Annotated in this window: 91 protein-coding genes (2 of these 91 cut by a window edge); 63 read left to right on the forward strand and 28 right to left on the reverse strand. The window is 46.4% G+C overall.

Going from position 1 to position 115,343, the window contains the following annotated elements; translation table 11 throughout:
• The 5 genes from ACTHPG_RS07435 to ACTHPG_RS07455 all read left to right on the forward strand — a co-directional run.
• Nucleotides 1-202 carry the 3' portion of a (Fe-S)-binding protein gene (locus ACTHPG_RS07435; protein WP_440388475.1) on the forward strand. 527 nt of this gene lie to the left of the window's left edge, so only the last 202 of its 729 coding nucleotides appear in the window; its start codon lies beyond the left edge, outside the window; its stop codon occupies nt 200-202.
• A complete protein-coding gene (locus ACTHPG_RS07440) occupies nt 199-1,716 on the forward strand; it encodes a LutB/LldF family L-lactate oxidation iron-sulfur protein (RefSeq protein ID WP_440388476.1) in 1,518 nt (505 codons plus the stop codon). The genes ACTHPG_RS07435 and ACTHPG_RS07440 overlap by 4 nt, the downstream gene beginning before the upstream one ends.
• Complete coding sequence (locus ACTHPG_RS07445; RefSeq protein WP_440388477.1) at nt 1,706-2,431, forward strand: LutC/YkgG family protein; 726 nt, start codon at nt 1,706-1,708, stop codon at nt 2,429-2,431. Before ACTHPG_RS07440 ends, ACTHPG_RS07445 begins: the two co-directional genes overlap by 11 nt.
• A 216-nt stretch (nt 2,432-2,647) precedes the next feature.
• Complete coding sequence (locus tag ACTHPG_RS07450) at nt 2,648-3,202, forward strand: glutathione peroxidase (RefSeq protein WP_440388478.1); 555 nt, start codon at nt 2,648-2,650, stop codon at nt 3,200-3,202.
• Nucleotides 3,203-3,514: 312 nt separating this feature from the next.
• Nucleotides 3,515-6,688, forward strand: a complete 3,174-nt coding sequence (locus ACTHPG_RS07455; RefSeq protein ID WP_440388479.1) for a bifunctional cytochrome P450/NADPH--P450 reductase — start codon at nt 3,515-3,517, stop codon at nt 6,686-6,688.
• Nucleotides 6,689-6,887: 199 nt separating this feature from the next.
• Here ACTHPG_RS07455 and ACTHPG_RS07460 read toward each other — a convergent pair whose 3' ends face one another.
• The gene (locus tag ACTHPG_RS07460; RefSeq protein WP_278295562.1) at nt 6,888-7,310 is read right to left on the reverse strand and encodes a hypothetical protein; all 423 of its coding nucleotides are present in this window, start codon (nt 7,308-7,310) and stop codon (nt 6,888-6,890) included.
• 124 nt (nt 7,311-7,434) lie between these two features.
• Between ACTHPG_RS07460 and ACTHPG_RS07465 the strand changes: the two genes are divergently transcribed.
• Nucleotides 7,435-7,779 (forward strand): hypothetical protein, encoded by a 345-nt coding sequence (locus tag ACTHPG_RS07465; protein WP_278295561.1) that lies wholly within the window; start codon nt 7,435-7,437, stop codon nt 7,777-7,779.
• Between the two features lie 68 nt (nt 7,780-7,847).
• Here the strand turns inward: ACTHPG_RS07465 and ACTHPG_RS07470 are convergent, their stop codons facing one another.
• The 7 genes from ACTHPG_RS07470 to ACTHPG_RS07500 all read right to left on the reverse strand — a co-directional run bounded on the left by ACTHPG_RS07470 (nt 7,848) and on the right by ACTHPG_RS07500 (nt 17,532).
• The gene (locus ACTHPG_RS07470) at nt 7,848-9,503 is read right to left on the reverse strand and encodes an MGH1-like glycoside hydrolase domain-containing protein (RefSeq protein WP_440388480.1); all 1,656 of its coding nucleotides are present in this window, start codon (nt 9,501-9,503) and stop codon (nt 7,848-7,850) included.
• Between the two features lie 23 nt (nt 9,504-9,526).
• A complete protein-coding gene (locus tag ACTHPG_RS07475) occupies nt 9,527-10,855 on the reverse strand; it encodes an ABC transporter substrate-binding protein (protein ID WP_440388481.1) in 1,329 nt (442 codons plus the stop codon).
• Between the two features lie 39 nt (nt 10,856-10,894).
• Nucleotides 10,895-11,734, reverse strand: a complete 840-nt coding sequence (locus tag ACTHPG_RS07480; protein WP_440388482.1) for a carbohydrate ABC transporter permease — start codon at nt 11,732-11,734, stop codon at nt 10,895-10,897.
• A 5-nt stretch (nt 11,735-11,739) separates the two neighbouring features.
• Complete coding sequence (locus ACTHPG_RS07485) at nt 11,740-12,654, reverse strand: carbohydrate ABC transporter permease (RefSeq protein ID WP_440390170.1); 915 nt, start codon at nt 12,652-12,654, stop codon at nt 11,740-11,742.
• Nucleotides 12,655-12,770: 116 nt separating this feature from the next.
• A complete protein-coding gene (locus ACTHPG_RS07490) occupies nt 12,771-14,327 on the reverse strand; it encodes a response regulator transcription factor (RefSeq protein ID WP_440388483.1) in 1,557 nt (518 codons plus the stop codon).
• Nucleotides 14,302-16,119, reverse strand: a complete 1,818-nt coding sequence (locus ACTHPG_RS07495; RefSeq protein ID WP_440388484.1) for a sensor histidine kinase — start codon at nt 16,117-16,119, stop codon at nt 14,302-14,304. The genes ACTHPG_RS07490 and ACTHPG_RS07495 overlap by 26 nt, the downstream gene beginning before the upstream one ends.
• 120 nt (nt 16,120-16,239) lie before the next feature.
• Entirely contained in the window at nt 16,240-17,532 is a 1,293-nt protein-coding gene (locus ACTHPG_RS07500; protein ID WP_440388485.1) for a Gfo/Idh/MocA family oxidoreductase, read from the reverse strand.
• 127 nt (nt 17,533-17,659) lie between these two features.
• On the opposite strand from ACTHPG_RS07500, the gene ACTHPG_RS07505 reads away from it, so the two are divergent.
• From ACTHPG_RS07505 to infC, 18 genes are all read left to right on the forward strand, one after another.
• Entirely contained in the window at nt 17,660-18,541 is an 882-nt protein-coding gene (locus ACTHPG_RS07505; protein WP_440388487.1) for a helix-turn-helix domain-containing protein, read from the forward strand.
• A 17-nt stretch (nt 18,542-18,558) separates the two neighbouring features.
• Nucleotides 18,559-19,005 (forward strand): RidA family protein, encoded by a 447-nt coding sequence (locus tag ACTHPG_RS07510; protein WP_440388488.1) that lies wholly within the window; start codon nt 18,559-18,561, stop codon nt 19,003-19,005.
• 8 nt (nt 19,006-19,013) lie between these two features.
• Entirely contained in the window at nt 19,014-19,604 is a 591-nt protein-coding gene (locus ACTHPG_RS07515; RefSeq protein ID WP_440388489.1) for a GNAT family N-acetyltransferase, read from the forward strand.
• 14 nt (nt 19,605-19,618) lie between these two features.
• Entirely contained in the window at nt 19,619-20,431 is an 813-nt protein-coding gene (locus tag ACTHPG_RS07520) for a phosphotransferase family protein (protein ID WP_440388490.1), read from the forward strand.
• Between the two features lie 282 nt (nt 20,432-20,713).
• A complete protein-coding gene (locus ACTHPG_RS07525; RefSeq protein WP_440388491.1) occupies nt 20,714-22,933 on the forward strand; it encodes a class I SAM-dependent methyltransferase in 2,220 nt (739 codons plus the stop codon).
• A complete protein-coding gene (locus ACTHPG_RS07530) occupies nt 22,930-23,508 on the forward strand; it encodes a histidine phosphatase family protein (protein WP_440388492.1) in 579 nt (192 codons plus the stop codon). Before ACTHPG_RS07525 ends, ACTHPG_RS07530 begins: the two co-directional genes overlap by 4 nt.
• A gap of 10 nt (nt 23,509-23,518) precedes the next feature.
• Nucleotides 23,519-23,761 carry a hypothetical protein gene (locus ACTHPG_RS07535; RefSeq protein ID WP_440388493.1) on the forward strand — a complete coding sequence of 81 codons (243 nt, stop codon included), beginning with the start codon at nt 23,519-23,521 and terminating at the stop codon, nt 23,759-23,761.
• Nucleotides 23,762-23,783: 22 nt separating this feature from the next.
• Nucleotides 23,784-24,158 (forward strand): hypothetical protein, encoded by a 375-nt coding sequence (locus ACTHPG_RS07540; RefSeq protein WP_440388494.1) that lies wholly within the window; start codon nt 23,784-23,786, stop codon nt 24,156-24,158.
• A gap of 182 nt (nt 24,159-24,340) precedes the next feature.
• A complete protein-coding gene (locus tag ACTHPG_RS07545; RefSeq protein WP_440388496.1) occupies nt 24,341-25,339 on the forward strand; it encodes an ABC transporter substrate-binding protein in 999 nt (332 codons plus the stop codon).
• A gap of 105 nt (nt 25,340-25,444) precedes the next feature.
• Nucleotides 25,445-27,109, forward strand: a complete 1,665-nt coding sequence (locus ACTHPG_RS07550) for a helix-turn-helix domain-containing protein (RefSeq protein ID WP_440388497.1) — start codon at nt 25,445-25,447, stop codon at nt 27,107-27,109.
• A gap of 595 nt (nt 27,110-27,704) precedes the next feature.
• Complete coding sequence (locus tag ACTHPG_RS07555) at nt 27,705-28,799, forward strand: hypothetical protein (RefSeq protein ID WP_440388498.1); 1,095 nt, start codon at nt 27,705-27,707, stop codon at nt 28,797-28,799.
• Between the two features lie 259 nt (nt 28,800-29,058).
• Complete coding sequence (locus tag ACTHPG_RS07560) at nt 29,059-31,365, forward strand: putative PEP-binding protein (protein ID WP_440388499.1); 2,307 nt, start codon at nt 29,059-29,061, stop codon at nt 31,363-31,365.
• A gap of 115 nt (nt 31,366-31,480) precedes the next feature.
• On the forward strand, nt 31,481-33,418 hold the full coding sequence (locus tag ACTHPG_RS07565) for an LTA synthase family protein (protein ID WP_440388500.1): 1,938 nt from the start codon (nt 31,481-31,483) through the stop codon (nt 33,416-33,418).
• A 233-nt stretch (nt 33,419-33,651) separates the two neighbouring features.
• The gene (locus ACTHPG_RS07570) at nt 33,652-34,659 is read left to right on the forward strand and encodes an LLM class flavin-dependent oxidoreductase (RefSeq protein ID WP_440388501.1); all 1,008 of its coding nucleotides are present in this window, start codon (nt 33,652-33,654) and stop codon (nt 34,657-34,659) included.
• Between the two features lie 99 nt (nt 34,660-34,758).
• A complete protein-coding gene (locus ACTHPG_RS07575) occupies nt 34,759-35,511 on the forward strand; it encodes a metallophosphoesterase family protein (RefSeq protein WP_440388502.1) in 753 nt (250 codons plus the stop codon).
• A 102-nt stretch (nt 35,512-35,613) separates the two neighbouring features.
• Nucleotides 35,614-35,937 (forward strand): (2Fe-2S) ferredoxin domain-containing protein, encoded by a 324-nt coding sequence (locus ACTHPG_RS07580; RefSeq protein ID WP_440388503.1) that lies wholly within the window; start codon nt 35,614-35,616, stop codon nt 35,935-35,937.
• 169 nt (nt 35,938-36,106) lie between these two features.
• The gene (locus ACTHPG_RS07585) at nt 36,107-37,039 is read left to right on the forward strand and encodes a manganese-dependent inorganic pyrophosphatase (protein ID WP_440388504.1); all 933 of its coding nucleotides are present in this window, start codon (nt 36,107-36,109) and stop codon (nt 37,037-37,039) included.
• Between the two features lie 120 nt (nt 37,040-37,159).
• A complete protein-coding gene (gene infC / locus ACTHPG_RS07590; RefSeq protein ID WP_440388505.1) occupies nt 37,160-37,651 on the forward strand; it encodes a translation initiation factor IF-3 in 492 nt (163 codons plus the stop codon).
• Between the two features lie 188 nt (nt 37,652-37,839).
• Here the strand turns inward: infC and ACTHPG_RS07595 are convergent, their stop codons facing one another.
• The gene (locus ACTHPG_RS07595) at nt 37,840-38,664 is read right to left on the reverse strand and encodes a protein-glutamine gamma-glutamyltransferase (RefSeq protein WP_440388506.1); all 825 of its coding nucleotides are present in this window, start codon (nt 38,662-38,664) and stop codon (nt 37,840-37,842) included.
• Nucleotides 38,665-38,928: 264 nt separating this feature from the next.
• Between ACTHPG_RS07595 and ACTHPG_RS07600 the strand changes: the two genes are divergently transcribed.
• The gene (locus ACTHPG_RS07600) at nt 38,929-41,676 is read left to right on the forward strand and encodes a PAS domain S-box protein (protein ID WP_440388507.1); all 2,748 of its coding nucleotides are present in this window, start codon (nt 38,929-38,931) and stop codon (nt 41,674-41,676) included.
• Between the two features lie 83 nt (nt 41,677-41,759).
• Here ACTHPG_RS07600 and ACTHPG_RS07605 read toward each other — a convergent pair whose 3' ends face one another.
• Both ACTHPG_RS07605 and ACTHPG_RS07610 read right to left on the reverse strand, forming a co-directional pair.
• Nucleotides 41,760-41,972, reverse strand: coding sequence for a hypothetical protein (locus tag ACTHPG_RS07605; protein ID WP_017688899.1), 213 nt, complete (start codon nt 41,970-41,972; stop codon nt 41,760-41,762).
• Between the two features lie 118 nt (nt 41,973-42,090).
• Nucleotides 42,091-42,846, reverse strand: a complete 756-nt coding sequence (locus ACTHPG_RS07610; RefSeq protein WP_440388508.1) for a hypothetical protein — start codon at nt 42,844-42,846, stop codon at nt 42,091-42,093.
• A gap of 604 nt (nt 42,847-43,450) precedes the next feature.
• Here ACTHPG_RS07610 and ACTHPG_RS07615 point away from each other — a divergent pair.
• The 4 genes from ACTHPG_RS07615 to ACTHPG_RS07630 all read left to right on the forward strand — a co-directional run bounded on the left by ACTHPG_RS07615 (nt 43,451) and on the right by ACTHPG_RS07630 (nt 48,750).
• Complete coding sequence (locus tag ACTHPG_RS07615) at nt 43,451-45,145, forward strand: M3 family oligoendopeptidase (protein ID WP_440388509.1); 1,695 nt, start codon at nt 43,451-43,453, stop codon at nt 45,143-45,145.
• Nucleotides 45,146-45,398: 253 nt separating this feature from the next.
• Complete coding sequence (locus tag ACTHPG_RS07620; RefSeq protein WP_440388510.1) at nt 45,399-46,550, forward strand: iron-containing alcohol dehydrogenase; 1,152 nt, start codon at nt 45,399-45,401, stop codon at nt 46,548-46,550.
• A 159-nt stretch (nt 46,551-46,709) separates the two neighbouring features.
• Nucleotides 46,710-47,648 carry a tyrosine-type recombinase/integrase gene (locus ACTHPG_RS07625; protein WP_440388511.1) on the forward strand — a complete coding sequence of 313 codons (939 nt, stop codon included), beginning with the start codon at nt 46,710-46,712 and terminating at the stop codon, nt 47,646-47,648.
• Nucleotides 47,649-47,691: 43 nt separating this feature from the next.
• A complete protein-coding gene (locus ACTHPG_RS07630; RefSeq protein WP_440388512.1) occupies nt 47,692-48,750 on the forward strand; it encodes an ATP-grasp domain-containing protein in 1,059 nt (352 codons plus the stop codon).
• On the opposite strand, the gene ACTHPG_RS07635 is transcribed toward ACTHPG_RS07630, so the two are convergent.
• Entirely contained in the window at nt 48,702-51,083 is a 2,382-nt protein-coding gene (locus ACTHPG_RS07635) for a hypothetical protein (RefSeq protein ID WP_440388513.1), read from the reverse strand. The two genes, ACTHPG_RS07630 and ACTHPG_RS07635, sit on opposite strands and share 49 nt — an antisense overlap.
• A gap of 625 nt (nt 51,084-51,708) precedes the next feature.
• On the opposite strand from ACTHPG_RS07635, the gene ACTHPG_RS07640 reads away from it, so the two are divergent.
• From ACTHPG_RS07640 to ACTHPG_RS07700, 13 genes are all read left to right on the forward strand, one after another.
• Nucleotides 51,709-52,878 (forward strand): glucose-1-phosphate adenylyltransferase, encoded by a 1,170-nt coding sequence (locus ACTHPG_RS07640; protein ID WP_440390172.1) that lies wholly within the window; start codon nt 51,709-51,711, stop codon nt 52,876-52,878.
• Between the two features lie 26 nt (nt 52,879-52,904).
• On the forward strand, nt 52,905-54,008 hold the full coding sequence (glgD, locus tag ACTHPG_RS07645; protein WP_440388514.1) for a glucose-1-phosphate adenylyltransferase subunit GlgD: 1,104 nt from the start codon (nt 52,905-52,907) through the stop codon (nt 54,006-54,008).
• A gap of 521 nt (nt 54,009-54,529) precedes the next feature.
• Nucleotides 54,530-56,962: a glycogen/starch/alpha-glucan phosphorylase gene (locus tag ACTHPG_RS07650; protein WP_440388515.1), complete on the forward strand. Its 2,433-nt coding sequence runs from the start codon at nt 54,530-54,532 to the stop codon at nt 56,960-56,962.
• Between the two features lie 277 nt (nt 56,963-57,239).
• Entirely contained in the window at nt 57,240-58,109 is an 870-nt protein-coding gene (locus ACTHPG_RS07655; protein ID WP_440388516.1) for an effector binding domain-containing protein, read from the forward strand.
• Between the two features lie 41 nt (nt 58,110-58,150).
• On the forward strand, nt 58,151-58,609 hold the full coding sequence (locus tag ACTHPG_RS07660) for a VanZ family protein (RefSeq protein WP_440388517.1): 459 nt from the start codon (nt 58,151-58,153) through the stop codon (nt 58,607-58,609).
• 369 nt (nt 58,610-58,978) lie between these two features.
• On the forward strand, nt 58,979-60,670 hold the full coding sequence (locus ACTHPG_RS07665; protein WP_440388518.1) for a glycoside hydrolase family 13 protein: 1,692 nt from the start codon (nt 58,979-58,981) through the stop codon (nt 60,668-60,670).
• Between the two features lie 95 nt (nt 60,671-60,765).
• Nucleotides 60,766-61,458, forward strand: a complete 693-nt coding sequence (locus tag ACTHPG_RS07670) for a metal-dependent hydrolase (RefSeq protein WP_440388519.1) — start codon at nt 60,766-60,768, stop codon at nt 61,456-61,458.
• A 239-nt stretch (nt 61,459-61,697) separates the two neighbouring features.
• On the forward strand, nt 61,698-63,053 hold the full coding sequence (dctA, locus tag ACTHPG_RS07675; RefSeq protein ID WP_440388520.1) for a C4-dicarboxylate transporter DctA: 1,356 nt from the start codon (nt 61,698-61,700) through the stop codon (nt 63,051-63,053).
• Nucleotides 63,054-63,373: 320 nt separating this feature from the next.
• Nucleotides 63,374-65,095, forward strand: a complete 1,722-nt coding sequence (treC, locus tag ACTHPG_RS07680; RefSeq protein ID WP_440388521.1) for an alpha,alpha-phosphotrehalase — start codon at nt 63,374-63,376, stop codon at nt 65,093-65,095.
• A 28-nt stretch (nt 65,096-65,123) separates the two neighbouring features.
• Nucleotides 65,124-67,142 carry a PTS system trehalose-specific EIIBC component gene (gene treP / locus ACTHPG_RS07685; protein ID WP_440388523.1) on the forward strand — a complete coding sequence of 673 codons (2,019 nt, stop codon included), beginning with the start codon at nt 65,124-65,126 and terminating at the stop codon, nt 67,140-67,142.
• A 218-nt stretch (nt 67,143-67,360) separates the two neighbouring features.
• Entirely contained in the window at nt 67,361-68,221 is an 861-nt protein-coding gene (locus tag ACTHPG_RS07690) for a chemotaxis protein (RefSeq protein ID WP_440388524.1), read from the forward strand.
• Between the two features lie 47 nt (nt 68,222-68,268).
• Nucleotides 68,269-68,547 (forward strand): YkgJ family cysteine cluster protein, encoded by a 279-nt coding sequence (locus ACTHPG_RS07695; protein ID WP_440388525.1) that lies wholly within the window; start codon nt 68,269-68,271, stop codon nt 68,545-68,547.
• A gap of 76 nt (nt 68,548-68,623) precedes the next feature.
• Entirely contained in the window at nt 68,624-68,827 is a 204-nt protein-coding gene (locus tag ACTHPG_RS07700; protein ID WP_440388526.1) for a hypothetical protein, read from the forward strand.
• A 132-nt stretch (nt 68,828-68,959) separates the two neighbouring features.
• Here the strand turns inward: ACTHPG_RS07700 and ACTHPG_RS07705 are convergent, their stop codons facing one another.
• The 3 genes from ACTHPG_RS07705 to ACTHPG_RS07715 form a co-directional block, all read right to left on the reverse strand.
• Nucleotides 68,960-70,072, reverse strand: coding sequence for an AbrB family transcriptional regulator (locus ACTHPG_RS07705; protein WP_440388527.1), 1,113 nt, complete (start codon nt 70,070-70,072; stop codon nt 68,960-68,962).
• Between the two features lie 159 nt (nt 70,073-70,231).
• Nucleotides 70,232-71,545, reverse strand: a complete 1,314-nt coding sequence (locus tag ACTHPG_RS07710; protein ID WP_440388528.1) for an MFS transporter — start codon at nt 71,543-71,545, stop codon at nt 70,232-70,234.
• 77 nt (nt 71,546-71,622) lie between these two features.
• Nucleotides 71,623-72,327: an O-methyltransferase gene (locus ACTHPG_RS07715; RefSeq protein WP_440388529.1), complete on the reverse strand. Its 705-nt coding sequence runs from the start codon at nt 72,325-72,327 to the stop codon at nt 71,623-71,625.
• Nucleotides 72,328-72,466: 139 nt separating this feature from the next.
• Between ACTHPG_RS07715 and ACTHPG_RS07720 the strand changes: the two genes are divergently transcribed.
• Nucleotides 72,467-73,363, forward strand: a complete 897-nt coding sequence (locus ACTHPG_RS07720; RefSeq protein ID WP_440388530.1) for a LysR family transcriptional regulator — start codon at nt 72,467-72,469, stop codon at nt 73,361-73,363.
• Nucleotides 73,364-73,421: 58 nt separating this feature from the next.
• Here the strand turns inward: ACTHPG_RS07720 and ACTHPG_RS07725 are convergent, their stop codons facing one another.
• The gene (locus ACTHPG_RS07725; RefSeq protein WP_440388531.1) at nt 73,422-74,144 is read right to left on the reverse strand and encodes a YoaK family protein; all 723 of its coding nucleotides are present in this window, start codon (nt 74,142-74,144) and stop codon (nt 73,422-73,424) included.
• A gap of 82 nt (nt 74,145-74,226) precedes the next feature.
• Entirely contained in the window at nt 74,227-75,027 is an 801-nt protein-coding gene (locus ACTHPG_RS07730; RefSeq protein WP_440388532.1) for an alpha/beta hydrolase family protein, read from the reverse strand.
• 264 nt (nt 75,028-75,291) lie between these two features.
• On the opposite strand from ACTHPG_RS07730, the gene ACTHPG_RS07735 reads away from it, so the two are divergent.
• The gene (locus tag ACTHPG_RS07735) at nt 75,292-76,035 is read left to right on the forward strand and encodes a GTP pyrophosphokinase (RefSeq protein ID WP_036608962.1); all 744 of its coding nucleotides are present in this window, start codon (nt 75,292-75,294) and stop codon (nt 76,033-76,035) included.
• 6 nt (nt 76,036-76,041) lie between these two features.
• The gene (locus ACTHPG_RS07740) at nt 76,042-77,271 is read left to right on the forward strand and encodes a multidrug effflux MFS transporter (RefSeq protein WP_440388533.1); all 1,230 of its coding nucleotides are present in this window, start codon (nt 76,042-76,044) and stop codon (nt 77,269-77,271) included.
• Between the two features lie 148 nt (nt 77,272-77,419).
• On the opposite strand, the gene ACTHPG_RS07745 is transcribed toward ACTHPG_RS07740, so the two are convergent.
• Entirely contained in the window at nt 77,420-78,064 is a 645-nt protein-coding gene (locus ACTHPG_RS07745) for a hypothetical protein (RefSeq protein ID WP_440388534.1), read from the reverse strand.
• Between the two features lie 456 nt (nt 78,065-78,520).
• On the opposite strand from ACTHPG_RS07745, the gene ACTHPG_RS07750 reads away from it, so the two are divergent.
• From ACTHPG_RS07750 to ACTHPG_RS07775, 6 genes are all read left to right on the forward strand, one after another.
• Nucleotides 78,521-79,513, forward strand: coding sequence for an iron-hydroxamate ABC transporter substrate-binding protein (locus ACTHPG_RS07750; protein WP_440388535.1), 993 nt, complete (start codon nt 78,521-78,523; stop codon nt 79,511-79,513).
• A gap of 167 nt (nt 79,514-79,680) precedes the next feature.
• The gene (locus ACTHPG_RS07755) at nt 79,681-80,301 is read left to right on the forward strand and encodes a flavin reductase family protein (RefSeq protein WP_440388536.1); all 621 of its coding nucleotides are present in this window, start codon (nt 79,681-79,683) and stop codon (nt 80,299-80,301) included.
• Nucleotides 80,302-80,531: 230 nt separating this feature from the next.
• Nucleotides 80,532-81,686, forward strand: coding sequence for a type III polyketide synthase (locus tag ACTHPG_RS07760; RefSeq protein ID WP_440388537.1), 1,155 nt, complete (start codon nt 80,532-80,534; stop codon nt 81,684-81,686).
• A gap of 108 nt (nt 81,687-81,794) precedes the next feature.
• Nucleotides 81,795-84,041 (forward strand): MMPL family transporter, encoded by a 2,247-nt coding sequence (locus ACTHPG_RS07765; RefSeq protein WP_440388538.1) that lies wholly within the window; start codon nt 81,795-81,797, stop codon nt 84,039-84,041.
• Nucleotides 84,042-84,230: 189 nt separating this feature from the next.
• A complete protein-coding gene (locus tag ACTHPG_RS07770; RefSeq protein WP_440388539.1) occupies nt 84,231-85,250 on the forward strand; it encodes an alpha/beta hydrolase family protein in 1,020 nt (339 codons plus the stop codon).
• Between the two features lie 105 nt (nt 85,251-85,355).
• Complete coding sequence (locus tag ACTHPG_RS07775; RefSeq protein ID WP_440390173.1) at nt 85,356-86,474, forward strand: rhamnogalacturonan acetylesterase; 1,119 nt, start codon at nt 85,356-85,358, stop codon at nt 86,472-86,474.
• 95 nt (nt 86,475-86,569) lie between these two features.
• On the opposite strand, the gene mnhG is transcribed toward ACTHPG_RS07775, so the two are convergent.
• Genes mnhG through ACTHPG_RS07805 form a run of 6 tightly spaced genes read right to left on the reverse strand, consistent with a single transcriptional unit; the run spans nt 86,570 to nt 92,478 of the window.
• Nucleotides 86,570-86,962, reverse strand: coding sequence for a monovalent cation/H(+) antiporter subunit G (mnhG, locus tag ACTHPG_RS07780; RefSeq protein WP_017688856.1), 393 nt, complete (start codon nt 86,960-86,962; stop codon nt 86,570-86,572).
• Nucleotides 86,946-87,230: a Na(+)/H(+) antiporter subunit F1 gene (locus ACTHPG_RS07785; protein ID WP_017688855.1), complete on the reverse strand. Its 285-nt coding sequence runs from the start codon at nt 87,228-87,230 to the stop codon at nt 86,946-86,948. Before ACTHPG_RS07785 ends, mnhG begins: the two co-directional genes overlap by 17 nt.
• Complete coding sequence (locus ACTHPG_RS07790; RefSeq protein WP_440388540.1) at nt 87,230-87,706, reverse strand: Na+/H+ antiporter subunit E; 477 nt, start codon at nt 87,704-87,706, stop codon at nt 87,230-87,232. The genes ACTHPG_RS07785 and ACTHPG_RS07790 overlap by 1 nt, the downstream gene beginning before the upstream one ends.
• A gap of 6 nt (nt 87,707-87,712) precedes the next feature.
• Nucleotides 87,713-89,191, reverse strand: coding sequence for a Na+/H+ antiporter subunit D (locus tag ACTHPG_RS07795; RefSeq protein ID WP_440388542.1), 1,479 nt, complete (start codon nt 89,189-89,191; stop codon nt 87,713-87,715).
• Nucleotides 89,184-89,522, reverse strand: a complete 339-nt coding sequence (locus tag ACTHPG_RS07800; RefSeq protein ID WP_036670645.1) for a Na(+)/H(+) antiporter subunit C — start codon at nt 89,520-89,522, stop codon at nt 89,184-89,186. The genes ACTHPG_RS07795 and ACTHPG_RS07800 overlap by 8 nt, the downstream gene beginning before the upstream one ends.
• Nucleotide 89,523: 1 nt before the next feature.
• A complete protein-coding gene (locus tag ACTHPG_RS07805; RefSeq protein ID WP_440390175.1) occupies nt 89,524-92,478 on the reverse strand; it encodes a Na+/H+ antiporter subunit A in 2,955 nt (984 codons plus the stop codon).
• A gap of 440 nt (nt 92,479-92,918) precedes the next feature.
• On the opposite strand from ACTHPG_RS07805, the gene ACTHPG_RS07810 reads away from it, so the two are divergent.
• Nucleotides 92,919-94,559, forward strand: a complete 1,641-nt coding sequence (locus ACTHPG_RS07810) for a diguanylate cyclase domain-containing protein (RefSeq protein WP_440388543.1) — start codon at nt 92,919-92,921, stop codon at nt 94,557-94,559.
• Between the two features lie 70 nt (nt 94,560-94,629).
• Nucleotides 94,630-95,151 (forward strand): hypothetical protein, encoded by a 522-nt coding sequence (locus tag ACTHPG_RS07815; RefSeq protein ID WP_440388544.1) that lies wholly within the window; start codon nt 94,630-94,632, stop codon nt 95,149-95,151.
• Nucleotides 95,152-95,254: 103 nt separating this feature from the next.
• Here ACTHPG_RS07815 and ACTHPG_RS07820 read toward each other — a convergent pair whose 3' ends face one another.
• Complete coding sequence (locus ACTHPG_RS07820) at nt 95,255-96,394, reverse strand: GGDEF domain-containing protein (RefSeq protein ID WP_440388546.1); 1,140 nt, start codon at nt 96,392-96,394, stop codon at nt 95,255-95,257.
• Nucleotides 96,395-96,627: 233 nt separating this feature from the next.
• Between ACTHPG_RS07820 and ACTHPG_RS07825 the strand changes: the two genes are divergently transcribed.
• From ACTHPG_RS07825 to ACTHPG_RS07855, 7 genes are all read left to right on the forward strand, one after another.
• The gene (locus ACTHPG_RS07825; RefSeq protein WP_440388547.1) at nt 96,628-103,338 is read left to right on the forward strand and encodes a DUF7507 domain-containing protein; all 6,711 of its coding nucleotides are present in this window, start codon (nt 96,628-96,630) and stop codon (nt 103,336-103,338) included.
• Nucleotides 103,335-105,026 (forward strand): hypothetical protein, encoded by a 1,692-nt coding sequence (locus ACTHPG_RS07830; protein ID WP_440388548.1) that lies wholly within the window; start codon nt 103,335-103,337, stop codon nt 105,024-105,026. Before ACTHPG_RS07825 ends, ACTHPG_RS07830 begins: the two co-directional genes overlap by 4 nt.
• Before the next feature lie 150 nt (nt 105,027-105,176).
• Nucleotides 105,177-105,434, forward strand: a complete 258-nt coding sequence (locus tag ACTHPG_RS07835; protein WP_440388549.1) for a YolD-like family protein — start codon at nt 105,177-105,179, stop codon at nt 105,432-105,434.
• A 99-nt stretch (nt 105,435-105,533) separates the two neighbouring features.
• Nucleotides 105,534-105,653, forward strand: coding sequence for a hypothetical protein (locus ACTHPG_RS07840; RefSeq protein ID WP_017688846.1), 120 nt, complete (start codon nt 105,534-105,536; stop codon nt 105,651-105,653).
• A gap of 156 nt (nt 105,654-105,809) precedes the next feature.
• Nucleotides 105,810-106,313, forward strand: coding sequence for a ferritin (locus ACTHPG_RS07845; protein WP_440388550.1), 504 nt, complete (start codon nt 105,810-105,812; stop codon nt 106,311-106,313).
• Between the two features lie 474 nt (nt 106,314-106,787).
• Nucleotides 106,788-107,528 carry a polysaccharide deacetylase family protein gene (locus ACTHPG_RS07850; RefSeq protein ID WP_440388552.1) on the forward strand — a complete coding sequence of 247 codons (741 nt, stop codon included), beginning with the start codon at nt 106,788-106,790 and terminating at the stop codon, nt 107,526-107,528.
• A gap of 22 nt (nt 107,529-107,550) precedes the next feature.
• On the forward strand, nt 107,551-108,465 hold the full coding sequence (locus ACTHPG_RS07855) for a hypothetical protein (RefSeq protein WP_440388553.1): 915 nt from the start codon (nt 107,551-107,553) through the stop codon (nt 108,463-108,465).
• Between the two features lie 180 nt (nt 108,466-108,645).
• Here the strand turns inward: ACTHPG_RS07855 and ACTHPG_RS07860 are convergent, their stop codons facing one another.
• The 3 genes from ACTHPG_RS07860 to ACTHPG_RS07870 all read right to left on the reverse strand — a co-directional run bounded on the left by ACTHPG_RS07860 (nt 108,646) and on the right by ACTHPG_RS07870 (nt 111,536).
• Entirely contained in the window at nt 108,646-109,245 is a 600-nt protein-coding gene (locus ACTHPG_RS07860) for a response regulator (RefSeq protein ID WP_440388554.1), read from the reverse strand.
• Nucleotides 109,242-110,378 (reverse strand): sensor histidine kinase, encoded by a 1,137-nt coding sequence (locus ACTHPG_RS07865; RefSeq protein WP_440388555.1) that lies wholly within the window; start codon nt 110,376-110,378, stop codon nt 109,242-109,244. The genes ACTHPG_RS07860 and ACTHPG_RS07865 overlap by 4 nt, the downstream gene beginning before the upstream one ends.
• Nucleotides 110,379-110,477: 99 nt before the next feature.
• Nucleotides 110,478-111,536: a fatty acid desaturase gene (locus tag ACTHPG_RS07870; protein WP_440388556.1), complete on the reverse strand. Its 1,059-nt coding sequence runs from the start codon at nt 111,534-111,536 to the stop codon at nt 110,478-110,480.
• Between the two features lie 375 nt (nt 111,537-111,911).
• On the opposite strand from ACTHPG_RS07870, the gene ACTHPG_RS07875 reads away from it, so the two are divergent.
• From ACTHPG_RS07875 to ACTHPG_RS07885, 3 genes are all read left to right on the forward strand, one after another.
• A complete protein-coding gene (locus ACTHPG_RS07875; protein WP_440388557.1) occupies nt 111,912-112,751 on the forward strand; it encodes a YitT family protein in 840 nt (279 codons plus the stop codon).
• 549 nt (nt 112,752-113,300) lie between these two features.
• A complete protein-coding gene (locus tag ACTHPG_RS07880) occupies nt 113,301-114,536 on the forward strand; it encodes an ROK family transcriptional regulator (protein WP_440388558.1) in 1,236 nt (411 codons plus the stop codon).
• 36 nt (nt 114,537-114,572) lie between these two features.
• Nucleotides 114,573-115,343, forward strand: partial view of an ROK family protein gene (locus ACTHPG_RS07885; RefSeq protein WP_440388559.1) — the 5' portion only. Its footprint extends 282 nt past the window's final position; the window shows 771 of its 1,053 coding nt (coding positions 1-771); the start codon lies at nt 114,573-114,575; the stop codon falls past the right edge of the window.

Consider the following 115,343-nt stretch of genomic DNA (forward strand, 5'->3'; position numbering starts at 1 on the left):
ATTTGCCATCAAAATGTCCGATATTTCAGGAGCGATGGTGACGGAGAAGGTCGATCATGTCAAAGAGACACAAGCTGAAGTACTCGTTGGGCTGGACATGGCCTGTCTGATGAATATTGCAGGTAATCTGCGTTATCGGAATGAACCGGTGCGTGTAATGCATCTGGCGGAACTACTGTATGAGGGGGTGCGAACAGGATGAGTCAACCGGGAGTTATGGATACGACGGTCAAAGAACGTGCCGGACTGGCCTTGAATGATGATTTTCTGCGTAAAGCGGTGAAATTCACGACAGAACGATTGCGTAACGGGAAGAAGTCTGCTTCAGAAGAACATGGAAACTGGGATGAATGGCGGGAACGTGGCCGTCAGATTCGTCTGCATACGATTGCGCATCTGGATTATTATCTGAATGAATTTGTGAATAACGCTCGTGCGAACGGTGTGCATATTCATTTTGCAGATACCTCGGTTGAAGCTGCTGCGATTGCTTTGGATATTGCGGCGCATAAACAGGCTTCTACGGTAGTTAAGTCCAAATCGATGGTGTCGGAGGAAGTGCACCTGAATCATGTGCTGGAGTCGGCAGGCATTGAAGCCATTGAGACTGACTTGGGTGAATATATTATTCAGTTGGCAGGGGAAGCCCCTTCTCATATTGTCATTCCAGCCATCCATAAGAATCGGTATCAGATCGCAGAGTTGTTATCCAAAGAAGCAGGTGAAACTCTGGAACCGGACACGACGGTACTTGCCGGATTTGTTCGCAAAAAGCTGCGCGAGAAATTTCTGGAAGCGGATATCGGCATGACCGGCTGTAATTTCGCAATTGCGGAGACAGGTTCCATGGTATTGTTCGAAAATGAAGGCAATGCCCGTATGGTATCCACTGTTCCCAAAACGCAGATAACACTCATGGGCATGGAACGGATCATTCCATCGTGGACGGATCTGGAGGTGATGGCAACCTTATTGCCTCGTTCCGCAACAGGTCAGAAACTGACGATGTACATGTCAGGCATCACAGGTCCTCGCCGTACAGCGGATGCGGATGGACCAGATGAAATGCACATTATTATCGTGGATAACGGTCGATCCCTTCAGCTCGGTGATCCCGAGTTTCAAGAACTGCTGAATTGCATTCGATGCGGTGCTTGTCTGAATGCTTGTCCAGTATATCGCCATATTGGGGGCCATGCCTATGGTGGAACCTATAGTGGACCGATTGGAGCGGTATTGACGCCTGCACTCAATGGCAACATTGATGAATGGAATGATATTGCGGGTGCTTCAAGTCTGTGTGGAGCCTGTTATGAAGCATGTCCAGTTAAGATTCCATTGCATGATATGCTCGTTTATTTACGTAGGCGTAAAGTGGAAGACGGTCATGGAAACAAGATGGAAAGTATGGGCATGAAGGGGTTTGCCGCTGTGGTATCCAATTCCAAACGCTTCAGTACGGCCATACGCCTGGGGCAGATTGGGCAGAAAGCAGTTGTACGCAATAACGGCATTTCCCTCAAGCTGGGTCCACTCAAAGGTTGGAACAATTATCGGGTTGCCCCGAGTCTGGCCAAGAAATCTTTCCGGCAGCAATGGAACAAGCTGGATCAGGAACTGAACCAGGAGCAGCCGGCCATGAGTTCTTCCGTTCGCAGCCGCATGGAGCAGATCATTCGTGAACGAAAGGAAGGGGAGGGTAAGCATGGTCACTGAACATCAGCAATGGCTCGCGCAATTGGAGAAGAAATCCAAGGAGAAGCAGGAGCAGTTCATGAATGACATTGCTTCGAAATTGAGAAGACCCCGGCAACGACACGCGCCGACCCAACCCTTTCGCGGAGCACCCGACTTTTGGACTGAACTGGAATGGGATGAAGAGAAGCGTATTCAAGCATTTACCGATAACTTTGTGAGTGTAGGCGCCCACATTGCCCGGGTTCAGAACATGGAAGAAGTGTCTCAATTTATTGCCAACAAATCTCATGAACTGAGTGCGAAGTATATTATTCGTCAAAATGAGGAGGCGCTTGATAATCTCGGTTTGGAAGCGCAGCTCCCGGATGTACAGATCTCAGTCTGGAATAGTCAAGCCGATGAGAACTGGAAAGCCAGGGCAGCTGAAGCTGATATCGGGGTGGTCATGGCGGATTATGCGACTGCATATACAGGTTCGGTTACTGTACTTTCTTCACCCGAAAAAGGTCGTTCCGTCAGTCTGTTGCCGACGGTACTCATCATCATTATTCCGGTGGAACGACTCCACACACGACTGGGTGAGACACTGGATCGGTTTGACGAAGCGGGAAGAGAGAACCTTCCGGCAGGCATTCACTTTATTTCAGGGCCAAGCCGTTCTTCCGATATTGAAAATGATTTAACCATCGGGGTGCACGGACCGGGTATTGTATATGGTTTGATTATGGGGTAACGGTAAGTGGAGCGGATACACACTATGATAGGATAACTGTCCGAGAAACAGCTTTTGGCTGTTAAGGGCAGTTTTTTTTAGTATGTCATAGGTGGAATCTATTAATTTTATATTCATTATATATTTCACCTATTAGTGATAGGGGTGTATAATCCAACTCAAGAGAGAATTCATGTGAGATACAAAAAGAGAAGAGAAAGAGGAAGGTGAGTACGAATGAGTATATTTTCTTACCAGGTTCCGTACATGGATGGCCACGAGGGTGATTTGTCAGCATTCAAAGGGAAAGTATTGCTTATTGTGAATACAGCAAGCCGGTGTAGTTATTCCCGCCAGTTCAGTGAACTTCAGCAGATGTACGAGACCTATGGTAATCAAGGACTGGAGATTTTGGCGTTCCCTTGCAACCAGTTTAACGAGAAAGAACCTGGCAGTAACGCCGAGGTTGCAGAATATTGCAGAAGTCAGTTTCAGATTTCCTTTCCGATCTTGGAGAAAGTTGAGGTGGTAGGGCAATCGCTGCACCCGTTGTTCCGTTACCTGACTGACGCAGCGCCTTTTCAAGGCTATGATCTGGATACCCAAGAAGGACAGTGGATGAACGCTTTTGTGAAAGAGAAGTATCCCGAATTGTACCGAGGAGACGGGATCAAATGGAATTTCACCAAATTCCTGATCGATCGCAGCGGGAATGTTCACGGCCGGTATGAAACGACAGTTTCTCCAATGGAAATGGAGTCGGTTATTCAAATTCTGTTGGAAGATTCATAGGTTTACCGCATTCCATGTCCTGAGGTCCTATGACTTTGGGACTGTTGAAGATTGGAACTGGAAATGTTAGGGTAAAAGGAGATAACAAGTCTCCATTTTTTTTATTCTAAAATGACCAATATACCATTCCGGTCAGTTAGTTCTTCGAAGTTTTATTGTTATCTGGATGAAATATGAAATTGTGCAAAAAATAACTTGAATCTGTTGATTTGAAGGTTATGTGTGATTTGAAGCTTAAGTGCAATTGCGTATGTATCAAGTCATTATTTTTTAGTTGTAAAACTCTTAACTTGGAAAGAAGGAGTGAGCGTCATGCCACCAATTTCAGTGCCTCAACCCAAAACATTTGGCCCGCTGGGCAATTTGCCGCAATTGAACTTTGAAGAGCCGGTGCAATCGCTGGTGAAACTGGCTGAAGAATATGGACCGATCTTTCGTATGGAGTATCCCGGACGAAGTGAATTGTATATTTCAGGTCACGAACTGGTCGCCGAGGTAACGGATGAATCCAAATTTGACAAACGTGTTTGGGCACCTCTTGCGAAGGTTCGTGCTTTTGCAGGAGATGGACTATTTACGAGTTGGACCGAGGAACCGAATTGGAAAAAAGCCCATAACGTACTGCTGCCAAGTTTCAGTCAACGTGCGATGCAGGGATATCACAACAAAATGATTGATCTGGCTGTGCAGCTGGTTCAGAAATGGTCACGATTAAATCCGGATGAGACGGTTAACGTTCCGGATGATATGACACGTCTTACGCTCGACACGATTGGCCTGTGTGGGTTTAACTATCGGTTTAACAGCTTCTACCGGGAAGAACCACACCCGTTCATTACGAGCATGGTTCGTGCGCTGGATGAATCCATGAGTTCACTGCAGCGACTGCGTCTGCAAGACAAACTGATGATCACCAAAAAGAAACAGTTTGAACAGGACATCCGTTCCATGTTCTCGCTGGTGGATCACATTATTGCCGAGCGCAAAGAGAAACCGCAGGAAGGCGCGGATGATCTGTTGTCCCATATGCTCAGCGGCAAGGACCCGGAAACGGGAGAAACACTGGATGATGAGAACATCCGTTATCAGATTATTACATTCCTGATTGCTGGACATGAGACCACAAGTGGACTGTTATCCTTCGCTGTTTATTATCTGATGAAGAATCCGGATACACTGGCTAAAGCTCAAGCTGAGGTGGATCAGATTCTGAAAGATCCGGTTCCCACGTACAATCAGGTTCGCAATCTGAAGTACGTTCGCATGGTTTTGAACGAAGCATTGCGGTTATGGCCAACGGCCCCGGCATTTTCCCTGTATGCAAAAGAGGACACGGTACTTGCGGGTCAATATCCTTTGCAAAAAGGAGACAGCGTCAGCGTACTTATTCCCAAGCTGCATCGCGACCGAGAAGCATGGGGAGACGATGTAGAGACATTCCGCCCGGAACGGTTCGAAGATCCGAGCAAAGTGCCGCATGATGCCTACAAACCTTTTGGAAATGGTCAACGGGCATGTATAGGTCAGCAGTTTGCACTTCAGGAAGCAACGCTGGTACTGGGCATGGTGCTGAAGCATTTTGACTTCATCGATCATTCGGATTATCAGTTAAAGGTGAAAGAAACGCTGACGCTCAAACCGGATAACTTCACCATTCGTGTACGTGCGCGTGGGGGGCAGCCAGTCATGGCCGTTCCAGGTGTAGCGGTCGAAGAACCGAAGCCGGTTGCCAAAAGAACGGAGCCGGATGCAGCGAATGCCCACCACACACCGATGCTTGTTCTGTACGGTTCCAATCTGGGTACAGCCGAAGGCATTGCACGTGAAATTGCGGATACTGCCAGATACCAGGGTTTCCGTAGTGAGGTTGCTGCGCTGGATGATCGTGTCGGCCAACTGCCGAAGGATGGCGCCGTCATTATTGTCAGTGCATCCTATAATGGTCAGCCGCCTAGCAATGCCAAGATGTTTGTCGAGTGGATTGAACATGCGGATGCCAATGAATTCAACGGGGTGCGTTTCGCCGTTCTTGGATGCGGTGACCACAACTGGGCCAGTACCTATCAGCGCATTCCGCGTTTAATAGACGAACAATTGTCTTCGAGAGGAGCAGAGCGGTTATCGCCCTTGGGTGAGTCCGATGCAAGCGGAGATTTTGAGAAACAGGTGGGAGATTGGACGGAGCAACTATGGCCGGATCTTGCACGAACCATGGGACTGAAACTGAACACAAGCTCCAATAGCGAACGCAGCTCATTATCTGTACAGTTTGTCAGCGGACTCGCCGTTACTCCACTTGCGGATACGTATGACGCACATGTGGCAGAAGTGCTCGAGAACAGGGAGCTTCACGACGCGGGCAGTGAACGCAGCACACGTCACCTGGAGATCAGATTGCCTGAAGGCATCACCTACAAGGAAGGGGATCATTTGGGGATTCTGCCGCAGAATCCACCGGAACTTGTAGAACGTGTACTTCGTCGATACGGGTTTACGGGTACGGAGCATCTGGTTCTGGATGCATCCGGTCGGAGTGCCGCACATCTGCCGCTGCATCAACCGGTTAACCTGTATGATCTGCTCAGTCATAGCGTCGAGCTTCAGGAGGCGGCAACTCGTGCGCAGTTGAGAGAAATGGCAGCATACACCGTATGTCCACCGCATAAGAAGGAACTTGAAGCGCTGCTTGATGAATCTGTGTATATGGATGAAGTGCGCAATAAACGGATCTCCATGCTGGATTATCTGGTGAAATATGAGGCATGTGAACTGCCGTTTGAGCGTTTCCTTGAATTACTGCCTTCATTAAAAGCCAGATATTATTCGATCTCCAGTTCACCGCGTGTGCAACCCGATCAAGCGAGTATTACGGTGAGTGTAGTGCGTGCCCCGGCGTGGAGTGGACAGGGAGAATATAAAGGCATTGCGTCCAATTACTTGGCTAACCTGAAACCGGGGGACGAGATCGTCATGTTTACCCGTACACCGGAATCCGGTTTCCAACTGCCGGAAGATGCACAGGTTCCCGTCATCATGGTAGGGCCGGGTACAGGTGTTGCTCCATTCAGAGGTTTCTTGCAGGCGAGACATGTATTGAAGCAGCAGGGTCAAGACGTTGGCGAAGCCCATTTGTACTTTGGATGCCGGAATCCCGAACATGATTATCTGTACAAAAATGAATTGGAAGCAGCCCAGCAAGAAGGGCTTGTGAAACTTCATACGGCCTTCTCCCGTGTAGACGGGGAGGAGAAATGTTATGTACAGCATCTGATGAGAGACGATGCTCAGCACCTGATTCCTTTGTTTGAAGAGGGTGCGCATCTGTATATCTGCGGTGATGGCAGCAAGATGGCACCTGATGTGGAAGCTACACTCCAGCAGGCATACGCTGATATTCATGGCAAGTCCGCGAAGGAAGCAGAAGATTGGCTCAATCAGCTTCAGCAGGAAGGTCGTTATGCCAAGGACGTATGGACAGGCATCTGAGTAACACATGTGAAACATCAGCTTGATCCGAAACTGGCTGAGCGGTGAGATACAGAAGCAGTTCTGTTCTCACCGCTTTTTGACATAAAATGATTCTTCAGCAGAGGAGTGGTTGGATGGGTTATAATTAACCATTGGAAGGGAGCGACCGCATGCTGACATGCGGGAACCATTGTATGACTTGTGAAAAGAACCAGTTTCACTTCCGCCTACAAGCTCGTTTCAGGTTCTTTCTCCCGGTGGTTGGCCGATAGATCGACTCAACGCTGGAGAGAGGAAATAGAATACGGGAAGGGACTCTGCCTTTTCCCTGGAGTTCAAGATAATCCAGTCCCACGCCAACCAGTCTGATATTGTTAAATGCATTCCAGGAAGGGAACGTCGTGCGGATTCCCACTCTGACGCCTCTCCGCGTTCGAGGAATATCGAATACCCGAATGGAATTCAGACTGAGCGGAATGAATAACTGACGGTTTACTTTGATAAACTGCCTTGGATAGACACGACGAATACGTCCCGGTTCCAACCCGGAGAGTGGAGTATTCAGTTCTGCAAGGTGCCCCTGGAGTTCTGCCAGACGCTGCTGAAGTGTTTTTCCAGTATGGAGATGCTGCCAGCTCATAAGAATTCCTCCGTTCGCCATTTGTACCTAGTATATGAAGGCACGGGGTAGGATGGTGTACGTTTGATAGCCCATGTTCGTTAAGGCTAAAGGGGTTTCATTTTATAATAGGGGAGTGATTCAAGTGATCGTAGAGATGTATAAAGACCTCATTCAGGATGAGCGTGGCAATTATTACCTGGCAGTACAGATCGATGGCAATGAGCTTACGCTTGTTAATGCGTTCGTCGAAGCAGCATTCACGCCTGAAATGATCTACAATGAGGAGTTTCGTGCCAAGCATAAGGAGATGGAAGGCGGGTTTGTAGGCAAAATTGCGATGGACCTGCTAAGACACGATGTGGTCATGGGGATGAAGCAAATCGACCGTAAACTGTTGAACCTGTCAGATGTGGAGCAGCAGTTCACGGTCAATTATATTGATACGATTGAATTTTATCGTCACCCGGCTTGGCAACGGAAGGTGTAGAAATATAGAAAAAAAGCGCAAGTGAGGGGCAGTAATGCTCCGCAACTTGCGCTTTTGCATACGAACCATTAACGATACGCAGGATGGATGATGCCAATATCGCGCTCCGTCCTGAGATCTCCGTCCGTGTATCGCTGCATTTCATTTCCTTTGATCCGAATAGGAACACACTTTCCTTGGTAGAAGAGCTCTCCCTCGACGGTGCGAACGCTCATTCCGATGATTGCCTCCAGATGTCCACTACGATCCGCTACCAGTCGAATTCCTGACGGGCCTTGCAAATGAACCTTGCCTTCCCTATATACCGTCATACGATCCGGTGTGTTCACCAATTCATATCCTGTTCCTTGGACCTTCCTGCTATAAGCCGTGTTGCCTGATACAACCTCTCCATGATCCATATCGATGGGGAGCAGTCCCGTAAACCAGAGCTGATTCGATCCAACAGGCATAATTCCGCATAATCGCTCCACATAATCGAGGAGACAGAGAATGGAGGGGGAATAAGTCTCGGTAAAACCTTGTTCCCCGGTCCACGGGCTGAGTACCTGACCAAATCGCTTATCTTTGGAGAGAGCGGACAAGATGGGCTGCAATACCCAAGTTAGCTCCACATAACGATGATGATATTCAAATGCGTGTGGTGCCCGAATCAGACTCAGAAAATTGGATGCGCCTCCCCAGCTATTATAGGAGGAAAAAGGATCGGATCTGGGGTCATCCATTGAAATCGATGTAAACGGATATTTAGCGAAAAACTTGCTTGTATTCAACAGGTACCGACGCAGTAGATTATCGAACAATTCACGGTCGCCCACCTCGCAGGCCATCACGCGAAGCAGCACATCGGATTGCACTCTGACGAATTCGTCATTGCGATCCCGATCATAGAAGAACATATCCTGTTCGTCGTAACAATAACGGAAGAGACTTTCCAGGCTGGATTCGGCTTGTGCTTTCCAATCCGTTCCCGATTCTCCCAGTTCCTCAGCTATACGAGAGAGATACTTGCGCTGACAATAGATATTGGCAGTCAGATCTGGTGCCAGAAAAGGCAGAATTGGAGAATCCGGGTGGTAGGCAGAAGCATCATTCATATACGGTGTATCCGGAACATGCCAGAAACGCGGGGATAAGTCATGTCCGGTGTCAAACGTACTGAAGGCTTCTACACAGCCGGTTCCTCGGGTATTACGGTTTCGTGCAATCCATTCATCGTAACGAACCATAGCCTTGTACATGGTGCTCAGGAAAGGTGACTGCTTGCCATGATTGTCATGAAGACGATAGTGGTTCCATACACTGCGTGCCAGTGGAGTGACCAACTGGATTTGCCGGAAAGAGGGCCCGTTTGCCGTGAGTTTATACGGAAGCAATCCATCTTCTCTTTGCTGCTCGGCAAATGCGAGGTACGTTGTTTCGGACACGGAAGGCAGCAGGCGAGACAGCAGCTCCGCATTAATGGTACCTGTACTCTCTAACCAACATCCCAGATAGATGCCGCCTTCTTGTAAAATAGGATCGCTGTCTCCCATGGGCAGGATGCAAGCAAGCAATTTTTCAACTGCCGCATAATACGTAGCTTCCATTCGTCCGCCCGATGCTGCAAACCGGACACCCGACGCATGCCATTCCTGTAATAAATGCTGATCTTCCGGTTTAACAGGCTGAACTTGATCCATGATCGACATGTTGCGTAGACGATTCAGTATCTCTTCTGTCATATGTTCCTCCTCACAGCGTCTGCTTATTGATTCGACTCAAAGATGCGAACGGTCCCGTTATAGAAGTCCGAGACAGCCTGTTCCACACTTTTTCGTCCAAATCCGATCTCCTGATTCGTTGTCTGAGCTAATTTGGAGAACTCTGCAAACCCAGGCGGGTTGTAGCTTACGTCAAAAGGTTCAGTCTTCGTAGCTTCGGAGACAAGGCTCGTATAATTATAGACAATCTCCTCCACAGGACCTGCACCTTCCTGAAGAAGATTACGATTGGCTTCCGTAACGGGCACGCCGCGGTCATTACCGAGGATTTTGGCTGCTTCAGGATCATGAATCCAGAAGTCCATTAATATTGCCACTTCCTTCGGATGTTTGGTATTGGCATACCCTGATAATCCCTGACTGGATTCAAATACAACACCCGTTCCCTTAGGACCTCGGGGCACAGGGAGAAGAACCAGAGGGTCTTCAGTCAAGCTCTGGAACGCAGCCAATTGGTTGGACGGAAGTAAGGTCATGGCTGCTTTGCCTGTGATCAACAGGGATTTACTTGTGTCATCATGGGGATTGGAAACCTGCAATTCCGGTGTGACTACACCGCCGGATGCCGAAGTCTTTTCCCAATACCGGAACCATTCCAGCATGTCTTCCTGAGTGAATCCGAGTGTACCGTTTTTCATATCATACAGCTGTTTGCCGCGTTGTTTCAGAAAAATATCCATCCCGTCGACGGTGAAATTGTAGGTTCCATAAAAGCCGTCTCCGAGTTTGTCGGACAACTCCTTGCTGATGGCGGCATAGTCTGCCCAGTTCCAATCTGAAGCGGGCAAAGGCACGCCGGCCTTCTCAAAGAGTGCCTTGTTTACAACAATTCCACGTGCGTTCGCACCGGCAGAAATATGTTGCAGCTTCCCGTCGAGACGTCCGTATTCAATCATGGTTTCATCCATACCGTCCAGATTCAGTTCATTGCCTACGTAGGGGTCCAGATTGAGCAGGACATCTTTTTTGGCATAATCAACGACATTTCCACCGAGGAAAAAGATATCCGGTGCTGTGCCTGATGCCAACTGGGTATTCAGCTTGTCGAAATATCCAGAGGAGGGTGCAAATTCACCTGAAATTTTAATATCCGGATGTTTTGCCTGAAAGATCTTCAGGGCTTCATTCGTAATATCTGCCCGTTTCTGGTCCCCCCACCACATGATGCGAAGTTCGACCTGTCCATTCTCGGTAGTTCCATTGTTATTACCATCGCCTGTATTATCAGTAGCACCTGTATGGTCTGTTCCAGAGCAAGCTGTTACGAATAACAAAAGTGAAGTGATTATACCGATCAAGAAACGTTTGAACATGGTGAATCCCCCTGACTATGGATAATGAGAAACGTGTTGTTACTTCAGACCTGTTGTCGCAATGCCTTCAAGAAAATATCGTTGAAACAGTAAAAAGATAATGGTCACGGGAAGCAGTGACAGAGTAGACATGGCAAGCAATGCGCCCCAATCGGATTGTCCTGAGGGATCAAAGAGAGACCGGATGCCCAGCTGCACGGTGAACAGATCAATTTTGCTCAGATAGATCATCTGGCTGAAAAAGTCATCCCAGCTCCACAGGAAGGTGAAGATCGCTGTTGTAATCAGTGCCGGAACGAGAAGAGGCACTACGATTCTGAAAAAGATCTGTGATTGCCCACAACCGTCAATGGTTGCACTCTCGTCCAGTTCCCGCGGTATACCGCGTATGAATTGAACCATGAGCAAGATGAAGAAGGAATCCTGTGCGAGCCACTTGGGCAGAATCAGCGGGAAATACGTATTAATCCATTGAAGCTCATTATAGAGAATGTACTGGGGCACCAGAGTAACATGGTAAGGCAACATAATCGTGATCAACATCATGCTGAACCACAGGCCTTTGAATCTGAACTTCAATCTGGAGAAAGCAAAGGCTGCAAGGGAACAGGAGATCACATTACCCAGCACACTCATGACCGAGATCAGCACGGAGTTGCCAAAGAAACGGCCAAAGGAGATGCCCTGCAGACCTTTCCAGCCATTAATATAGTGCTCCAGCGTGAAGCTGGTTGGGAAAAGACTGCCACTGGTGAAAATGAGATGGTTCGGTTTAAACGAACTGAGAATTAACCATAGTACAGGATATAACATCAGCAGACCGAAAAGTATAATGGTGGCATGCCTCCCGGCCTGAACCAGTTGTCGTTTGATTGGCATATGCATTACCTCCCCTCCTGATTATCCCCGTAGAACACCCAAAATCGGGATGTAACAAAGACGATTGCGGTGAATACCCCGATAATGACCAACATGATCCAAGCCAGAGCCGAAGCATAACCCATATCAAAGAATGAGAAACCTTTCAGATACAAGTACAAGGTATAGAACATTGTTGCGTCGAGTGGACCCCCGCGGCCATCTCCGATCACGTAAGCGGGTGTAAACGCCTGGAATGAATTGATCATGCTCATGATCAGGTTAAAAAAGATAACGGGGGAGAGCATGGGCAGTGTGATTCCGAAAAATTGACGTATCTTTCCCGCTCCATCGACATCGGAAGCTTCATACAAATCTGCCGGGATCTGTTTCAGACCCGCAAGAAAGATGACCATGGCAGACCCGAATTGCCATACGGATAGCGTGATGATGGTATAAACCACATAATCCGGATGCGCAATCCAGGATGGACCCGAGATACCAAACCAGCTTAGAAACTGGTTGACCAGTCCGTTTCCCTCAAAAAGTTGACGCCAGACGATTGCGATCGCGACGCTACCGCCCAATAGGGAAGGGATGTAATATACGGTCCGGTAGATGCCAAGGGCTCGAATTCCTTTGTTCAGCGCCATTGCCACCAGTAGAGCAAAGGCAAGTCTTAGGGGAACGGATAAAAAGACATAATAAAATGTCAGCCCCAGGGACCTGCGAAAGGTATCATCCTCGGTAAAGATGTGAACATAGTTGCTAAGTCCAGTCCAAGTCGGTGATGACAGCAGATTGAATTTGGTCATGGATAAGTATAGGGACGCAATCATCGGTCCCAGTGTCAGACTGAAGAGCCCGATCAGCCAAGGCAGAAGAAACAAGTAGGCTGTGGTATTCTGCTGACCGTATAAGGGCTTGGTCTGTTTTTTCATCATGTGCCTCCCTTCTGCATGGATAAAATTCATGGTTACCCATTGTGAATCCGCTTACAACATGCGGCGTTCTCTTGGTAACCACATCATACCGGGGAAGGGCAGAAGCTTGAATCTTATTTCTTCGGATCATGGTTATCGATTTTTTCGGAATGTTGCAGCCGATAGTCTGAAGGACTCATGTTGAACATTCTTTTGAATTTCGAACTGAAATAACTTGGCGAACTGAAACCTGTCAGTTCAGTAATATCCCATACCGTTAATTGGGTATCCCTCAGCAGTTGCAAGGCATGATTCATCCGAACGCCTGTCACATATTGAACGAAAGAGGTACCTGCCCCTTCCTTAAACAATTCGGAGAAATAGGTAGGGTAATAGTTGAATCGTTCAGCGAGTAACGTCAGCGTGAGCTCCTGCATGTAGTTCTCTTCGATATATCGCTTGGCTAACTCTATAACCGTCCCATTCCCATTTTCCGAGGGAATTTGTCGACCCAGGAAGTCTTGAGCCCATTGCATTAATAAGCGTTCTGCTTGATCTGGCGTCTTAAGCCAAAGTATCCATTCCGGAGCCATAGGATAATCCATCAACAGTGAAATTTGAAAAATACTTCGTGTCATTCGGGAGGGAGAGAGCTGGAATGCCTCGTGAATCTCCTTGTGGATGATGCTGCGGAAGGAGTCCAGCTCTCCACGAATGAGGCATCGATGCAGCGTGCGTGTCGTTTCTTCAGGCAGTAATGGACTATAGTCTGTTCCTGCCTGAGGGTTCAGCCCGCTAACAGCCCGTTCAGCTGAATTCCAAGCCAGAAGGGAATGGATATAACCTTCTTTCCAGTGCTCAAGTCCAGATACCGATCGTCCAATCCCAACCCTAATATTCATGGAAAAAACGGATGCCGTAAGTCCCACGAGCTGCTGGATGAATTCGTGTTGTACACCGTCTGGTGTCATGAAATGCATGATCCCTGCGTGTGCCGAATCATGAAATACCTGGACATTGTCTGAATCTGACTGAGCGATTTCATAACATACCATCTCGAAAGGAAGATGCATCTGCTCGTGTGAGCGATCTTCTTGAAGATCCTGCTTGTCCGATTGACGTATACTCGCGGTGATGAAACAGACCTTCTGATCCTGCCATGATTCGAGATGGAACAGTCTCAGCCGTTCTGGCATTGAGGAAGGTGGTAGGCGATTGCCTTTGACGAGATCAAGAAGGAAACGTTCTTTCATTTCCCGGTAATACTGAGAGAGTCGCCATTGCAGCAATTCGGAATCGCCTCGCAATTTACGTTGTTCATCCAGATCCGCTTTGATTTTGCCTAATGTGGCTTTCAATTCATCCCGGGTTACAGGTTTCAGTAAATAATCCATCACCTGGCTACGGACACCTGCTCTGGCATATTGAAAATCTTCATAACCGGTGATAATAACAATCTGAATGGAAGGATTATAACTGCGGCAGACATCCAATAATCGGACGCCATCCATAACAGGCATATTCATATCGGTAATCAGCAAGTCAAAATGTTCAGATTGTAAAAGTTCATCCGCTTCGATTCCGTTAGCGGCTTCTCCTGTTATGACAAAGCCCATGCCATGCCAATCGACTTTCAATTTCAACCCTTCGCGAACTTCAATCTCGTCATCTGCGATTAATACGTTGTACATCATATTCCTCCTGTACGGGTAAAATCAGTTCTATACATGCCCCACTGCTCTCATCGTTCATCATATGAACCGTGAACAAGGCACCATAATGCAGGCGGCAACGAGCAATCACATTGCCAAGTCCAATATGCCAGCCTTCATTAAGCAATATGGATTCCAATGAGGGGGAAGCAACAGGGTGATGCATTTTATGGATTATCTCTGTTGGAATACCCGGTCCGTTGTCGGAAACGCGGATATGCAGACGATCATTTAGTCGGTTGATCCGTATCTGGACCTGAGCTGTTGTCTGATGCTGGAAGCTGTATTTCACTGCATTTTCAATAAGTGGCTGAAGAATAAACTTGATGATGACCAAGGCGTTCAGTGTGCCTTCCTTTGTTATCGAAATGTCGAGCTTATGACCGAAACGGGTCTGCAAAATAGAGATATAACGCTGCACATAATCCAGCTCTTCCGTTAGGGGAACAAGATCGTCATTGGTGTTAATGGAAAAGCGCATCATTTTACCCAAATCCTCAATGACCTGAACCGTATCATCCGTTCTACGCTGAATGGCAAGACTGCTCACGAGTTCCAGGGTATTAAACATAAAATGAGGATTAATCTGTATAAGAAGTGCTTTATACTCTGCTTGCTGGCGGAGCAGCTTCAACTCAAATTCATTCTGGATATGCTGTCGCAGCTGACTGATCATATAACGGAAGGTAAAGATGACATAACTGATCTCACTCTTTACATTTTTATCTGGAGGCAGAAGTGAATCCGCTTGGTCAAAAGCACCTCGTTGAACCTGTCTCATCGCCAGCACCAGTCTGGTCAAAGGTTTGGTTACGCCGTGGGATAACCATGCAGCAGCCAAAAGGGAGACCAGAATCAGGGCAACTGTCACCACCACAATCGTGCTTTGAAGCTTATGGAGAGAGAGATACATTTCTTTTTCAGGTGCCAGACCCGCCAACATCCAGCCAGTACGTCCCAGTTTCTTGAAAACAAGGATGTCTCGCTGTCCTTCATGGTTGGTGAGGTATGCCACACCGGATTTGAGCGGGCTGTTTCGAAACCGATTGATCTCTGCGGTAGCTACAGCACCCAACGTGTCTACTTGCTGTGACAGAATGGGATTTCCTTGCTCGCCCAGTAGAAAAATAGTGCTATTCTCCGCCAGATGTATACGCCGGAGCGGTTCCAGAAAATAGGATTCACTGACATTCACCTTCATGACATTCTGCGCTGTAGCATGATGAAAGGTGCCAATAGGCATCAGCAGACTGACCACCGGATTGCCATGGTCTCTGACACGTTCATGCTGATCGGTGTGTGCAGGTAACCAGCGTTCCCCCAACGAATAGAAATTCGTGTACCAGGATTCTTGTACAAAGGCAGGATCGTACGCTACCTGATTCTCGCTGCCAATTCGCAGTCCATTCCGTCGATAGATGGATACATCCGAGATACTGGTGTAACTGTTGGTTGCCTGCGTGAGAAAACGGCTCATCGCGAGGTTGGCCAGCATCTTTTCTCCTTCCGGAAGGTTAGGATCACCGATCGCGTTATCCCAGTTCTTGCCCATATCACTGTTGAAAACAAGTGAGGCGACATCATAGATCTGCATCTGCACCATGTCTACGTATGAACCGTATTCCTCCATTTTCTCAAGAGCAGAGGATTCGATATAAGAGCGAATGACCGTGCGAGATTCCTTGAAGAGCAGGTAGGAGAGTGTACCAAAAGCGAGGACAAACAGGACAACGATAAAGGCAATCAGGCGGTTTTTTAAAGAGAAGAACATGGATTTCCTCCTTTTACCGGGTCAACTTGCGTGCAGAGTAAGTATAAAAATATAAAAAAAGACTGCGTGATATGCGCAGCCTTCTAATGAAATTAATAATATAGTGCGGACCTGGGAGACTTAGAAACGAACCAGATTGTTGACGTTCACAGGCAAGCCCGTGGCGATGGCGCGATTGGCCGCAATACCCGTCAGAATGGATCTTGCACCGTCCACGTGATTAGCTGCGCGATGGAACGGATCTTCTACAGGCTCTCCAAACAAATCATTCAGTAGCACCGGGTCACCACCGCCGTGTCCACCTGCTTTCTCCTCCACTTCAACCTCATATGGCGCACCGAACATCGGAAGGACCCGCAACGTTTTACCGATTAATGCACCTTCCTTGCTTTTATCACCCAAAGAATTGACATAGGATTGCTCCACAATATTCATCTCAATCCGTCCTTTGGTGCCATTAATGGCAATGCGGTAACCTTCCCATGGCTGATAGGCAACGAGGGAGTAAGTCAGAATGGCTTTGTTTCGATACTTCACAAGAACGCCCATCGTATCCTCAATATTGATGCCATCCCCAAATACACTCTGGTCCCGCTGATAACCATCTTCTGATTCGGCATCCAGATACATGGACTTCATATGAGCATCCGAATCCAAGTGCAGTGCAAACGGATCTTCCTTCGCAATCGGATTGCCTGTTGCCCGAGTGTAGAACTGCGTTACACCGCGTTCTTCTGCGTTTTCTCTGCCGTAATACATCAGATCACCGAATGCAAACACGGTCTCCGGTTGCGAGCCAATCCAGAAATTCACCAAGTCGAAGTGATGGGTGGATTTGTGTACAAGCAGTCCGCCGCTATTGCGCTTGTCCCGATGCCAGCGACGGAAATAATCCGCCCCGTGGCGGGTATTCAACAGCCATTCGAAGTGAACGGAAGTTACTTTCCCGATGGTATTATCCAGAATAAGTTCCCGAATCTTCGTATGGTGCGGTGCATAACGGTAGTTAAAGGTGACTCTGACGTTCTGGCCAGTCCGCTTGACGGCATCCAGAATGTCCTGACATTTCTCCTCATCGATCGTCATCGGTTTCTCGGTTACAACGTCACAACCCAGTTCCATGGCGCGAATGATGTACTTGTGATGGGTACGGTCAACACTGGTTACGATGACATAGTCAGGTTTCTCGTTCTCAATCATCTGATCAAACTGATCTGCAGGATAAGTGGCTACCTCGGGATAATTATACTTTTCCTTCAACAGTTGATTCGCGTAATTCATGCGGACTTGATTTATATCACAAAAGCCAACCAGCTCGGAGGTATCCCTGTAATCCCGGGTCAACGCACCATAAAAAAATTCGGCACGGCCGCCGGTTCCGACTAACACATAACGTTTCTTGTTATTACTCATGTCTATCGCCTCCTTGAATATAGCTCTAGACTATAACAAGGGAGTACTTCTTTCGCCGCATTTTATGCGTAACCGCTTTCAAATGCCGCATATTTTGCTATAATTTATGGAAAGGAGAGAGGCCGACATGACAGAACCTTTCAGTGCAGATTTTCATGATCCCACGGATTTACTACATATTGAATATGATCGTCGCATTGGATATTTCTCGATGACGGATGACCACCTGCATGATCATTATGAGTTGTATTACCTGTTGTCTGGCGAGCGTATCTATTTCATCAAGGATCGGACCTACCGGGTAAAGGCTGGTGACCTGGTGTTTGTTGACCGAAATACGGTGCATAAGACATTGGAGAGTGGCATGCCCGACCATGAGCGGATGGTGCTGTATCTGAAGCCTGAGCTTTTTGCAAGTATGGCTATTTCAAGGGAGTTAGTTGAAGCCTTGAAGGAACCCTTCTGCTGGGAGATCCCCATTGTAAGGTTTCCTTCACAGGTCACGGAGGTCATGGAGCGGATGGTGAGCGAAATGGTTAATGAGATGCTTCATCCCCAACCTGGAAGCAATCTGTTATTACGTCACCGGGCTATTGAATTGTTGTTGCATGCCTATCGTAATCAGCATCAGGGCAGGTTATGCTCGGATGCTCGTGAGCCGGTTCTTCATCCCAAGACACAGGCCGTTGTTCGTTACCTGAATGAGAACTATCAGAAGCCGCTGACACTGCCGGAGGTGGCGCGTATGTTTCGCATTAGTCCGCATTATCTGAGTCGATTATTCAAACAAACGACGGGGTTTACCTTCAGTGATTATCTGAATCTGTTACGGGTGAAGGAAGCACAGCGTTTGCTGCGGGAAAGTCAGGCATCCATCACGGACATCGCCTGGCTTGCCGGCTTCAGTAACTTCTCTCATTTTGGCAAGATGTTTAAGCGAACCGTTCAGGTATCACCAAGAGTTTACAGGCAGGAATACAAGGAATCGGGTTCCGTGAGGACCTTATAAGAGGGAGCGATTATACGATGATTGAAGCAAGATTGAATGAACTGGGGATCACTTTGCCACAGGCCAGTGCCCCTGCGGCGAAATATGCCAATGCCGTTATTGTTAATGGAATCATGTATGTATCCGGGAAAGGACCAGATACCTCCGAACGTGGCAAACTGGGATCAGACTTCACAACAGAGCAGGGATATGAGTTTGCCCGCAATGCCGGACTGGAAGTGCTCGCTGTTGTTCGAGACGTGCTGGGGTCATTGGATCGGGTGAAGAGAGTGGTTAAAGTGCAGGGCTTCATTAACGCGTCCGCTTCGTATCAGGAGCATCATAAAGTGCTGAATGGATTCTCGGATCTGATGATGGAGGTGTTTGGGGATCAGGGGGTACACGCTCGTTCGGTATTCGGTGCCGTATCTGTGAGGGATAATTTGCCGCTGATCATTGATTCCATATTTCAAGTAGAGGAGTAGATATAACCATGACAGAACCTTCTTCATTTCATCCAATCATGCTAACGATTCCCGAGAGCTTCCACACGGAACGCCTCACGATTCGTGCTCCGCAGTGGGGGGACGGTGAGGCTGTTAATGAAGCAATCCGTGAGAGTGCGGAGCAGCTGCGGTTGTGGTTACCATTTGCCGAGAAGATCCCTTCATTGGAAGAGTCTGAAGTGACCGTTCGCAAAGCAAGACTGAAATATCTGGAGCGTACCGATATGATGTTACATTTGCGCGATAGACATACGGATGAATTCGTCGGCAGCAGCGGGTTACATCGCATCGACTGGAATGTACGCTGTTTTGAGATCGGTTATTGGATTCGGACATCGCGGTGTGGTGAGGGTTTGATGACGGAAGCGGTGAAAGGCATTGAGCAATTCGCCATTACTCATCTGGAAGCAAACCGGCTTGAGATCCGCTGTGATGCTCGGAACGTGCGAAGTGTCAAAGTAGCTGAAAGAGCGGGTTATACGCTGGAAGGTATCCTGCGCAAGATGCGGCGGGACAGTACAGGTACGCTAGTCGATTGTATGGTGTTCTCTAAAGTCCGAGGAAGTGAGTTCGAGTAAAAGGATGGATGGATATGGAGCGAATTGGTCAGGGAAGAACTGCGGAAATCTATGCATATTCGAACGAGCACATCATGAAGTTATATCGAATAGATTTTCCACTCGAAGCAGTCCAGAATGAATTTAGAATAAGTGAGTTGGCATTCAGAAAAGGACTACCCGTTCCACAAGCAATATCCTTGATAGAACATACTACGCCGCGTGCAGGGATTGTCTTTGAACGACTCCATGGGGTTACCTTGTTATCCCTTATCATCCAGCAACCTCAGTTACTGGAGCAGCTGGCTTTTAAAATGGCTGACTGCCATTACAGACTTCATTGCGAGCGAGATGATGAAGGAACACTTCCCTCCCAGAAGCAGATTTTATCAGGAGCGATTCACAATGTTCGATTATTATCAGAGGGTGATCAAGCGCGAATCCTCTCATACTTAACAACATTGCCTGATCAACAACAGATCTGTCATGGCGATTTTCACCCCGATAATGTTATGCTCAGTGAAGTTGGCGATCAATACTGGGTCATCGATTGGATGACTGGCATGGCGGGTGATCCTGCGGGTGATGTAGCTCGAAGCTGGGTAATATTGATGAGCAGCACATTGCCGGAAGGTACAGACCCTGCTGTACGAATGGGTTTTGAAACGGCTCGTGAACTACTGGTTGAATATTACATCCAACATTATATGCACCTTTCCGGGATTACACGTGAAGCCATTGAATCCTGGATGCTGCCAGTTGCTGCTGCGCGTCTCGACGAGGATCTGCCGGCTCAAGAGGTGGAACAGCTGCTCAAGTTGGTTCAGGAACGAATTCGTCTGTTATAAAAGTTAACTTTAAGATTATTTACACAGACACTACGATGACAGAATAATCTTCCAATCGCTGTTATCCCCAGATTTTTCGATTCCCTTTTCCAAAGGGGAAAATCCGGAGATAAAGGCGAAGCGTATGCTTCCGATGCAGCTTTCTTGCAGAAAGCTTTTAGCTTCGCTTTTTCAGGTTTTTTCTGTCCTCTCCGTAATCGTGTTAATAATTAGTTCAACTTTTATAGACGAATCTAATGATTTTATATATAGGTAGGGTAGAGAACGAGAGGGGACATAATCATGCTGCATTCATTAAAGGCCATACAATCATACAAGTCAGGTAACAAGCCGGAAGCCCAGCAGCAATGGCTGCAACTGCTGGCAGCAGCAGAGCAGCCCCACATTAACCTCGAACGCATTCATTCCATCGCCGAACTTGAGGGCACGAATCCGGTGCTGGATTACACCGAGCGTACACTGCACGTGCTGGAGAAGCTTCAGGTTTCTTTTTGGGTGCGAGAAGTGCTGGAGGACGTATTAATCTGGTCAGAGACGGCGAAGGCCGGATCACGGGAGCAGCGGCGGGTATGGCAAAAGCAAGGTGTTAATCTGTTTGTGCACAATGTGGGGTCCGCTCAGTTATATGATCTATACGCAGGGCCAGAGCATCTGGATAATGACATCGGTAAGATCAAGGAGACGAGTATCAATCAACCTGGATCTCCGAGTGGTGCCTATAGTAAGAGTACAGATACAAGCGCGCATGCTGTGCTGACTTCACACGCACCAAGGCATGAGATTATACGCACGTTAATTGCTACGCATGGACTTATTGGTCAATACATACGCGGCGAGATTCCATTTGCCGAGAATGCCCCGCTTCACGCTTTGATCGTCAAAGGATGGCTTACTACAGATGAACTTCACACCATATTGATGGCATTAAATAAGTGCATTATTGCAGGCGTTGATCCAGCGTTATGGGTTCAGGTTCATGCTGAGGTGCAGCGAATTGTAGGCTGGATTATCACTGGACCGGATCATGAGGACTGGAGCGTGATGGAACGGTTATCCCGCTTGAGAAGTTCATCCATTCGGCAGGGAGAAGCGATGGATACGGCTTACGCCAAGCTCCAAACGGAACTGGATGTAGAACACGCGCTGGCTCCGCTGGCTCATCGCACGTTATGGTATGTAGAGTCAGCCATGCAGGATTTTTCGCTGCAAGAGATGGTGAAAGTATTCCTGTTGACGCTTCGCAGCGAAGGTATGAATCCCACATCCATGGAGGGTCAATCTGAAACCGTTCGCCATATCAGCTTCGAACCATTGATGAATACGATGTATTACGACTACAAGGGCGTCAAAAAGCTTAACATTTACAAGAAACGAATGATTGAAAAATATCTGGAACAGTATGCATGGGAACAGATTGCTTCCGGGGAGCAGATCGTCTATCCCCATCTAACCCATCGCATTGAACGTCATGCAGATCTGTCCGATACCCTGTTTGTAACATTCGAATTTTCTCCAGCGGCGGAGAAGCTGATTGCATTCTGTATTGAAGCGGAAAAATCGCCGTTATACGAGAAGGCTGTATTACTGTTGTTTGACCTGTTCGGATTGCGTCGGGATGCCTATGACCGGTTCCACAACGAAGAGACGTATTTGTCCGATATGAACAGCTCCGGTGATTATAAAAAAGTACTGCTCGATTATATCGTCGGTAAACGGGTACTGGATATTGGTCCAGGTGGAGGAATTCTGCTCGATCTGATTGAGCTGGAAAAACCGGAAGTGGAGCCGATCGGTATCGATATCTCAGCCAATGTCATTGAAGCGCTGGAGCGCAAAAAACAGCGCGAGGGACATCGCTGGCAAGTGATGAAGGGCGATGCACTGCAACTGGAGCAATATGTACAACCGGGCACCGTGGATACGGTTATTTTTTCATCCATTCTGCATGAATTATATTCATATATCGAACTGGACGGTCGAAGATTTAATTCCGATACGGTTGCGGCAGCGCTGAGAAGTTCATTCCGTGTGCTGTCACCTGGAGGAAGAATTCTGATTCGGGATGGCATCATGAGTGAACCGGAGGCACAAAAGCGCCGGATTCGTTTCCTGGAACCGGATGGCATGCGCTGGCTGGAGCGGTATGCAGAGGATTTTCAGGGACGTGAGATAAAATATGAACGGATATCAGACAACGAGGTCGTCATGCCAATCAACGATGCGATGGAATTCCTATACACCTATACGTGGGGCGAAGAGGCATATGTGCATGAGATTCAGGAGCAATTCGGTATTTTCACGCCAACGGACTATGAAAATTGTATTCTAGAAGCGCTGGGCGAACAAACCGAGATTATTACATTCCGACATTTTCTCCAGGAGGGGTATACGGAAGCACTTGGAGAACGAATATTCTTCATGAAGGAAGATGGTGAGCCTGCGCCTCTGCCAGACAGTACCTGCCTGATTGTCATTGAGAAGAAGGGGTTGACGGACAGATGATGAGCGAGGCCAGTACGTTTTTGTATTTCGTTAGACATGCGGAGTCTCGGTATGTTGCAGGACAAGAGCGCGAGCGTGGGCTGACAGAACAAGGTCATCAAGATGCAGGGACAGTTGCCAGTCTGCTCCAAGGGGAGCAGATTCAACTGTTCTATTCCAGCCCTTACAGGCGAGCGGTGGATACACTTCAGATTCTGGCAGATCGTTCAGGTGGAATTGTGGTAACAGAGGAAGATCTCCGAGAACGCCAGATGTCGAGTTCAGATGTGAAACATGAGAATTTTCGCGAAGCCAAGCAACGTTTGTACCGTGATCCTGCGTATGCTTACCCTGGTGGAGAGTCTGGTGAAGAGGCTCGTTCAAGGGCGATAGCAGTGATCGAAAAAATTCTGGATAAACATTCCGGTCACAAGGTAGCCATCGGAACACATGGAGATGTAATGACACTAATTTTACAACATTATGATGCTTCATACGGTTATGATTTTTGGGAGAGTACTTCAATGCCGGACATCTATCAGTTGGAGTTTAGTGGGACGCATAAGTTGGTGCAGGTCACTCGATTGTGGGAGTAACCGAGCTGTATTGAGACATGCATTAGCCCATAATGAGGGTGGAGAGGAGTGGGTGGGACAGATGAAAATTACGCTATTGCCTGATACATACTTTATCGAAAATCTAAGTGTATCATCATTACAGGATAGAATGTACTGTATAGTTGATCTCGAAGGCACGGGTATTAATCCTGTGGTGGAGAGTGTGACACAATCAGGATACGAGTATGACCTGCCCATCTTGAAGCGGCATTGTGATGAGTATCTGACATGATGAGGAACTGGAGGGGAGATCAATGAGCAGAACAGATGTAGAGAAGCTACTGTCGGATCTTAACAAGGGACAGATTCTGACCCAGCAGACATTCGAAGGATTGGAAGTGGAAAGGTACCTGGATGAAAGGGATGCTTCTGAATTTGCTGACGAGTGGATGCAATCCTTTGAACGGTGGGCTCAAGCTACCGCCGTGGCTGAAGAAGAAGTGCTGCGTGCATCCAGGGAGCAGGCGTTCAAACAGACCCTGGCTCTCACTGGCGAACCCGAGTTAGCCGGGTATGTGAGCGATGATATGGGCTTAATTGGCGCTGCACTGTTCCAAGATGTGTTGAATGATTCCTTTGTGAATCAGCTGCTGGAAAGTTATCGTCAAGGTAGACTGCCCCTGCGATGAGCGGGGGAGGTCTACAGGGTAGTTTTCGTTTGTATAAAAAAATAGCCTCAAATGTACATTGTGAGTTGGCTGAAGGCTGAGGTACAATTCACCTATATAATAGATGAGAATGATAATCATTATACGTTATGTATATCATATTCTCACTTACATCAACAGATCATATAGGGGTGAAGGGTATCATGGTAGGTTTTACTAAAGGTTTCAAAGGGTGGGCGATTACATTACTGCTCATGGGTCTGGTGATTTCAGGTTGTAGTGCAAATACCGTTACAAATGCGGAACAGACCCCTGCACCTGAAAGTACATCTTCTGGAGAAAATGCTTCTGGGACGGAGACAGCACCAGAAACACGGGTCGTACAGGATGAATTTGGAGATGTGACCATTCCGGTTAAGCCGCAACGTATTGCTGGAATATATGTGGAGGATTATCTGAAGGCGCTCGATATTACACCTGTCGTACAGTGGTATAATCCGATGTGGGGTGTTCAGGATTATTTAAAACTGGATGTTCCGCAATTTGATACCACAGGCAGTATTGAGGCTTTATTGGAGTATGATCCGGATCTGATCATTGTAGATGGTGGAGCGGATATGGAGAAATATGAGATGTACTCCAAGGTGGCACCGACGTATCGCTTGCCTGAGGACGTGCTGCAGGATTCCAATCAAATGTTGAAAACCATTGCCGATGTTGTAGGTATACCGGACAAGGGTGAAGAAGTTGCTGCGGCATTTGAAACCAAAATTGCAGATGCCAAATCCAAGTTGCAGGAAGCAGTTGGGGACCAGACGGTAGCAGTGGTCCGGCTGAATGTCAACGATGACTCACTAGCATTGTTTGGTGTGAAGAATCGATTGACCGGATTTATTTATTCGGAGCTTGGTCTAACACCTCATCCTCTGGTTAGCAAGATGGAAGAATATCAGGAAGTTCTGTCTGACGAGGCCATCCCGCAGCTTGATGCAGATCATCTTATTATTTTCCCTTCCAATGGAGAATGGTCATCTCCCGAGAACAAGGAAGCTTTGAAGGTACTTGACAGCAAGTTGTGGCAATCCCTTCCGGCAGTTAAGAACAATCAGGTATACATTATGGAAAGATCACATTGGCAATCAGGTGGGATTACAGCGAATTCCATGAAAATTGATGATCTCTTGGAAAAGATGACTCCATAGTATTATCCCATAAGAAAGAAAGTTCTTCAGCAAAGGGTTGAAGAGCTTTCTTTTTTCGTATACACTATTCCAAATGATAACAATTCTCAGTTAAGGACGATGAACATGTGCCATACGATAAAGCAACATATTCCAAAGCCCTGGCTATCCACGCTTCAGCATATGGAATACATCGATCACCATAAATCTCATATCGATACACATCTGTTATACAAGATGTCGTCTGCCCACTCCATATTTGTTATAACGTCTGGACGGGGTTCAGTCGTCTGCTTGGATCGCAAATCTCAACTGGAAAAAGGAATGATTATATTTGTTCCAGCGGGTGCGTCCATTAAGATAGAGGGCTCTCCTTGGACAGAAAGTGAATTACAGTACTATAAGCTTGATCTTATGCTGGTTGAGGTGAAAGAAGATATATCAAACCAATCGCCTACGAAAGTCACGACTGAGCAGCATGAGTCTTTGGCAGGGAATGAGATTCAAGAAGCGCTATCTCTTATCGAGCTGAATTACACTCCATGGAGTTCATGTCTCGAAGCTTTGGAACAAATACTTCGTCAACAGGAAACTACCGATTGGATGGAGCAATGGGAGGTACAGCTTCGTTTTCAGGATTGGTTCCGTGTGTTGCTTCGCCAGAGTGATCCTAAAACAGAAACTCCAGATGAGCGTGCACGTCTTCAAAGTTCAATTCGTTATATTGGCGACCACTATGATCGGACCATAACCGTGGATGAGCTCGCGGCAAATATTGGTCTTACCAGAGCCAGCTACACGCGGCAATTCAAAAGGATTACGGGTAAGCTTCCGCTTGATTATGTGAATACGGTTCGGCTGGAGCGCTCCAAGCAACTATTGCAGCTGACGGATGACCGCATCCATGAAATTGCACAGAATGTGGGCTTTAGCAGCGAGTATTATTTTGGCCGTCGTTTCAAGCAATATGCGGGTATTTCACCTGGATTGTACCGCCGTCATCACCGCCAGGAGGTGCGTGTCTTTGCTCCGTATCTGGAAGACTTTGTGTTGGCCCTCGGTATAAAACCTGTACTGCAGTGTTCGCATCACTCCTGGGGGAGACAGCATTATTTGGAATTGGATGATGTACCCGAATTCGATGTGAGCCAGCAGGAAGCACAGTTTAATCTGGGCAATGTACCTGACTTTATCATGTTGGGCAAGGGATATGATCGATGGAATCTGGACCGCTTCGAACAGGTTGCACCTACGTTCTACGTGGAACATCTGGGAGAAGATTGGCGCTCCATTTTGAGATCGACAGCCGATGTCTTGGGGAAGGTGAATCGTGTCCAAGATGTAATTGGTGCGTATGAGGACAAGGCATTGGAAGCCAAAGACCGTTTAGCACGTTATATGCGCGGAGAAACAGTAGCTTTTTTGCGCATATCCGCTTCGGATATTACGCTCTATGGGGATCAGCAAGGCTACGTTGGACCTGTAATTTATCAGGATCTTGGACTGACTCCACACTCCCGTGTGCAGCAATGGACAAGACACGAGCGGAGGATCTTCATTGGATTGGAGCAGTTAAGTCAGCTGGATGCGGATCACTTGTTGATTACATTTGACACTGGAAATTCAGCCAAACCTGGAGACGAGCGCGAACTGCTCGAAAGGGATGAATGGAAACGCCTGCCTGCCGTGAAGAGCGGTAACGTGTATGAGGTGGACTTCATGACCTGGATGAACTACGGTGTGATCTCTCATAGGAAGAAGATTGAGGATGTATTGCGATTTATGGATTGAGGGATGGAAGTTAAAACTACAAACAATATTTTACTAATCCGATGTACTGTATGATAGAGGAAAAATGAATGGGAGAATAGACATCTTATGCGGGAAAAAAATCTGGGCATCACTTTTAGTAGTAGCTATCATTGGAATGGTACCTGTTACAGAGGTACCGAGGACTACGGTTGCCGAATCGCATGAAATCTTGCCTGAAGATCTTCCGGAAAGTTTAAGATATGATTCTAATCATCCAGATGTAATTTAAATGAGGGACTGTGGGGTCTACGAGAAAGTTGATTCGAGTTTAGTAGATTACAGCGAAAAAGAAGTTGTGATCGATGACTTACAAAAGGTAACAGATAAAACAAATGTAATTGTTGCTTATGATGCAACTTACATCAAGACAGGTGAATGGGAATAGGGAATATATTAATTTTGAATTTAGGAGCGCAAGGAGAGGTTTTTTCTTCTTGGGCTTTTTCAATATCCAATAAAAAAATAAAATTTCAAGAATTTAGCTGAATTTTATAGATGAGCAAGTTAATGTTTAGACACATGAACATATATACATTAAAGTGTGTTTGTACATAAACACTTTAGGAGGATTCATGTGAAAACAACACTATTCAAGAAGGTCGGATTATTGATTGGAGCATTTATTTTTACAATTAGTTTTACATCTACTTTAGGGGTACATGCTGCGGTAGATTATAGTGGCGGGCTCATGGATAAGATGGTAATGACACTTAGCGATACTGAAAACAAAGGGAATAAATCTACATATGCATTAACAGATAATAATGAAGCTACAAGTGCGATTATAGAAAAATGGAACACGCCATCGACAGCGGTGGATCATGCAGTTGGAATCTTTAATGGAACAGTTACAGCGAATGCTATCCGTGTAAAAGCAGATTTTGATGTTTCAATTGGATTATTCGATTCCACTGGAAAGGCGATTTTACCGACGTATTGGTACACAGTAAAAGCAAATCAGGCTGATGGAAGATTAATTTATCTTCCTACAACGTACAAAGGAATAGCAAAAGTTAACTTGTTTAATTATTCCAATACACGGACAGTTAGTGTTTCCGAGTTTCAGCTGTATAATATAACACCTCCAGCTAATCCATTAGATCTCGCAGCATCTGCAGTTGAATCATCCATTGGATTGACCTGGAATGAAGTGACGACAGCAACCAGTTACACGATTAAAAGATCCACTATGGCAAATGGGCCATATACAACATTGGCAACTGGAGTAACTAAGGCCAATTATACAGATTTAGATGTAACTCCAGGTACCACCTATTATTACGTAGTGACGGGTGTTAATCCTGTTGGAGAAAGTGTTAACTCAAATGAAGCCTCGGCAATTATTGAGAGTAACGGTCAGGTTGATCCTGAACCAGAGCAACCAACCACACCAGAACCAGAAGAACCTACAACTCCGGAACAACCGGAAGAACCTTCCACTACCCGTGCTATCTTTGTCGTTACCATGACAACGGGTTTGGAGAAAGAATTCGACCTAAGCATGAAAGAAGTAAATGATTTCATCGACTGGTATGAAGCCAAGCAAGCTGGAAGCGGAAAAGCTTCGTATGCGATCGATAAACACGACAATAACAAAGGGCCATTCAAAAGTCGGAAGGATTATATCCTGTTTGATCGAGTACTGACGTTTGAGGTAAGTGAATACTAAAATGCAAAGCTCCTTCAGCTCAGGCTGGAGGGGTTTCTTTTTGTTTACCACGATAAATGAGCCAATGCAACTACTCGAAAGGCTTGTTTCATCTCATTTTAGTGTAGCGTTTACAAAAAAACGGAACAATGAGTACAAAATGCAAAAGCGGATGTCCTTGACTGAAAGATTACGACATACCATTAGAGTGAAGGCCGATATGTAACACAGGAATTGAGGTCTTCAAGCATAGCCATGAATGGCGGATGGGAGAGCTGTAATGACAAAACGGGTAATTCTGTTGGAAGAAGGTACGGCAGAGATGAAGGGGCTAATGGGCAGTATAGGGGCTGATCTTGCGGAGCTAAAGCATGCAGGTTGGTCTGTCCCGGCCGGATTTGTAGTCACAACGGAATGCTGTCGCGAGTTCTGTACCCGTCTTGGACATCTTTCCTGTGAAGGAGAGGAAGAGGTTGTTAACGCGATCCGGCATCTGGAACAGCAAACCGGGAAGTTCTTCGGACATTCGGAGAATCCGCTACTACTTGCGATACGCACGGACCAGGATGGTGCATCAGCAACTGCGACCCAATCACTGCTCAATGTTGGTCTGAACGATGTTACCGTGGAAGGACTCGCACGTCAAACCGGTGATCGGTTGCATGCACTTCAACATTACCTGGAATATTTAATGGAATATGGACAGCTGGTATATGGAATGTCTTCTGAATTTTTTACAGGAGTAACGAGTCATGTTAAGGGTCGGGATGAAGCAGGGCTTGAATTAGCTATTAGGGAATTTAAATATATAATTGCAGCGAAGGAGCGTAATCCCTTTCCACAGGATGTTCAAATTCAATTGAAAGAAGTCGTACGTGCGGTATATCACTCACAGCGTGTTAAAGCATCCAGATCTCAGGACGAGATGGTGCGTAATTCCAATTACATTTCTTTGGAGCAAGGCGCTCCTGTTCTTATACAGACGATGATGCATGGAACGTGCGGAGACTCAAGCGGGAACGGAACAATATATACGCGTAACCCACTTACAGGAGAAAGGAAAATTACCGGACAATATGTGTCCATCGGGGACTCCCATTACAATGATCACGGTCTGGATAGTTTGCAGTTTGACAAACCTGAGCTGTATGCACGTTTGCTGGAGATCAGCAGCCAGTTGGAGAGACGTAAGGGAGAAATTCAGGAAATTAGCTATGTAATTGAATCTGGTGAGTTATATGTTGTGCAGACCCAGCCAGCACGATTATCACCTACAGCCACACTGAGGAGTACTGTGGATTTTGTCCATGAAGGACTCATCAACAAGGAGGATGCACTGTTACGCATCCAACCTTGGCATATCACGGAAGTTTTGAAACATAAGACAGATTCCAACAGAGATGTGGAGGCTGGAAGTCTTCCAACACTATTACCAGAACTACAATTACTACTTGCATGGGCTGATGAAGTCAAAGAGCTTACAGTACTGGCCAATGCTGATCGGCCACAGGATGCCATGACAGCACGGATACTTGGTGCCGAAGGAATTGGAGTGTGCCGTACAGAAAACATGTTATTGTCACCCGCAAGGTTACCCTTTGTACAAAAAATGATTCTGGCTGACAGTGAATCCGAGCGCAGGCGTGGCTTGGAGCGGTTGTTACCCATGCAGCAATTTGATTTTGAACAGATATTTGAAGCGATGGATGGACACCCGGTAACTATACGTTTGCTTGATTCGCCGTTGCATGAACTGCTACCGGATCTGGAAGTGTTGGAGAAACGACGCGAGTGGTTGCAAGCAGAGGAGTGGCAGGAGCACGCAGACCATCAGATTGAACTGGAGGAACTGGAGCGTGTGATTCGAAGAGTCAGTGAATTGCATGAACATAATCCGACACTTGGCCAACAGGTATGTCGTCTGAGTAAGGTGTTCCCGGAAATCATTGATATGCAGCTTGAAGCGATTTTTCGCGCAGCGGTAAAAGGCATCCGTGAAGGCTGGTGGGTACGTCCTGAGATTATGATTCCGCAGATCGGTCATGTGCATGAACTTCAGGTGATGAGAGATCTGGTGGATCATGTGGCTGACCAAGTGCTTGGTGAGGAGAAGCGGCATTGTCTCTATAGAGTGGGGGCGATGATCGAAGCTCCGAGAGCGGCACTGACGGCAACTCATATTGCTCGCCAGGCAGATTTTTTCACATTCGGCACGGATGAGCTGACAGAGAAGACGTTTGGATACAGTCGCCAAGAAGCCGAGGAACGTTTCCTTCAACTGGACACGGACTCTCGCAGGGTTACGAATAATCCATTTCATGTGCTGGACGTTGAGGGAGTCGGACAACTGGTCGAGATGGCGGTAGTCCAAGGTCGAATTCGAAAACCGCATCTGAAGACAGGGATCTGCGGAGAAAATGTGGTTGATCTGGAGTCGCTTGCCTTCTGCCACCGGATTGGGTTGGATTACGTAAGTTGTTTGCCTGAACAGATCCCTTATGCACGAATTGCAGCTGCACAAGCAGCCATTAAGGGACAGAGAGAGGGAGCGCACACACAGAACTCGGATATATCTACAATTGCGTAACGCTCACCCTGTACTACACGGAACTTCCATGGAATAGCAACCAGAAAACTGTTATACTGAAATATGCGTTTTGTAAAATGAACGTAAAATTTCAGGGTAAGGGTTGAAAGCGACCATGTATAATTCCAAAAATGAACGAAATTCTTCACGGACTTTATTCGCCGTGTTATTCATTCTTATGCTGCTGAAGCTGTCACTGTTGCGGTATTTCTTTTTCCAGGGTATGTCCGGCATCGGTCTGTTAACTGACGCATTAGGCGCACTAACCGTGGTATGCGTGCTGGATTTGATCGTGCCCAAAGGCTGGAAGCGAGCAGTATACGGGGGATTCAATATTCTGTTTTCTCTGGTGCTGTTCGCGGCCACGCTGTATAACGTTCATTTCAGTTCGGTACCCACGTATACCGCGCTCAGTGAACTGGGGCAAGTTGCGCAAGTACGGGGCAGTATCGGACCGCTGGTACGACCGGAGCATTTTCTGTTTTTTGCAGACATCGTATTGGCATTGCCAATATGGTTGATGATGCGCAGACGTGCTGGCGGTCGTAACCACAGCAGTTATCGCGATAGTGGTTTGACGTTTGGCAGAATTCGCAAACGATACTGGGGCAAGCTCGGCGTTGCGCTTACCGCTGCATTCTGCATCGTGCTGTCAGGCAGTTTTATTGTCAAAGGTGAAACGATTGATAACGAATTAGTTCGAGCTGAGAATCTCGGTTTCCTAAACTATCAGGTATCGTCGGCCATTCTGACGAGCAAAGAGAATGAGGCCATTGCAAATGGCAACATTAACGAAACCATTGCCAAGATCAATGAGCTGGTTAGTCAGTATCCGTATCAGGATAAACCAGGTGACGGCACAGCCGTGAAGGCCAAATATTTTGGTCAGGCGAAAGGCAGCAATCTGATTGTACTGCAACTGGAGTCTTTTCAAAATTTCCCGATTAATGCTTCATTGGATGGTCAGGAGTTAACACCGGTATTGAATGATCTGGCCAAAGAAAGCTATTATTTCTCTCATTTCTTCCAGCAGATCGGACAGGGAAACACTTCAGACGCTGAGTTTATGTCGAACACGTCGATCTATCCAACCGGAGTTGTTCCCATGTCAGCAGGATACAGTGACCGTGAACTGCCGAGTCTTCCCAAGATATTGGGAAAAGAGGGATATGAGTCCGAGACGTACCACGTCAATGATGTCACCTTCTGGAACCGGAACAAAATGTATCCGGCACTCGGATTCACACGTTACTTCGACAAGCCCAGCTTCGAGAATGACAGATTCAATGACTTTGGACCATCGGATGAAGAGTTATATCGTGTAGGTGTGGAAAAAATGACTGCGCATCAGGCTGCGAATCAGCCGTTCTATGCTCAGTTCATTACGGCATCAAGCCACTCGCCGTTTACGGTTCCCGCTGATCGTGCACGAATCACGATTCCTGCGACCATTACGAACAAACTGCTTCATGATTATCTGCAAGCAATCAACTATACGGACTATGCCATCGGTCAACTTATCAATGAATTGAAGGCGAATGGATTGTGGGATAACACAACGTTAGTGCTCTACGGGGACCATTTCGGTCTGCCTGCTGACGAAGAGATTACACAGCAGATTCAGGCCAATCTTGGCGTCCCGTATGCTGGTAAAGTAAGTCGTTTCAACATTCCGTTTATGATTCATACGCCGAAACAGACCAAAGGGCAAGTCATTGAGCAGCCAGGCGGTCAGTTGGATATGTTGCCAACGATTATGAACTTGATGGGTGTTTCGCTTCAGGATGAGAAATTCACTGCCTTCGGACATGATTTGCTCAACATGGACCACAATGCCTTCGGTATCCGGTATTACTTGCCGACAGGTTCATTTGTCAACAATGACATCATGTTTATTCCGGGTGCGGGGTTTGATGATGGAACGGCCTATTCGCTGAAGACATATGAGCCTGTAACGGATCTGGAACCGTATCGTGCCGATTATGAACATGTGCTCAGCCTGATGAAACTGTCTGACGAGTATGTGAAATTGTTACCGAAACGTGCGCCATAACTCCATTTTTCTGCAATAGGTTAGACCAGAACGTCACCAGTTCAAAAGCTGGTGGCGTTTTTTGCATGTTTCTTGCAAAAGTGTGGTAATAAAGAAAATAACTAAAGTTTGAAACTGTAATAATTAATGTTACAATGGTGAAAGTAAGAAAGAAGTGAGCGAGAGCGCGTATTATGCGCGGAACTCATATTCACAGCACTTATGAACTTAACAGACGAGAGGATTGAATATATATGAAACTGAGTGTACTCGAACATGGACATATCAATGAAGGCCGAAGTGTGCAGGATACGTTGCAGGAAACGGTCAAACTCGCACAACATGCGGATCAACTGGGATACTCCCGTTTCTGGATGTCGGAACATCATGGTAGCGGCGCGCTGTCTTTCTCCAGTCCAGAAGTGATGATTGCACATGTAGCTGCACATACGGATCGAATTCGGGTAGGTTCCGGCGGTGTAATGCTGCCTCATTATAGTGCCTACAAGGTTGCAGAGAATTTCCGTCTGCTGGAAGCTCTGCATCCGGGGCGGATTGATCTTGGGATTGGCAGAGCACCAGGCGGCATGCCGATTGCCAGCAGAGCGCTGAATGAAGGCAAATCATCGAATGTACAATTCTTCCCACAGCAGATTGCAGATCTGGGAGGATACTTCCACGAACAATTGCCTGAGGATCATCGGTTCGCCTCTCTAGTAGCAGGACCATCGGTTCCAACCGTTCCGGAAGTATGGTTGCTGGGTTCCAGTTCCGAGGGTGCGAGAATTGCTGCGGCGCAAGGGACATCCTATGCGTTTGCCCAATTCTTCGGAACACCAGGCGGCGAAGAAGCGATGAAGCATTACCGCAGACATTTCAAGCCATCCATCCTGAATGACAAACCACATTCCATGATTGCTGTCTCGGTATTCTGTGCGGAGACAGAGGAAGAAGCTGCTGATCTTGCGCGCAGCAATGAACTGTTCTTCCTGCGCCTTGGACGAGGTCTTGAACAAAGTTCCTTCCCATCCCTGGAGACGGTGAATAACTATCCATTCACAGCGATGGAGATGGAACAGATCCGTCAACGCCGTTCTTTTTCCATCGTAGGGACACCGGATCAGGTGAAAGACAAGATTACCGCAATGGCAGAACGCCATGAAGCAGATGAAGTCATTATTGCATCAGCGGTTCATTCATTTGAAGCACGGCTTCGCTCATTCGGCTTGATTGCAGAAGCCTTTGGACTCAAGCAGGACTAATGGTAAGCGAGCGGGAATAACTACTCTGAACAGACCGAAACCTTGCTCTTGCAGGGTTTCGGTTATACTCTTGCGTGATCAGGGAGAGGAGAGATTCACATGCGCAGATGTGTCATTAGTGATATTCATGGCTGTTACGATGAATTTAATGCACTGCTTAAGCTTGCAGATTATAATCCGCAGCAGGATGAATTGATTTTACTCGGTGATTATGTGGATCGAGGTCCAAGCAGCAAACAGGTCATCGAACAGATCATGCAGCTTCAGCAACAGCACCATATTATGGTGATCAAAGGCAATCACGATGCCATGATGGTTAAGGCGCTAACCCAGGATGTAGAGCAATATGATCAACACTGGATTCGTAATGGCGGATTACAGACGATGGCCAGTTATCTGGATCTGGAGCTTGCTTATGATGAGCAACAGATGGATTGGGAAGCTTATGCTGAAGCCAAACAGTGGATACGTACACATTATGAACATCATCTCCGTTTTTTGGAAGAGCTTCCGTTGGTGTACGAAATTCCGGGTTATATTTTTGTACATGCCGGGATCAACCCGGAGATCGAGGATTGGAGAAGCCAGTCCGAGCGGGACTTTATTTGGATTCGTGAATCATTCTATGCCAGACCAACCAGGGTTACAGAGACGGTTGTATTTGGACACACACCGGTGAAGCATTTGCATCAGGAGACAGGGATTTGGTTTGACCCCAGCGGAGATAAAATTGGCATTGACGGTGGTTGTGCCTATGGAGCGCAATTGAACCTGCTGGAGATTAAGGAGGATGGCAATTTACAGACCTTTTTTGTACAACGAGGGCAGATCGCGGATGAGCCTGAGATTTAATATTTTCGTTGCGTATCAGGGTTTCATATGCTAATTTATAAGGTTGTACGATAGAATAAAACAAGATACATATCATATCGACTTGAGGGGAATGAACCAAGTTTGGCTATCTATAATCTGGATCAACTGCAACATCACATTTTACTCTGTAATGGTGGAACGTGCATGCGTAACGATGGGGAAGAAGTAACTCAGGCGGTACGGGACGAGATTGTCAAGCAGCAGGCGGGAGGATTCATCCATACAACACGTACCAAATGTAATGGTCAGTGTGACGATGCATGCGTAACGATTGTGTATCCACAGGGTGACTGGTATGGCCAGATGACACCGGATTCAGGCAGAGCACTCGTACAGGCCTTGTGCGAAGGGGAGAAATTGGAGAAACACCTGATTGCTAATGTGGCCAAGAACTCTGTGAATTAGAATGACAGTGAGGATATTATTTTTTTTGAAATGACGTACCTGAGAATGATTTGCAATTAATTCGCTGTAAAGGGATTGGAACTAAGCCTTATAAGCGATATAATCAGTAGGGTATGATTAATATATGACATGTATTATTCTAAATCAGAATTGACGGAGGGCTATAAATATGGAAAAAGCGTTAATCTTCGGTCACAAAAATCCCGATACGGATACGATCTGTTCGGCAATCGCCTATGCGGATCTGAAAACAAAATTGGGTCAGGACGTTGAAGCTGTTCGTCTCGGCGAAGTCAATGGCGAAACCCAGTTTGCACTGGATCAATTCAAAATCGCAGCACCACGTCTGATTAAAACAGCTGCAAATGAAGTGAACAAGGTTATTCTGGTTGACCACAACGAGCGTCAGCAAAGTGTAAGCGATATTGAGGAAGTGACTGTCGTTGAAGTTATCGACCATCACCGTATTGCTAACTTTGAGACAAGCGGACCTCTGTATTTCCGTGCAGAGCCTGTAGGTTGTACAGCAACCATTTTGAATAAAATGTACAAAGAAAACGGCATCGAAGTGAGTGCACCGATTGCTGGCCTGATGCTGTCTGCAATTATTTCTGATTCCTTGTTGTTCAAATCCCCGACTTGCACAGAGCAGGACGTAGCCGCTGCGCGTGAACTGGCTACCATTGCTGGTGTAGATGCAGACAGCTATGGTCTGGACATGCTGAAAGCCGGCGCCGATCTGAGCCAAAAAACAATTGCTGAGCTGATCTCCCTGGATGCCAAAGAATTCGTAATGGGTCAATCCAAAGTGGAAATTGCACAGGTTAATGCTGTTGATGTAAATGATGTGCTCGTGAAGCAACCTGAGCTTGAAGCAGCTATTGAAGCGATTATTTCAAGTAAAGGTCTCGACCTGTTCGTATTTGTCGTAACAGACATTCTGAACAACGATTCCGTTGCTCTGGCATATGGAACATCCACCAAAGCTGTGGAGAAAGCCTACAATGTGACACTGTCTGATAGCAGAGCGCTCTTGAAAGGCGTAGTATCACGCAAATCACAAATCGTACCCGTTCTGACGGAAGCATTCAACACGCTGTAAATCGAACGAAAATGGCGTATTCGTTACGCTGATGTGCATTGCGAATCTTAGAAACACCATCCCAGCCTGCTCTGATCTTAAATGGTCAGGACAGGCTTTTGATGTAGAGGAGGAAGAATCATGATCAAAAATGAAAAGATCAAAGCAGCCGAAGTGCAGCTGACCGGCCTGAATGGTGAAGATTTGGGTGTAATGCCCACGCAGGAAGCACTTAAGCTAGCGAAGCAGCATAAAGTAGATCTGGTGTGCTTGTCCTTGATGACAAGTCCACCACCATGCAAGCTAATCGGAGCTGGAGCAGCCAAAGCGGAAGCACAGCAGGCGAAGAAAAAAGCGAGCAAATCCCCGGACAAACGTAAAGTAAAGGAAATTCGATTAAACCTTGCGATGGAGGATCATGACCGGGATACGAAGCAGTCTCAGGCGGAACGCATCCTGAAGAAGGGTGATTCGGTAAAACTCGTCATTCAGGTGCATGGAGCCAAAGAAGGTGTTGCTGGCAAGGAATGGGCAGAGCAACTGAGCCAATCGCTGGCTGAATTCGGTAGTAAAACGACGGGGGTTCAGGTAAGTGGTAAACAGGTTGTTGTGCAGCTGGACCCCAATGCGTAAAATGGCAAAAACGACCGACAATTTAACTTGGAGCTAAAGCAGGTTTGAATAAACCCAATTCATATGGTTGTGAAGGAAGCCCAATGAGATGGCAGGATAACTGCTGCTTTCACTGGGCTTTTTTTATCATCATTCGGGGATGCAGAACGACTTCAGTTCATAGCACAAGATGGCTCTGTTCCAGTAATTCAGCTACGTAAATAGCGGCTACCACCAAGACGTACATATAACTGCCCGGGTAATACAGGCGTAGAACCAGCGGCAATATTATTCGGGCTGTTCTTGGCGAACCGGGATAAATAAAAGAAGTCGGGATAGATCACCATATTCATTAAGTAGGCGGAGACCCGGCTACCTGGAACGCGAAACTGATTCAGGGTACGTATAATTTCTTCGCCGCGTGCAATACCAATGCCATGTCCATAATACCAGTTCTCTCGCAGCATAATCGTATTCTCTCCCTGCCATTCGGGGGTTTCGGGGGAAACATCCGGATTTTTGAAATACAGCACATCACCTGGCAGGGCAGTTTCACTACCGTTTTTTTCGGTCAATCGCAAATCACTGTCATAATGCCAGTCAAAAAGTAACAGATTTCGAAACAGGGAATTAAAGGCGTCTTCACGAATGCTTCCCAGCACTCCGCCATACAGTACAATGACGGTGGCTGTTGCACATTCAAAGGCGTATAAGTGACCATTCCTCCAGATATCACGAATGCCCTCAGCGGGTGTCACGTTGGATTTCAGCTCGAATCCACCTTCCGTATTACGATTCCAATAGGCAGGATTACATCTGGATTTTTCAAAAGATGCAAAACTCACACCACTTCGATCCAGTCCTTCCGCTGCATCCACGAGAGAGCCCCTCAAGTCCCATTCAAATCGAAGATGATCCATGGATTGGTAAACATATCTCGTTGGACGATTCTGAAGTTGCTGTAACCAATACCATTCAAAATCAGACCATTCCGAGCGGTTCAGCAGAGCAGGTTGATTGGCGACTATGATCATGATCCATAACCTCCGTTCCTATTCAACATTGTATAATCGGGAAAGCGCGGGTATTGTGTAGTATATGACGTGATGTGTTCGAATTGGTATGTACACAATGAAAGTCATCAGCATCTAGGAATAAAATGTCGATTCATACAGTGATTTTGTACAACCTCGTTTATAAATCATGGCATTTGGGGTAGTACTCTTATAGATGAAGTTATGTTCAGGTCGATCTATTCATACGGAATACATTCAGATTCTCATAAAGGAGGACATGTAATGTCGAAATCCATTACAGAGAGCCGATCTCTGTTCGAACAATTGTACACGCACGCACCAATCGGCATTGCTGTCGCATCGCATGTAAATGGACGGTGGTTGCAGCTTAATCCTGCATTTTGCGAGATGCTTGCTTACAGCGAAGATGAACTGATCGATACTTCGGTCGTACATATGATCTATGAAGAAGATCTGCATATGGAAGAATTCCGCAGCAAGTTCTGGGAAATGACCCATGAAACACGTTCGATGTACGAGACGGAGTTCCGATTGAAACGAAAAGACGGTTCGTTATTATGGGCAACGATCAGAGCTTGTATTGTTCGGGACGAAACGAATGGTGAACCATTATATCTGTTGGTACAGGCAGCTGACATTACGAAGCAAAAGGATGCTGAGGAACACCTTATTATACAGCGCAAGCAATTGGAAGAAAGCAGTAGTATTTCCCGTCTGCTGGCTGAATCTTCACTTGACATGATTGCCATACATCAAGCCGATACTAATCGTACATTCAAATATGTATCGAATGCCTGCAAAAGCATGTTGGGCTATGAGTCCGAAGAAGTTATAGGTAAGCCGGGAGCATTTGTGATTTATCCCGATGATATTCCTTTGGTTGAAGCCTACGTGGAAGAGCAGAGACAGGGGCTGGCTCCCAAACGAATCAGTTATCGTCTTCAGCATAAGGATGGGTCTACAGTATGGGCAGACACCATTACCCATTATGTATATGACGATTCAGGTGAACTAATGGAGATGGTTGCTGTGACCCGTGATATCACAGATAGTCAACAACAACAGATAAGTCTGCAAGAGTACAGATCGTTATTTGATTGTAACCCGCTAGGAGTGGCTTCTCTTGATCTGGAAGGCAATCTGCTGAAAGCGAACGTGGGTCAGGAACAATTGACAGGACACACCAAGAAGGAGTTGCTGAGTCGACCTTTTGATCATCTCATTGATCCTGTGGATCTGGAGAAGACCCGATATCATTTTGATGAGACGGTGAAGGGCACTGCACAGAGCTACGAGATCGGTTTAATACACAAAAATGGGCAGCGAATTGAAACAAATGTAATTAATGTTCCGATTATACTTGAGGACAAAGTTGTTGGGGTCTACGGGATTACCAGTGACATTACAGCCTCCAAACGTTACGTTGAGGAAATTGAGAATCTTAGTTATGAACGGGCGTTGATTTTGAATGGCATATCTGAGGGTGTGATTGGACTCGACCTGGATGGGAATCTGAACTTTGCCAATCCGGCTGCTGCGGAGATCATGAACCTCTGTCCGAGTGAATTAAATGGTAGACCTCTTGAAGAATTGATGATTCAAATGCAGAGTGAAGGTATCCCGTATGCATCCAAAGATACACCGATCCTGCAGGCTGTACGTGAGGGACGAGGGCTGCCGCGTACCGAATCCGTATTCTGGAGACCGGATGGGTCCAGCTTCCTGGCGGAGTTTCAATTGAAACCGATTATGGATCAGGGGAGAACCCGCGGGGCCGTTTTGGTTTTCCGGGATATGACATCCGTGAAGGATATTATACGTGCCAAGGAAGCAGCAGAACATGCAGACCGAGCGAAGTCCGAGTTTCTCGCCATCATGAGTCATGAGCTTCGTACGCCATTGAACGGGATTATGGGCATGGCCCATCTGTTAATGGAAACCGAGCTGGATGATGAACAGAAAGGCTTTGCAGAAATCATGATTGATAGCGGCGAATCCCTATTGTACATTTTGAACGAAATCCTGGATTTTAGCAAAATTGAAGCAGGCAAAATGGATCTTGAGCGGGCACCTATAGATATTAGGGCGATGCTGGGTGGGGTGATCGAGCTGTTTGCATTGAAGGCCTCAGAGAAAAATATTGAACTCTATTATGAAGTATCGGATCATATTCCTGAGCGCATTCAAGGGGATGAGACACGAATCCGGCAGATTTTGATCAATCTGGTGGGTAACGCTGTTAAATTCACAGAGCATGGCCGTATTAAGGTGAGCGTAGGTGCTGATATCTCAGATGATCACGGTCGGGACAACCTGATGTTGACCTTTAAGGTGAGAGATACAGGGATCGGCATTCCAATAGAAAAGCAGCATCAATTGTTCCAATCCTTCTCACAGCTTGATCCGGCCATCAATCGTAAGTTTGGCGGGACAGGTCTAGGCCTAGCGATCAGCAAAAAACTGGTGGAGTTAATGGGCGGAGCGATTGGCGTACAGAGTGAGATCGGTGAGGGGGCAGAATTCCAGTTCACCCTCGTAGTGGAGCGGTGGTTAGAGGAAAGTAATGACCCGATTGAAATCACCACGAATGAGGAATTGCAATTGGATCGAGCTAGTCTTGCTCATGACATCAAAATTTTGATTGCTGAAGATCAAGCGGTCAACAGTCATCTGTTGGAGGAAATGCTACGTAAGTTTGGCGGAGTATGTGATATCGTTGAGAATGGGGCACAGGCCATTGATTCTTTGAAGAAGGTTCAATACGATCTGGTGTTTATGGATATTCAAATGCCCGTTATGGATGGGATTGAAGCGACCTGTCGAATCAGACAGACCCACCCGGAGATCCCGGTTATTGCAGCGATTACAGCTTTTGCAGGCGCTGGTGACCGTGAGGAGTGTCTAAAATGCGGGATGCAAGACTTTATTAGCAAACCGTTTCATTCCACGGAGATTAGCCGCGTACTAAATACATGGGTTCCATATATTCGCTCTCAAAAGGTAACCTAACAGATAAATAACCTGTGCCTTGAAATTCAAGGCACAGGTTATTCTGTCATTTACTCAAATTAGCAGGCACCTGACAACGGGAATCAGGACCAGCCTCCGATTAACCCGGAGAGGGTTACGCATTCATCATCTTCCAAATCTGCAATCAGAGTGAGTTCTTCGTTATCTTGTGGATCAACGGAGAATAATTCACGGCGTCCGTCCTCATGTACAATAATGACTAACTGATGGCCGCCCTTTGTATCAAACTGGTACTTAACTCCGATACCAGGGAGTGGGCATTCGCGGATATTCATGAAACCTGTCACCTCTTTAGCTTTGCTTAATAAAAAAATAACCGTTCACACAGTACGGATGTATTCTACTATCCATAACACCGTTTGGCAAGTCACAATTAAAATTGGTGTGAAAGAATTAATTTTTTCCGCGATGTGTTCTTGCACTATGGCGCTGTCTGGCCCGTCTGCGACGAACAAAAAACCAAATGAGAAGAACAACGATTAATAACAGGCCGATGACGGCAATGATGATGATGTTCCGGATATTGGGAACCTGTACAGTCAGATCCAGTTTATTCATCTGGAGGGGGGAAACGTGCCAAATGAGCGTTTTTCCGCCATTCTCCACCTGATCCGCATTGGATTCGGCTGCCTTGATGGGTAAAGACAATTTGAAGTCAAAGTTAACATCTTTTAACAAGAGGTTTTTAAGAAAATTGGGCACCTTGTTAATCTGATTTTTGATCTCACCATCGGGCATGGACTCCATGAGGTCGGCTTCTGCTGTAATATGCATTTTGGAAGTGAAGAAGCCAGGCGTACTGGTTTGTTCAACCTTGATTCCTTGGGGTAGCTTGGAAGTGTCAAAGCTGGTTGTATTGCCTTTTTCATAATGGGTTGTCGCTGTGAGTTGTTTCTGATCTCCCTGTTCCGCCACTTCAGCCTGGAAGTTATTTCGATTCAACGCATCTGCGATCAGAGGCATGAGATTATCTTGTCCGATCTTTCCAAGAGCGGAGTTCTTGACGTTGAGATTGAGATCCAGATCCGTTGATCCATCCATATTAACCGTAAGATGGGCTTCTCCATCCGCACAGGCGGATAAAATAGATAACATTAGGGCAAGTAAAACAGTAAGAAATAACTGACGTAAGGGGATGCGAGTCGACATGTCTTTCAACCTTTCTGCGTAAAAATCCAAATTCCATTTCATAGAAATATAGTATACACCGTAAGCATGGCAGATGAAACTTTGAACCGTCCGGTGAAGTAAGTATGATTATGTGTTCTTGGGGAATAATCAATATATTAAAATTAAAGATTTCGTATTTTTGTCAATGTTCGGTCAATTCAAATGGGGCTTCACCGTGTACACTAGTAGTAGTGTGATGAATATACGGAAGCAGGGAGGTTACATTCATGACATATATCATTATTATGGCTGTTATTATGGTCGTGGGCATGGTCGGAATGGGCTGGTTCTATCAGATTATGGATAAAGACCAAAGCTAGTATTTTCTAAATGTGAAAAGAAAAGACAACCTATAAGCTGGCTTCGCTAACGCGAGGCGGGCTTATTTGTGTGGGGATTTTTTTTTGAGACACTGACCTTACATTTCCACGTAATATATGTAACCATTCATGTTGTACAATTTGACCGATGGACAAATATTTTTCGTAAAGATGGGATTTTTTAGCTGCTCTTTTGTATAATAGGGGGTAGTTTAACTCGGGATACTCCCGAAATTCTGCCAAACAGGAAAGGGTGTACATAAATGAAATTTAGTGAGTATACGTATACACGTCCGAATCTGGAACATATCAAGACGTCTTTCGGTGAGTTGCTGACCGGTTTTGAAGCTGCAACAACGGTTGAGGAACAGAGTGGGTTCATGGATCAGATTAATGCGTTGCGCAGTGATTTTGAGACGCAAGCCCAATTGGTCTACATCCGTCATTCCATCGATACCAATGATGAATTTTACAAAGCAGAGAACGAATTTCTGGATGAGAATGCACCCGTTGTGCAGGAATACATTACGGATTTTTACCGTGCACTGGTTAACTCGAAATTCCGCAATGAATTGGAACAAAAATGGGGTTCACAGTTGTTCCAGCTGGCGGATCTTTCACTGAAAACATTCAGCCCGGAAATTATTGAAGAACTCCAGAAGGAGAACAAACTTTCCACAGAATACAATCAGTTGATCGCTTCGGCCAAAATTCCATTCGAAGGTGAAGAGCGCACGTTGCCACAGCTTCATCCATTTGAACTGTCCACGGATCGGTCCATGCGGGAGCGTGCTTCGGAAGCCAGATACACTTTCATGGCTGAACATGAGGCTGAATTCGATCGCATTTACGATGAACTGGTTAAAGTACGTACACAGATCGCCAAAAAGCTGGGCTATCCAAGCTACGTGGAACTCGGCTATGACCGCATGAACCGTACGGATTATAACGCAGAGATGGTAGCCAACTTCCGGGCACAAGTTCGTGATTATATCGTGCCTGTAGCGACCAAGCTCAGAGAGCGCCAGCGTAATCGGATTGATGTGGATACGCTGTATTATTATGATCAGGGTTTCAGCTTCAAGACGGGTAACCCGACACCGAAGGGTGATGCGGACTGGATTATTGATAATGGTAAGAAAATGTACGCTGAATTATCGCCAGAGACGGATGCATTTTTCCAGATGATGACCGAAAACGAACTTATGGATCTGGTCAGCAAAAAAGGTAAACAGGGCGGGGGATATTGTACATTCCTGAACGATTACAAAGTGCCGTTTATCTTCTCCAACTTCAACGGAACATCCGGAGATATTGATGTATTGACGCATGAAGCAGGTCATGCTTTCCAAGTGTATGAAAGTCGTGATTTCGCAGTGCCAGAATACAATTGGCCAACATTTGAATCGGCTGAGATTCATTCCATGAGCATGGAGTTCTTCACATGGCCGTGGATGCAGTTGTTCTTCAAGGAAGATACGGACAAGTACAAGTTCGATCACTTGTCTTCCGGTCTGTTGTTCATTCCATATGGCGTAGCTGTGGATGAATTCCAGCATTATGTGTATGCGAACCCCGATGCGACTCCAACGGAGCGCAAGCAGGCATGGCGCAACATTGAGAAGACCTATCTGCCACACATCAATTACAAAGACAATGCTTATCTGGAGCAGGGTGGCTTCTGGCACAAGCAGGGTCACATTTTCTCATCGCCATTCTATTACATTGACTATACGCTTGCTCAAATCTGTGCGTTCCAGTTCTGGAAACGTAGCAATGAGGACATGAAGTCCGCATGGGCCGACTATCTGACATTGTGCAAAGCGGGAGGAAGCCTATCCTTCACCGGATTGGTGGAACTGGCTGGATTGAACTCACCATTTGAGGACGGTTGTGTCTCCTCCGTAATTGGCGATATTGAGGCATGGCTAGACGGCGTGGACGATAAGGCACTGTAAGCCTTTGTAAGAATGCTTTTAGTGAAAGTAGCTTCTGTAAGAAGGTATAAGTGGTGGATGTGGATAAAGCTAAAGAACGATTAATAAGACGACTTGGGGACCTTCGGGTGTCTGGGTCGTCTTTTTCATTACGGGTAAAAATCAACCTCAATGTAACATTTATCAGACTCATTGTGATTTATTTCACTATATCTGAAAACGGATTCAGTTACAATGTAGATAGTAAATCAGGGCTTACAGGAGGCTGGTTCAAATGGCAACACATGCATATTATGTTCCGCCCGTGAACTTGATGGGTAGAGGATGTTTACAGGAAGCAGGCCAGATGATTGAGCAGATGGGTATTCGCAAAGCACTCGTGGTAAGTGATCGTCAATTGATTGCTTCAGGTGTTGCTGAACAAGTACTGTCTATATTAAGAAAATCAGGGTTAGACTATGTTGTATATGATGAGGTTCAGCCAAATCCAACATGTCAGAATGTACATGACGGACTTCGAATATTCCAGGATCATGGCTGCGACGCCATTATATCGATAGGCGGAGGTTCACCGCAGGATGCTGCCAAAGGCATTGGTATAGTAGCTACGAACGGTGGACATATCCGTGAATATGAAGGATTGCATCAATCGAAACATAAGTCCGTGCCACTTGTGGCATTTAACACAACGGCTGGCACATCGAGCGAGGTGACAATAAACTACGTGATTACAGATGAGGAACGTAAAGTGAAGATGGTGATGGTGGACCGCAATAGTCTGGTCTCCCTGTCGGTTAATGATCCGGAGCTGATGCTCAGCAAACCTGCAAGTCTTACAGCGGCCACAGGAATGGATGCGTTGACCCATGCCGTGGAAGCGATGGTTACGCCTGGAGGATTTACAGTGACAAGTGCGACAGCTGCTGCAGCTGTTGAACTGATTTTTGAATATTTACCAAGAGCCGTGAGAGACGGCAGTGATCTGGAAGCGCGGGAACATATGACGTACGCGTGTTTCCTTGGTGGAATTGCTTTTAATAATGCAGGATTGGGTTATGTCCATGCGATGGCGCATCAACTGGGTGGGGTATATGATCTGCCGCATGGTGTATGCAACGCCATGTTACTCCCCTATGTAGAGGAGTTGAATGCCAAGCATGTACCGGGCAAATTCCGTCACATTGCCAAAGCAATCGGTATGGATGTGAAGGGTAGAACTGATGAGGAGTGTTCGGATTACGTCATTGAGGCCATTCGACAGCTATCGAAGGAAGTAGGCATCCCTGAGAAACTGTCTGAACTGGGTGTGAAAGATCCGGATGTGGAACTGCTTGCCGATAATGCGATGAAAGATGCCTGTGCACCAGGGAACCCATATCAGCCATCCAAGGATGAAGTGATGGAGTTGTTCCGCAAAATTATATAAGTGCAAACGTATCGAGTCGGAGGGAATCCGGCTCTTTTTGTTTTTTTCAAATTTCGAATATTGTATATATGCCTTTGAGCATCTTCACAAATGGAGTTCAATGCGTAATAATGTAGGTCGGGCCATTGGCAACATATGACATCGACATCAGGAGGCATCATGAGACTTAGTACAATTAACCTAAATAGCTATATTAAGCAATATGAGACTTATTTAAGCGTAGAGCGCAATCTATCCCTTAAATCCATTAAAGCCTATCTGTCTGATCTCAACAGACTTGTAGAATGGCTTGATACTAAACATATCCATGATGTGACCAGAGAAAATATACGCATGTATCTGGAGCAATTAAACAGTGAACACACACTTAAAGACTCGACTATTAAAAGAAAGTACATATGCTTCAAAGCATTTTTTAATTATTTGGTTCAAAACGGTGATATTGTCGAGTCCCCAATTATTGGTTTCGGGAAAAAATTTAAAACGGCAAGACGTATTCCCAAGACACTCTCTGTCAATGAGGTTGAAAAGTTATTAAATGCACCGCAAGAGCACATGAAACAATTACACACAAGTTTTAGAAGAAGAATTAATCTCCGCAACGATGCTATTATTGAACTGCTCTATGTTATTGGAATTCGTATTGGAGAACTGGTGAATATTGATATGGAGCACATTGATCTCGAAGAGAAAACCGTGTTGATTTTTGGGAAAGGTCGTAAGGAGCGATTACTCTACATCTCAAGTAACGAGGTCATCCATAAAATTAAAACATGGTTACATGCCCGCGAACATTTTGAACCCCAATCTGATGCTTTGTTTCTCAACAAATATGGAGATCGACTCTCCATCTACTCCATTGAGGATATTTACTCTAAATACAGGGACTTATCAAAGGTTAGCAAAAAATCAACTCCACATTATCTCAGACACAGCTTTGCTACCCATCTTCTGAACAACGGTGCTGATTTACGTTCAGTGCAGGAAATTCTCGGGCATACCAATGTAAGCACCACGCAAATATACACAGAAGTGTCTGTTGAACGGAAGAAAGATGTGCTGTCGAGGTTTAATCCTAGAAATAACTTAAAAGTGTAGAGAAAAACCTCCAAATAACTATAAATTATTTGGAGGTTTTAATTTGGAAAGCCATTCACAATTATACCAAGAGCTAAACGAATTAATTACATTTTCTCAGTCATACAGTGGAAAATATACCGTTGTTTTTATCAATGGTAGTAAATTATACACTAAAGCTAATTCTGGATATTTGGAAGAAACGGAAGCTAGTGAGATTAATAGGGGATTTAAGAATTCATCTGAAAAATATATTTTTTATAATAATCCGTCAACCTTCGTAGGAGATATTATTTTAAATAACCTACCCACTTCTAAATTCCATAAAATATTACTTTATTCCACAGCACAAATCGGAATTGATATTAATAGACGCTCGTTCATACCTAATTTCTCAAGCCTTCACAATATACATAACTTAAGTTGCGATGGGTATACATTAGCTTTATTACAGAATAAAATGCATTACTATGATATCGCTAAAAACTATGTGAATGTTCCCAAAACTACAGTATTTACAAATCAAAATTTCGAAATTTTTGAACGTATGGAAAATAAGCGTTATATAGTAAAACCTTCATATGAATGTTCGGCTAAAGGTGTAACACTAGTTAAGGACAAAAACAATCTGAAAGAAGTGGTGATTAATCTTTACAATCAATTTCAGCAACCGATCCTGATACAGGAGTATATAGCGGGAATCGAAGTCGAAGTACCGGTGTTGATAAAAAACATGCGTCCCGTTCCGTTATTGCCAGTAAAGATAAAAAAAGAAAAAAGTTTTTTATCTGAGGATGAAGTAGACAGCAACAAATATGGATTCGAGCTAATCAAAGATGCAAAGTTAATAAATAAGCTCCAAACATCGGTGAAAAAATTAATGTTAGCCTTACAGGCGGATGGCCTGTGTAGAGTTGATTTTATTGTTGATGAGAAAGGCGAGCCGTGGCTTTTTGACATTGCTGCTTTGCCCTTGATCTCCAGTCATAGTTCATGTTACACAGTTTTCCGTGAATTGTTCCCTAATGACCCGTATGCCCTCTACAAAGCTTTAATTGGTATAAAGCTAATTCATCAGTCAGCCCAATATTCAATGTTAGAGAAAAGCCCAAGCCTATTGTAATTAATTGTATAATCATTTTTACCATTTAGAATCATGAGAACATGGCTCTTGTTGTTATTATTTTGATAATAATATAACAGAGCCTCGTGTCTTTTACTCAATAAATCATTATCAAAGTATGCAATACCTCGTGCTAATATTGACTCACATTGTTTTTCCACAGCGATAGCTTGTTCAATATCGCCACTTAAGTATTTTGCAACACCCAAATTGGTGGTTAGTAGGAATAAATCGTATGGATCTGTGAATTCATTAGTATACTTTAAGGTTTCTTCTAGATACTTTGTAGCATCTTGGGTTTTATGTGGATCATTAAATGATAGTAGCAATAATGCGTGATTTGAGATACAAATAAATTCTTCATGTAAGTTACTTCTAGCCTCTTCATCTTCCCATATCCGTTCGTTGTAAGAGTCAAATGCATCTTTGTCACCATGATTCAAAATTGTTCTAATAACACAATTTAACTGGTAGACGACTCCCCATAATTTGCTGATTCCCTTTTTCTCAATAAAAGATATAGCTTCTTCAGTTATGTGAGAAGCATTTTTATAATCGCCTTGAATAAAGAGACTTCCCGCATAATTGCAAGCTAGCTTCAGATAATATTTATGATACTTATCTTTGTACTGCTTTAAGAGCAAAAAGGAACGATCTAGCACTGAAGAATTGTTTGTAAAACGGTCAGCTTTCAGAAGGTTTATTTTAGAAAGAAGCACAGCTTGGCGTATCTGCCAAAAACTCATATACTTTGGCGGAGTAGCGAATATTTGTGTTTGATAAATTTTATATAAGTTATCAAAAATTTGAGCTACAACTACATTTCCTTCATTACTCTTCAAATTTTCATTGCTTAATAACATAAGAGTCTCTTCAAGACGTGACGAGAGATCCACATTGATATCTCCCAACGCATCTAATATTCTTTTGATAAAAAGGATATCCTCTGTATCAATTTGTCGAGTATTTAGCTTTTGTCTGTTTATAGATCTCAGTAACGACAGTGCTCTTAGGTAACTAATTTCTCCAATTATCTCAATTGAATAACCGTAAAAATTTCCTTGCATTTTTTCCAGGAATGAATCCGCAAGATGAAATGCGACACTATATTGATTTGAACAGTAGTTTGTATACAGTTTTTCTAACGTTAATTGTAAACTTACATTTTGTCCTATAAATTTCAAGAGTTCTTCAGTGAATCGCGAAGCGCCTTCCTCTCTCATACGTTGAGAATAAGCCAGTACAGCATTTTTTACTGATAACTCATTATTTCCAATAAAATGGTATTGTTGGTATTTTTCATAATATAAAAAAGGAGCATTTTTTTCTAAATAGTCCAGATAAATATACGACCTGTTCTCGGCATTACCAATAGGGAAATGTTTGACGAGTAATGGGTAGTATCTGTCCTGTAGACTGATAAATTTATTGTCGTTAGAGAATTCCATTAATCCAATTTTCGATAATTCCTGTATATGTTCATTTGTCTCAAAGATATTATTGTGCCAGAGGAAATTGTTAATATTCTGATAATCACACCATTTTTCATGAGAAATTGAGCGGTAAAATAATAATGTGCTTATTATTGCTTTCTTTTCCTTCTCATTATTGATTTGGTTTATCGTATGCTTATAATCGTTATTTATATAATCGTTAATCGATTCTTCTTTTTGACTCTGGGCATATTCCATCAGCGTTGAGAGGGGGATATCCTCGTATAGTGGATTTTCTATTCCTAGTCTTTGGTAGTCTTTTTTCGTCATAGTACAAACTTGAACATAATCATTCTCTTCCTCAAACGTTATAAAGGTTTCCTCAGTTGTATCTTCAACTATAATGATTTTTAGATTGGTGTAGTTTTCGCAATGATTCACAATATCATTGATAAAAGAGATGGAGGTGTTGTCCATTAAACTAACGTTATCGATAATTAATAATCTTTTATTTTTTTTTATTTGTGCTACTAACTGGGAATAATCCGAGGCGACATACTGGTTTAATAAATTCTTTACTCCATTCAAAACTCCCTCTACTTGAAATAAAGATGCTACGATCTCCATAACAGAGTTAAGAGGAGTAACCATTTTATTATTCATCGTATATAACGGCGAGTCTTTGAATGCTCCCAATTCCTCGGATTTTTTTTCAATACTTCCAGAAACTATGCAAGTATTATATCCTTCAAGTTCAAGGTGATTAATTATTGTCGTTTTTCCACTTTGAGGCTTTCCCCTTAATTTAAGTTTGAACTCATTTTGGATGATGTCTTTAATGGTTTTTATCGTATTTTCTTGAAAATCATATAGTAGTGAATTGTGATCGTTTGCTTGCAAATCCAAGACCTCCAAATAATTTATAGTTATTAGTATATAACTCCTAGATAGGCTGCGTTGAGCAATTTCTAATTATTACTTTTCCAACCCCATTTTATTATTCGACACATTTCTATATATTCCTCTAAAAATTTACAAATAAATTGCCATTTCCTGATTCGTAAGACCTGCATTTTTGGTTTTGTAGGATTATGGGTCTAGTAGTGTCACACTTTTACCATGAATTTTCCAAAAGGAGTTTGATTCTCTTTTATCGAATACAATATAAATAACAGCGACATGTGAAAGGGTAATCTCACCCGCAACCTGATGTCGATGTTTCCAGTAAGATTCCCCAGTCCGTTTCGTGTTTAATGTTAAATAGGAGTAGTCTATTTCATTGTCACGAGCACACCTTAAGTTCTACAGCTAACATTCACCTCTGTAAGTCAGTTCGGGCAATTCTACACCAGCAACATCTCTATTTCAGGCTTTACAATCCAAGAAGTTCAACCGCAAGACGATTCATCCCGTTACACATCTGTACAGCATGCTCCTAATCAAGACACCAGTGTCCACACAACAGAATATCGATTATGGGCTCTGAAATGAATCAGAACGAATGCACGTGGAGGAGGCTGTAATGATGGCGAAAAAAGAAGTTGTAGCGATGCTGCTTGCCGGAGGGCAAGGTAAGAGGTTAAAAGGATTAACCAAATCACTGGCTAAGCCGGCTGTATATTTTGGGGGCACCTACCGAATTATTGATTTTCCGCTGAGTAACTGCTCTAATTCTGGTATTGATACAGTGGGTGTACTGACGCAATATGAACCACTTGTCTTACATTCCTATATTGGCATTGGCAGTGACTGGGATCTGGATCGTAAAAACGGTGGGGTATATGTTCTTCCTCCACATGAACGTGAAGACGGAAGCAATTGGTACCGTGGCACAGCGGATGCCATCTTCCGCAACCTGAACTTTATTGAACAATTCGATCCTGAGCATGTGCTCATTCTGTCAGGGGATCATATCTATAAGATGGACTACGAAAAAATGCTTAAGTATCACAAAGAAAAAGATGCGGATTGCACCATATCGGTCATTGATGTCTCATTGGAAGAAGCCAGCCGCTTCGGAGTGCTGAACACCAACGATGACTATAGCATCTATGAATTCGAAGAAAAACCTCCTGAGCCCAAGAGCACACTCGCTTCAATGGGTATCTATCTCTTCAAGTGGGATGTACTGAAACGTTTCCTGATCCAGGATGAACAACAGGCATCCACCTCCTATGACTTTGGTAAAGATATTATTCCTTTGTTGCTTGAAAACGAAAAATCCCTGTATGCATATCCTTTCGAAGGTTACTGGAAAGACGTAGGTACCATTCGCAGTCTGTGGGAATCCAATATGGACCTGCTGGACGAAGACACACCGTTTAATCTAAATGATCCGGACTGGCGTATCTTTACACGTAATCCGAACCAACCTGCACAATACATCTCGCCTTCGGCCAAGGTGCGGAATTGTATTATCAGTGAAGGCAGTGTTGTGCATGGGGAGGTCAATCATTCTGTACTGTTTTATGGAATTGAAGTGGGAGAGAACAGCGCCGTTATCGATTCGGTCATCATGCCAAGGGTGAAGATCGGGCAAAATGTGCGCATTCATCGAGCGATTATCTCCGAAGGATTGGTTATTCCGGATGGAACACACATTTCACCTGCACCAGGAGATGAAAGTGATATATTGCTCGTGGATCAGGAAGAACTGGAACGTCAGCTTCTCCAGGGAATAACCAGCAAGGCCTAATTGAAGCCAAAAGGACGGTGCATGCGATGAAACCATTGATCGGAGTTATTAACCTTGACCATGAACTTGAAGAATTGAAGGAATTGACGTACTTTCGCTGCGGAGCCGCGGTGCCTTACGCCGGGCGTTACCGTCTGATCGATTTTGTTCTATCCAATATGATGAATGCCGGAATTGAGAGTATAGGTGTGTTTGTCCGTCGCAAGTATCGCTCACTGATGGACCATCTCGGTGACGGTAAGCCGTGGGATCTGGATCGTAAACATGGAGGTATGTTTATTTTGCCGCCAGACTGGAACGATCCAACAGATACGTCACAGGGAGACCTGCAGCATTTTCATAACAATTTGGACTTTTTCCATAGAGGATCAGGTCAATATGTCGTGCACGCAGGCAGTCGCCATGTGACCAAAGCAGACCTCCAGGATGTCTACAGGTATCACATTAGCAAAGGAGCAGATGTTACACTGGTCTGCAAAAAAGTGGATCAGCTCCTGCCTGAGCATGATGCCTGTGTCAAAGTTGATCATGACGGGGACGGTAACGTGGTGGACATTCACCAAAGCGCCAACCACCCGAATATATATACAGAAATTTTCATTATGGAAAAGGAATTGTTCCTGCGCCAGGTGCAGCGCTGCATCGATCATGGCGAGAGCCATTTTTTCCGGGATGTCATTCAAAAAAATCCGGATGGATTGAATATCGCTGCATATGCATATGATGGCTATCACGCAGTTATCAATTCGATCGACAGTTATTATCGCAACAGTATGGAGCTGCTTAACACAGGGCAATATGAACAACTGTTCAAGGAAGATCCAATCCAGACGAAAATTAAATACGAAGCGCCTGCCAAATACCTGGATACCGCCGATGTTAAACATTCACTTCTTGCCAATGGCTGCATTGTGGCTGGAGAGGTGGAGGACAGCATTCTGTTCCGTGGTGTACAGGTGGCCAAGGGTGCCAAAATCAAAGGTTCCATCATCATGCAGAAATGCTATATTGGTGAGGGGACGGTACTTGAGAATGTCATTCTGGATAAAGACGTGAAGCTGACCGGAGGACAGACCTTGATCGGTGACCCGTCGAATCCATACATTTTAGCGAAAAGTACTATTATCTAATTCCCGCACGTAACCGATATCTTTTATAAATATATATAAAATAAAAATCCTGTAGGATGGATTCAAGGTTCGTACATTTTCTAAGCATCGGGAACCACTGCTAGAGCTTTTCATACGCACAAACGTAGTGGAGGGGACGAAATCGATTCTGAAGCGTAGCGTTCGCCTTTTGCTTCAAATTTTACCCTTGATTATATAAATTCAACTTAAACATTTACACAAAACGGAGAGGACAGAAATGACCTGAAGAAGCGCAACGCTCGCCTTTATCCCCGGATTTTCCCATTTTAAGAAGGAATCAAAAAATCTGGGGATAACAGCGATCGGAAGGTTATTCTGTCATCGAAGTGTCCAGTGTAAATGTTCTTTAGTTCAGTTTATATAGGTTAATCAAGAAAATATGGAGATAACAGCGATCATAAGAACGATTCGTAACCGTAACGGCCTCTTTGCACAATGTTGGGCAACTGAGTGTATGAACCGCCATCATCCTGCAGGATTTCTCTGGGAGGAACCTACTTTTGTTTGACAACAAGGAAACGTTCAAGAGTATCTTTACACGGAATCTGGTCAGCAAATTGGGCAAACCGATTGAAGAAGCAACGCAGGAAGACGTATACCACGTACTGGGAAGCATGATACGTGAATATGCAGGCCAGGATTGGGCAGCGTCGAATCAGGGGTTTAAGCAGCGCCAGGATAAACAGGTGTATTACTTCTCGCTGGAATTCCTGATTGGACGTCTGCTCGGCAACAATCTGCTGAATGTGAATGAATTGGAACTGGTCCGTGATAGTCTGGCTGAGCTGGGCTTCTCCTTGGAAGAGGTAGAAGAGCAAGAAGCAGATGCAGGACTGGGTAACGGAGGTCTGGGACGACTCGCTGCCTGTTTCCTGGATTCACTCGCTTCACTCGGATATGCAGGACATGGCTGCGGTATTCGCTATAAGTACGGATTGTTTGAACAAAAAATCATCAATGGCAATCAGGTCGAGTTGCCTGACAATTGGCTGGATAAAGGCAACGAGTGGGAAGTGCGCCGCCCCGACAAAAAGGTGGAAGTCCAGTTCTGGGGCCGGGTAGAAGCTCATGAGCAGGATGGGCATTACCAGTTTGTTACAAAAGATGCCGAATCGGTTGTAGCGATCCCCTATGACGTGCCTGTCATCGGTTATGGTCAAACGCATGTGAACACATTGCGTCTATGGAGTGCCGAGCCAAAGCGCGAGACTTCACTCGATACACCTTCGAATTACTACGGTTATCTGGATTATAGCCGTTCCGTGGAATCGATCTCGGAATTCCTGTATCCCGATGATTCCCAGTACGAAGGAAAGCTGTTGCGATTGAAGCAGCAATATTTCATGTGTTCAGCAGGCGTGCAGAGTGCGCTACGTACGTTCAACAAGCTGGAGCTGTCGTATGATCGTTTGCCAGATAAAGTGGCCTTCCATATTAACGACACGCATCCAACCCTGGTTATCCCGGAACTGATGCGCATTTTAATTGATGTGAAGGGTTACGGCTGGGATGAAGCTTGGGATATCACGACTCGTACTGTATCATATACCAATCATACAACGCTGAGTGAGGCGCTTGAAAGATGGCCTGTAGCCATGATTAGCAAGCTGCTGCCGCGGATCTACATGATCATTGAAGAGATCAACAAACGTTTCTGTGGCATGTTGCTGGAGCGGTATCCAGGAGATCAGGATCGCATAGGGCATCTGGCGATTGTCGCAAACGATCAGGTACGGATGGCGCATTTGGCCATTGTAGGCAGTCATAGCGTGAATGGTGTGGCCGCATTGCATACCGAGATTTTGAAAGAGCGCGAGATGGCGCCGTTCTATGCACTGTATCCAGAGCGTTTCAATAACAAAACCAATGGTATTACCCATCGTCGCTGGTTGATGCATGCCAATCCGAAACTGTCGGATCTGATTACGGATACGATCGGGAACGAATGGATAACAGAGCCGGGCAAGTTGGACCAACTGGCAGGTTTTGCGGATAATACCTCTTTCCAGGAGCAGTTCCATTCAATTAAGCGGGATAACAAGGAACGGCTTGCAGCGTATATTCTGGATCATACCGGCATGCCAGTGAATCCGGATTCCATCTTTGATGTGCAAGTGAAGAGATTGCATGGATACAAAAGGCAGCTGTTAAACATTCTGCATGTCATGCATCTATATAATCGGCTTAAAAATGATGCTTCGTTTGATATGGTGCCACGTACATTCATCTTTGGTGCCAAGGCAGCGCCGAGTTATTATTTTGCCAAGAAAATTATCAAACTGATCAACACTGTGGCTGACACGGTGAATCGGGATACGGCTGTAAATGATCGACTGAAGGTATTTTTCCTCGAGAACTATTCCGTCTCTCTTGCAGAGAAGATCATTCCTGCTGCGGATGTTAGTGAACAGATCTCAACCGCAGGCAAGGAAGCTTCCGGTACAGGCAACATGAAGTTTATGATGAACGGTGCTTTGACGATTGGCACGATGGATGGAGCCAATGTGGAGATGGCGGAGCAGGTCGGAGAAGAGAATATGTTCATCTATGGGCTGCGCGCAGACGAAGTGCTTGCGTATTATCGTTCCGGCAGCTATCGTCCCAATGAGATTGTGCAGCATGATGAACGTATTCGCGAGGTCGTGGAGCAATTGGTGCATCCAGGTGCATTCTGTTATCGTGATGGGGAGTTCTGGGATATTTATGACTCCTTGTTAGCACATGGTGACGAATACTTTGTATTGCGTGATTTTGCAGCTTACGCAGATGCGCATGCTGCCATTGATCGGGCGTATCGGGATATTCCGGGCTGGACTCGAAAAGCGATATTGAACACGGCGCATTCCGGTATATTCTCCAGTGACCGTACCATTAGTGAGTATGCTACAGATATCTGGGGTATTCATCCCGTTTCCGGGAATTGGAAAGGTTGAGCATAGATTTTAGAAAAATAAATCCCCTTGTTCACAAGAGCGATCCCTACTGGTTAATCAATTAGAGTAGGGAACTTCTCCTTGTAGAGCAAGGGGATTTTGGCTTAACGTGAATCATAGTGACATTCAAAAATGAAGTGAAGTGCAATTCATGTATCTATTCGCGTATATTTAGCCATATAAGTTCGCACACAAAATCAAAAAATTGAACTGGATCTCAGTCATACTACATAAGAAATCGTTTGATATTTCGAATTGAGATAGGGGAGCCGTCACTATGGATCATTACACACGAATTCAGCTAGCTATAGAGTATCTGGAGCAGCATTTGCAGGATGATTTTAATATTAGAGAGACGTCCGCTGCTGCGAGCTTTTCGGCGTTTCATTTCCAACGTTTATTTCAGGCGATCACCGGATTCACGGTACTGGAATATGTGCGCAGACGGAGATTAACAGAAGCTGCATGGATGCTGCGGGGCACATCGGAAGGCATATTGGGCATTGCGATGAACTTCGGCTATCAATCACAGGAGGCATTTACCCGTGCGTTTTCAGCCTACTTTGGAATGACACCCGCGAAGCTGCGCAAGCTGGAAGCGGATCAGATGTCTCTTTTGAAGATGCAAAAGAGCATTGATTTTAATGACTATCGTACTTCACTTGATGGAACCTTCCACATGAACACACCCCGTCTGGTTACAAGGGAACCGAACTGGATTGTCGGCTATGAATATAAGACGAACCTGAATGACAATCAGCATTATGCAGAAATCCCCGGATTTTATCACGATTTTGGGTTGGAACAGAGATTTATGGCAATTCCGGAGAGATCACATCCTGATATGGCTTATGGTGTGGCCTGTCATTTTGAAGAGGATGGTGCATTTTCTTTTATTGTGAGTGAAGAGAGCAGTGGAGCATCTCACGTACTGGACCCCGGTTTTACCTCGATTGAAATTCCGGGCGGCTTGTATGCAGAGTTTACCGTGGAAGGCTCCGGGCAGGATATCCGGAAAATGATCTATGGCAGTTGGCTGCCACAGTCGAACTATGAACGGAGGGAAGGACCAGACTTTGAAGTGACGGATGTCTGGAAGTCGACCCCTGAACAGTTGGACATGAAGATCTATATCCCGTTAAAATAGACCTACCGCTTCGCGGAAAATAAGGTCGGAGGATCGAGGGAATGAACGAAAAGTCGTGGATCCACTCCAAGTTTATGCTCGTAATAGTTGCTTGCATGGCAGTGCTTTACATACTGATTATGGGTAGTTTACTGTTTGTCAGTGGACGAACGCCAGGCTTGTATTATCAATATAATCTCATCCCCTTGGAGACCATTCGGCCCCTTCTATTGGAGAGGGAGAGGTACCATACAGATGCCTGGGTCAAGAATTTATTTGGAAATATTGTATTGTTCATGCCGCTAGGGGTCTGGATTCCAAGGTTGTTTCGGAGGTGTCGTTCGTTCCTGATCTTCACATTTACAGTTATTTTGCTTCTGCTGGGCGTTGAAGTTACGCAATTGATTACCCGTGTGGGTTCGTTCGATGTGGATGACATTATTCTGAACACAATCGGTGCCTGGATTGGTTACGCCGGATTTAAGCTATTCTTATTCTCATCAGGAAAGACTCGGAATTGAGCTGCAGATCGCGGGCCATGACCGGGTCTTTCTGCATAAGAACCCTTTCTAATGTTTACAAGGGAGCCAATTCGGATAAAACATATTAACGGCTTATTTATATCACGAGCAGAGGTTATATATACAAATTGAACTAAACATTTACACGAAACGGAGAGGACAGAAATAACCTGAAGAAGCGAAAGCGTTCGCCTAAAAGCTTTCTGAAAGAAAGCTGCATCGGAAGCATACGCTATCCCCGGATTTTCCCTTATAAAAGGGAATTCATAAAATCTGGGGATAACAGCGATCGGAAGGTTGTTCTGTCATCGGAGTGTCCAGTTTAAATATTCTTTAGTTCAATTTATATAGTACACATATGAAAGCGAGGTGGGCGATATCGTTTGGTGGAAAGAGAGTGTGGTATACCAGATTTACCCGAACAGTTTCAAGGATTCGGACGGAGATGGATATGGGGACTTGCAGGGGATCTGCGAGAAGCTTGATTATTTGGAGAACTTGGGCGTGGATGTAATCTGGCTCTGTCCCATCTACGATTCACCGGGACACGATAACGGATACGATATCCGCGATTATTACGCCATTCTACGCAGATATGGCACGATGGAGGATTTTGATCGACTATTGGCAGAGGCACACAAACGCGGCCTCAAGATCATGATGGATCTGGTGTTGAATCATACGTCGGATGAACATGCGTGGTTTGCTGAATCGCGGTCATCAAAGATGAATCCGAAGCGGGATTATTATATTTGGCGTTCAGGTAAAAATGGGCAGGTGCCGAATAATTGGGAGTCCTATTTCGGAGGTTCCGTGTGGAAGCATGATCCTGAGACGAATGAATACTATCTGCATCTGTATTCGGAACAGCAACCTGATCTCAACTGGAACAATGAACAGATGGCAGAAGAAATGTATGAGATGGTGCATTGGTGGCTTGAAAAAGGGGTAGACGGATTCCGTTTCGATGCAGTGGCGCATATCGCCAAGGCCGAGGGTTTGCCAAGTGCCCACAACCCGGATAATCTGCCAGTGGTTCCGGCCTATCAGCTCTTTTCCAACCTGGAACAAGTCCACTCGATTCTGAAGAAGCTGAATAACATGATCCTGAAACCTTACGGACCGATGACAGTAGGCGAGACTTCCGGACTTGGGCCTGAGCAGGCGCTGGCTTATGTGGGAACGGATCGTGATGAGCTTAATATGGTATTCCAGTTTGAGCATATGTTCATCGATGCCAAATCTTCCGGGATTGGTAAGTGGAACTATAAGGAATGGAAATTGAAAGATCTCAAAGAAATCATGAGCCGTTGGCAAACCGTTTTGCATGGAAGAGGCTGGAATGCCAATTATATGGGCAACCATGATCAGCCACGCCCGGTTTCCCGTTTTGGTGATGATGGCAAATATCGGGTGCGTTCCGCTCAGATGCTGGCGACATGGATGCTTACACTTGAAGGGACACCTTACATCTATCAGGGAGAAGAGATTGGCATGACCAATGTCGCTTTTCCGGATATTGAACAATACCGGGACATCGAGACCAAAAATTATTACAATCATTACATTGGTCAAGGGAAGTCGAAGCATGAAGTCATGCAGGCGATCTGGCTAAAGAGTCGCGACAATGCTCGCACGCCGATGCAATGGGATGACACGGAACATTCAGGTTTTACCCAAGGTCAGCCCTGGATACAGGTGAATGATAATTATCCCGAGATTAATGTAGCCGATGCCGAAAGTGATCCGCAATCCATTTTGCATTATTACAGGAAGCTAATTGCGCTGCGCAAACAACATAAGGTGCTTATTTATGGTGCGTATGAACTGCTGCTGCCAGATGATCCGGATATCTATGCTTATACACGAACGCTGGATGAGGAGCAGATGTTGGTCATTCTGAATTTCCGTGGGCATGAGCCTGAGATGGAGTGGCCTGAAGGGTGGAGTGCCGAGAAAGCCAAACTGCTCATCAGCAATGTCAGCAGACGGTATTCTACCGATGAAGGTGCGCTCCAGCTTCAACCCTATGAAGCAAGGGTGTACCGTATGATGCAGTGAGACGGAAGATATCCAATTTTGCGTTGATGAAGAATTATGATTTATAATAAATCGTGGTTTCAAATAATCAAAACATATGTCAGGAGGAACCCAAGTTGTTGAATATTACGTACCATGGTCACTCCAGTGTACAGCTGGGCACAGAAGAAAAGTCTCTGATCATTGATCCTTTCCTGCGTGGCAACGAACTTGCGATCACGAAGCCTGAGGATATCAAGACCGATGTTGTGTTGCTGACACATGCACATATGGATCACATCCTCGATGCTGAACCCATTGCCAAAGCAAATAACGCCAAAGTTGTGGCTATTGTGGAATTGGCTACATATATGTCCTGGAAAGGTCTGGACACACTCGGCATGAACATGGGCGGAACGGTGGATCTTGGCTTTGCTCAAGCTAAAATGATTCAGGCGTTCCATACTTCCGGGATTGTGCTGGAAGAAGAACAGCGGATCATGTATGCAGGCGTGCCTGCTGGATATATCATTACCATTGGTGGTAAAACCATTTTGCATGCCGGGGACACGAGTCTCTTTGGGGATATGAAAATGATTGGGGATCGCCATGATATTGATGTAGCTTTCTTGCCGATTGGTGGACATTTCACCATGGGACCTGAGGATGCGCTGCAAGCAGCCGAATGGTTCAATGCCAAACTGACGATTCCGGTCCATTATGATACATTCCCGGTGATTCGTCAGGATGCGGAACACTTCGTGCAACAACTGGCTGCAAAAGGGTTGGAAGGTCGTGTGCTGGCTCCGGGAGATTCCATTACCCTGTAAACCACATATAACCCCCTGTTCAATCATAAATGGAATTATGGATAAAGACGAATATCACGTCAAGATAACTGACGCGATATTCGTCTTTTTTCGGTTTTAGGTTCAATTTTCACCAATAGAGTTGGTACAAATGACAAAAACATAGAAATTCCATTGTTGAACGCGTGTCTGGAATGATATAAAAAGTTACACGGAAACCAAACGTAAATCCGAATTGACCGTAAACAGGGGGAGCGTTCATGTCATTTGTGAAATCATTATTTTTTCAAATTATTGTAGCGGTAATCATCGGGATTGGCGTAGGCATGCTGTGGCCGGATCTGGGTAGCTTGCTGCAACCGCTCGGAACAGGTTTCATCAAATTGATCAAGATGATCATCGCACCGCTGATTTTCATGGTGATTGTGACAGGCATTGCCAAGATCGGTGATCTGAAGTCAGTAGGCCGCATTGGACTGAAAGCTATCGTGTGGTTCGAAATTGCAACTACAGTCGCGCTGGTACTTGGACTGGGAACAGCCAATCTGCTTCGCCCAGGTGCCGGAATGAACGTGGACCCTTCAACCTTAGATGCAAGTGGCATTGAAGCGAAAACTAATGGATCCGAGTTACCGCATACGGTAGACTTTATCATGAATATCATTCCGACAAGTGTTGTGGACGCTTTTGCACAGAATGCCCTACTGCAAGTGCTGCTTGTGGCCTGTCTGTTCGGTGTTGCGCTGGCAGCAACCGAGAGTAAGGCAAAAGAAAATGTACTGACTTTGATTGAGAACTTGCTTGGTATTGTGTTCCGCATCATTGGTTATATCATGAAGCTCGCGCCAATTGGTGCCTTTGGAGCCATGGCCTACACGGTAGGTGCCTATGGGGCTTCCACATTGTCGTCCTTTGGTCTGCTTATTCTGGCATGCTACGGAGCAGCGTTGCTGTTTCTCGTTATGCTGGCACTCGCTGCCTGGTGGATCACCGGGCTGAACTTCCTGCAGTTTGTGAAATATACCCGTTCTGAAGTGATGCTGGCGATTGGAACCGGATCATCGGAAGTGGTGATGCCACGCATGATGGACAAGCTCACCAAGGCAGGTTGTGATCGTGCCGTTGTGGGACTTGTGGTGCCGACAGGGTACTCGTTCAATCTGGATGGCGCTTCGATCTATTTATCGTTGGCAACAGTCTTTGTGGCTCAGGCTGTAGGAATTGATCTGACATTTATGCAGCAGATTACGATTTTGCTGGTGTTGATGTTAAGTTCAAAAGGCATGGCAGGCGTGCCTGGCTCGGCATTCCTGGCCCTGTCCGCTACGGCAGTTGCCGTCAATGCTTTTCCGGTAGCAGCGGTTGCTCTGCTGCTTGGTGCAGATCGTTTTATGGATACAATGCGTGTTTTCACAAACCTGATGGGCAACTGTGTTGCAGCATTCGTGGTCGCAAAATGGGAAGGCCTGCTGGATCAAAAGCGAATGCATGCCGTACTTTCTGGGGAGATTAGTGCTGCTGAACTGGAAAGGGAAGAACAGGCTGCACGATCTTTATTGAAGTTGAATATGCAGGAAAAACAAGGGAAAGCTTCCGTTTCACCAGAGATGTCATAGGGGATGTGCGTACCCACAAACCACTACAATACCCTTTTAAATATAGAACCAGGTCTATCCAAGACAGACCGTCTGTTGCCCACAGCCATCGTGGGAAGAACAGACGGTTTCTTATTGAACCAATACAGATATCATGGAGTTCACGAACGCTGGTTCCAAAATAAATGTTACAGAGGAAAGGTTTATGGGGAATGTGTAGAAGAGGCGAAGAATATACATATTATAGTTTCAACTTGTATATACATGTTTACTTATGTAATATAGATATGAAGTTAGCCGAGAACATTACACGAGCAATACAATTTATTGGAGGCGTTAACATGAGTTCTAATTACACAACTCCGTCATCTTGGTGGAAGACATCAACGGTGTATCAGGTATATCCGAAGAGTTTTAATGATACAACCGGATCGGGTACGGGAGATATTCGTGGATTAACCGAGAAGCTTGACTATTTGCAGCATCTCGGTATCGATATTGTGTGGTTGCAGCCGGTATATGTATCCCCGCAGCATGATAATGGGTATGACGTAGCGGACTATTATCGGATTAATCCGGATTATGGAACGATGGAGGATTTTGACGAACTGCTGAAAGGTCTGAAGGCTCGTAACATGAAACTGATGATTGATATCGTGGTGAATCATTCCTCGACCGATCATGAGTGGTTCCAGCAATCCCGTTCTTCCAAGGATAATCCGTACCGGGATTATTATATTTGGAAAGATCCTGCGCCGGACGGCGGTGTGCCAAACAACTGGCAATCCAAGTTCGGTGGACCTGCCTGGCAGTATGATGAACAGACGGGACAATATTTCTTGACTTTATTTGATAAAACGCAGGCAGATCTCAATTGGGAGAATGAAGAAGTACGCCAAGCTGTGCGGGATATGATTAAGTTCTGGGCCGAAAAAGGTGTAGACGGTTTCCGTATGGACGTGATCAACCTGATCTCGAAAGACCAGCGTTTCCCGGATGACGATGGCAGCGTATCACCGGGGGATGGACGCAAGTACTACACGGATGGACCGCGTGTACATGAATATATCACGGAGATGTACGACGAAGTATTCGGACCGTACAACATGGTGACTGTAGGAGAAATGTCCTCCACAACACTGGAACATTGTATCCAATATTCGAACCCAGCTTCCCGCGAGTTTTCGATGACGTTTAACTTCCATCACCTGAAAGTGGACTATCCGAATGGTCAGAAATGGGAACTGATGCCGTATGATTTTGAAGCGATGAAGCAGCTCTTCAGTGAATGGCAGACAGGCATGCAGGCCGGTGGCGGCTGGAACGCGCTGTTCCTGAATAACCATGATCAGCCGCGTGCGCTATCCCGATTCGCCGATGATGGCGACTATCGTGCCGAGAGTGCGAAAATGCTTGCAACAACGATACACGGAATGCAAGGTACGCCTTATGTCTACCAGGGTGAAGAGATCGGCATGCCGAATCCAATCTGGAATGACGTTAGCGAGTTCCGCGATATCGAATCGACGAACATGTACCGCTTGCTTCAGGAAGAACGAGGAAAATCTGCGGAGGAAGCCTTCCGGATTGTGAAGGAGCGTTCCCGGGACAACTCCCGGACACCAATGCAGTGGAATGGAAGTCAGAACGCAGGCTTCACAACCGGAACACCTTGGCTGAAGGTGGATGAGCGGTATCCTTCCATTCACGTGGAACAGCAGCTGGCTGACCCGGATTCGATCTACTACCATTACCGCAAATTAATTGCCCTGCGTAAACAGGTGAACGTACTGACTGACGGTCTGTATGAACGATTGGACGATGCACATCCAGATGTGTTCGCCTATGCACGGACCAATGGAAGTGAAACCCTGATTGTTGTATCCAACTTCAGTAAACGGGATGTCACGTTCTCCCTACCGGAAGCGGTCTGGAATGATCACATTGCAGCCAAATCCCCAGAGTTACTCATAGGAAATACGGAGGTAGCCCCTGCTTTGACACAGGAGATCTCCCTCAGTCCGTATGCATCCTATATGTGGCTTGTGCCACAACAGGACTAATTACATTTTATAAATAGGAAGTGACACTATGGCAATTGATAAAAAACAGGTTGAGGAGATCGTCCGGGCAGTCGGCGGCAAAGAGAATATTGAAGCTGCAACGCACTGTGTTACACGACTCCGGTTTGCCTTGTACGATGAGAGTAAAGTGGATACCGAAAGTCTGGATCAGAATGATCTGGTCAAAGGACAGTTCTCTTCCCAAGGTCAATTTCAGGTCGTTATCGGGCCTGGTCTGGTGGATAAGGTCTATGATGAGATGATTCAGATTACCGGGGGAGATCGTTCTTCTAAGGATGATGTGAAGGCAGTCGCTGGTAAAAAGCAAAATCCAATTCAGCGAGCGATCAAAACCCTCTCGGATATTTTCATTCCCATTTTGCCTGCGATCATTACAGCAGGTCTTTTGCTAGGAATTAACAACATTCTGACAGGTCCAGGCATTTTCTTTGATAAAGAATCACTGGTGGATGTCTATCCGGCCTGGAAGGATCTTGCGTCCATCATTAATACAATCGCGAGTACAGCATTTACGTTCCTGCCGGCACTGATTGGTTGGGCAGCTGTAAAACGGTTCGGCGGCAGTCCGCTGCTCGGGATCGTGCTGGGTCTCATTTTGGTACATCCCGATCTGCTGAGTGCATATGGTTATGCTGATGCCGTGAATGATGGCACGGTGCCAACATGGAATCTGTTCGGTTGGGAGATTGAGAAAATTGGTTATCAAGGGCAGGTTCTGCCGGTACTGGTATCGGCCTATCTGCTTGCCAAGATGGAAATCTTCCTTAACAAAAGAGTACATGATTCAATTAAACTGCTGGTCGTTGCACCAGTTACGTTGCTGATTACCGGCTTTCTGGCATTTACGATTATTGGACCGGTTACCTTTGCGATTGCGAATGCAATTACATCTGGCTTGATCTATGTATACGACTCATACGCGGCGCTGGGTGGTCTGATCTACGGTGGTTTGTACGCTTTGCTTGTTATCACCGGTATGCATCACACCTTCCTCGCGGTAGATGTTCAGCTCATTGGTAGTCAGGGCGGTACGTTCCTGTGGCCGATGCTGGCATTGTCCAATATTGCACAGGGTTCAGCGGCACTTGCGATGATGCTAGTCCTGCGTGAAAAGAAAATGAGAGGACTTGCGGCAACGTCCTCGGTGTCGGCCTTCCTCGGGGTAACCGAGCCGGCGATCTTCGGAGTGAATATCCGTTACCGTTATCCGTTTATCTTCGGTATGATCGGTTCCGCGATTGGTGGTGTGCTGCTGACGATGAATAATGTTCAGGCAACCTCCATCGGTGTGGGTGGCGTACCTGGATTCCTGTCGATTTTCCCTAACAAATGGGGTGTCTTCTTCATCGGCATGGCGATTGTCCTGGTTGTACCGTTTGTACTGACCGTCCTTTTTGGCAGAGCCAAAATGAGAAAAGAAGATCGTAATGAAAGTAATGAAAACGTTGCTGAGCCTAAAGCGGCTACATCGCAATCTGCTTCGGCGGTTACCTCTTCAACTGGCAAAACAGATCCAAACCAGCGCACACATAGTGCAGCTCTAGTAGGGGACGAAGCCGTGAATACGCTCGAAATTATGGCGCCCTTGACAGGCCAGGCCGTGTCACTGGAGCAAGTTCCTGATCCGGCTTTTGCCGAGAAACAAATGGGTGAGGGTGTAGCGATTGAGCCTTCCGGCAACGTTGTTGTTGCTCCGTTTGATGCTCAGGTCGCTCATGTGATTAAGAGTAAACATGCGGTGATTCTGGAACACGCGAGTGGTTTACAGGTACTGATCCATGTCGGGATTAATACGGTATCGCTCAAGGGTGAAGGTTTCAACATGCATGTCGAAGCTGGCGAGCACGTAAAGGCTGGACAAAAGTTGTTGGAATTTGATCGTAAGGTCATTGAAGATGCAGGATACCCGCTGATTACACCGATTATCATTCCGGATGGTCAGGATATGGTTGAACGGGTGGAAGTCACGACAGGTGATGTTACATCTAATCAAAATGGTGTGCTGAAGGTTCATCTGAAAGGTTAATCGAATACGACAACATGAAGGGGCTGCGAGATGTGCAGCTCCTTTTTGCTGCATGATCGTTATTTTCATAAAGATCATGGTAAACTGTATATAAAATGGAAGAATCACATTTTTAAGATAATGGTCTCTAAAAGGTATCGTCTGGTAAAGCAAGCTACAGGCATGTTCGAGTCGTGACGTTCATATGGTGGAGAAAGAGTTCCTAGAGGAGGAGAGCCATGACACGTATTGCGGTGATGGTCATTCATGGGCTGGGTATGCGAAAGGAAGGGTACGCGGACAAGCTCATTGCTTGTTTGCATAAGGAATTAGACAAGGTGATGGTCTTGCCTGGAGCCTCCAAACAGATGCTGGATATTGAGCCCGTATATTGGGCGGATGTATTTGAGGAGCGAGAAGAGGCGCTGTTTCAACAGCTCGTCAGCGCTCCGGGATTGAATTACCAGGCACTGCGACGATTTGTCATCCATTACCTGGCTGACGCGGTTGCATATCAACCGGTGGAAAATCAAGGCCATAACTATGATGCCGTACATCGAACGTTGAATCAGGCGATGCATACCCTTGCACAACGTAACGGACCCGAAGCTCCACTCTGTGTGGTTGCCCACAGTTTGGGTGCCGTAATCGCGAGTAACTTCTTCTACGATCTGCAATATCCCTCCAGTCGTATTCCTGAGGTTGTGGATGTGAACTCGGCTCTGGAGCGGGGGGACACACTGACCAATTTTTACTCGTTTGGTACAACCCTGCCCTTATGGAGTTTGCGTTACCATGACTTTAGTTGCCCAATTCAGGTGCCCTCTGCCCATGTGAATCAGTATTATGCCGGACTGGAAGGGGAATGGGTAAATTTCTACGATCGGGATGATATTTTGGGTTATCCGTTACGACCCATTGATCCTGCCTATGAGAGAGCGGTTAAAGAAGACATTGAAGTGAACTCTGGCGGCGTGGCTATGAGTTGGAATCCGCTAAGTCATGGGGGATATTTTTCGAATCGAAGCATGAATCGGAGAATCGCGCAGGGGCTTGCTCGTACGTGGACCTGGATAAATCGTTCAGACCGGTCTTTTTGAACACGTATTGTAAGTACTATAGTTATTGAAATGAGGAGGGATTACGTATGGAATGCAGGACAGGCTGTGCCGCATGTTGTATCGCGATTTCCATATCATCACCGATACCGGGCATGGCTCATGGCAAGCCGGCAGGTGTACGTTGTGTGCAGCTTACGGATGATAATCGCTGCGGAATTTTTGGCCAAAAAGAGCGTCCCGCGGTATGCAGTGGATTACAGGCGGAAGAAGAGATGTGTGGCCGCACCGATCAGGAAGCATTTGATATTCTAACTTCGCTGGAGCAAGAAACTGCACCGACCGTAATTGCACCGAAAGTTGTTTAAGTGACTTGTTTTAATTAAATAGGATAATTATACTTAATATGGAAGAAGGTCGATCTAGAGAGGAGATGCGAATACAATGAACCTTGTTAAACGTTTTGTATTGGTTGTTGTGAATATGATCGGAGAGTTATGGATGGGATTTTACCGACGTAACTCGGATTATTATGACCATCAGACTTCGGAGTCCAAGAGCAAGATGGGGTATTATGCATTTATTATCGGGGCAACGGTAGTTACGGTGGGCATTGTAGGCTGGATGTACAACCGAATTTATTCATAAGTCTTCATTTTGCTTAAAATGGAATGGGGGCAGTATGCTAAAGTGGTGTTTGGACAAATAAAAGAGAGTATCCGCAGGATGTGATATCAAGAGGATACTCTCTTTGGCATGGAAATAAACTGAGTATGATCATTAAAGTGAGGGATCAGCTTTCTTCTTTTTCAACATATGTACGAGAATCATCTTCAGTACGGAAGAGACGATGAAGAAAATAAACAAGATGCGGAACAGTTGATACCCGGATACAACCGAAAGGTCGGCATTCACTTCATGTGCCATGATACTCATCTGATCCATCCCGCCAGGCGCCATACTAAGTAGTGAGGTAGCCGCCGAGAGAGAGAACACATTCATTAACAGATAACTCAATCCAAGCGCTCCTGCAATGAGCAATACACTGCTAATCACGGCTAGCGTGATGGTCTGTGCCTTGCGTTGCAACTGCTCTGGCTTGAGCATCAGTCCAATGTGACTGCCAATCATCAATTGCGATACGTTCAGCAGGGAAGCAGGAAGACTGGGTGTGTGCAGTGCTGTACTTAATTGAATAATACACATGACGATCATGGGGCCCAGCATAAAGGCTGTTGGAAACCGAAGTTTGCGTGCAATCCACGCACCAGCTACACAGAGCGGAGCATAAATGAGAATTTCGGGGAAAAGGGCACCCCATGTCGCTAATTCAATGAAAGGCTGATCCACTCCACCACCTGCTGTACCTCCAATCCAAGGACTGAATAGCAGGAAAGGCACACAGAAGACAATCATGATCAGCCGAGTCACCTGCAAAAAGGTAACCAGCGTCAGATTGATGGATTTCATCTCTTCTGCAAGGGAAACCATCTGGGATAGTCCACCCGGGATGCTGCCAACCAGCAAGGACGGGAAATCAAAGTGGGTCACCTTAGAAGCGATGTAGGCCGTAATCACACACAAGCTGATTAACAGCAAGGTCATCAGCAACATCATGGGAAGTTGTTGCAGAATGCCATGCAGTGCCTCTTCTGTTAAGGTGAGACCTATTGAATAACCTACAATCAGTATGCCATAGTCCCGAATGGAGGCAGGCCACATGAGTGGCCATTTGGCAACTTGTGAACCAAGCAGCATGAATACCATGGGCCCGAGCAACCACGGGATCGGTGTATGAATGACTGTGAACAGCCATCCGCCAAGAACTGAGACACCCAGACTAAGAAAAAACCGAAAGACAACGTAGGAACCAAGATTACGTATCAGTTCCATCCGTTTAGCCTACCGGTTGAATGAGGTAGTATGAGATTCAGGTATACATTCAGGTATGCATTCAGGTGGTTCGATGAAGGATTCATGTTCATGTGTGATCACTCCTGATGATGAGTTACGTTGCGTTATCTGTGAACCAACCGGGCAGCTTCTGCCTGCTCATGCTTCTCCTGCGAGAGCAGTCGCGGAAGGCTTGGGTTCTCGGAACATTACATAGTACATCAGTGATGAAATGACGTATAAACTGCCTGTGATGCTGAATGTGATGGCGTAACCCCAATACGTTCCGTACGTGGTAACCAGATAGGATTGGACAGGTCCCATGGTAGCCCAACCGATCATGAACGAAGTCTGCATCAGTGAATTGGCTATCCCGCGGCGCTTGTCCGAGATGCGATCCACCAGAATGGCTGAATGTATGGGATTGGCTGCATTCATCAAGGCTTGTCTGAATAAGAAACTGAGCGAAGCGATGAACAGCAGGTTGGTGAAGCCGGTTAATAGAAGGAAGGGCAGCGACATAACCTGGAAAATGACAACGGCTCGGACGCTTCCGACCCTTGCAGCCAGAGTGGGACCAATCAGCATGGATACAATCGTCATAATCTGACCAAGTGCAATGAGCAGGCTCATCCCACTCAGAGATACAGAGAAGCGATTGGTGAAATACAGATTCAGATAGGGTACAACCAGTCCTGAACCCAGTCCGATTAATAATTGGGTTACAACAAACTGACCAATCAGTCGGGAATCTTTTTTCTTGGTGATCGAATCATTTGTGTTGGCGGTATTCGTCAAACCTTCTTTTAGATCTGCATCGGGTTGAAGATCTGATTGCACCGAAATGGGTGTCTGCGGAGCAGCCTTGCCTTCAGTTACAAATAATAGAGGTACAAATGCAGCCAGCGTGGCTGCACCGCCGACAAACAAAACGGTCTGTAATCCGGTCACTTTGGCGAGTCCTGCCGTATGTAACAAATCTGCAAACACACCGCCACCCAGGCTACCAAGCACCTGGGAAGCGAGCACAAGAGATGAATAATAGCTGAACATCTTCAGCCGCTGGCTCTTCTTGACGTTTTCCGCGAGATAAGGAATGGCCAGTACTTGGAATACACCAGCGAAAAGGCCAGAAAATACCGCGAACCAGATCAGTCCTGTAGCCGAATAGTCGAAGGATCGCCCGATCAGGAAGATTCCGCTTAATAACGCCCCGGTAATGAGCAGCCGCTTGCGGCTGAACAGATCACCGCACAGACCGATAGGAACAAACATGATGGCTGTTGCGAGTGATTGGATACTTACAATCTGGCCGTTCATTGTATCATTATAGCCCAGCCCCTGAATGTACAGATTGTACAAGACAGAGAACATGCCATTTCCGATCTGATACAGAATGCTTGCCAGGAAAAAAAGTTGAATATTGCGGGACCAACCGCGAATTTCAGCATGAATCTGTTGTAAAACTCTCAAGTGGTTCCCTCCAGTCTGCCTGTGCAGTGATTCCAGTTTAACAGGAAAGGAGAATTTGCGGAAGAATTGACCACTGTTTATTTTGGTTCAGGGTTATCCAATACACGAGCAATGACGAATCCATCGTAACCTTTGCTACCGACCGTTTGCAGTGCTGTAGCTTCAAGGCGGGGGTTATCCGCGATCAACTGCAGGAATGATCGAACGCCTTGAACTCTGGGGTCCGTGCTGTCCGTACGGATCACTTCACCATCTCTGACGATATTGTCACCGATAATAAGACTCCCCGGACGAGTCAGTCTCAGGGCCCATCTCAGATAATCGGGATTACTCGGTTTGTCAGCATCAATGAAAATCATGTCAAAAGGTTCTCTATATTCTTCCTGAACATCGGGAAGGGTGGTCAGGGCAGGACCAACTCTCAGGTCAACTTTGTGCATAAGTCCTGCACGTGTGAGATTGGTTCGCGCCAAGTCCGCATGGCGTGATTCCGATTCAAGAGAGACGATGCGTCCGTGTTCAGGCAGCGCTCTTGCCATCCAGATGGTACTATATCCTCCCAGTGTGCCGATTTCAAGCACGCGGGATGCGCCTTGAATCTGCAGCAGGAGCTGAAGTAACTTTCCTTGATTTGGTGTTACATCATGAGCGGGCAGTCCAGCTTCGGCATTGGTTTGCAATGTTTGCACCAGCAGGGTGTCATAGGAAATCAGAAGATCGTTCATGTAGTCGTCGACTTGGGTCCACGTAAGCTGGAGATCGGTTGAATTTGTATTTTTCATTTTTACATGTTCCTTTCTTTGGTTCTTGTATTGGATTTCATAATTCAACTATAGATGGAGTGGGGATATAAATAAAATATATATTATGTATGTTAATATAACTTTAGGTTATGTATTTAACGTGGATGAGGTGTAACATATGAATTTGCATGGATTACGATTATTTCATGCCATTGTGAGATATGGCGGGGTCACTCGTGCCGCAGAGGAACTGAATATTAGTCAGCCAGCGGTATCTTCCCAGGTGAAGAAGTTTGAACGTGAATTGGGCATCCAGCTTTTTGTTTCGGAGGGGAGAAGGCTGGTGCTTACGGATGCGGGGGTACAATTAACAGGTTTTGCAGAACGTTTATTCTTGCTGGAGCAGGATGTCGAGAATTTTGTGCAGGATTTTCGGGAGGGCAAGAAAGGACTGATCCGTCTTACGGCAACCTACTTGCCTTCAAATTTTCTATTGCCGGGCTGGATTGCGCGGTTCAAGCAAATGCACGAGGATGTGGAGATTATTGTGAGCACAACCAACACCCGGTTGGCGTTTGACCAGTTACTTCGCTATGAGGCAGAGATTGCAGTGTATGGGGGAAGTGGAATTACACACGAGGGTGTCCAATGGGATGAATTGTTTGACGATGAGATGTGGTTTGTTGTACATCCAGACCATCCATATGCGGGCAAAGAAATTGAGCTGCATGAGATGATGGCAGAGCCGTTCATCATGCGCGAAGAAGGCAGTGCCACACGTGAGCGACTGGTCGCCCTTTGCACAACAAATAACCTGGCCGCTCCTCGCATTGCGCTTCAGTTCAATGGGCTGAATGAAACGATCAGTGCGGTGAAGGCAGGTTATGGGGTCAACTTTATATCTTCTTTGGTTGTGAAGGATGATGTACGGCAAGGCAGGCTGGCCCGTGTATACGTTCGAGGTGTACAGTTGAGAAATACGGTTGCCGTATGTACACGAGCCGGAGAGGTGTTGTCGCCTGCTGCACAGCATCTAGTCAAGCTTATCCGCCAAGAGGCGTCTTTGATGAAATAAAGAGTGCGATTGGAAAATGTGTTCAAAGTAAACAATCTACAGGCGAATCCTTTTTCGACTATTGGCCTTCACTTTGCTGTGACCTTCCCCATCCATGCAACCGGGCGTACAGGGTTACACCGCCAATACTCAGGACAGGAATCCAGACGGCGATCATAGGCACACGGTGGAACAGCAATGCGGCTACAATGACGCCGACCAGATAGATGACAACCGCACCTGCACGAAGATAGGAATCGGTAGACAGAGCTTTGGCCAGTGTTCGGATATTAACATGTCTCAGCCTTCTGACAATGCTTACGGTATCCTCTACCACAGCGGCCAAATTATTGGTCAGCACGGTTGTGGAGATACCTGCAATTCCAATGCGGCGTGCCGCCGTTGTCTGCATACCCATTGCCACGGCTAGGATGACAATTAACAGATAGGACAATTGTTCGGCGTACGGACTGATCATGGCGATGGCGAATAGCAGGAGCAGTATGCTCTCAACAGTGAATACGGATGTAACCCGAGAGGACCAGCCACTTTTGGTATGCACATGCCCGATCATGTGTGCGGCAATGGCATTGCCAGCAACAAAGCCGATAAGGGCCAAGAGGGACCGCAGCACGACAAATTCCTGGGCACGGGCAATGGCAATACCAAGCAGTACAATATTTCCCGTCATATTGGCTGTGAGCACATGTCCCAGTCCCAGATATCCAATCAGATCGACCATCCCCGCAGACATACATAGAAGGAGCATCGAGTACTTTTGGAGGGTGTTTTGATTCATCATATCCGTCCTTTCAAAAAAACGTAACCCCTCCAGTATACAGCCATATCGCATGATTCTTCAAAATGAAATTCATGGCGCGGCACTATGGTGGCGTAAGCCAAGCGAACATATTGTTCACCGCTGCCTCATGTATTCTCTCGTGAAAATGATGATCCTGACCGCCATAGGCGTGAAACGTAACGTTTGCACCTCTGTCTTTCAGCCAGTGATACATTCTAGTTCCGTGGCTATAGTTCACCTGTGTATCTGACGTGCCATGCATGATCAACACGGGACAAGACAGTTTGTTCGCTTTGGATAAGGGAGAACGGGCGAGATAAGCTTCTGGAACTGCGCGTGGAGAACCTCCCAGCACTCGTTTCAATGTGCGCCTCAGGTCAGTTCGCTCGTGATACGTTCGTTCGACATCGGAGACACCGCTCCAAAGGACTAACTTATGTACTTTATCCGGTCCCTCATTGTAGGTGGTTGCCGTATGTACAGCATTAATGGCTCCACGAGAGAACCCCATTAGTGATATCCGAGTCGGGTCGACAAAAGGTAAACGCTGTATCAACCGGTAAGCGGCATGCACATCTTCGGCATCTTTCCCGCCATACTCGTCACGACCTTCACCGCCTTCGTTTCCACGATAGGATGGGGCGAACACGATATAATTTTTATTTACAAATTGCTCAAGCCAAACGCTACTTACCCCGCCATAGCTTCCAAGTCCGCCGCGACAATAGATCAGCACGGGCCACTGTTTCTGTATGGGAGCAACATCATGCATGTTTGCAGCAGGATAGTGGCTGGCGAGCGGTTCCAAATGTAGAGATTGATGTGTGGAAGCGTATAACGAACAACCTCGTGGCAGGAATAAATAAGCTTTAACCTGAAGCATATCGGATGAATACGTCACTTGATAGAGCAGGGCAATCCACCTCTTTTACTTCGTAATAACGGGTCAAATGACAGGGATGCTTCTATATGATGCACGTAAAATATGTTCCCATACCTTCGGGGCTGAATCGCCAGCCTGAATGCAAGAAATTCGTTTATTGGCTCCATATGATTTATAATGGTTCAGGAGACATGTGGATAGACCGCTTGTCCTCATATTCATAAAACTAACTTTAATGTGTAGAAAGAAAGGGAGAAAGCCATGATGAACGCTCCACATCCAATCGATCAGTTCAAAAAATTTAAATATGAAATTACGAGATTTATGATGATTTATAAATTTGCTCTGGATCAAATGGAAACCAAGATTGAAGTCCTGAAGGAAGAATTTCAGTCTCTGCATGATTACAGTCCAATAGAGCATACGAAGTCCAGGCTCAAGTCCCCTGAGAGCATAATGAACAAGATGTTCCGCAAAAACCATGAGTTAACGTTTGAGAGCATCAAGCAAAATATCAAGGATATCGCCGGGGTACGGATCACATGTTCCTTTATCTCGGATATCTATCGCATTAAGGATATGCTGTGCAACCAGAGTGACCTGCGTGTTCTGGAGGTCAAGGACTACATCGAGAATCCGAAGCCAAATGGTTACCAAAGCCTTCACCTTCTCGTGGAAGTGCCTGTGTACATGTCCAATGGCGAGGAACGAGCCTGTGTGGAGATTCAGATCCGTACGATCGCAATGGATTTCTGGGCGAGTCTGGAGCATAAAATTTTTTATAAATACAATAAGGATGTTCCCGAGCATTTGACGAGAGAGTTAAAGAGTGCGGCAGATTCCGCAAATGCGCTGGATCAACAGATGGAGCGACTTCACCGGGAGATTCAGGAGATCAAGGACGCGGATAACGAGCGGGATGAAGAAGAATTGCGTCGTATTATCATTAACAATCAACAGTTCACACTGCCTTCCAACTTGCTGAAGCTGCTGGGTAGCGGGGAGTAGTTGTCGATGAAAAGTACAACAGTTTCATTGAACACGAACGCTACATCGCGGGTGCGAATGGCATTAATTTTGGGGACACTGTCGGCCTTCGGGCCGTTGTCCCTGGATATGTATTTGCCCGCATTGCCCACGCTGGCTGATGAATTTGGTTCATCAACTTCGTATGCTCAACTCAGTTTGACAGCTTGTATGATTGGTCTGGCGGTTGGGCAGTTGCTTGCCGGACCTCTAAGTGATGTACGTGGTCGGAGAACACCGCTCATTGCAGGTCTTGTGCTCTATACCATTGCATCCATACTCTGCCTGGTCAGCCCTACGATGGGCTCTTTTGTTGTGCTGCGATTCATTCAGGGTGTAGCCGGAGCGGCAGGGATCGTCATCTCGCGGGCAATCGTCAGAGACGTATATTCGGGCCCGGAACTGACACGGTTTTTCTCCCTGTTAATGTTGATCAACGGCGTAGCCCCGATTGCTGCACCGATTATTGGTGGACAATTGTTGACGTATACGTCTTGGCGCGGCGTATTTATTTTACTTAGCCTCATCGGTATACTGACGCTGCTTGCTGTCATTTTCGGCCTTGGAGAGACATTGCCTTCCAACCGCAGATCAAGGGGTGGATTGAAACAGACCTTGATTACGTTTCGTCAAATCGCAGGCGACCGTCAGTTTATGGGGTATGCGTTGACGCAGGGTTTCGTGGCGGCTGGCATGTTTGCCTACATATCCGGTTCACCGTTTGTGCTTCAGAAAATATACGGCGTATCCCCGCAAATGTTTAGTGTCTGCTTTGCCATAAACGGGCTTGGCATTATTCTGGCCAGTCAGGTTGCAGGCAGACTTGCAGGTAAGGTATCTGAAACCCGGCTGTTAATTGCGGGACTACTAACTGCGGCGCTCGGAGGAACATCACTGCTCATCGCCATTCTGGCTGGAGGTAATCTGATTTCTGTACTGATTCCGTTATTTTTGGTGGTATCCAGTGTGGGGTTGGTCAATACCGCGTCCTTCGCCCTGGCCATGGCTAATCAGGAGAAATCGGCAGGCAGTGCTTCTGCGCTTATTGGTGTGATGACATTCCTGTTCGGTGGTATTGTCGCTCCGCTCGTTGGTCTCGGAGGAGAAGGTACAGCTGTACCAATGGGAATCGTTATCGCGTGTGCTGATCTAGGTGCCTTGGCAATTTATTTCCTAATGGTCAGTCGGGGCAGGAAGCGTCAGATGGGTCAGGTGTGAAGTTAATGGAAACGGATTGTGCACAGCTTGCTTTTGCAGATTCTTGATGGTGCATAGTAGCTTTGGGCTAAAATAAAGAACAAAAAAGAGCCTCATTTGGAAGGGTTCGTGCTTCCAAATGAGGCTCTTGCTGCAGGTAAGGACAAGTTTAGCAGAGCGCAAACAAAATCTGTGTATTGGACAGTATTCCTGGCGTGAGGAATGGATAGAAGTACCCCACCACAAAACCAAACAGATTGATGGCAGGCCACATCAAGTACACATCATTATATGTGAAGACAAGGGACCACCGGTTGTAGCAAAAATTGGGCAGTGCACGTTCTTCGTTATCTCGGGGTGCCGCTGCACCCGTCTGTGCAAATTGCACAGCTTGAGTGAGACTTTGCGGCTGTTGCTGAAGGAAGAGCGGAAGCAGACCTGGGCTGCTTTTGATCAGGTTATACAGGAAAAGCATCTCTGCCGGAGGCTGACCTACTGGACGAGGATAGGCACTAAGCAGGGTGGGCAGATTGCCTTGAGCCAGTTGTGCAGGTACACTAGTTGCTGTACCCGGAATTGTACCGGGAATGCCACCAGGAATATATGGACCCGGTCCTCCGCCTGGAATGAATGGAGGATAGGTGCCTTGACCGCCAGGTGTGCCAGGAAACGTCTGACCACCGGGAATACCTCCACCTCCTGGGAATAGTGGAGGCAATTGAAAAGAACGGTCTTCTCCATAGGTTATATAAGGGTTATATTCGTAATACATGTACAGAACATCCTTCCTGTCGTCGTATTCTGCATTCAGCATATGGCGGCATCCGCCTATAGGTGAATGCCACCAAGACGATTTTGTATGATCTATATAGTTGAACTAATCATTTACACAAAACGGAGAGGATAGAAAAAACCTGAAAAAGCGAAGCGTTCGCCTAAAAGCTTTCTGAAAGAAAGCTGCATCGGAAGCATACGCTATCCCCGGATTTTCCCATAGAGCCATGAAATCGAAAAAATCTGGGGATAACAACAGCGATTGGAAGGTTGTTCTATCATCGAAGTGTCAGTGTAAATAATCTGTAGTTCAACTTTATAGCGCAGAGGATAATCGAATTGACAATTGAACTGATAACAATTATCATTGTCAATGGAATTGGACAAATGTACATACGGATATTATATGCATTAATAATAGTTTCCATATTGTTGAACGTTGATATCTGTCCCAATAATGCCGATAAGGTTTCCATATTGAAAGGGGATAATTAAAGTGTTTAAGAGCAATAAAAAGATGATCATGCTTTTGATTACGGTGATGGTCATGTCCATCTGGTTGGCCGCGTGTGGTACGAAGACCGCAGAGAACGGAGCAGCAGGAGAGAACGATACAACTACGGAAACAGAGACGCAAACGGAAGCCGCTACAGAGCGAACCATGACAGATGCAATGGGACACGAAGTGAAAATTCCGGCGAATCCGGAGCGTATTATCGCTTCTTACCTGGAAGACAATCTGGTAACACTAGGTGTTAAGCCAGCAGCACAATGGTCGGTAGCAAACGGCATTCAGGAATATCTGCAAAAAGATCTGAAGGATATTCCAACGATTGCCTTCGATCTGCCTTTTGAAGCCGTAGCAAGCTTCAACCCGGATCTGATCATTATCGGTTCCGAAAGTGTGGTGGAAGGTGAGAAATATGAACAGTACAGTAAGATTGCACCTACTTATGTACTCGGGGATGAGATCAATAGTGACTGGCGCAAAACACTGCTAAAAATCGGGGAAGTTCTGAATAAGAGTGCTGAAGCACAGAAAGCACTGGATGATTACGAACTTAAAGCTACAGAAATCAAGGAAAAGATCAACAGCGTTACAGGTGGAACAAAATCAGCAGCGGCCATCTGGTTGGTTAGCGGCAAGTTCTTCATCGTAAGTGACAACGTATCAAGTGGAGAAGTAATGTACAAAGAGCTTGGACTTCAAGAGCCTGAAGTTGTAAAAGAAATCTCTGCCAATGCAACAGGCAACTGGTCTTCCATCTCCATGGAAAAGCTGGCGGAAATGGATGTAGACTACTTGTTCTTTGTGAATAGTGATGAAGGTACTGGGGCGGAAGCACTGAAAGATCCAGTGTGGCAAAGTATCCCGGCTGTGAAAAATGGTAATTTGTTTGAATTTACCCGTTCCAGCAGCTGGCTGTACAGCGGAGTTCAAGCGAACCTTCAAATTATGGAAGACATTCAGAAGAGTATTGTTAAATAAGAATTGTCGAATATAAAAAGCGTGTTTTAACTCCTTGGTGCAATGGACACCAGGGAGTTTTTTTGTTATTACAGTATTTTAAGATATATAATAAAGAAGTTAGTTTATTGTATTGTCATGAAGTAGAGTTGTCATGTGCTTCATGAGCAGGAAGGGGACATTTACATATGTATACATTGGATCCACGTGAAATAACGGGAAGAGACAACTATAAATTGATGAGTGGTTCGGTGGTGCCACGTCCAATTGCTTTTGTGACGACACGTTCAGATGAGAATGGTGTGATCAACGCAGCGCCTTTCAGTTTCTTCAATGTGGTAAGTTCGGACCCGCCGCTGTTATCCATATCCATTGCACGTAAAGATGGCATGATGAAGGATACCGCACGTAATGTGCTTGCTCATAAAGAGCTGGTCGTGCATATATGTGATGAAGCAATCATAGAAGAAGTGAATGAGACAGCAGCTATACTTGAGCCCCATGAAAGTGAGCTTGAGCGGACGAAACTCACGACAGTGCCAAGTACAAAGGTCTCCGTGCCAGGAATAAAAGAAGCACTTATTCGGATGGAGTGCGAGCTGTACCAGCACATTCCTATCACGAATGATGAGGGTAAACCGGTGAGTGACCTGCTGCTGGTACGCATTGTGCAGTATCATTTCAGCGAACAGGTATACTATCCGGACAAGGGCTATATCCTGATGGATCATTTGAAACCAGTGAGCCGACTGGCGGGTAATGATTATGCCAAGCTAGGGGAAAGATTCACGGTGATTCGACCTGAGTAGTCTGACAGAACATGTATGTAATATATGAACGGGTTAACCCTGTAGCAAAGGCGGACAGCACGTGCGAAACTCGCATATGTTGCCCGCCTTTGCTTGTTAATATGAACATAAACAGGACAGGTAGTGAATAGACTTGTACTATATCTTGCACATTTCATATGAACCTATTTTATATATAGGTTGTTTGGAAAGCTTACTTTTGAACATGTACGATATAGGAGGTTAAGCCGATGAACCAGCTTGAGGCAACTACCGGGGCAAGTATTATGGGAATAGGAACGGCGTGGCCTGCCCACCGTATTGAGCAAAAAGATGTATCTGCCCGTCTCGCGCAAGCGCTGGAACATGAGCCAGATGCGAGAAGGTGGGCGAAACGAATCTTTAATCAGTGCGGTGTGGAAACTCGTTATACATGTGAACCGAATCTGCTGGAGCCGGTTGATTCTTGCCGATATTTACCTTTCACCAGCAGGGAGGAGGTTCCGACTACATCCGAACGTATGGGCAAATACAAAGCTGCCGCCGTTCCACTTGGTCTGGAAGCAGCCGACAAGGCGCTTCACGATGCAGACATATCCTCGTCGGAAATTACACATCTCATTACGGTGAGTTGCACGGGGCAATTCCTGCCCGGACTTGATGTTCGGCTGATCCAGCAACTTGAACTGTCACCACAGATCAACCGGATACCACTGGTATTCCAAGGATGTGCAGCGGGTCTGAAGGCGATCCAACTGGCCAATTCCATTGTAACGACAGATCAGAAGGCCACGGTTCTCATCGTGTGTGTGGAGCTGTGCACGCTTCATTTTCAGCCATCTGCCAAACGGGACGACCTGTATGCTGCATCGTTCTTCGGTGACGGTGCCTCGGCCTGTGTTATTGGTGCGTCTGGAACAGGTCGCAATGAATGTTTTCAATTAGGCCGTGGGCACTCCACGCTTCTCCCGGATTGTACAGAAGAGATGATCTGGGAAGTGGGCGATACAGGCTTCGACCTTTACTTGTCACCACAGATTCCGAAGCTGCTTGGTTTGCATCTGGGTCCAGAGGTAGAACGGATGCTGGAGGGGCGCAGTTTACCTGAAATATGGGCGATCCATCCGGGAGGCAGAGGTATCGTGGATGCCGTTCAGAAGCTGTATCAGTTGACAGATGAACAGGTCTCCTACAGCCGAAACATCCTGCGAGATTATGGGAACCTGTCGTCCGTGACGATTCTTTTTGTTCTTCAAGCCATCCGTGAGGATTACAGACAGAATGAAGATCCTTCCAGCGGGATCGCGCTGGCCTTTGGCCCGGGGCTAACAGCAGAATTGCTTCCTTTTACATACATCCCTGCCCGCATAGCGAACAGAACACCTGTGAATCACGGTATCCAATAGTTCGCGAACCCGAGTGAAGCAGACATACACCGCAAACGCATGAATCTGCTTACGAACTTACCGATGAACATAATCGAATGACTAATCTGATTGCAGAGGAGCTTAGGTATGGCTTATCGCAGACTTGCTGCTTTCATCAGCCGATATCCGCGGTTCATTATTCTCTGCTGGGTATTCATCATCGGGATGTCAGCGATCTGGGCGTGGAGGTTGCCTGACATGGTTCAGGATCACGGATTGAAACGGGTTGACGGGGATGCGCATGCAGTTGAGCGTGTTCTGGAGGATGAATTCGAGTCTCCTGCTGATCCGGTTATTCTGGTTTTTGAGAAAAAGGAAAACACCTCGCCATTAGCGTTCCGGCAGTGGATCAGGGATCGTCTGACACAGGTTCAATTGTTACCTGCGGTAACCTCTATCACGTCACCTCTGGATGCTGGCGACAGGGTGACGCTGCAAGACCATAGGGCATATGTCTTTGTGAAAATGAATGTGCCCCCGCATCAGATGGGTCCTCCCCTGGAGCAGTTGCGCGCCGTGCTGGCAGCAGATGGCCCGGGTACGGTGCAATTGACGGGAAAGGCAGTCGTGCAGCAGGATGTCAATCATCTGAGCTTTCGTGACCTGGAGCGGGCAGAGATGGTGGGGCTGCCGATTGCCCTGATCGTTTTGTGCTTCGCATTCAGTGGGCTATATGCCGCATTGATCGCGGTCATGATGGGGATCAGTGCCGTGATTACAGCGATGGGAGTCACGACTCTCCTTGGTTATCATCTGGAATTGTCCAACTTTATCATTAACGTTATTCCCATGGTGGGCATGGCACTGAGTATAGACTTTGCCCTCATCATTCTGAGCAGGTACAGGGAAGAACTTCAGCGTGCCTATGAAGATGAAGGTGAAGCTCACGTTACAGGCAGAAGTCTGGATATGCAGAGCGATGTTCTGCGCAGCGATATTCTTCAGCGAACCCTACGTACAGCAGGCAGAGCGGTGTTATTCTCGGCAGCTTGCGTGCTCCTTGGGCTTCTGGGTCTGCTTTGGATCAGACTGCCTATGTTTCTAAGTGTCTCCTTGGGGGCCATGATTGTTCTGCTCGTATCGCTAATGTTGAATGTTACACTGCTGCCAGCCCTGCTGTCACTGTCTGCAGATCGGATCTTCAGGCGAAAGGTCGTCCATCCATTACCCAGACGCTCGGTCTGGCATAGATGGTCAGCCATGGTCATGAAACGGCCCGTCAGCATGGCAATTGGAGGTACGGTTGTGCTGCTCCTGTGTGTCTATCCAGTGACCCGGCTGGAGCTGTCGGTCCCGGATGCCTCTTCACTGCCAGCCAGAATGGAGTCCCGCCAGGCAGCGGAGCAGTTGCAGCATGATTTGGGTCAAAAGAAGACCTCCACCATCGAGATCCTGATTGGCGGACATCAGGGACTGTTGACTGCCTCGCACTGGCAGATGGCCCACAACAAAACACGTCAACTATTGCAGGACTCGGACGTATGGAGCATTGTGACACCATGGGGCCTTTTACAGAAGAATCAAAGTGGCTCGCAAAACCTTTTAAAAATTTTACCGTCGTCGGTCAACTCATCCATAGAAGACAAGGAGTCCACAAGGGCGGTATGGCTGCGTTCAACGGTCTCGGATCATACCATTCGATTGATTGCCACCGTGCAGGGGGAGCCTGGTTCGGAAGAGGTGGCAAACTGGTTGGAGCGAATGAGGAGTAGTGATTATGCACTCGGTTCCACCAACGTAAAACTGCGTTATGGCGGGGAAGCTGTCAAGCAGGTTGAAATCATGGAGGAAGTCACAAGTCAACTGCCCAAAGTGCTGGTATTTGTAGTGGTATCCAATTATCTTGTGTTACTGGCGGCATTCCGATCGCTGCTTATTCCTATCAAAGCCATTGTGATGAATCTGCTTAGCTTAGCGGCTTCATTTGGCATATTGGTATGGGTGTTTAATGAGGGACATCTGGGGATGGAACCGTCAGCCATTGCCATTATGATCCCTGTATTCATTGCAGGACTGATATTCGGCATATCCATGGATTATGGTGTATTTATGTTGAGCCGTATTCAGGAGGTGTATAGACGAACCGGAGACAGTGATGTCGCGGTCCAACAGGGATTGGCTTCAACAGGTCGCCTGGTTACCTCCGCAGCGGCAATACTGCTTGCGGTGACCGTACCGTTTGCTTTTGCTGAAGTCGCAGGGGTGAGGCAGTTAGGAATCGGGATCACAGCAGCGGTATTGATTGACGTTACATTGATCCGGTTAATACTGGTACCTGCATTGATGAAATTAATGGGCAGGTGGAACTGGTGGCTGCCGGGTCAGATGAAATGAAGGATATTTCGTAACCTGTTTGCAGGTTGGAGATATCCTTTTTTGGCTAGAAATGGTGTGATTCCATTCAAAACTGGCAAACATGTTCAATTCATGAGTGACATAGATGTTCTATAATGGATGGGATTCATTCCATATGACAATTTTTCATCTGCGTTATCCTACAAAAAACAGGAGGGACACAAGCCCATGTCTGATATTGAAGCCTATCTACAACAACAAACGAATCTTCGTGGTCGTTCCGCGTATCATGCAGATCAATCCCTGGAATTATGGCGCAGTCAGTTACGTATTCGCATGAAAGAACGGCTTGGCGGTTTTCCAACCATGGTAGCAGCACTGAATCCTGTCTTACTGGAGCGCAAGACATGTGACGGATATATTCGGGAGCGGGTTGAGATCACGACCTATGCAGGACTCCGCATGCCTGTATATGTATTGATTCCAGGTGATGGAAGCCTTATCGGTGTAAAGAGACCTGCTATCGTTGCTTGTCATGGGCATGGTTACGGTAGCCGAGAGATATCAGGCATGGAACCGGATGGATCACCACGGACAGGAGAGCCCGGATTACACAAGGATTTTGCAGTAGCTCTAGTGAAGCGTGGATATGTGGTTGCGGCTCCAGAGCTGCTCGGCTTTGGTGATCGAAGACTTGAAGAGGACCGTGACGCGCCACCAGGGGTAAGTTCCTGTACGAAGATTGCTTCGCATTTGCTCATGGTGGGTCAGACTCTAGCCGGGCATCGAGTGTATGAAACAACACGAGTACTGGATTATGTTACGACACGACCTGAAGTGGATTTCGAACGAATTGGAAGCATGGGGATCTCGGGCGGTGGTCTGGTGACCGCATTTTCAGCCGCGTTGGATGAACGGTTCCGTGCAGCTGTAGTCAGTGGTTATGCAAGTACATTTCAGGGCAGCATACTGGATCGGAACCATTGTCTGGACAACTATGTGCCTGGTATCCTGCGTGAAGCGGAGTTGCCGGATCTTATCGGACTGATGGTGCCTAGGCCACTTTTTATTGAAGCCGGAAGTGATGATCAGGTGTTCCCGGTCCATACAGCAAGAGAAGCGTATACGCGTTTGACACACATATATGAGCAGGCGGGAGCATCGGAATCGCTGGATGCGGATTTCTTTACAGGTGGACATGAGATTAGCGGGGAGAAGGCCTATGACTGGCTCGATCAAGTACTGTGAAGTTGTGAATCATGCGGCAATTTAATTCCGTAACGAGAGGAGAATTCAGTGATGAACTGGTCAGCATCGGTAAAGTTTATGCTCTGCCTTGTTCTGTTTGCAAGTATGATGGGCATCGGTCTGGGAAGCAGTGGAGGGCAGGTCGCGGTGGCAGCAACGGACAATTACAGATTTGATTTTGGTTCGGGTCCCGTTGAGAACGGTTACACAGGCGTGTCCGCAGGAGATGCCTACACGGCTACAAGAGGGTATGGTTTCAATACTCCAGCCAGTATGCGTAATGTGTCTGCTTCTGGAAGCGGAGTGATGAGTGACGCCGTACAGTTTCTGACGTTTGGCACGAAGAGCAACAATACCTTTAACGTGGATCTTTCCAATGGCTTATATGAGGTCAAAGTGGTTCTGGGCAATACAGCCAGAGCTAGTGTGGCGGCAGAAGGGGTGTACCAGATCATTAACATGACGGGTAACGGGGCGACGGATCAATTTCAAATTCCGATAACCGACGGTCAACTCAATCTGCTCATTACGGAAGGAAAGACAGGCACTGCATTTACACTCAGCGCACTTGAGATCCGGAAGATATCCAATCAGACCGTAACCAACCGCACGATCTATATTGGTGGGGATTCAACAGTCTGCAATTATTATCCGCTTGGCAGCAGTGTACAGGGAGGGTGGGGACAGCTATTTCCGTCCTATGTGAACAATGCTACATTCCAGGTTCGCAATATGGCTGCAAGTGGTCAGTTTGCGAGAGGATTCCGCGATGATGGTCAGATGGAGGCCATTCTCAAGTATATCAAGCCGGGAGATTATTTTATCCTGCAATTCGGAATTAACGATACCAATGCCAAGAACAATACAACGGAGGCACAGTTCAAAGAGATTATGCGGGATATGGTGCGCCAGGCGAAGAACAAAGGAGCAACGGTCATTCTCTCCACGCCGCAAGGGCGGGCAACAGACTTTAATACAGTTAATGTACATCAAGCGGAGAACCGCTGGTACAATCAATCCACTCGTGCACTCGCTCAGGAAGAGGGAGTCACCCTGGTTGAATTGAATAAGTTGAGTTCAGCCTATTTCACATCCATTGGTCCGGCGGCAACACTTGCTCTGTATATGACAGGGGATAGTCTGCATCCGAATCGTCAAGGTGCGGCGCAGCTAGCTCGCATTGTGGCTGCAGATTTGAAAAGACAGGGATTGAATGGATTCTGACGAAGCATTTCAAATCTTCCAGCAAAAATACCCCCAGGAGCAACCCGCGATACGGGCGGCTGATCCTTGGGGGTATTCGTTATGCCTGGACTGGATTACTCCATCATGTCCTTGGCTTCATGGTTCACCTTTTTACCTTTTAACAACGGTTCCAGTTCATCCTGAACACTCTGCTCCCACAACGGTACGTCTGTGCGATAGGCGGCCCGTCCGTTCAGATGTCCGGCAACCGGAGCCGTAATGAATACAAACAGGATACCCAACAACAAGCGGGCACTGATATAGTTGTCGAAGTACCAGAAGTAAAAAAATGTAGCGCTTAGTACACAGAACACACCAAGCGTCATACTTTTGGTTGCGGCATGGGCTCGCAGATATACATCGGGCAGACGAATAAGTCCGAACGCACTGAGGGCACTAAGTAATGCGCCAAGCAGTACGAGTAAACCTATAGCTGTTTCAGCGGCTACTTTAACGATCTCCATCATTTTTGAATACCGCCCCCCGTTCAATATAACGTGCAAATGCCACCGTACTCAGAAAAGCCAGTATGCCAATCAGCAAGATGATATCCAGATAGGCCTGGGTTTGCAGCATCATCGACAGAACAGCAACAATGGCAATTACATTGATCCCGATGGTATCCAATGCGGTGATCCGGTCAGCCATGGATGGTCCCCGAAGCACCCTGTACAAGCAACCTAGTATGGCTAAGGAGAGAATGAGCAGTGAGATGAACAGCAGTGAGGATAACATTAACGCGTCACCTCCATAATTGCTTTTTCGAATGTATTTTGAATATCATCTCTAAGTTTCTGTTCATCCTTGATATCCAGCGCGTGGATAAACAGTTTGCGTTGATTACCTGAGATCTCAAGTGGCAGAGAGCCTGGTGTTAATGAAATAAGCAGACAGAGAAGAGTAACTTCCCAATCTGAGGACAATTGAGTTTTATACGTAAAAATACCTGGCCTTATATCGAGCTTGGGCTTGATAATCTGGCGTATGACCTCAACGCTGGCTCGTACCAGTTCCTTGAAGAGCAGTGCAATCAGTTTGAAAATGGCCCAGACTCTAACAATATAGAAGCGCTGGGGGAAGAATCTGCGCATCCCCCCAATGAGAAGCAGTCCGAGCAGGTAACCGATGAGAAAACCAACACCATTCCAGGCATTATTCAGAAACATCCATACAAAAGCAATGATAAGATTCAGTACGATCTGAAAGGCCATAGACATCTACTCCTTCAATACGGCATCAATATAAATATTGGGATGCAGTAGAATATCGCCAGCGCGGGAGGTCAATTGAAACATGCCTTCAGCCCCCACGCCCATTACGATGATGAATACAAACAGAATTCCGGCAGGAATCAGCAGACCGTTCACCGCATAAGGGCGTCTTGTGACCCCTGCAGGCGGTTCGCCCCAGAACGCTTGTATGAAGATGCGCAGCACCGAATATAACATCAACAAGCTCGATAGCACCGCGATTCCCGTAAGACCATACAAGCCTGCCTGCAAGCCTCCTTCAAAGAGAAGCAACTTTCCCGGAAATCCACTGAATGGCGGCAAACCTGCCAGGGCAAGTGCGCTGATGAAGAACATCCAGCCGAGCAGTGGATAACGATAGATCAGCCCGCCCATATTATCGAGCTTGGATGTTCCTGCAACAGCGATCAAAGCACCGCCGAGCAGGAAGAGCAATGTTTTGATCAACATGTCATGCAACATATAGAAGAGCAGACCTTCCAGTGCAGGACGACTCGCTGCAGCCATACCGAAAGCGACAAACCCCACACCTGCGACTACGTTATAGATGAGAATTTTGTTCACATCCCGGTATGAGATTGCACCGATGACACCAAGGACCATCGTTGCACCTGCCATCCATCCAATCAGAGCATGGAAGAACTCAGGGTCATGATAGAAGATCAGTGTGAATGTTCGCACAATGGCATACAAACCAACCTTGGTGAGCAACCCTGCGAACAATGCAGTGACAACAGCAGGTGGTGCGGCATAAGAGCCCGACAGCCAGAAGAACAGGAACAGTCCGGCCTTGATGCTGAATACGATCAGGAATAGAACAGCAATTAAGGTAATAACCCCGCTCTGTCCCACTTCAGCAATTTTCACAGATAAGTCTGCCATGTTCAGTGTGCCAGTAATGGAGTAGAGGAAGCCGATGGAAGCGACAAACAGGGCTGAAGAAACGATGTTAATCAAGACATATTTGATCGTTTCACGAAGCTGTCTTTCGGTACCTCCCAATACAATGAGTGCATAGGAAGAGATGAGCATCAGTTCAAAACTGACAAATAAATTGAACAAATCTCCGGTCAGGAATGAACCGTTAACTCCCGCAATCAGAAAATGAAAGAACGGATAGAAGTGATGTTCTTCCCGCTCCTTGTTCACACTGCGGAATGCATACAGCAGACACGCCAGTGCGATGATGGAAGCAGCAACGACGAGCAAGGCCGATACCATGTCAGCTACAAGCACAATCCCATAAGGAGGTGCCCATCCACCCATATTCAGCGTTAGAACGCCAGTCTGAGCTACCCGCGTAATAAGGATCGTTGAAACTGCTGCGGTAAACAAAAGTCCGATGACACTAATGAATCGCTGGATATTTGTTTTTCTAAAAAAGAGCAATGCCAGAACACCCGTAATCAAAGGCAACAGGATCGGCAGAACGACGAGATTATTCATATGGGCGCCCCCTTACTTCTTCCATATCGTCTGTTTTCAACTTCAGATAAGAGCGATAGGAGAGAACAAAGAAGAACGCAGTGAGCCCAAAATTAATAACAATTGAGGTTAGAATCAAAGCTTGAGGAAGAGGATCGACATAGCGTTCAGCCATCTCCCCAAGCAGAGGTGGTGCCCCGGTTTTGAGACGTGACATGGTGATCAAGAGCAGATGTACACCATGGGTTAGTATGGACATGCCAAGTACGATTCGGAGCAGGCTCCGCGACAAGATTAGAAAGACGGCAACCGCAAACAGAATGCCAACGGCTACACACATCAATATTTCCATATCAGCGATCCTCCCCGATCTGTAGAATGATGGTCATGGTGACACCCAGGACAGCGAGATACACGCCAAGATCAAACAGCATGGCCGTGGCGAGTTCGGTCTCTCCCAGCAAAGGAAGTTCGAAATAGCCGAAGGTTTGACTTAGGAACGGAACTCCGAATATAAATGAACCCGCACCTGTCAGTAACGCTATACCCAATCCGATTCCTGTGAGAACCCGGAAGTCAACGGGTAACGCTTTGCGAATCGTATCGGTACTGAATGCCAGGGCAATCAATACGAGTGCTGCCGCTGTGACCAAGCCGCCGATGAAACCTCCGCCCGGATTGTGGTGTCCTGCAAAGAACAGGTGCATGGCAAACGTCAGAATGATGAACACAACGACTTTGGTGGTCGTTTGCAGCAATACATCATTACTCTGCAAGGGTACAGTATCCCACGAGGATGAGCTGCGTTCCCGATTACCGTACTTTTTCGTATTGTCCGCTTCATCATCCAGATCCGGTTCGGACTCCTGTTTTTCTTCCTTTTTGCGAAACTTCAAGCGGGCTCCAAGATCTTTGGCTTCGAGGTTCAGATTAATCATAGAGTAGATGGATAATGAAGCAACGCCTAGTACCATGATCTCCAATAACGTATCGAAGCCACGGAAATCAACCAATAACACGTTCACGACATTTTTACCGCCGGCCGAGTCATACGCTTCCTGAAGGAAGAACGTAGATATGCTGTCAAGTGATGCAGTTCCGCTTGCAGCCAGTGCAACAAAAGTCATCACGACACCAACTGCAATCGCCACGATCATATTGACCGTGAGATAACTGCGGCTTGATTTGCCTCGTTGCAGTTCAGGCAGATGGTAGAAACAGAGCAGGAACAATGCAACGGATACCGTCTCAACAATCATCTGCGTCAACGCCAGATCGGGCGCCCGGAAGAGTACGAATAGCAGAGTTACGAGGTAACCAACTGCTCCGGTCATAATAACTGCTGACAGTCTGTTCTTGGCAAAAGGAATCGAAACGGCTGCACCAATGAGTGTGACTAGCAGTACGACTTCATAGAATGAATAAGGCGCATTGCCCTGGAGATTCCAGGTAATATTTTCTCCAGAACGGAAGAATGCATAGACCAACAACGCAACCGTGAATGAGAAAATGTAAACCAGATAATTACGAACCGAGCCATTCATATAGGCTTCCGTCCATTTGCGTGCATAATGCTGAAGATTATCCAGTACAACATGGTACATATTGTTAATCGTTAATCCTTGCGGATAATGCTCATAAATATTCCTCCATCGTGGCAACAGCTTATAGAGTGTGATTCCCAGAATCACGACTCCGATCGTCATAATCAGCTCCGGAGTCCATCCATGCCACAGGGAGAAATGTACATCGAAGCGTTCGTTCCCATTCAATAGGGAAGGAAGCACAGCAGCCATTGCGGGTTCGATCAGTGATCCGGCCAACAGGTTCGGAAAGAGTCCGAAGACGATGACAAGAACACCTAGAACAACGGGCGGAATCAGCATACCGGCAGGCGCTTCGTGTAATTTCTCGGCAGGGATCTCGCTTTGGCTACGACCGAGGAATGTTTTGAACACGATAATCAGTGCATAGATCAGAGTAAACACACTTGCAAGCCAAGCAAATACCGGCAATAGAACACTCCAGGATCCAAGTCCAAAGATTCGCAGATGCGTGACCTCGACCATGGCCTGGAAGAATAACTCTTTGCTCAGGAAGCCGTTGAAAGGTGGAATACCTGCCATGGCCAGTGAGCCGATTAATGCTACGGTGAATGTAATTGGCATGAATGAAGCAAGTCCACCGAGCTTCCGAATGTCACGTGTGCCTGTTTCATGATCGACAATACCTACGACCATAAACAGAGCGGCCTTGAAGGTTGCATGATTAAAGAGATGAAGCAGCGCAGCAGTTATTGCCACGGTGTACATCGCAGAGGATTCGCCATATCCGAAGTAGAGAGCAGCAGATCCGACCCCTAACAGGGACATGATCAGACCAAGTTGAGAGATGGTCGAATAGGCAAGAATCGCTTTGAGATCGTTCTTTTTTACAGCCAGGAATGATCCATAACACAAAGTCAGAATACCAACACCGGTAACGAGCCAGAACCAGAGTCCCTGTCCACCGAAGATCGGTGTAAATCGGGCCACAACATACAGTCCGGCCTTGACCATGGTCGCTGAGTGCAGATACGCACTGACAGGTGTCGGGGCTTCCATGGCATCCGGCAACCAGATATGGAACGGGAATTGGGCAGATTTCGTGAAAGCTCCGATCAGGATCAAGACAAGCGCTGGCAGAAATAGTGCGCTCTCCTGAAACTGTCCCAAACCTGCAATGGTCGCACGAATACTGAACGTTCCGGTAATGAGATACATCATCATGAATCCGGTAAGCATGGCGAAACCGCCAAATACCGTAATCAGGAAGGATTTTTGTGCTCCTGAAGTCGAGGCTTTACGTTTGTAATGAAATGCAATCAACAGGAATGACGTAATACTGGTCAATTCCCAGAATCCGTAGAGCACGATCATATTGTCAGACAGCACCACGCCCAACATGGCTCCCATGAACATCAACAGATACAGGTAGAAACGATTTAGCGCTTCTTTCTTGTCCATGTAGAAGATGGAGTAGAGAACAACGAGGACACCGATTCCGGTGATAAGCAGTGTCAGCATGAGGCTCAGACCGTCCAGATACAGGTTAAATCCAATGTCCAGTGAAGGAATCCATGGGATATTTCCGGATACGGCATTGCGTTGTGACACAGCGGGAATGAGACTCGCAAAGTATACAAATAATAGTGCCGGGACAAGGAGAACCGGCCATCCCAAATGGATTTTACGGAAGAAACGGTGCAGCATGGCAAGAAAAATGCCAGCGGCAAAAGGCAGAATAACAGCAACATGAAGCAGGCTCAACATTACACCCCCAATGTTTAGTATTTCGACTACTCTCTGTGACATACAGGCGCATAATCCTCAAAGGTTATGCTTGCTCTCTATATTCATAACCCAAGTATGTATATACAGAATCGTGTCTATTCTTTGAATGGAAGAAACACGGTGAAGATTCCAGTATAATATTGTATGGGCATGTATAATAAAAAAACACACAAGTTCCGATAAATATGAAAACGATTAGGGCGTGTCTGAAACTCCGAAGAAGCAGATTTTGCCGAATTTTCGTTCCAAGCCCGTGCAAGGCACGTCAAGGGAAAGTGACGCAGCAGGGGGCGAAAAGGCGGTAAAAGATGTACTTCAGCGAGTTTCGAGACACGTCCGAGGTGACATTCCGTGTACTCTTTGCAGCATAGTTATGTTGAAAAGCAAGATGGTTTCACCGTGTAATGGAGGAAGAAATGTCATTCAAAATTAGAACTGTGCTTACAGTCATCTTCGCTGTGTTATCCCTGCTGGTTACCTTGACCATTGGGTCTATTTTTAGCCAAAAGTCATTCGGTGCGGTCGAGACCGAGATTGGTCACTCGCTTACAGGCACTGCTTCACAGGCTTCGGATAAGCTGGATCGGTTTATGTCCGCGCGCGCGGGAGAACTCGATTTGCTGGGCCGAATGGCTTCGCTCGAAGATGGATTCCAATCTGGTGAGATTCAGATGCTGCTGGATCAGCTACAAGATAGCTTTCCCTCATTCTCATGGGTTGGATTCATGGACCCGAAGGGAAAAGTGTTAGCTGCGACAGATGGCATCTTGCTGGGGGAAAATTTATCAGAGCGACCTGTGTATCAGGAGGGAATCAAGGGTAAGTTCATTGGAGATGTGCATAACGCAGTACTTCTGGCCAAGCTGCTGCCGAATCCAACGGGAGAGCCGTTGCAATTTGTCGATATCAGTTTCCCGCTGAAGGATAGCAAAGGGCATATTCAGGGTGTGCTTGCTGCGCATTTAAGCTGGGAATGGGCAAAGGAAGTCGAAGAATCAGTGCTTGCCCCATTGAAAAGAGAAGAAAAGGATATTGAGTTCTTCATTGTGAGCAAAAATGAACATACCGTACTGCTGGGTCCCAAGGAATGGATTGGTAAGCCGTTGATTTTGCCCGGTATCGCAGAGGCACAGCGCAACAAGAGCAGTTGGTCCATTGAAGAGTGGCCTGATGGCAAGGAATATGTGACAGGGTTTGCCTACAGCCAGGGTCATCTGGATTATCCCGGATTAGGCTGGAGCGTAGTCATTCGACAAGTTAAGTCGACTGCTTTTGCTTCCGTATTTGACCTGATGTGGTTTAATGTGTGGGCAGGACTTGCCGTTACCGTGCTGTTTGCACTTATTGGCTGGTTTGTCTCGCGTCTGATCTCTGCCCCAATTGTGCGTCTTACCAGGGTAGCCAATCGACTGCGAGTAGGAGACGATCTGGAGATTCCAGAGAACAAAGGAATTAAGGAGATCGAAGTATTGTCCCGCTCATTACGGGATATGTTGACCTCTCTAACGAATAAAGATTCAGAACTGGTCGTGATGCAGAATCTGGCACATTTTGATCAGTTGACTAGTCTGCCGAATCGCACTGCCTTGGAAGCTTATCTGGAAGAGTCACTGGAGACTGAAAGCGAAGATCACACCCTAACCTTTCTCTATCTGGATCTCGATGGATTCAAACGTGTCAACGATACACTTGGCCATCAGGTTGGAGATATTCTATTACAGAAAGTGGCCCAGCGTCTGACCGCTCTTGGTCAGGAGAAGGGCATAACGGTCCGCCTGGGCGGAGATGAATTCCTGATTGTTCTTCAGTCGGTTGGAAGCCATCCGAGGGAAGAAGCCAGCGCTTATGCGGAGGCCATCATTCAAAGTCTGAACAAGCCGTTTATTATTGAATACGAGCGAATTCGGATTGGATGTAGCATCGGAGGGGCTGAATATCCAACCAACAGCAATAACCCAAGTGAGATTATCCGGATGGCGGATGAAGCGTTATATGAGTCCAAACGTGCTGGCAAGAACAGAATGACATTTTATTCCGAGTTGAAGCAGGAGCGTTAGCGTATAATAGCATGAGCTGGGTTATCACAATTAGCTTGCGCGTATCACTGTATAGACAAGGAGGGGCGTAATGTCTGGAAAATATACAACGGTACCTTACGGTTATGAGCCACCTGCAACCAGCCGCAAAGGCACACTGACTTTTTATGACTCGTTCGAACATGTGACTGATGAGCAGCTTGAACGCGCCGCAGCAACGGTGGATACTCGTTCCTTCATACAGCTTGTACTGTATCCTTTACACGAGAGCACGTTTAAGCGAATGAGCAAGGATACCATACAGGCATATTACAAAAGAGAAGACCGCCTGCATGATTGGCGGCGAGAGCACCCAACTTCACGTATACGTGTGGAGGGGCTTGAGGGCAAGAGAAAAAAATATACGCCGGTAGATAGCGCACTGCGCCATATCACTGCGGAATATCCAGCTCCTCATTTCTTGTATATGACAACCGAGATGGCGAATCTGTTCGCTTCTTTCGATTCCTTCAAGGATTGGATCAAAGAGCTGCGTCTCATCATCGATGGACCATCAGGCGAGCTTCATCCGAGGCTCGAGCAAAATCGCCACCGCTGGGAATGGGCGGAATAAAAACTTAACTGATGAAGAAGATCGGCCCGCTAAACATATGCATAACCCAAAAAAAGTTGTGTTGTACAACCCGGAATCTAGGTGTACAGCACAACTTTTTTAATCATGTTTTCTCTACCAAGGACGAAGTCAGATCAAGGGATGTTACGGTTTTATTTTTACCTGTGCGTTTGGCGGCATACAGACAGGCATCCACTTCCTCAAACAATTTATCTTTGCTTAGATGAGGACTGTAGCTTTTGAGACCGATACTCACCGTGATGGAAGCACCTTCAAGTTCCAGATGACCCATTAGGGCAATCTTCTGACGAATCTGTTCCACCAGGGCATAGGCCTGCTTGAAAGATTGCTCAAACATCAATAGGGCGAACTCTTCGCCCCCGTACCGTGCTGCAATATCACTTGAGGTAATGGTTTCCTGAATGATCAGGGACACTTTCTCCAGAATGATGTCTCCAACCCGATGACCATAAGTATCATTAATGGATTTGAAATCATCAATATCAATCAGGGCCAGATGCAGACTCATGCCACTGTTCGCATACTCAAATGCTTTCTCGTAATAATCCTTGAATGAGCTTTGATTATAAAGGTTCGTTAGACCGTCAGTCTTGGACTGTTTGGTCATAATTGCATTTCGCACAATAAGGTCCTGCTTGGCGAGCATGCTGGCCTGAAGATCGTTCAACACTTCAACGCCACTGGTTACGATAACCTGTGCTACATATGTACCTAAGATTAGAAAAGCAGGAATGGAAACCATGTCAAATGAAGACAGGTACAATCGGTAGGCTGGATCGAACAATACCAGAAGGTAACCAGCCATCTGCATCAGAAAGACAATCCAGACTCTTTTTTTACTGAAGAACAGCACTGAAGCGAAGATGGGCAACAGGCAGATGGCTAATATAATCCGAATGTCATAATTGACATGAATAATCGTCCAGGCGATAACCGTACTGGCTATGGACATGGTGTAGAAGGAATAGGAACTGAAGCGCCGATCAACCCAACTTGCGAACAAAATGCAAGAACTGCTGATGGCTGTAGGCCAGAACAGGACATTCAACAAGAAATCTCGAGGTGTGCGATCATAGACCAAAAACAGGAAACAGCCAACCTGAATGGCAAAATGTGCAATGATGACAACCCAGTAGGCCTGAAGCATTTTTTGAATCCATTTGGAATGCTTGAACTCGTATTCTGTGGGAATGTGGCTATTGTGCGTATGGAAACCTTTCATATATCACCGCTGACTGCATCATAATGGTACGACAGAACAACTCTCGTATATGATGATTATAAATCACAATGAACAAAACGCAAATGATTATATTTTAAGCATGAGAACTAAGCTTACATTATATCACATAGAAGACAGAAACTTTCCGAAAAGGGACATACAAATTTCGGAGAGAGCGTCATAGACTGTTAAAAGGCTCCGTTTCATAGGATTGTAATTCTTGCTGAAGGGAGGTGAGTTCTATTCCTCTTGTCGTTCGTTCTACCGTCAACGCTACGGGAGCGATTACGTTTACAGGTAATACGCTTGGACTGAGTCGTTCGGAAACAGCAGGGGTACCCGGAACACAGGACAGTATCGGAGGTTTTACCACAACGAATAGCACCGTCCAGTACGGTACCTACCCACTGGGAACCACAAGCTTGTACCAGAGTAACAGTTCCGCTGCCATCCTTGTTCTTCCCGCCGGAAGTACCGTTCTGTATGCGGAATTAATCTGGGGCGGAAGTTATATCAATGGAAATGTCAATCTGAGTTCAGCGATCAACAATCCGGTTACGTTCATCACTCCTGCCGGTTCGTTCAGTGTTACCCCTGACCCGGTGACTTACAATCAGTTTGATCTGGGGAACAACGCGGCAGGTTATGTACGTTCAGCCAACGTGACGACGCTTGTACAAAATGGGGGAGCAGGTACATATATCACCGGAGCAGTCGTGGGAACCATTGTAATTACGAATGATGCTACAGCCAATCATGCCGGGTGGACGCTTGGCGTTATTTATCAGAATCCCAATCTCCCTTTTCGTAATATGTCTTTGCGTGCAGGCGGCGTACTTGTGCAATCCACTTCACCACCGGTCGTAACAACATTGACAGGGTTCGCAACCCCACTCTCCGGTGTACTCGGAGGAAGAGCGCTGTTCAGTGCCCAGGAAGGTGACGCGAATCGAACAGGTGATCAGGCATTATTCGGGCCGACCTCTGCAACTTCAGTGGCCTTGTCCGGACCTAACAACCTGGCTGCGAACTTCTTTGCATCCCAAATCAATGGTGATACGGGAGCGCTTAACACAACGGGTACGTTCGGAACTCGAAATCAGATCAACGGAGCTCCAGGTTCCAACATTGTCGGCGGTCGTCAAGGCTGGGATATCACCAATGTAGATGTGTCTGCCAGGCTGATTAACAATCAATCTTCGGCAGTGCTTACGCTAACGACTTCAGGCGATGCGTACATCGTTAATGGCAATGCCATTCAGGTCGATATTAACGCACCGAGAATTACTGTATCGAAGGGATCAACGGCCACCGGTGCGGTAGCGGGGGATAGTATTCTCTACACGGTTACGGTTGCCAATGCAGGTACGGCCAGTGCCGCCAGTGTAGTTCTATCCGATTCATTGCCTGCAGGACTTACTTTTATCCCTGGGAGCGTCACAGTTGCAGGTGTATCCCGCCCAACCCTGGATATAACCGCAGGTATTCCACTGGGTGCATTACCCCTGTCCAGCAGTATTGTTGTGACCTATCGGGCACTTATCGGACAGGATGCAAGCATCTTGCAGCTTGTGAATTCGGCCAATGCGGCTTTTACGTTTCAGAGTGTGGCAGGAGGACCGACGATTACTGGCGTAATTCCCTCCAACAACTCCACACTTCCTGTATATTCACCGAACCTGTCCATTGTGAAGTCGGGGAGTACCACCAATGCCACGGTGGGCGACACGGTAACGTACACGCTCCAGGTAAACAATGGCGGGAATGTTGCGGCTAGCGTCACATTGACAGACAACATTCCAAATGGCAGTTCGTATGTAGCAGGCAGCTTCCGCCTGAACGGAAATGTCATTGCAGGCGCCAACCCCGCGACTGGTGTGAATCTGGGCAGCCTTGCTGCAGGCAGCGCGAATACCATCACCTTTCAAGTGCTTGTCACAAGCTTGCCCACACCGCCAACCCTTGTGGATCAGGCTACCGCTTCGTATTCGTATAACTCGCCTGACGGAAGGACCATAACAGGAACAGTAGCCTCTAACACCTTGACGATTCCGGTGACATTGCCCAATGTAACTGCGGTTAAATCTGCTTCCGTCAGTGACGTAGCTGTAGGGGAAACATTCACCTACACTGTAGTTACCACGAACGGCGGCATTCAGCCAATTAACAGTGTGATTCTGACGGATGCTCTCCCAGCAGGAACTATATTTGTTCCGGGGAGTGTGACCGTAAGGGGAGCAGTCGTTGCATCGGCTAATCCGAACAGTGGCATATCAGTTGGAACATTGACTGCCGGAAGTTCCGCGACGGTGACGTTTCAGGTTACGGTCCAATCCTTGCCTGCATCAGGCTCGCTGCTTAATCGGGCTTCTGTGTCCTATAGTTCAGGTACCTTTACGGGCATTTCCAACTCCAATTCGATTACTACCCCTGTGTACCAGCCGATCATTGCGATTAACAAGTCGGCGAGTCAAACGAATGCGACGCTGGGAGATCAGCTTGCATATACACTTGTGGTGACAAACAGCGGAAACATCGCAGCTCAAGTTACGGTAACCGATACGATCCCTGCAGGACTGACGTTTGTTCCGAATTCGGTCACGGTGAATGGTACTGCGCGTCCGGGCACCAGCCCCTTAACCGGAATAACGCTGGGCAGTCTTTCGCCAGGAGCGACGGCAACGGTAGTGTTCCGCGCAACACTGAGTACCCTTCCATCTCCGCCAACACTGGAGAATCAGGGTACCGCAACGTATACGTACCAGCTTCCGAGCGGACGTAATCTCTCAGGCGCAAGTCAATCCAATATTGTTCGCATACCTGCATCAGCCCCTAATATTTCGATTAGCAAAACGGTAAACACACCTGATGCGACTGTAGGTGACATCCTTACCTATACCGTTATTGCAACCAATGCCGGAATTAGTGCGGTCCAAAATCTGGTGATTTCGGATACACCAACCGGCTCCGAGTTTGTGCCGGGCAGTGTCACCATTAACGGAACAGCTTCTGCAAGTGCAAGTCCGGTCTCAGGCATTGTTGTCGGAACCTTAAACAGCTCAAGCAGCGTCACCGTTACTTACCAGACCAGAGTGACGTCTGTTCCTTCGACAGGATCAGTTACGAACCGTGCCAGCGCAGCCTTTACGTCGGGAAGTTTTAATGGTGTCTCTTCATCAATTACGGTTAGTACACCCATATTTCAGCCCGTCATTCAAGTGGTGAAATCAGCAAGTACAACGAATCTGACGGTAGGAGATACCTTTAATTACAGCATTCAGATTAACAACACTGGTAACATAGCAGCTTCGGTTACCTTGACGGATCCGATTCCTGCGGGAGCTGTTTTCAGTACGAACAGTGTCATTATTAATGGTGTACCTACACCAGGTGTAAGTCCGGCAACAGGTATTAGTTTGGGCTCAATTCCAGCCAACTCAAGCACGACCGTTACTTTTGTCGCAACGGTCACAAGTTTGCCTGATTCAAGACAGTTGACTAACCAGGCGGTTGGTTCATTCTCTTACACACTGCCAAGTGGAAGAGCGATTGCCGGATTCTCGTCATCCAACACCATCACGATTCCTGTCTCTCTGCCCAATGTAACGATTGTTAACAGTGACAATGTAGAGTACGGCGTAGTCGGGGATGTCATCAGGTACACATCTGTTATTCGCAACAACGGAACCGTAGCAGTTAACAATGTGGTATATGTCAACCCTCTTCCTCCGAATACCCCATTTGTACCCGGAAGCGTCATTGTGAACGGGACTTCATTCCCGCTCTCCAATCCGACCGCCGGTATTCCAATCGGTACTTTGGCTCCAGGAGCTGAGGTTACCGTAACTTTTGAGGTGACGATTACCATGCCGATCCCTTCGCAGATTAACAATCAGTCGACGGTCAGTTTCACATCCGGTTCATTTTCGGGGTCATCCTCGTCCAATACAACACAGACGCCGGTTATCCAACCGCAGATTTCACTCGTCAAAACGGCCAATACAGTCAATGCCACCGTAGGTGACACGGTTGTATACACGGTGACTGTCAGCAACACGGGCAATTTGCAGGCCAATGTTACCGTCACAGATACGATTCCTGCTGCGACTTCTTTTGTAGCCAACAGTGTTGTTGTATCAGGTGTGCCTCAGCCAGGAGCGACGCCGGGAACAGGTATTCCGGTAGGCATTGTTGCAGCTGGAGCAACAGCGGTTGTTACGTTTGCTGTGGTTGTAGATACACTTCCATCTCCGCAGCAGCTTAGCAACTTTGCTACATCGTCCTTTACCTTTACACCTCCTGACGGACGTACGTTGACAGGAACAGCCACTTCAAATACGCTGACGTTTCCGGTCTCTTCACCGAACGTTGCTGTCGTCAAAAGTACACCTTCAACTGCGGCAGCGGTAGGTGATACCGTCACTTACTCCGTTCAGGTAACGAACAGTGGTATAGCACCTGTAAACAATATTCAGTTTTCGGACCCGATTCCTGCGGGTGCATCCTTTGTCACAGGCAGTGTGACCGTGAATGGAGTAGCACAGCCTGCAGCCAACCCGGCAGGGGGGATATCACTCGGCACACTTGCTCCAGGAGCATCTGCAACTGTAACTTTTACCTTCCGTGTAGATGCGATACCGCCAAGCGGCCAGCTGAGTAATCGATCCACAGTCAGTTTTACATCAGGGGCTTTCTCGAGCACAACGTTCTCCAATACAGTGGTCACGCCGGTATTCCAGCCCATTCTGTCTGCAACAAAGACGGCAAGTACACAGAACGCCACCGTAGGTGACACGGTTAGTTACACGGTCACTGTATCCAACACGGGTAATTATGGGGCCCAGATTAACCTGACGGATAATATCCCGACGGGAACCATTCTCGTTCCGAACAGTGTCATTGTGAATGGCCAGCCGCTGCCTGCGGCCAATCCAGCTACAGGTATTCCGGCAGGCACTGTCGCTGCCGGTGCGACAACAACCATTACTTTTTCCGTGGTTATCGATACTTTGCCGTCTCCGCAACAGCTGGTGAATCAGGCTTCGGTGGCTCTTTCCTTCACATTGCCGGACGGTCGGACAATTACAGGCTCTGTTCTGTCCAATGTACTCACCATCACCGTGTCAGCTCCGGATGTCGATGTAGTGAAATCGACGACATCCACGTCGGTATCTGTTGGCGATATTGTGACATACAGCGTAGCGGTGACAAATAACGGTATTGCGACGGTCAATAATGTGGTCTTCACAGATGCGATACCGGCAAGCACTGTTCTTGCGCCAACTGGCGTATTTGTGGATGGGGTTCTCCGTCCAGGTGCCAACCCCTCAACCGGGATCACCATTGGTTCCATTGCGCCCGGGGCTACCGTGACTGTGGTATTTAGTGTTCAAGTTACTTCGCTCCCGGCAAGTGCCGTTTTGAACAATCAATCCACGGTCAGCTTTACATCAGGCGCGTTCTCAGCCACCACGTTCTCCAATACGGTTACAACACCGGTGTTCCAGCCGATCCTCACGGCGGTCAAAACGGGAGATCAGACGATAGCCACGGTAGGGGATACCGTTGTGTACAGCATCGCCATCTCCAATGCCGGGAACTACGGGGCCTCGGTTACGCTGACCGATACGATCCCTGCCGGAACGGAACTTGTGCCGAATAGCGTTATCGTCAATGGTGCATCTGTACCGGGTGCCGATCCGGCTTCGGGTATTCCGCTGGGCGTCGTGTCAACAACAACCATGGTTATGTTCTCGGTTGTCATTGTTACTCTTCCGTTGAGCCAATCGATAACGAATCAGGCTTCTGCAACCTTTACGTATACGCTGCCAGACGGAAGAACACTGGGAGGCAGTCTAACATCCAATTCGCTCAACATTCAGGTATCTGCACCGGATGTAAGTGTAACAAAGACCACCACTTCAGTTGATGCAGTGGTCGGTGACACGATTGTGTACCAGATGGTTGTGACCAATAACGGGATCGATCCCGTTAACAGTGTGGTACTAACCGATCCAATCGATCCAGCTACCACATTTGTCGCTGGAAGTGTTCTGGTGGATGGTGTTCCGCGTACCTCGGCTAACCCGGCACTGGGCATCGCCATCGGATCACTGGCTCCAGGAGCCTCAGCAGCAATATCCTATGCAGTGCGAGTCAATACGCTGCCTACACCACCTTCTGTGAGCAGTCAGTCTGCTGTAAGTTTCACATCGGGTGTATTCTCGGGTGCTTCATACTCGAATATCGTAGTCACACCAATTTATCAACCGATTATTGCCGTGACCAAGACGGCAAATACATCCAATGCAACGATTGGTGATACCATTGTGTACTCTTTCTCCATCAATAACAGTGGAAATCTGGCTGCCAATCTGACCTTGACGGATGACATTCCGGATGGAGCTGTGCTTCTTCCGAACAGTGTATTAATTGATGGTGTTCCGCAGCCAGGAGCCAATCCGGAAACAGGTATTGTTGTAGGCACCATACCGCCTGGGGGATCCGTTAATGTGACTGTGACCCTTGAAGTTACCGTTGATTCGCTGCCGCAAGATCAGCGGTTGACTAACCAGGCTGTGGCCAATTATACATTTAGTCCGCCGGATGGCCGTCAGTTAACAGGTACCGTGTCTTCCAACGTCCTTGTAATCCCAGTATCTGCACCAAACGTGACGGTTGTCAAAAGCACTGATGCCATTGATGCTGTTGTCGGTGATGTAATAACTTATACGGTTGTTGTTACAAATGCCGGTATTGAAGTGGTTAATAATGTGGTCATGGTTGACCCTGTACCCGTAGGAACGGTGTTTGTACCCGGAAGCGTTACGGTGGATGGAGTTGCAAGACCAACCGGCAATCCGAATACCGGAATAACACTCGGATCGATTGCTGCTGGTGCTTCGGTGACCGTGACATTCAGAGTAGAGGTCGTGGTGATATGAGCCAATCTTCCGGTCCGTTGTCCCACTGGCTACAGAATCAGTCCCTGGTTCGATTCAGCTCGGGTACGACTGAACTGGAACAGGTGGCCTATTCCAATACCGTAGTCACCCCCTGGGTTGGACCCAAACTTGAAGTAAGAAAGGGATCCAATGTGACTGTAGCTGCACTGGGGCAGTCGCTCACCTACCAGATTGAGATTACGAATTCCGGTAATCGAACCGCCATCGTGCACGTAGTGGATCCGCTCTCGGAAGATACGCCACTGCTGCCGAATAGTGTGCTTCGTGACGGGATTCCATTACCCGGTGCATCACCACAGGTTGGGCTGCCTCCTGCGGAGGTCGCGCCGGGAGCCACACTGCGCTACCACTTTCAAGTTGTCATCGTGCGTTTGCCTCCGACACTGAAGCTGTTGAATCAGGCGCAGGTAAACTATGAATTTCTAACACCAGAAGGCAGAACGGTTACAGGCAGAGAACTTTCCAATGCGGTTGAGGTCATTCTGGCCTCATCCCGTCTGGAAGTGGTCCTACAGTCGGACCATATCTCAACCTTCTCAGGGGATATGGTTCAGTACAGTGTTGTTGTGAACAATCCTGGATTTCTGACAGCTACAGGTGCCAAGGTGACTATCGCTTTGGCTCCTGGCCTTGTATTTATTCCTGCAAGTGTTGTAATTAATGGAATGTTTGCCCCCCAGATGACCCCGGATTCTGGGATAGAGATCGGTGACATTGAACCTGGGAGTTTTGTTACGATTCAATATCGGGTACAGGTTGTTTCGGTAAGGAATGCTGAGAGCATTCCAACTCAGGCAGTGCTGGAGTATACTTCTTCGGGCAAACAGGAAGTCGTTTATTCAAACAAAGTTACACTTGAAGTCATCCAGCCTTTTATTTCGATTCAAAAAAAGGTACATCCGGCAGTTGTCTCATTGGATGATATCGTACAATATGACATTACCATTGCCAATGAAAGTAATTATGCAGTGGATGCCAAAGTATCGGATTCATTGCCTGCCGGCATGACATTTGTCGAAGGGAGCCTCAGCTGGAATGGAGTCAAGCGGCCCGGGGTCAATCCGGTGAAAGGAGTTAGTCTGGGGACATTGACTGCACGGTCTATCGTCAATATTCAATTTGAAGCAAAGATTGTAGAACAAGGGACGGCCATGTCTGAACCATCCGAGCTGGTTAACCAAGCGCGTCTCTTGTATACGTACCGATTGCCTGATTCACGAACCGTGCAGCGCATAGCTGCTTCCAACGAAGCAACGGTCTACCTGAAAAGCCCGTTGATCAAGGTTCACGTTGAAGTAATTCCTAATCTAGTGGAGCAGGGAGGATCCGTATCTTTTCAGGTGCGGGTCGAGAATACAGGCTCTCTGTCTGCCCGTGTACAATTGACAGGGGTTCTTCCACCGGGAGCCAAATGGCGTGGTCAGGAGGAAGGTCAGGTTCAATCGAACATACCCGAATACTCTTCGCCAAGATATCTTCATCTGGGGGAACTGGCCCCGGGTGCGGAGAAAAATATCTTCTATGTAGCGCAGCTGTCTCCGGAGGAAACAGGAACGCTGAATGGTTTCCTGACTGCCCTGTACACCTATGAACTGAACGGAAAGAGACGAAGTGGTGAAGCGCGTTCGAACGAGTACACGATTGTTATCGAATACCGTGAAGAGTAACGATAACCAGCTTACGAAGATGAATTGGAAAATTTGCCCCAATGGATTGACATGACATTACACGAACGCAAATGAATGGTATACTAATTGAATACGAACTCGGCAATCAACCCGTGGAATCGGGACGTCGGAGTAAAGGAGGCAGCCACATTGGCAAAAGCAAAAGTTGCAAAAAGACCTACCCGGGATGAATTTGAGCTGGAAGAGCTGGGTAATCAATTAGTTGAAGCGTATCATGAACGTTCGGAAGTGTTGTTGACCGTATGGGGTAAGGAAGATCAGGTGCAGGGAGTCATTGTCAAAATGGACTCCCGTACACGACTCGTGCATGTAGAGTATACCGAAGAAGAGTTCACGGCGAAGGTGCCTTTTCTGGATATCATGCGTGTGCAATCTCCCCGGTACTGAACGAAAAAACAGCAATCTGAATAATTAGGGCATCCGCCCTGTCAAAGTCGTTCTTCCTGCATAAGATAACCCATACCTGTTGCAGAGGAGGTACGGTCAATGAGCGAAGTATTAGGTGGAGAAACAAGAGGCTACGGATACGGAGGTTTCACTTCTGTAGGTGCCATTCTGGTTCTGTTCATCCTGTTGGTTATCATCTCCAAAGCGTTCTTGGTATAATTGCATAGCTCTAAAGAATGAAAGAAGCTCTGCCATCGCGGCAGAGCTTTTTTGTTCGTTCAGTCATTGGCGAATTTTGTAGAAAATCGGTGTAAGTCCTGCTGACGTTATGTTAGAATATAACCATCCCTAGAGAAAGAAAGAGGTGTTTGGATAATGAGCCAAGAGTTAACAGCATCTTTAAATGAACAGATGAACTTCGAGTTCTATTCCGCTCATGTATATCTGGCTATGGCAGCCTATTGTTCCAGCAAAAGTCTGGATGGATTCGCAAACTTCTTCATCGTGCAGGCCGAAGAGGAGCGGTTCCATGGTATGAAAATATACAAATTCCTGAATGATCGTGGACAACGTGCCACGCTAGCGGCTTTGCCAGAACCGAAGAATGAATATGATTCGATGCTGGATGTATTTGAGCATGGTTATGCTCATGAACAGCAAAACACGAAAAAATTCTACAATCTGGCTGACATCGCTCTGAATGAACGTGAGCATGCAACGATGTATTTCCTCAAATGGTTCATTGATGAGCAGGTTGAAGAGGAAGCCTTGTTTGACAACATTATTCAAAAGTTGCGCCGGATCGAAAAAGATAGCAACGCCTTCTACATGCTGGATGCCGAGTTTGGCAAACGTTCATTCACTGCTCCAGCTGAATAATGGCTTGTAAGGAGTCTATAAGATTCCAAGAACATATGACCAATGTACATACGGCAGGTGGAAATCACCCTCATAACGATAGGAGTTAGATCTCCTCGCAAGGGATGGCGGGTTCATGCCATATGCCGATTGAAGACGAAAAAGCTTGCACTTGTGCAGGCTTTTTTTGCATGCCTGGCTATTTCATTATTGTATTGAATTGCTTGAATTGGAGCAAAAGTCTATCAAAATTCTGAATGTGGGTAATAAAGGATATGTCACAATTGATCTATCCTGACGGGATCTTTTTTTGCTCAAATCTATCAAATTCGTATTAAATTTTAGGTTTATCTGACAAAAGTGTAACTCTACCGTAGCCTTTGAAGCGAGAACAGGAGTCACTATCTTTGATAGTATTAGGATTAATCGCCAAGGGATGAAGGTAGAAAACATGGACACCCGGGGAAATATAACACATAAGGGAGACTTTTAATTATGCTACATATTCGCAAATCTATCATGGTTACACTTACAATTCTATTAATTTTACCACTATTAATGCCTCAGTCGGTATCTGCCAAATCAGGTGCATCCAAGGAGAGCGCAAGCAAAGCGAATTCCAAGATCATATACCTTACTTTTGATGATGGGCCAACCGCTCACACAGGTCAATTGCTGGACATTCTGGATCAGTATCAAGCGAAGGCAACGTTTTTCATGCTGGGTCCTCAGATGGAGAATTTTCAGAAGGCTACCAAACGAATCGTTGCTGACGGGCATGGATTGGGCCTGCATGGTGTGAGTCACGTTCCTAGCAAATTCTATAAATCTGCCTATAGCGGATTGAAAGAGATGCAACAAGCCAATGTAAGTCTGAACAAGGTTGCCGGAGTGAAAACAAGTCTCGTTCGGACGCCATATGGCAGTAAACCATACCTTAAATCGGCATTCCGTAATGTGCTGCTGGGTCAGGGTGGATTCCATCTATGGGATTGGAATGTCGATTCGGAAGACTGGAAATACAAGAAAGATCACCAGAAAGTCTATAACAGCGTAATGAAGCAGATCCACAATGTACAAAAGAGCGGAACTGCGCCTGTTGTGCTTATGCATGACCAGGAAGCGACGCTGAAAGTTCTGCCACAAGTATTGAAAACATTAAAGGCAGAAGGGTATCGGTTTGAAGTGTTAAGCAAGAAAGTGCAGCCGGTTAACTTCTGGAATGACAAGCGTTAATCTTTTTAAGGAGGTACACATCATGAAGAAACAATCATTATGGATGACCATTCCGGTAACGACAGCTGTTTTACTTGCTCTGGCGGGTTGTGGCGGACCGGATTCGAATGCTTCATCATCAGAGAATAGTTCTTCACCAACGACAACAGTGGGGGAGCAAACCGAGAGCGGCAGCGGTGGTGCTGATTTCTCCAATGAAAACGAAGCAGCAGGAACCCAAAAGGACACGAACACATCGGATAGTAAAGGCGCATCAGGATCACAGGAGGGCGGCAACCAAACTGTTGCAGGTCAATCAGGCGTGAATGATGTGATCAAGCAAGTTCGCAACCAGTTGAAGATGCAGGATGCAGCATTACCCACTTCATTCACATTGGACAAAGGTACATCTTTGGGAGCGGCAATCCTGTCCAATTCTGCTGATGCATTTAAAGTGAATTTCTACGCTACCACTCAATCTGTTGCTGTTAACGATCAATCCTTAACAGCATCCGACAGTAAGATCCCTGTGCTGGCTTCCTATGAAGTGAAGATGTATAAAAATCCTGATCAAGATCATATTTTCCCGGAGACGGACCTGAAAGATATTCCAGCAGATATGGCTGTGGATCTGGGACATGGTATCAAAGGTATGAGTGAAGGTGCCGCAGGCAGTCAATATCTGACTTGGCAAGAAGGCAGATGGACGCTGCAAATTCGTTCGGTTTCCGAAGATGATATGAATAATCCGGGCATAGCGAAGAAAATCGTGGAGTATCTGGAGTCACATACATTACCCATACCCAAAGATAAAGGGTATATTCAGATAGAATATCCAAGTGGCGGAAAGTCTGTCCATGTAACGATCTCATGGCAGGACGGTAATAAAATTCATCAGCTTAAGACCGATCAAGTACCATTGGAAGCTCTTGGCATGGTTGTATCTGTGAAATCTTGATTGCTTTACGGATCTTCTGCAAGTGTAGAAGAGATGCGTGTTGGATTGTTGCAGTAATATATAAAAAGCTTGGTCCAGGATGTTAAGCTGGGCCAAGCTTTTTTATATGTAGCATGTTATGGCAGCTTGGGCAGCCGGTCTGCATGCTTATTTTTGTTTCAATGGGTTAAAGCGGTACTTTCATTTAAACCACCCTTTTTCTTTAGAGCGAGTGATAGCCTCAATCCGGTTACTGGCATTTAACTTGTTGAGAATAATGGAGATGTAGTTACGCACCGTGCCTGTCGTGATAAACAGATGCCCGGCGATTTCCTTGGTGTTCTTCCCGTCAGCCATGAGGCCAAGCACAGCATTCTCCCGTTCAGTCAGGGGATTTTCTTCTACATAAGCTTCATCTACCAAATCGGGAGCAAAGATGCGTCTGCCATTCATGACTTGGCGAATCGCCTCGGCAAGTTCTTCAATCGGACTATCTTTGAGCAGGTAACCACGGACACCGCCCTTGAGGGCACGTTCAAAATATCCGGTCCGGGCAAAAGTGGTCAAGATAATGACCTTGCAATTCATTCCTTTGAGTTCTTCTGCAGCTTCAAGGCCGCTTTTTACCGGCATTTCGATATCCATCAGACAGATGTCGGGGGCAAGCTCCTGGACAAGTGCAAGAGCTTCCTGGCCGTTGCTGGCACGTCCGACGACTTCCATATCTTCCTCCAGATTGAGGAGGGAAGACAAGGCACCGAGCATCATGCGCTGATCTTCTGCGATTACAATCCTGATCATGATTCTGCCTCCTTTATCGGTTTGCGAACGAGTTTGGGAACATGAATAATAATCGCTGTACCCTGGATGTCTGCCTTGGAGCGAATATCCAGACAACCATTCACAAATTCAAGTCGCTCCTTCATGCCCAAAATTCCTGTTCCGCGCTGATCCTGTTTGCGTGTTTGTTCTATTCCGATGCCGTTATCTTGCACTGTGAGTACATTATTGGCGGGTGTTTCCTCAATGACGATGGTACAAACTGTTGCCTGACTGTGTTTGACGACATTGGTGACAGCTTCTTTCAAGCACATGCCAAGCACATTTTCATTCAATTGTGACGTGTCTTGCAGTTTCGGATTGCCTTTCAGCACAAATTCAATTGAAGCGGCCTTCAGAATCTGCTCTGCTCGGAAAAGTTCATCGACCAATTGTGTTCCACGCATGGTGGTTACCATTTCCCGGACTTCCTTCAGAGCTGTACTTGCCGTTTGCCTGAGGTCGTTTAATTCAATCTCCGCCTGATCGGGATTGTTACGGAGCAGCCGCTTTGCCAGATCGGTTTTCAGACCGATTAGAGAGAGCTTCTGTCCAAGGGTATCGTGCAGGTCACGAGCGATACGCTGACGTTCTTCCATTTTCACGAGATCGTCAAGTCGCTTGTTCGCATTCTCCAATTGGCCTTCCAATTGTTCAGTCTTATTTTTGTTATACGTACTGATTGGAAGCAGGATGGAGGCCATTAAGCTGATGAATACAAACGGGAACTGACTCACGAGCAATGAACTCTGATTGATAAAACCATAATTGATGGTAAGGAAGCTGGCTCCCAGATTCACCGAGTACAGGGTGAAAAAACCCGCTTTATTTTTAATATTCCCAATAAAAAAGGCAAGAAACAATGAGAAGTACGCATAGTCATAGGCGATAGTCATCGTAATGGAAATGGCGATGAGAAGTCCAATCCACATGTATACCTGCCAGCCCTTGGTGATGAAGGCGAGCAGATAACAGACGAAGAAAACGAGAATGATAATGATGCCAGTCACCATTGTCCATAATTTGGAATATTGTGAAATGTAATAGAAGGGCAGGATGAAAAAGACAAGCCATACATAAGGGTTTAACCCTGTATTTTTATAAAAAATCTGCATCCACTTTTGAATGTAATTCTCCCCCTTGCACTTGTACTCAACTTTAGCATGACTGTAGCATGACTATCGCTTGAATACAAGAAAACGAATCCGACAGAGTTAAGGCTTCTCTGTCAGACCCGCTGGATTGTTTACACGGATAGTCGGTTGAACATAAGGTTTGCGGGATAGATCTTTGAGCTGTTTAAAGCTAATGAACTGTTTGGAATCCTCATCCCACAGACGGAAGCGCAGGGCAACCAGACTGGAACGTAATGTAATGGTAGTCGCTTTTTGCAAGGGTGGTGTTGCGTTATGTGCTTCTTCCAAGAAATAGTTAGGTACACGGGGGCTCAAGTGATGCACATGGTGAAATCCGATGTTACCACTGATCCATTGCAATAATTTTGGCAATTTGTAATAAGAACTACCTTCGACAGCTGCTTTTACGTAACTCCATTCATCCTCGTGTTCAAAATACGTTTCTTCGAACTGGTGTTGAACGTAGAACAGCCAGATTCCAAAGAAACCGGAGAAGAAGAAGATAGGTGCCTGCACCATTACAAAAGCCTGCCAACCGACTAACCAGGACATGAATGCATAGAGCACCACAATCAATACTGTAGTCAGGTGTGTATTGATGCGTTCTTTACGTCTTGCACCTTTACGGTTGAAACGGTAAGCCAACAAAAATACGTAAATGGGTCCGATACAAAACATAACGAACGGATTACGATAAATCCGATAGAACAGACGACCCCAAGGAGAGGCTTCTTTATATTCTTCGACTGTCATAACCCAGATATCGCCTACACCACGTTTGTCCAGATTACTGCTTGTCGCGTGATGGATAGCATGCTCATTTTTCCATTGCTGATAGGGTGTCACGGTTAATACACCGGTAATGGTACCGAGAATATCATTGGCGCGTTTGCTCTTGAAGAATGAACCATGACAGCAGTCATGGAAGATAATGAATGTCCGTAGTACAAATCCGGATGCCACCAAGGCAATCGGGAAGGTCAGCCAGTATGAAACCGATAAGCTAAAGTAAGCTGCCGCCCATAATAAGAAGAGCGGAATTAATGTATTGATTAACTGACGGATACTTAATCTGAGATCATTTTTTTCATAAGGGGTTACTTCCTTTTTTAAGGCCATTTCTTTTGATCTGTTCATAAAATGATGTCCTCCTTCAATCGTTGTAACTATACTCAGCTACAACTTGGCGTTTCCTGCTAAACTTTCCTGTAGGAAGCGTTTTTATCATTGTAAAATAATCCGATCATGACAGTAAGTCATAAACGTCAGCCCTCTGTAATGATGAATATCAATGATGGACCATGACATTTGTCATGGTTGTATGAAATGGATTGGCTTTGCCGAGGACAAAAGGGAGAATGGTCTATAAATCCTTTGCACAAATTACGCAACAATTTGTATTATGTATACAAATTTTGTTGTGAGCATGGTAAAATCTATCTTTGAGTGATTATGACAACTTATGAGACGGGTCGATTAGGTTGATTTCTGACGGATTGGATGGAATGTATAATGAAGAAACGAATTACGGATATTCTATTTATTATGGCAGGTGCATTTCTGTTTGCATTGGCGGTGAACCTGTTCGTCATCCCGAATGATTTGGCTGAAGGCGGGGTAACGGGCATCACGATTATTTTGTATTACCTGTTTGAATGGTCACCTGGACTAATGAACCTGATCCTGAACGGTATATTGTTAATTGTGGGATACCGGTTTCTTGATAAAACGACTACGGTGTATACGATTATTGCGGTTGTGTTCAACTCATTGTTCCTGCATCTGACAGAGAGCTGGACGATTGACTCGCATGAGTTGTGGATTAATACAATCTTTGGTGGATTGTTTGCCGGTCTGGGGATCGGATTGATAGTCAGAGTGGGGGGAACAACAGCCGGAACCGTTATCCTGGCACGGCTTGCCAATAAATATCTGGATTGGAACATCAGTTATGGATTATTATTCTTTGATTTGATTGTAGCATTTTCATCTTTCTTCATTATAGGACCGCAAGGTCTGATGTGTACAATTGTTCTGCTGTTCGTGGGTACCAAAACGATGGAGTTCATTATTGAAGGACTCAATCCGAAAAAGGCGGTTATGATTATCTCCTCCAAACAGGATGAGATCGCGAAGCAAGTGATTGAGAAGATGGACCGCGGGGTAACCGTGTTGTCCGGGCATGGGTATTACACGAAAAATGCGAAAGAAATATTATACATTGTCATTAGTAAGCAGGAAGTCTCGATGCTGAAGAAGATTGTGCGAGCGGAAGACGAGATTGCCTTTATCACCATTCATGATGTGCGTGATGTGTTCGGTGAAGGATTTATTGAACTTTCGAAAACTTGAGTAATAGTATACAAGTAATAGGTATATATGAAAGAAGGGAGTTGCGGTGAAATATCACCGCAACTTTTTTGATTGGTTAATTGAACAGGGTATTAATCTAGTACCAAAAGAAAGAACCCTTCTCAACAGAGAAGGGCAAAAGGATATTAATAATGTCTTCTTTTTTTGACTCCACAGTATTCAACAGTGACATGACAGTGTTTTTTACACTTTGTAGGCACATATTTAATTTTGGTAACACAAGTTTTTGTAATTTTTTTGTAAAAACACTTTGGTTTTGGGTGACATCCTTTATGCTTTCTGTACATATTGAACCCTCCCTGATTGTGATAAGGTATTGTATGAAGGGGGCATTGTATCGGTAATGTATAAACGTCTATTATTGTATAATAATCCCTTTATTAGGCTTTTGTGTTACGAATGGAGGCGTGATTCTCTCTAGTAAAAAGAGGACAATGACAAAAAGCTGTACACCTATCAAACACGATGATATATTGAATTTAATTTATTTGTTAATAAACTTAACTAACTATTAAAGGAGGCGATCACTTGGCTGGCACACCGCAATATATCCGCAATCTGAATGAAAATCTCATTATGGATGCCCTCATAACTCAGGGAACCATGTCCAGAGCGGATATCAGCCGTCAGACCGGACTTAGCAAACCAACGGTGTCGTTGGCTGTAGAACATCTGATTGACCGTAATCTGGTGAAGGAAATGGGGAGAGCTGACAATGCTCAGGGTCGCAAGGCAACCCTCATCCGTTTCAATGAAACGGCTTATTATGTCTGTGGCATAGATATCGGCGCAACACGTATTCGGATTGCATTATCCGATCTGAATGGAGAGATCATCGACTATCGAACATATCCCATGGTTGTCCAAGAAGGTCATGAGCGAGCGGAAACGACTATGCTGTTGCTTCTTCGAAGCCATATGAACGAATTGCTTGATGAGCATCATCTGAACTGGGAACAGATTCAGTGCATTGGGTTTGGCATACCGGGTGTAGTTCTCCCTGATTCAGGCCGAATTAATCGAATTGTCGACCCGTTAGCAGGTTTGGAACAAGCCTTTTCCCTGGAATCGTTGTCTGGTGCCTTTCCCTGTGAAGTCATCCTGGAGAATGATGTGAATCTTGCGGCACTTGGGGAGTATCGGAGTGGTGCCGCCGCAGGTTATCCCTTGTTTGTTTTTTTCTCCATCGGTACAGGGACGGGAGCTGGCATCATGGTACATGGTCAACTGCTTCGAGGTCTTGGTGGCTTAACTGGAGAGATCGCAGAAATGCTGGTGGAGGATGGTCGACGTCTGGAGGATGTGCTGTCAGCTGATGGTCTTATGAAGTTGGCGAAGCATTATCTTGATCAGCATGATGAACTATTGGATGCTGATGATGATGCGGGAGCGGTTGTGGATATCAATGAAGATGTAGTTGCAGATGATCCTCACAGATACCTGACTCCCGAGAAGTTATTTGAAGCTGCACGCAGTGGAGAAGTAGAGGCGTTAGACATTCTACAACAATACAGCCAGATGATCGCTTCAGCTCTGCGACAGATTAGCGTTGTGCTTGCTCCAGATCTTATTGTGCTTGGCGGAGGCGTGGGAGGGAACGGTGATGTGTTATTGCCTTTATTGAGGCAGATCATATCTGAGCAATTCCCGGTGCAACCACAGTTAATCTGTTCCAAGCTTGGTGAGCAGGCTGTTGTCACTGGTGCCGTGCAGGTGGCCATACAACAAACGATGCTGAACCTTCAGCAGGAAGCGATGGAATAAGAGATTGGATATACAATATCTGAGGAGGGAAACGGGATGACAGAATCCGTGAAAAACGTAAGTAAAGATGTTCAGTTCTATCAGGATACATCGGTTGGGGGGAAGCCGTCTGGCTGGATTGCAGGTATCGATATTGGAGGCACCAAAACATTGATGCTCTTGTCATCACAGCAGGCTGGAAGTGAAGTTCATGAACGTATCTTGCCTACGCCTGCCAGTGATCAGCCGGATGAGTTCTTCCGATGGTTATTCGCTGAACTGGACTCGTTCTGCCGCGAGGTTGGATGCCGTCTGGATCAACTTTCCGGTGCAGGCTTGGGGTTCCCTGGTGTGATTCTACAGGAGGAAGGCATCCTGCGAAGTGCTCCAGCTTTTCAGTGGCCTGAGCTTGATATTCGTCCTGTGATTGCGAAGTATTACAGCGGGAATATCATATTGGATAATGATGTGAATCTGGCCGCAATGGGAGAATACGATCAAGGGGCAGCGCAGGGACATCAACACTGTGTGATGGTCACGGTTGGAACAGGCATTGGAGCTGCTCTTATCCTGAATGGACAGCTCTACAGCGGCCAGCATGGAGCAGCAGGTGAGATTGGGCATTTCATTGCTGGAGACGAAGGGCTTCATACAGGTTACGTCGCAGATGCAGATTCCTTTGGCGTATTTGAGCAAGCGACTTCAGGTACGGGGATAACCGAACAGGCGAGACGTTATTTTGCAGATGGAAAAGGAAGTTCCTTATCCCTTATCATGAGTCTTGCAGGAGGGGAAGCGGGACAGATTGAAGCCAGACATGTCTTCAAA

Source organism: Paenibacillus sp. SAF-068 (genome assembly GCF_051967555.1).
Classification (GTDB): domain Bacteria; phylum Bacillota; class Bacilli; order Paenibacillales; family Paenibacillaceae; genus Paenibacillus.

Coding starts and splice junctions, on each gene's coding strand:
- ACTHPG_RS07720 (WP_440388530.1), top strand. CDS start 72,467: ATGAATTTGCATGGATTACGATTATTTCATGCCATTGTGAGATATGGC.
- ACTHPG_RS07830 (WP_440388548.1), top strand. CDS start 103,335: ATGAGCCAATCTTCCGGTCCGTTGTCCCACTGGCTACAGAATCAGTCC.
- ACTHPG_RS07530 (WP_440388492.1), top strand. CDS start 22,930: ATGATGAGCGAGGCCAGTACGTTTTTGTATTTCGTTAGACATGCGGAG.
- ACTHPG_RS07760 (WP_440388537.1), top strand. CDS start 80,532: ATGAACCAGCTTGAGGCAACTACCGGGGCAAGTATTATGGGAATAGGA.
- ACTHPG_RS07700 (WP_440388526.1), top strand. CDS start 68,624: ATGAACCTTGTTAAACGTTTTGTATTGGTTGTTGTGAATATGATCGGA.
- ACTHPG_RS07655 (WP_440388516.1), top strand. CDS start 57,240: ATGGATCATTACACACGAATTCAGCTAGCTATAGAGTATCTGGAGCAG.
- ACTHPG_RS07455 (WP_440388479.1), top strand. CDS start 3,515: ATGCCACCAATTTCAGTGCCTCAACCCAAAACATTTGGCCCGCTGGGC.
- ACTHPG_RS07745 (WP_440388534.1), bottom strand. CDS start 78,064: ATGCTGAATGCAGAATACGACGACAGGAAGGATGTTCTGTACATGTAT.
- ACTHPG_RS07460 (WP_278295562.1), bottom strand. CDS start 7,310: ATGAGCTGGCAGCATCTCCATACTGGAAAAACACTTCAGCAGCGTCTG.
- dctA (WP_440388520.1), top strand. CDS start 61,698: ATGTCATTTGTGAAATCATTATTTTTTCAAATTATTGTAGCGGTAATC.
- ACTHPG_RS07730 (WP_440388532.1), bottom strand. CDS start 75,027: ATGCTTCAGGTTAAAGCTTATTTATTCCTGCCACGAGGTTGTTCGTTA.
- ACTHPG_RS07475 (WP_440388481.1), bottom strand. CDS start 10,855: ATGTTCAAACGTTTCTTGATCGGTATAATCACTTCACTTTTGTTATTC.
- ACTHPG_RS07795 (WP_440388542.1), bottom strand. CDS start 89,191: ATGAATAATCTCGTCGTTCTGCCGATCCTGTTGCCTTTGATTACGGGT.
- ACTHPG_RS07505 (WP_440388487.1), top strand. CDS start 17,660: ATGACAGAACCTTTCAGTGCAGATTTTCATGATCCCACGGATTTACTA.
- ACTHPG_RS07705 (WP_440388527.1), bottom strand. CDS start 70,072: ATGGAACTGATACGTAATCTTGGTTCCTACGTTGTCTTTCGGTTTTTT.
- ACTHPG_RS07865 (WP_440388555.1), bottom strand. CDS start 110,378: ATGCAGATTTTTTATAAAAATACAGGGTTAAACCCTTATGTATGGCTT.
- ACTHPG_RS07515 (WP_440388489.1), top strand. CDS start 19,014: ATGACAGAACCTTCTTCATTTCATCCAATCATGCTAACGATTCCCGAG.
- ACTHPG_RS07565 (WP_440388500.1), top strand. CDS start 31,481: ATGTATAATTCCAAAAATGAACGAAATTCTTCACGGACTTTATTCGCC.
- ACTHPG_RS07495 (WP_440388484.1), bottom strand. CDS start 16,119: ATGTTCTTCTCTTTAAAAAACCGCCTGATTGCCTTTATCGTTGTCCTG.
- ACTHPG_RS07870 (WP_440388556.1), bottom strand. CDS start 111,536: ATGAACAGATCAAAAGAAATGGCCTTAAAAAAGGAAGTAACCCCTTAT.
- ACTHPG_RS07810 (WP_440388543.1), top strand. CDS start 92,919: ATGTCATTCAAAATTAGAACTGTGCTTACAGTCATCTTCGCTGTGTTA.
- ACTHPG_RS07740 (WP_440388533.1), top strand. CDS start 76,042: ATGAAAAGTACAACAGTTTCATTGAACACGAACGCTACATCGCGGGTG.
- ACTHPG_RS07660 (WP_440388517.1), top strand. CDS start 58,151: ATGAACGAAAAGTCGTGGATCCACTCCAAGTTTATGCTCGTAATAGTT.
- ACTHPG_RS07815 (WP_440388544.1), top strand. CDS start 94,630: ATGTCTGGAAAATATACAACGGTACCTTACGGTTATGAGCCACCTGCA.
- infC (WP_440388505.1), top strand. CDS start 37,160: ATGATCAAAAATGAAAAGATCAAAGCAGCCGAAGTGCAGCTGACCGGC.
- ACTHPG_RS07585 (WP_440388504.1), top strand. CDS start 36,107: ATGGAAAAAGCGTTAATCTTCGGTCACAAAAATCCCGATACGGATACG.
- ACTHPG_RS07450 (WP_440388478.1), top strand. CDS start 2,648: ATGAGTATATTTTCTTACCAGGTTCCGTACATGGATGGCCACGAGGGT.
- ACTHPG_RS07875 (WP_440388557.1), top strand. CDS start 111,912: ATGAAGAAACGAATTACGGATATTCTATTTATTATGGCAGGTGCATTT.
- ACTHPG_RS07625 (WP_440388511.1), top strand. CDS start 46,710: ATGAGACTTAGTACAATTAACCTAAATAGCTATATTAAGCAATATGAG.
- ACTHPG_RS07695 (WP_440388525.1), top strand. CDS start 68,269: ATGGAATGCAGGACAGGCTGTGCCGCATGTTGTATCGCGATTTCCATA.
- ACTHPG_RS07545 (WP_440388496.1), top strand. CDS start 24,341: ATGGTAGGTTTTACTAAAGGTTTCAAAGGGTGGGCGATTACATTACTG.
- ACTHPG_RS07595 (WP_440388506.1), bottom strand. CDS start 38,664: ATGATCATAGTCGCCAATCAACCTGCTCTGCTGAACCGCTCGGAATGG.
- ACTHPG_RS07620 (WP_440388510.1), top strand. CDS start 45,399: ATGGCAACACATGCATATTATGTTCCGCCCGTGAACTTGATGGGTAGA.
- ACTHPG_RS07470 (WP_440388480.1), bottom strand. CDS start 9,503: ATGACAGAAGAGATACTGAATCGTCTACGCAACATGTCGATCATGGAT.
- ACTHPG_RS07490 (WP_440388483.1), bottom strand. CDS start 14,327: ATGTACAACGTATTAATCGCAGATGACGAGATTGAAGTTCGCGAAGGG.
- ACTHPG_RS07790 (WP_440388540.1), bottom strand. CDS start 87,706: ATGGCCTTTCAGATCGTACTGAATCTTATCATTGCTTTTGTATGGATG.
- treP (WP_440388523.1), top strand. CDS start 65,124: ATGGCAATTGATAAAAAACAGGTTGAGGAGATCGTCCGGGCAGTCGGC.
- mnhG (WP_017688856.1), bottom strand. CDS start 86,962: ATGATGGAGATCGTTAAAGTAGCCGCTGAAACAGCTATAGGTTTACTC.
- ACTHPG_RS07715 (WP_440388529.1), bottom strand. CDS start 72,327: ATGAAAAATACAAATTCAACCGATCTCCAGCTTACGTGGACCCAAGTC.
- ACTHPG_RS07850 (WP_440388552.1), top strand. CDS start 106,788: ATGCTACATATTCGCAAATCTATCATGGTTACACTTACAATTCTATTA.
- ACTHPG_RS07570 (WP_440388501.1), top strand. CDS start 33,652: ATGAAACTGAGTGTACTCGAACATGGACATATCAATGAAGGCCGAAGT.
- ACTHPG_RS07560 (WP_440388499.1), top strand. CDS start 29,059: ATGACAAAACGGGTAATTCTGTTGGAAGAAGGTACGGCAGAGATGAAG.
- ACTHPG_RS07440 (WP_440388476.1), top strand. CDS start 199: ATGAGTCAACCGGGAGTTATGGATACGACGGTCAAAGAACGTGCCGGA.
- ACTHPG_RS07610 (WP_440388508.1), bottom strand. CDS start 42,846: ATGTCGACTCGCATCCCCTTACGTCAGTTATTTCTTACTGTTTTACTT.
- ACTHPG_RS07540 (WP_440388494.1), top strand. CDS start 23,784: ATGAGCAGAACAGATGTAGAGAAGCTACTGTCGGATCTTAACAAGGGA.
- ACTHPG_RS07485 (WP_440390170.1), bottom strand. CDS start 12,654: ATGAAAAAACAGACCAAGCCCTTATACGGTCAGCAGAATACCACAGCC.
- ACTHPG_RS07615 (WP_440388509.1), top strand. CDS start 43,451: ATGAAATTTAGTGAGTATACGTATACACGTCCGAATCTGGAACATATC.
- ACTHPG_RS07775 (WP_440390173.1), top strand. CDS start 85,356: ATGATGGGCATCGGTCTGGGAAGCAGTGGAGGGCAGGTCGCGGTGGCA.
- ACTHPG_RS07445 (WP_440388477.1), top strand. CDS start 1,706: ATGGTCACTGAACATCAGCAATGGCTCGCGCAATTGGAGAAGAAATCC.
- ACTHPG_RS07525 (WP_440388491.1), top strand. CDS start 20,714: ATGCTGCATTCATTAAAGGCCATACAATCATACAAGTCAGGTAACAAG.
- ACTHPG_RS07770 (WP_440388539.1), top strand. CDS start 84,231: ATGTCTGATATTGAAGCCTATCTACAACAACAAACGAATCTTCGTGGT.
- ACTHPG_RS07500 (WP_440388485.1), bottom strand. CDS start 17,532: ATGAGTAATAACAAGAAACGTTATGTGTTAGTCGGAACCGGCGGCCGT.
- ACTHPG_RS07860 (WP_440388554.1), bottom strand. CDS start 109,245: ATGATCAGGATTGTAATCGCAGAAGATCAGCGCATGATGCTCGGTGCC.
- ACTHPG_RS07575 (WP_440388502.1), top strand. CDS start 34,759: ATGCGCAGATGTGTCATTAGTGATATTCATGGCTGTTACGATGAATTT.
- ACTHPG_RS07855 (WP_440388553.1), top strand. CDS start 107,551: ATGAAGAAACAATCATTATGGATGACCATTCCGGTAACGACAGCTGTT.
- ACTHPG_RS07845 (WP_440388550.1), top strand. CDS start 105,810: ATGAGCCAAGAGTTAACAGCATCTTTAAATGAACAGATGAACTTCGAG.
- ACTHPG_RS07755 (WP_440388536.1), top strand. CDS start 79,681: ATGTATACATTGGATCCACGTGAAATAACGGGAAGAGACAACTATAAA.
- ACTHPG_RS07480 (WP_440388482.1), bottom strand. CDS start 11,734: ATGCCAATCAAACGACAACTGGTTCAGGCCGGGAGGCATGCCACCATT.
- ACTHPG_RS07800 (WP_036670645.1), bottom strand. CDS start 89,522: ATGGAAATATTGATGTGTGTAGCCGTTGGCATTCTGTTTGCGGTTGCC.
- ACTHPG_RS07510 (WP_440388488.1), top strand. CDS start 18,559: ATGATTGAAGCAAGATTGAATGAACTGGGGATCACTTTGCCACAGGCC.
- ACTHPG_RS07765 (WP_440388538.1), top strand. CDS start 81,795: ATGGCTTATCGCAGACTTGCTGCTTTCATCAGCCGATATCCGCGGTTC.
- ACTHPG_RS07520 (WP_440388490.1), top strand. CDS start 19,619: ATGGAGCGAATTGGTCAGGGAAGAACTGCGGAAATCTATGCATATTCG.
- ACTHPG_RS07820 (WP_440388546.1), bottom strand. CDS start 96,394: ATGAAAGGTTTCCATACGCACAATAGCCACATTCCCACAGAATACGAG.
- ACTHPG_RS07600 (WP_440388507.1), top strand. CDS start 38,929: ATGTCGAAATCCATTACAGAGAGCCGATCTCTGTTCGAACAATTGTAC.
- ACTHPG_RS07550 (WP_440388497.1), top strand. CDS start 25,445: ATGTGCCATACGATAAAGCAACATATTCCAAAGCCCTGGCTATCCACG.
- glgD (WP_440388514.1), top strand. CDS start 52,905: ATGAAACCATTGATCGGAGTTATTAACCTTGACCATGAACTTGAAGAA.
- ACTHPG_RS07640 (WP_440390172.1), top strand. CDS start 51,709: ATGGCGAAAAAAGAAGTTGTAGCGATGCTGCTTGCCGGAGGGCAAGGT.
- ACTHPG_RS07690 (WP_440388524.1), top strand. CDS start 67,361: ATGACACGTATTGCGGTGATGGTCATTCATGGGCTGGGTATGCGAAAG.
- ACTHPG_RS07605 (WP_017688899.1), bottom strand. CDS start 41,972: ATGAATATCCGCGAATGCCCACTCCCTGGTATCGGAGTTAAGTACCAG.
- treC (WP_440388521.1), top strand. CDS start 63,374: ATGAGTTCTAATTACACAACTCCGTCATCTTGGTGGAAGACATCAACG.
- ACTHPG_RS07840 (WP_017688846.1), top strand. CDS start 105,534: ATGAGCGAAGTATTAGGTGGAGAAACAAGAGGCTACGGATACGGAGGT.
- ACTHPG_RS07725 (WP_440388531.1), bottom strand. CDS start 74,144: ATGATGAATCAAAACACCCTCCAAAAGTACTCGATGCTCCTTCTATGT.
- ACTHPG_RS07735 (WP_036608962.1), top strand. CDS start 75,292: ATGAACGCTCCACATCCAATCGATCAGTTCAAAAAATTTAAATATGAA.
- ACTHPG_RS07785 (WP_017688855.1), bottom strand. CDS start 87,230: ATGTTATCCTCACTGCTGTTCATCTCACTGCTCATTCTCTCCTTAGCC.